This is a genomic window from Rhodopseudomonas sp., from assembly GCF_013377015.1.
Lineage (GTDB): Bacteria > Pseudomonadota > Alphaproteobacteria > Rhizobiales > Xanthobacteraceae > JARJEH01.
Map to the genome: position 1 here is coordinate 1444756 of NZ_JACABA010000001.1, position 112447 is coordinate 1557202.

General features: G+C 64.5%; 110 protein-coding genes, 2 tRNA genes and 1 pseudogene (1 of these 113 cut by a window edge). 60 read left to right on the forward strand and 53 right to left on the reverse strand.

Annotation, left to right across the window (positions count from 1 at the left end):
- Positions 1-381: pseudogene (locus tag HXX15_RS06880) on the forward strand (hypothetical protein); the annotation flags it as partial.
- 76 nt (positions 382-457) lie between these two features.
- Here HXX15_RS06880 and leuC read toward each other — a convergent pair.
- From leuC to ffh, 6 genes are all read right to left on the reverse strand, one after another.
- Positions 458-1876 carry a 3-isopropylmalate dehydratase large subunit gene (leuC, locus tag HXX15_RS06885; RefSeq protein WP_296514048.1) on the reverse strand — a complete coding sequence of 473 codons (1419 nt, stop codon included), beginning with the start codon at positions 1874-1876 and terminating at the stop codon, positions 458-460.
- Positions 1877-2241: 365 nt separating this feature from the next.
- Positions 2242-2637, reverse strand: coding sequence for a 50S ribosomal protein L19 (gene rplS / locus HXX15_RS06890; RefSeq protein WP_296514050.1), 396 nt, complete (start codon positions 2635-2637; stop codon positions 2242-2244).
- A gap of 113 nt (positions 2638-2750) precedes the next feature.
- Entirely contained in the window at positions 2751-3476 is a 726-nt protein-coding gene (gene trmD, locus HXX15_RS06895; RefSeq protein ID WP_296514054.1) for a tRNA (guanosine(37)-N1)-methyltransferase TrmD, read from the reverse strand.
- A 202-nt stretch (positions 3477-3678) separates the two neighbouring features.
- A complete protein-coding gene (gene rimM / locus HXX15_RS06900; RefSeq protein ID WP_296514057.1) occupies positions 3679-4209 on the reverse strand; it encodes a ribosome maturation factor RimM in 531 nt (176 codons plus the stop codon).
- Positions 4210-4218: 9 nt separating this feature from the next.
- Complete coding sequence (gene rpsP, locus HXX15_RS06905; RefSeq protein WP_296514060.1) at positions 4219-4551, reverse strand: 30S ribosomal protein S16; 333 nt, start codon at positions 4549-4551, stop codon at positions 4219-4221.
- 44 nt (positions 4552-4595) lie between these two features.
- A complete protein-coding gene (gene ffh / locus HXX15_RS06910) occupies positions 4596-6149 on the reverse strand; it encodes a signal recognition particle protein (RefSeq protein WP_296514064.1) in 1554 nt (517 codons plus the stop codon).
- Between the two features lie 201 nt (positions 6150-6350).
- Here ffh and HXX15_RS06915 point away from each other — a divergent pair, with 201 nt between their 5' ends.
- The 3 genes from HXX15_RS06915 to HXX15_RS06925 all read left to right on the forward strand — a co-directional run bounded on the left by HXX15_RS06915 (position 6351) and on the right by HXX15_RS06925 (position 8127).
- Complete coding sequence (locus HXX15_RS06915; protein WP_296514066.1) at positions 6351-6653, forward strand: type II toxin-antitoxin system prevent-host-death family antitoxin; 303 nt, start codon at positions 6351-6353, stop codon at positions 6651-6653.
- Positions 6654-7061 carry a type II toxin-antitoxin system VapC family toxin gene (locus HXX15_RS06920; RefSeq protein ID WP_296514069.1) on the forward strand — a complete coding sequence of 136 codons (408 nt, stop codon included), beginning with the start codon at positions 6654-6656 and terminating at the stop codon, positions 7059-7061.
- Positions 7062-7155: 94 nt separating this feature from the next.
- Positions 7156-8127 carry an MBL fold metallo-hydrolase gene (locus HXX15_RS06925; RefSeq protein ID WP_296514073.1) on the forward strand — a complete coding sequence of 324 codons (972 nt, stop codon included), beginning with the start codon at positions 7156-7158 and terminating at the stop codon, positions 8125-8127.
- 66 nt (positions 8128-8193) lie between these two features.
- On the opposite strand, the gene HXX15_RS06930 is transcribed toward HXX15_RS06925, so the two are convergent.
- Both HXX15_RS06930 and HXX15_RS06935 read right to left on the reverse strand, forming a co-directional pair.
- Positions 8194-8901 carry an SIMPL domain-containing protein gene (locus tag HXX15_RS06930; protein WP_296514076.1) on the reverse strand — a complete coding sequence of 236 codons (708 nt, stop codon included), beginning with the start codon at positions 8899-8901 and terminating at the stop codon, positions 8194-8196.
- Positions 8901-9668 carry a GyrI-like domain-containing protein gene (locus tag HXX15_RS06935; RefSeq protein WP_296514078.1) on the reverse strand — a complete coding sequence of 256 codons (768 nt, stop codon included), beginning with the start codon at positions 9666-9668 and terminating at the stop codon, positions 8901-8903. The genes HXX15_RS06930 and HXX15_RS06935 overlap by 1 nt, the downstream gene beginning before the upstream one ends.
- A 212-nt stretch (positions 9669-9880) precedes the next feature.
- Between HXX15_RS06935 and dapF the strand changes: the two genes are divergently transcribed.
- On the forward strand, positions 9881-10753 hold the full coding sequence (gene dapF, locus HXX15_RS06940; protein WP_296514081.1) for a diaminopimelate epimerase: 873 nt from the start codon (positions 9881-9883) through the stop codon (positions 10751-10753).
- Complete coding sequence (gene mtaB / locus HXX15_RS06945) at positions 10753-12006, forward strand: tRNA (N(6)-L-threonylcarbamoyladenosine(37)-C(2))-methylthiotransferase MtaB (RefSeq protein WP_296514083.1); 1254 nt, start codon at positions 10753-10755, stop codon at positions 12004-12006. The genes dapF and mtaB overlap by 1 nt, the downstream gene beginning before the upstream one ends.
- A 16-nt stretch (positions 12007-12022) precedes the next feature.
- Here mtaB and HXX15_RS06950 read toward each other — a convergent pair whose 3' ends face one another.
- Positions 12023-12511 (reverse strand): hypothetical protein, encoded by a 489-nt coding sequence (locus tag HXX15_RS06950; protein ID WP_296514086.1) that lies wholly within the window; start codon positions 12509-12511, stop codon positions 12023-12025.
- The gene (locus HXX15_RS06955) at positions 12511-13248 is read right to left on the reverse strand and encodes an RluA family pseudouridine synthase (RefSeq protein ID WP_296514088.1); all 738 of its coding nucleotides are present in this window, start codon (positions 13246-13248) and stop codon (positions 12511-12513) included. The genes HXX15_RS06950 and HXX15_RS06955 overlap by 1 nt, the downstream gene beginning before the upstream one ends.
- A 28-nt stretch (positions 13249-13276) precedes the next feature.
- Between HXX15_RS06955 and ftsY the strand changes: the two genes are divergently transcribed.
- Both ftsY and HXX15_RS06965 read left to right on the forward strand, forming a co-directional pair.
- The gene (gene ftsY, locus HXX15_RS06960; protein ID WP_296514091.1) at positions 13277-14224 is read left to right on the forward strand and encodes a signal recognition particle-docking protein FtsY; all 948 of its coding nucleotides are present in this window, start codon (positions 13277-13279) and stop codon (positions 14222-14224) included.
- Entirely contained in the window at positions 14221-14838 is a 618-nt protein-coding gene (locus tag HXX15_RS06965) for a septation protein A (protein WP_296514094.1), read from the forward strand. The genes ftsY and HXX15_RS06965 overlap by 4 nt, the downstream gene beginning before the upstream one ends.
- An 84-nt stretch (positions 14839-14922) precedes the next feature.
- On the opposite strand, the gene HXX15_RS06970 is transcribed toward HXX15_RS06965, so the two are convergent.
- The 7 genes from HXX15_RS06970 to ccmA all read right to left on the reverse strand — a co-directional run bounded on the left by HXX15_RS06970 (position 14923) and on the right by ccmA (position 19315).
- Complete coding sequence (locus HXX15_RS06970) at positions 14923-15294, reverse strand: helix-hairpin-helix domain-containing protein (RefSeq protein WP_296514097.1); 372 nt, start codon at positions 15292-15294, stop codon at positions 14923-14925.
- A gap of 134 nt (positions 15295-15428) precedes the next feature.
- Positions 15429-16430 (reverse strand): MBL fold metallo-hydrolase, encoded by a 1002-nt coding sequence (locus tag HXX15_RS06975; protein WP_296514099.1) that lies wholly within the window; start codon positions 16428-16430, stop codon positions 15429-15431.
- A 24-nt stretch (positions 16431-16454) separates the two neighbouring features.
- Positions 16455-17042: a DsbE family thiol:disulfide interchange protein gene (locus HXX15_RS06980; RefSeq protein ID WP_296514101.1), complete on the reverse strand. Its 588-nt coding sequence runs from the start codon at positions 17040-17042 to the stop codon at positions 16455-16457.
- On the reverse strand, positions 17039-17218 hold the full coding sequence (ccmD, locus tag HXX15_RS06985) for a heme exporter protein CcmD (RefSeq protein ID WP_296514103.1): 180 nt from the start codon (positions 17216-17218) through the stop codon (positions 17039-17041). Before ccmD ends, HXX15_RS06980 begins: the two co-directional genes overlap by 4 nt.
- Complete coding sequence (locus HXX15_RS06990; protein ID WP_296514106.1) at positions 17218-17952, reverse strand: heme ABC transporter permease; 735 nt, start codon at positions 17950-17952, stop codon at positions 17218-17220. Before HXX15_RS06990 ends, ccmD begins: the two co-directional genes overlap by 1 nt.
- 95 nt (positions 17953-18047) lie before the next feature.
- Positions 18048-18716 carry a heme exporter protein CcmB gene (gene ccmB / locus HXX15_RS06995; RefSeq protein WP_296514109.1) on the reverse strand — a complete coding sequence of 223 codons (669 nt, stop codon included), beginning with the start codon at positions 18714-18716 and terminating at the stop codon, positions 18048-18050.
- Positions 18713-19315 (reverse strand): heme ABC exporter ATP-binding protein CcmA, encoded by a 603-nt coding sequence (gene ccmA, locus HXX15_RS07000; protein ID WP_296514111.1) that lies wholly within the window; start codon positions 19313-19315, stop codon positions 18713-18715. Before ccmA ends, ccmB begins: the two co-directional genes overlap by 4 nt.
- A 214-nt stretch (positions 19316-19529) precedes the next feature.
- Here ccmA and acnA point away from each other — a divergent pair, with 214 nt between their 5' ends.
- From acnA to HXX15_RS07015, 3 genes are all read left to right on the forward strand, one after another.
- Positions 19530-22247: an aconitate hydratase AcnA gene (acnA, locus tag HXX15_RS07005; protein ID WP_296514114.1), complete on the forward strand. Its 2718-nt coding sequence runs from the start codon at positions 19530-19532 to the stop codon at positions 22245-22247.
- A gap of 156 nt (positions 22248-22403) precedes the next feature.
- On the forward strand, positions 22404-23156 hold the full coding sequence (locus HXX15_RS07010; RefSeq protein ID WP_296514116.1) for a thioredoxin family protein: 753 nt from the start codon (positions 22404-22406) through the stop codon (positions 23154-23156).
- Positions 23157-23570: 414 nt separating this feature from the next.
- Positions 23571-23942 (forward strand): DUF2794 domain-containing protein, encoded by a 372-nt coding sequence (locus tag HXX15_RS07015; RefSeq protein ID WP_296514119.1) that lies wholly within the window; start codon positions 23571-23573, stop codon positions 23940-23942.
- A gap of 78 nt (positions 23943-24020) precedes the next feature.
- On the opposite strand, the gene HXX15_RS07020 is transcribed toward HXX15_RS07015, so the two are convergent.
- The 4 genes from HXX15_RS07020 to HXX15_RS07035 all read right to left on the reverse strand — a co-directional run bounded on the left by HXX15_RS07020 (position 24021) and on the right by HXX15_RS07035 (position 29052).
- Positions 24021-24551 (reverse strand): GNAT family N-acetyltransferase, encoded by a 531-nt coding sequence (locus HXX15_RS07020; protein WP_296514122.1) that lies wholly within the window; start codon positions 24549-24551, stop codon positions 24021-24023.
- Positions 24552-24637: 86 nt separating this feature from the next.
- Entirely contained in the window at positions 24638-25429 is a 792-nt protein-coding gene (locus tag HXX15_RS07025) for a Bax inhibitor-1/YccA family protein (protein ID WP_296514124.1), read from the reverse strand.
- Positions 25430-25737: 308 nt separating this feature from the next.
- Positions 25738-28308: an FtsX-like permease family protein gene (locus HXX15_RS07030; protein WP_296514126.1), complete on the reverse strand. Its 2571-nt coding sequence runs from the start codon at positions 28306-28308 to the stop codon at positions 25738-25740.
- A 3-nt stretch (positions 28309-28311) separates the two neighbouring features.
- A complete protein-coding gene (locus HXX15_RS07035; RefSeq protein WP_296514128.1) occupies positions 28312-29052 on the reverse strand; it encodes an ABC transporter ATP-binding protein in 741 nt (246 codons plus the stop codon).
- An 85-nt stretch (positions 29053-29137) separates the two neighbouring features.
- Here HXX15_RS07035 and HXX15_RS07040 point away from each other — a divergent pair, with 85 nt between their 5' ends.
- The 14 genes from HXX15_RS07040 to HXX15_RS07105 all read left to right on the forward strand — a co-directional run bounded on the left by HXX15_RS07040 (position 29138) and on the right by HXX15_RS07105 (position 43582).
- A complete protein-coding gene (locus tag HXX15_RS07040) occupies positions 29138-29755 on the forward strand; it encodes an arylesterase (RefSeq protein ID WP_296514881.1) in 618 nt (205 codons plus the stop codon).
- Between the two features lie 133 nt (positions 29756-29888).
- Positions 29889-30425, forward strand: a complete 537-nt coding sequence (gene thpR / locus HXX15_RS07045; protein ID WP_296514131.1) for an RNA 2',3'-cyclic phosphodiesterase — start codon at positions 29889-29891, stop codon at positions 30423-30425.
- A 70-nt stretch (positions 30426-30495) separates the two neighbouring features.
- The gene (gene zapE, locus HXX15_RS07050) at positions 30496-31683 is read left to right on the forward strand and encodes a cell division protein ZapE (protein ID WP_296514134.1); all 1188 of its coding nucleotides are present in this window, start codon (positions 30496-30498) and stop codon (positions 31681-31683) included.
- A 313-nt stretch (positions 31684-31996) separates the two neighbouring features.
- Positions 31997-32965 (forward strand): malate dehydrogenase, encoded by a 969-nt coding sequence (mdh, locus tag HXX15_RS07055; protein ID WP_296514137.1) that lies wholly within the window; start codon positions 31997-31999, stop codon positions 32963-32965.
- A gap of 51 nt (positions 32966-33016) precedes the next feature.
- Complete coding sequence (gene sucC, locus HXX15_RS07060) at positions 33017-34213, forward strand: ADP-forming succinate--CoA ligase subunit beta (RefSeq protein WP_296514139.1); 1197 nt, start codon at positions 33017-33019, stop codon at positions 34211-34213.
- A gap of 3 nt (positions 34214-34216) precedes the next feature.
- Positions 34217-34696 carry a DUF1579 family protein gene (locus tag HXX15_RS07065; protein WP_296514141.1) on the forward strand — a complete coding sequence of 160 codons (480 nt, stop codon included), beginning with the start codon at positions 34217-34219 and terminating at the stop codon, positions 34694-34696.
- Between the two features lie 35 nt (positions 34697-34731).
- A complete protein-coding gene (gene sucD / locus HXX15_RS07070) occupies positions 34732-35616 on the forward strand; it encodes a succinate--CoA ligase subunit alpha (protein ID WP_296514143.1) in 885 nt (294 codons plus the stop codon).
- Between the two features lie 129 nt (positions 35617-35745).
- The gene (locus HXX15_RS07075) at positions 35746-38703 is read left to right on the forward strand and encodes a 2-oxoglutarate dehydrogenase E1 component (protein ID WP_296514146.1); all 2958 of its coding nucleotides are present in this window, start codon (positions 35746-35748) and stop codon (positions 38701-38703) included.
- Between the two features lie 84 nt (positions 38704-38787).
- The gene (odhB, locus tag HXX15_RS07080) at positions 38788-40038 is read left to right on the forward strand and encodes a 2-oxoglutarate dehydrogenase complex dihydrolipoyllysine-residue succinyltransferase (protein WP_296514148.1); all 1251 of its coding nucleotides are present in this window, start codon (positions 38788-38790) and stop codon (positions 40036-40038) included.
- A 65-nt stretch (positions 40039-40103) separates the two neighbouring features.
- Positions 40104-40505, forward strand: coding sequence for an MAPEG family protein (locus HXX15_RS07085; RefSeq protein WP_296514151.1), 402 nt, complete (start codon positions 40104-40106; stop codon positions 40503-40505).
- Positions 40506-40528: 23 nt separating this feature from the next.
- Positions 40529-41275, forward strand: a complete 747-nt coding sequence (locus HXX15_RS07090) for an SDR family oxidoreductase (protein ID WP_296514154.1) — start codon at positions 40529-40531, stop codon at positions 41273-41275.
- 47 nt (positions 41276-41322) lie between these two features.
- Positions 41323-41598, forward strand: a complete 276-nt coding sequence (locus HXX15_RS07095; RefSeq protein ID WP_296514158.1) for a hypothetical protein — start codon at positions 41323-41325, stop codon at positions 41596-41598.
- Between the two features lies 1 nt (position 41599).
- Entirely contained in the window at positions 41600-43003 is a 1404-nt protein-coding gene (gene lpdA / locus HXX15_RS07100) for a dihydrolipoyl dehydrogenase (protein WP_296514161.1), read from the forward strand.
- Between the two features lie 36 nt (positions 43004-43039).
- A complete protein-coding gene (locus HXX15_RS07105) occupies positions 43040-43582 on the forward strand; it encodes a hypothetical protein (protein ID WP_296514163.1) in 543 nt (180 codons plus the stop codon).
- An 11-nt stretch (positions 43583-43593) separates the two neighbouring features.
- On the opposite strand, the gene HXX15_RS07110 is transcribed toward HXX15_RS07105, so the two are convergent.
- On the reverse strand, positions 43594-44184 hold the full coding sequence (locus HXX15_RS07110) for a DUF4337 domain-containing protein (RefSeq protein ID WP_296514166.1): 591 nt from the start codon (positions 44182-44184) through the stop codon (positions 43594-43596).
- Between the two features lie 129 nt (positions 44185-44313).
- Positions 44314-45297, reverse strand: coding sequence for a tyrosine recombinase XerC (locus tag HXX15_RS07115; protein ID WP_296514169.1), 984 nt, complete (start codon positions 45295-45297; stop codon positions 44314-44316).
- An 89-nt stretch (positions 45298-45386) separates the two neighbouring features.
- Here HXX15_RS07115 and HXX15_RS07120 point away from each other — a divergent pair, with 89 nt between their 5' ends.
- Positions 45387-47591, forward strand: a complete 2205-nt coding sequence (locus HXX15_RS07120; RefSeq protein WP_296514172.1) for a primosomal protein N' — start codon at positions 45387-45389, stop codon at positions 47589-47591.
- A 264-nt stretch (positions 47592-47855) separates the two neighbouring features.
- Here the strand turns inward: HXX15_RS07120 and HXX15_RS07125 are convergent, their stop codons facing one another.
- Positions 47856-48329 (reverse strand): septal ring lytic transglycosylase RlpA family protein, encoded by a 474-nt coding sequence (locus HXX15_RS07125; RefSeq protein ID WP_296514174.1) that lies wholly within the window; start codon positions 48327-48329, stop codon positions 47856-47858.
- A 638-nt stretch (positions 48330-48967) separates the two neighbouring features.
- Between HXX15_RS07125 and HXX15_RS07130 the strand changes: the two genes are divergently transcribed.
- The 5 genes from HXX15_RS07130 (at position 48968) to HXX15_RS07150 (ending at position 54120) form a co-directional block, all read left to right on the forward strand.
- A complete protein-coding gene (locus HXX15_RS07130; RefSeq protein ID WP_296514177.1) occupies positions 48968-49528 on the forward strand; it encodes a F0F1 ATP synthase subunit delta in 561 nt (186 codons plus the stop codon).
- Between the two features lies 1 nt (position 49529).
- On the forward strand, positions 49530-51062 hold the full coding sequence (atpA, locus tag HXX15_RS07135) for a F0F1 ATP synthase subunit alpha (protein ID WP_296514180.1): 1533 nt from the start codon (positions 49530-49532) through the stop codon (positions 51060-51062).
- A 143-nt stretch (positions 51063-51205) separates the two neighbouring features.
- Positions 51206-52081 (forward strand): F0F1 ATP synthase subunit gamma, encoded by an 876-nt coding sequence (locus HXX15_RS07140; RefSeq protein ID WP_296514183.1) that lies wholly within the window; start codon positions 51206-51208, stop codon positions 52079-52081.
- A gap of 70 nt (positions 52082-52151) precedes the next feature.
- The gene (atpD, locus tag HXX15_RS07145) at positions 52152-53582 is read left to right on the forward strand and encodes a F0F1 ATP synthase subunit beta (protein WP_296514186.1); all 1431 of its coding nucleotides are present in this window, start codon (positions 52152-52154) and stop codon (positions 53580-53582) included.
- Between the two features lie 130 nt (positions 53583-53712).
- Complete coding sequence (locus HXX15_RS07150) at positions 53713-54120, forward strand: F0F1 ATP synthase subunit epsilon (protein WP_296514884.1); 408 nt, start codon at positions 53713-53715, stop codon at positions 54118-54120.
- A gap of 173 nt (positions 54121-54293) precedes the next feature.
- Here the strand turns inward: HXX15_RS07150 and HXX15_RS07155 are convergent, their stop codons facing one another.
- Positions 54294-54818 carry an RNA pyrophosphohydrolase gene (locus HXX15_RS07155; protein WP_296514189.1) on the reverse strand — a complete coding sequence of 175 codons (525 nt, stop codon included), beginning with the start codon at positions 54816-54818 and terminating at the stop codon, positions 54294-54296.
- Between the two features lie 93 nt (positions 54819-54911).
- A complete protein-coding gene (locus HXX15_RS07160; protein ID WP_296514191.1) occupies positions 54912-55859 on the reverse strand; it encodes a UDP-glucuronic acid decarboxylase family protein in 948 nt (315 codons plus the stop codon).
- Positions 55860-56019: 160 nt separating this feature from the next.
- On the opposite strand from HXX15_RS07160, the gene HXX15_RS07165 reads away from it, so the two are divergent.
- The gene (locus tag HXX15_RS07165; RefSeq protein WP_296514193.1) at positions 56020-57117 is read left to right on the forward strand and encodes a glycosyltransferase; all 1098 of its coding nucleotides are present in this window, start codon (positions 56020-56022) and stop codon (positions 57115-57117) included.
- 26 nt (positions 57118-57143) lie between these two features.
- Here HXX15_RS07165 and HXX15_RS07170 read toward each other — a convergent pair whose 3' ends face one another.
- The 9 genes from HXX15_RS07170 to proB form a co-directional block, all read right to left on the reverse strand.
- Positions 57144-57647 carry an RNA pyrophosphohydrolase gene (locus HXX15_RS07170; protein ID WP_296514195.1) on the reverse strand — a complete coding sequence of 168 codons (504 nt, stop codon included), beginning with the start codon at positions 57645-57647 and terminating at the stop codon, positions 57144-57146.
- Positions 57648-57732: 85 nt separating this feature from the next.
- The gene (locus HXX15_RS07175) at positions 57733-58959 is read right to left on the reverse strand and encodes a divergent polysaccharide deacetylase family protein (protein ID WP_296514198.1); all 1227 of its coding nucleotides are present in this window, start codon (positions 58957-58959) and stop codon (positions 57733-57735) included.
- A gap of 142 nt (positions 58960-59101) precedes the next feature.
- Complete coding sequence (locus HXX15_RS07180; RefSeq protein ID WP_296514201.1) at positions 59102-60460, reverse strand: S41 family peptidase; 1359 nt, start codon at positions 60458-60460, stop codon at positions 59102-59104.
- Entirely contained in the window at positions 60457-61815 is a 1359-nt protein-coding gene (locus HXX15_RS07185; RefSeq protein ID WP_296514203.1) for a peptidoglycan DD-metalloendopeptidase family protein, read from the reverse strand. Before HXX15_RS07185 ends, HXX15_RS07180 begins: the two co-directional genes overlap by 4 nt.
- A 21-nt stretch (positions 61816-61836) precedes the next feature.
- Positions 61837-62319, reverse strand: coding sequence for a 23S rRNA (pseudouridine(1915)-N(3))-methyltransferase RlmH (gene rlmH, locus HXX15_RS07190; RefSeq protein WP_296514206.1), 483 nt, complete (start codon positions 62317-62319; stop codon positions 61837-61839).
- A gap of 44 nt (positions 62320-62363) precedes the next feature.
- Entirely contained in the window at positions 62364-62762 is a 399-nt protein-coding gene (rsfS, locus tag HXX15_RS07195; RefSeq protein WP_296514209.1) for a ribosome silencing factor, read from the reverse strand.
- A gap of 187 nt (positions 62763-62949) precedes the next feature.
- Positions 62950-63579, reverse strand: a complete 630-nt coding sequence (locus tag HXX15_RS07200) for a nicotinate-nucleotide adenylyltransferase (RefSeq protein WP_296514211.1) — start codon at positions 63577-63579, stop codon at positions 62950-62952.
- 30 nt (positions 63580-63609) lie between these two features.
- On the reverse strand, positions 63610-64902 hold the full coding sequence (locus HXX15_RS07205) for a glutamate-5-semialdehyde dehydrogenase (RefSeq protein WP_296514213.1): 1293 nt from the start codon (positions 64900-64902) through the stop codon (positions 63610-63612).
- Between the two features lie 88 nt (positions 64903-64990).
- Positions 64991-66121 (reverse strand): glutamate 5-kinase, encoded by a 1131-nt coding sequence (gene proB / locus HXX15_RS07210; RefSeq protein WP_296514215.1) that lies wholly within the window; start codon positions 66119-66121, stop codon positions 64991-64993.
- Between the two features lie 221 nt (positions 66122-66342).
- On the opposite strand from proB, the gene HXX15_RS07215 reads away from it, so the two are divergent.
- On the forward strand, positions 66343-67314 hold the full coding sequence (locus HXX15_RS07215; protein ID WP_296514219.1) for a Bug family tripartite tricarboxylate transporter substrate binding protein: 972 nt from the start codon (positions 66343-66345) through the stop codon (positions 67312-67314).
- A gap of 83 nt (positions 67315-67397) precedes the next feature.
- Here the strand turns inward: HXX15_RS07215 and HXX15_RS07220 are convergent, their stop codons facing one another.
- Positions 67398-69035 carry an alkaline phosphatase family protein gene (locus HXX15_RS07220; RefSeq protein ID WP_296514222.1) on the reverse strand — a complete coding sequence of 546 codons (1638 nt, stop codon included), beginning with the start codon at positions 69033-69035 and terminating at the stop codon, positions 67398-67400.
- Between the two features lie 494 nt (positions 69036-69529).
- Between HXX15_RS07220 and ppk2 the strand changes: the two genes are divergently transcribed.
- Positions 69530-70417, forward strand: a complete 888-nt coding sequence (ppk2, locus tag HXX15_RS07225; protein ID WP_296514223.1) for a polyphosphate kinase 2 — start codon at positions 69530-69532, stop codon at positions 70415-70417.
- Positions 70418-70574: 157 nt separating this feature from the next.
- On the opposite strand, the gene obgE is transcribed toward ppk2, so the two are convergent.
- The gene (obgE, locus tag HXX15_RS07230; protein ID WP_296514227.1) at positions 70575-71624 is read right to left on the reverse strand and encodes a GTPase ObgE; all 1050 of its coding nucleotides are present in this window, start codon (positions 71622-71624) and stop codon (positions 70575-70577) included.
- Between the two features lie 160 nt (positions 71625-71784).
- Here obgE and HXX15_RS07235 point away from each other — a divergent pair, with 160 nt between their 5' ends.
- Complete coding sequence (locus HXX15_RS07235) at positions 71785-72696, forward strand: DMT family transporter (protein ID WP_296514230.1); 912 nt, start codon at positions 71785-71787, stop codon at positions 72694-72696.
- A gap of 23 nt (positions 72697-72719) precedes the next feature.
- Here HXX15_RS07235 and HXX15_RS07240 read toward each other — a convergent pair whose 3' ends face one another.
- The 4 genes from HXX15_RS07240 to rplU form a co-directional block, all read right to left on the reverse strand.
- Positions 72720-72917 (reverse strand): hypothetical protein, encoded by a 198-nt coding sequence (locus HXX15_RS07240; RefSeq protein WP_296514232.1) that lies wholly within the window; start codon positions 72915-72917, stop codon positions 72720-72722.
- Positions 72918-73085: 168 nt separating this feature from the next.
- Positions 73086-73682, reverse strand: coding sequence for a GNAT family N-acetyltransferase (locus HXX15_RS07245; protein WP_296514236.1), 597 nt, complete (start codon positions 73680-73682; stop codon positions 73086-73088).
- A gap of 131 nt (positions 73683-73813) precedes the next feature.
- Positions 73814-74086 carry a 50S ribosomal protein L27 gene (gene rpmA, locus HXX15_RS07250; protein ID WP_296514238.1) on the reverse strand — a complete coding sequence of 91 codons (273 nt, stop codon included), beginning with the start codon at positions 74084-74086 and terminating at the stop codon, positions 73814-73816.
- A gap of 79 nt (positions 74087-74165) precedes the next feature.
- The gene (gene rplU, locus HXX15_RS07255; RefSeq protein WP_296514241.1) at positions 74166-74558 is read right to left on the reverse strand and encodes a 50S ribosomal protein L21; all 393 of its coding nucleotides are present in this window, start codon (positions 74556-74558) and stop codon (positions 74166-74168) included.
- Between the two features lie 338 nt (positions 74559-74896).
- Here rplU and HXX15_RS07260 point away from each other — a divergent pair, with 338 nt between their 5' ends.
- From HXX15_RS07260 to HXX15_RS07280, 5 genes are all read left to right on the forward strand, one after another.
- Positions 74897-75988, forward strand: coding sequence for an ROK family protein (locus HXX15_RS07260; protein WP_296514245.1), 1092 nt, complete (start codon positions 74897-74899; stop codon positions 75986-75988).
- A gap of 178 nt (positions 75989-76166) precedes the next feature.
- A tRNA-Ser gene (locus HXX15_RS07265) sits at positions 76167-76256 on the forward strand.
- 228 nt (positions 76257-76484) lie between these two features.
- A complete protein-coding gene (locus tag HXX15_RS07270) occupies positions 76485-76709 on the forward strand; it encodes a hypothetical protein (protein ID WP_296514247.1) in 225 nt (74 codons plus the stop codon).
- 199 nt (positions 76710-76908) lie between these two features.
- Positions 76909-77337 (forward strand): secondary thiamine-phosphate synthase enzyme YjbQ, encoded by a 429-nt coding sequence (locus HXX15_RS07275; RefSeq protein ID WP_296514249.1) that lies wholly within the window; start codon positions 76909-76911, stop codon positions 77335-77337.
- 151 nt (positions 77338-77488) lie between these two features.
- On the forward strand, positions 77489-78787 hold the full coding sequence (locus HXX15_RS07280; protein ID WP_296514252.1) for a RuBisCO large subunit C-terminal-like domain-containing protein: 1299 nt from the start codon (positions 77489-77491) through the stop codon (positions 78785-78787).
- On the opposite strand, the gene HXX15_RS07285 is transcribed toward HXX15_RS07280, so the two are convergent.
- Both HXX15_RS07285 and HXX15_RS07290 read right to left on the reverse strand, forming a co-directional pair.
- Positions 78784-79866: a hypothetical protein gene (locus HXX15_RS07285; RefSeq protein WP_296514254.1), complete on the reverse strand. Its 1083-nt coding sequence runs from the start codon at positions 79864-79866 to the stop codon at positions 78784-78786. The two genes, HXX15_RS07280 and HXX15_RS07285, sit on opposite strands and share 4 nt — an antisense overlap.
- Positions 79867-80213: 347 nt before the next feature.
- Complete coding sequence (locus HXX15_RS07290; RefSeq protein WP_296514886.1) at positions 80214-81029, reverse strand: photosynthesis regulator; 816 nt, start codon at positions 81027-81029, stop codon at positions 80214-80216.
- Positions 81030-81891: 862 nt separating this feature from the next.
- Between HXX15_RS07290 and HXX15_RS07295 the strand changes: the two genes are divergently transcribed.
- Complete coding sequence (locus tag HXX15_RS07295; RefSeq protein ID WP_296514255.1) at positions 81892-82674, forward strand: HAMP domain-containing protein; 783 nt, start codon at positions 81892-81894, stop codon at positions 82672-82674.
- A gap of 160 nt (positions 82675-82834) precedes the next feature.
- Here the strand turns inward: HXX15_RS07295 and HXX15_RS07300 are convergent.
- Positions 82835-82909: transfer RNA gene (locus HXX15_RS07300), tRNA-Gly, on the reverse strand.
- A gap of 281 nt (positions 82910-83190) precedes the next feature.
- On the opposite strand from HXX15_RS07300, the gene trxA reads away from it, so the two are divergent.
- From trxA to HXX15_RS07315, 3 genes are all read left to right on the forward strand, one after another.
- Positions 83191-84108, forward strand: coding sequence for a thioredoxin (gene trxA / locus HXX15_RS07305; protein WP_296514258.1), 918 nt, complete (start codon positions 83191-83193; stop codon positions 84106-84108).
- Positions 84109-84138: 30 nt separating this feature from the next.
- Entirely contained in the window at positions 84139-84813 is a 675-nt protein-coding gene (locus tag HXX15_RS07310) for an LON peptidase substrate-binding domain-containing protein (protein ID WP_296514261.1), read from the forward strand.
- 81 nt (positions 84814-84894) lie between these two features.
- Positions 84895-85089 (forward strand): Trm112 family protein, encoded by a 195-nt coding sequence (locus HXX15_RS07315; RefSeq protein ID WP_296514264.1) that lies wholly within the window; start codon positions 84895-84897, stop codon positions 85087-85089.
- 193 nt (positions 85090-85282) lie between these two features.
- On the opposite strand, the gene HXX15_RS07320 is transcribed toward HXX15_RS07315, so the two are convergent.
- A complete protein-coding gene (locus tag HXX15_RS07320) occupies positions 85283-86503 on the reverse strand; it encodes a ubiquinone biosynthesis hydroxylase (protein ID WP_296514266.1) in 1221 nt (406 codons plus the stop codon).
- Positions 86504-86656: 153 nt separating this feature from the next.
- Between HXX15_RS07320 and tesB the strand changes: the two genes are divergently transcribed.
- The 11 genes from tesB (at position 86657) to HXX15_RS07375 (ending at position 98434) form a co-directional block, all read left to right on the forward strand.
- Positions 86657-87532, forward strand: a complete 876-nt coding sequence (tesB, locus tag HXX15_RS07325) for an acyl-CoA thioesterase II (RefSeq protein WP_296514888.1) — start codon at positions 86657-86659, stop codon at positions 87530-87532.
- A 164-nt stretch (positions 87533-87696) separates the two neighbouring features.
- Positions 87697-88035 carry a P-II family nitrogen regulator gene (locus HXX15_RS07330; RefSeq protein ID WP_296514268.1) on the forward strand — a complete coding sequence of 113 codons (339 nt, stop codon included), beginning with the start codon at positions 87697-87699 and terminating at the stop codon, positions 88033-88035.
- A 64-nt stretch (positions 88036-88099) separates the two neighbouring features.
- Positions 88100-89410 carry an ammonium transporter gene (locus tag HXX15_RS07335; protein ID WP_296514272.1) on the forward strand — a complete coding sequence of 437 codons (1311 nt, stop codon included), beginning with the start codon at positions 88100-88102 and terminating at the stop codon, positions 89408-89410.
- Between the two features lie 313 nt (positions 89411-89723).
- Positions 89724-90062, forward strand: a complete 339-nt coding sequence (locus tag HXX15_RS07340; RefSeq protein WP_296514275.1) for a P-II family nitrogen regulator — start codon at positions 89724-89726, stop codon at positions 90060-90062.
- A gap of 37 nt (positions 90063-90099) precedes the next feature.
- Positions 90100-91542 (forward strand): ammonium transporter, encoded by a 1443-nt coding sequence (locus HXX15_RS07345; protein ID WP_296514277.1) that lies wholly within the window; start codon positions 90100-90102, stop codon positions 91540-91542.
- Positions 91543-91606: 64 nt separating this feature from the next.
- A complete protein-coding gene (locus tag HXX15_RS07350) occupies positions 91607-92032 on the forward strand; it encodes a nucleotidyltransferase family protein (protein WP_366558564.1) in 426 nt (141 codons plus the stop codon).
- Complete coding sequence (locus HXX15_RS07355; protein ID WP_296514279.1) at positions 92022-92366, forward strand: HepT-like ribonuclease domain-containing protein; 345 nt, start codon at positions 92022-92024, stop codon at positions 92364-92366. The genes HXX15_RS07350 and HXX15_RS07355 overlap by 11 nt, the downstream gene beginning before the upstream one ends.
- Positions 92367-92541: 175 nt before the next feature.
- On the forward strand, positions 92542-93768 hold the full coding sequence (locus HXX15_RS07360) for an aminotransferase class I/II-fold pyridoxal phosphate-dependent enzyme (protein WP_296514281.1): 1227 nt from the start codon (positions 92542-92544) through the stop codon (positions 93766-93768).
- Positions 93769-93780: 12 nt separating this feature from the next.
- Positions 93781-96231 carry a DNA translocase FtsK gene (locus HXX15_RS07365; RefSeq protein ID WP_296514283.1) on the forward strand — a complete coding sequence of 817 codons (2451 nt, stop codon included), beginning with the start codon at positions 93781-93783 and terminating at the stop codon, positions 96229-96231.
- A gap of 178 nt (positions 96232-96409) precedes the next feature.
- Positions 96410-97198, forward strand: a complete 789-nt coding sequence (locus tag HXX15_RS07370) for an outer-membrane lipoprotein carrier protein LolA (protein ID WP_296514285.1) — start codon at positions 96410-96412, stop codon at positions 97196-97198.
- A 423-nt stretch (positions 97199-97621) separates the two neighbouring features.
- On the forward strand, positions 97622-98434 hold the full coding sequence (locus HXX15_RS07375) for an exodeoxyribonuclease III (RefSeq protein ID WP_296514287.1): 813 nt from the start codon (positions 97622-97624) through the stop codon (positions 98432-98434).
- 204 nt (positions 98435-98638) lie between these two features.
- Here HXX15_RS07375 and HXX15_RS07380 read toward each other — a convergent pair whose 3' ends face one another.
- Together HXX15_RS07380 and HXX15_RS07385 are read right to left on the reverse strand one after the other, a co-directional pair.
- Entirely contained in the window at positions 98639-99088 is a 450-nt protein-coding gene (locus tag HXX15_RS07380) for a cyclic nucleotide-binding domain-containing protein (RefSeq protein WP_296514289.1), read from the reverse strand.
- A gap of 65 nt (positions 99089-99153) precedes the next feature.
- Complete coding sequence (locus HXX15_RS07385; RefSeq protein ID WP_296514291.1) at positions 99154-99840, reverse strand: response regulator transcription factor; 687 nt, start codon at positions 99838-99840, stop codon at positions 99154-99156.
- A 194-nt stretch (positions 99841-100034) separates the two neighbouring features.
- Between HXX15_RS07385 and HXX15_RS07390 the strand changes: the two genes are divergently transcribed.
- Positions 100035-100604 carry a L,D-transpeptidase family protein gene (locus HXX15_RS07390; RefSeq protein WP_296514293.1) on the forward strand — a complete coding sequence of 190 codons (570 nt, stop codon included), beginning with the start codon at positions 100035-100037 and terminating at the stop codon, positions 100602-100604.
- Between the two features lie 6 nt (positions 100605-100610).
- On the opposite strand, the gene HXX15_RS07395 is transcribed toward HXX15_RS07390, so the two are convergent.
- On the reverse strand, positions 100611-101012 hold the full coding sequence (locus tag HXX15_RS07395) for a VOC family protein (protein ID WP_296514295.1): 402 nt from the start codon (positions 101010-101012) through the stop codon (positions 100611-100613).
- A gap of 57 nt (positions 101013-101069) precedes the next feature.
- Positions 101070-101759, reverse strand: a complete 690-nt coding sequence (locus HXX15_RS07400) for a YggS family pyridoxal phosphate-dependent enzyme (RefSeq protein ID WP_296514297.1) — start codon at positions 101757-101759, stop codon at positions 101070-101072.
- A gap of 108 nt (positions 101760-101867) precedes the next feature.
- Between HXX15_RS07400 and HXX15_RS07405 the strand changes: the two genes are divergently transcribed.
- From HXX15_RS07405 to holA, 4 genes are all read left to right on the forward strand, one after another.
- Positions 101868-103541 carry a diguanylate cyclase gene (locus HXX15_RS07405; protein ID WP_296514300.1) on the forward strand — a complete coding sequence of 558 codons (1674 nt, stop codon included), beginning with the start codon at positions 101868-101870 and terminating at the stop codon, positions 103539-103541.
- A gap of 244 nt (positions 103542-103785) precedes the next feature.
- Positions 103786-106410: a leucine--tRNA ligase gene (gene leuS, locus HXX15_RS07410; protein ID WP_296514302.1), complete on the forward strand. Its 2625-nt coding sequence runs from the start codon at positions 103786-103788 to the stop codon at positions 106408-106410.
- Complete coding sequence (lptE, locus tag HXX15_RS07415) at positions 106397-106948, forward strand: LPS assembly lipoprotein LptE (RefSeq protein ID WP_296514304.1); 552 nt, start codon at positions 106397-106399, stop codon at positions 106946-106948. Before leuS ends, lptE begins: the two co-directional genes overlap by 14 nt.
- Before the next feature lies 1 nt (position 106949).
- Positions 106950-107978: a DNA polymerase III subunit delta gene (gene holA, locus HXX15_RS07420; RefSeq protein WP_296514306.1), complete on the forward strand. Its 1029-nt coding sequence runs from the start codon at positions 106950-106952 to the stop codon at positions 107976-107978.
- A gap of 101 nt (positions 107979-108079) precedes the next feature.
- Here the strand turns inward: holA and HXX15_RS07425 are convergent, their stop codons facing one another.
- The 4 genes from HXX15_RS07425 to mnmG all read right to left on the reverse strand — a co-directional run.
- On the reverse strand, positions 108080-108958 hold the full coding sequence (locus HXX15_RS07425) for a ParB/RepB/Spo0J family partition protein (RefSeq protein ID WP_296514308.1): 879 nt from the start codon (positions 108956-108958) through the stop codon (positions 108080-108082).
- Positions 108959-109115: 157 nt separating this feature from the next.
- Positions 109116-109970, reverse strand: a complete 855-nt coding sequence (locus HXX15_RS07430) for a ParA family protein (RefSeq protein WP_296514310.1) — start codon at positions 109968-109970, stop codon at positions 109116-109118.
- The gene (gene rsmG, locus HXX15_RS07435) at positions 109957-110673 is read right to left on the reverse strand and encodes a 16S rRNA (guanine(527)-N(7))-methyltransferase RsmG (protein WP_296514312.1); all 717 of its coding nucleotides are present in this window, start codon (positions 110671-110673) and stop codon (positions 109957-109959) included. The genes HXX15_RS07430 and rsmG overlap by 14 nt, the downstream gene beginning before the upstream one ends.
- A 186-nt stretch (positions 110674-110859) precedes the next feature.
- Positions 110860-112447, reverse strand: partial view of a tRNA uridine-5-carboxymethylaminomethyl(34) synthesis enzyme MnmG gene (gene mnmG / locus HXX15_RS07440; protein WP_296514314.1) — the 3' portion only. The gene runs 287 nt beyond the window's last position; 1588 of the gene's 1875 nt are visible here — the last part of the coding sequence; the start codon falls outside the window, past its right edge; the stop codon is at positions 110860-110862.

Consider the following 112447-nt stretch of genomic DNA (forward strand, 5'->3'; position numbering starts at 1 on the left):
GCATTTCACGGCGGCGGATTCCGGGGCGGCGGCGCGGTTCTCGGCGGCGGCTTTCGCCCCGGGTTCCGCGGCGGCGCGATCTATCGCGGCGGCGGCTTGCGCTACGGCGCGCCGATCTTTCGGCCGCACTACGCGCCGGCCCGGCACTACGGCTATCGCCGCCACCACTTCCGGCCGCGCTACTATGGCTACGCTCCGTATTACGGTTACACCCCGTATTACGACTACGCGCCGCGCTACTATTATCCGCGCCGGTCCTGCCGAATCGTCTTCACCTATTACGGCCCGCGCCAGATCTGCCGCTACAAGCCGTGGCGGCATCACTTGCACCGTCATCACCACCACCGGCACCACCACCACGTCCGGCGGGTGTATTATTGAGCTCTGACCGATTGCCGAACGGAAACAGGCGCCCGATGGGCGCCTGTTGTTTGTGTTCGAAGCTCAGCAACGTGGCTCAGCGCCACTCCCTGATATCGACGAAGTGCCCGGCGATCGCCGCCGCCGCCGCCATCGCCGGCGACACCAGATGGGTGCGGCCCTTGAAACCCTGACGGCCTTCGAAGTTACGGTTCGAGGTCGAGGCACAGCGCTCTTCCGGGGCGAGCTTGTCGGGATTCATCGCCAAGCACATCGAGCAGCCCGGCTCGCGCCATTCGAAGCCGGCCTTGATGAAGATCTTGTCGAGACCTTCGGCCTCGGCCTGTTCCTTCACCAGCCCGGAACCCGGCACGATGATGGCGTTGACGTGGCCGTTGACGGTCTTGCCCTCGGCCACTTTCGCCGCCGCGCGCAGATCCTCGATCCGGCCGTTGGTGCAGGAACCGATGAACATGCGATCGATCTTGATGTCGGTGATTTTGGTGCCCGCGGTCAGCCCCATATAAGCCAGCGCGCGCTCCTTGGAGAGCCGCTTGGCTTCGTCGGCGATGTCGGCGGGGTTCGGCACATAGCCCGAAATCGACACCACGTCCTCGGGGCTGGTGCCCCAGGTCACGATCGGCGGCAAGGCTGCGGCGTCGAGCCGGATCTCGTGATCGAAATGCGCGCCCTCGTCGGAGCGCAGCGTTTCCCAGTAGCGCATCGCCGCGTCCCAGGTGGCGCCGGTCGGTGCCATCGGGCGGCCCTTCAGATAGGCGTAGGCTTTCTCGTCCGGCGCGATCAGTCCGGCGCGGGCGCCGCCTTCGATCGACATGTTGCAGACCGTCATGCGGCCTTCCATCGACAGCGCGCGGATTGCATCGCCGGCATATTCCAGCACATAGCCGGTGCCGCCGGCGGTGCCGATCTCGCCGATGATGGCGAGGATGATGTCCTTGGCGGTGACGCCGTCCGGCAAATCGCCTTCGACGTTGACCCGCATGTTCTTGGCCTTCTTCTGGATCAGCGTCTGCGTTGCCAGCACGTGCTCGACTTCCGAGGTGCCGATGCCGTGCGCCAGCGCGCCGAACGCGCCATGGGTCGAGGTGTGGCTATCGCCGCAGACGATGGTGGTGCCGGGCAGAGTAAAGCCCTGCTCGGGGCCGATGACGTGGACGACGCCCTGGCGCTTGTCGTGCTCATTGTAATAGGTGACGCCGAATTCGCGGGCGTTCTCGGCCAGCGCGGCGATCTGCTCGGCGCTTTCCGGATCGGGGTTGGGCTTGCTGCGATCGGTGGTCGGCACGTTGTGATCGACCACGGCCAGCGTCTTCTCCGGCGAATGCACTTTTCGTCCGGTGGTGCGCAGCCCTTCGAACGCCTGCGGGCTGGTGACTTCATGCACCAGATGGCGATCGATGTAGAGCAGGCAGGTGCCGTCAGCGGCCTCGTGGACCAGATGGTCGTTCCAGATCTTGTCGTACAGCGTGGTCGGCTTGGATGTTGAATCGGACATGAGCTTGAACCTTGGTTCGGAATCGAAATGGGAGCGACGAGCACGCGGCGAGCGCGGTGCGCTCAAGCCGTCAGCGCAGCCGTCGTCAGCCGGCCGAAAAACCGCCATGGCAGGCGGATGCGGTCGTCGAGCACGATGCGTGCGATGATCTGACGCTCTGGAAACATTCCATCCATATAGCACGAAGCGGCAGCACGACAACGCTTCGGCTCGTCATTGCGAGCGAAGCGAAGCAATCCAGAAGTCACAAGCAGAAACTGGATTGCTTCGTCGCTTCGCTCCTCGCAATGACAGCTCCTGCGGCGCCCAACAAAAAAGCGCGGCTTGCGCCGCGCTTTTCCGAAAACTCTGCTGCGCTGCCGAAATTACTCGGCGGCGGTGGCGGTGACCTTAGCCGGACGCTCGGACTTCTTCTCGACGATGCGCGCCGACTTGCCGCGCAGATTGCGCAGGTAATACAGCTTGGCGCGACGCACCTTGCCGCGGCGCACCACCTTGATCGAGTCGATCATCGGGGACAGCAGCGGGAACACGCGCTCGACGCCCTCGCCGTAGGAAATCTTCCGCACGGTGAAGCTTTCATTGATGCCGCCGCCGGAGCGGCCGATGCAGACGCCTTCATAGGCCTGCACGCGGGAGCGCTCGCCTTCGACGACCTTGACGTTGACGATCACGGTGTCGCCGGGCCCGAACTCCGGAATTTCCTTGCCGGCGGAGAGCTTGTCGAACTGCTCTTTTTCGAGCGTCTGAATGAGATTCATTGCAATTCTCCATCGGCGGCGCGCCCAGCCATCCCGGCGCGGGCTGCGCGAAGATCCACTTATCCTGCCATTGCACGGATTTGGCGCTGCTATACGGCAAAGCTGACGGCTTGTCACCCGTCCGTCGCGTTTTTTGGCGGTTTTTGCCGAGGCGGCGTCGGCCGCGCCGCCCAGAGGTCCGGCCGGCGGGTCCTGGTCAGCGCCTCGGCCTCGGCCTGGCGCCAAGCCGCGACCCTGGCATGGTCCCCGGAGGTGAGGATTTCCGGGATCTCGCGGCCTTCGAACAGCTGCGGGCGGGTATATTGCGGATATTCCAGCAATCCGGCGGAGAAGCTCTCGTCGGTTCCGGATTCCAGCCTGCCCATCACCCCGGGCAGCAGCCGGACGCAGGCGTCGATCAGCGCGAGGGCGGCGATTTCGCCGCCGGACAGCACGTAGTCCCCGATCGAGACCTCCTCGAGCCCGCGGGCATCGATGACGCGCTGGTCGATGCCCTCGAACCTTCCGCAGACGATCAGCGGCCCCGGCCCCGCCGCCAGTTCCGACACCCTCGCCTGGGTCAATGGCCGACCGCGCGGGCTCATCACCAGCCGTGGCCGCTCCGCACCGGCGCCAGCGGCGTCGATCGCAGCCGCCAGCACGTCGGCGCGCAGCACCATGCCGGGGCCGCCGCCGGCCGGGGTATCGTCGACGCTGCGGTGTCGGTCAGTGGCCGAGTCGCGGATGTCCCGCGCCTCCAGCGCCCACAGCCCGGCCGCCAGCGCCCGCCCCGCCAGGCTGATGCCGAGCGGCCCCGGGAACATCTCGGGAAACAAAGTGAGGACGGTGGCGCGCCACATATTTGAGATGCCTTGCAAACAAACCGATGCGTCATACGCGGGCTTGACCCGCGTATCCATCTTCTTCGCGAAATGATGGATCGCCGGGCCTTCGCCGCGCCGAAGGGGCTTCGGCCCCGCAGGCGGGTCAAGCCCGACGATGACGGATGAATGTGATACGGCGTCGTGCGCTAAGCCGCACCCGGGACACGATGAACCTGCCTCAGCTCTCCGCCTGATCCGGGCCGTCGCCCTCGATCTCCGCCGGCAATTCGATCACCACCCGGCCGCCGGCCAGATCGACCGTCGGCACCACCGCGTTGGTGAACGGCAGCAGCAGCGTCGAGCCGCTCGGCGGCGCGATTTCGATGATGTCGCCGGCGCCGAAATTGTGAACCGCGATGACGCGACCTATCGGCTGGTCGGCCGTGGTAACGGCGGCGAGCCCGATCAGATCGGCGTGGTAGTATTCGTCGTCGTTGGTCGCGGGCAATTTATCGCGCGCGATGTAGAGCTCGACGCCGTTGAGGCGTTCGGCGTCCTCGCGACTGGCGACGCCTTTCAGCGTCGCCACCAGATGGCCGTTGGCCTCGCGCGCCGTCTCAACTTCGAACGATCGCGCGCCATCCTTGGTCAGGACTGGGCCATAGTCCCGCACCGCCATCGGGTCCTCGGTGAAGGTCCACAGCTTCACCGCGCCGCGCACGCCATGCGGCGCGCCGATCCGGGCGACGCAGATCTGCCCGGCCGGCATCAGCCGGCCTTACTTCTTCGCGGCGGCTTCGGCGGCGGCCTTGCGCTCCTTGCGCGGCACGGCCTTTTCCGGATTGTTGCGCGGCGCGCGCTTGGCAACGCCGGCGGCATCGAGGAAACGCGCGACGCGGTCCGATGGCTGCGCGCCCTTGGCGAGCCAGCCCTTGACCTTGTCCATGTCGAGCTTCAGCCGCAGCTCATTGTCCTTGGCCAGCAGCGGATTGAAATGGCCGAGCCGCTCTATGAAGCGACCGTCGCGGGGGAAGCGCGAGTCGGCGACGACGACGTGATAGACCGGGCGCTTCTTGGTGCCGGCGCGGGCGAGGCGGATGACGACTGACATTGAGTTCTCCTGGTGAACGTTTCAAAAGAGGTGGGTGATCGGGATTATTTCTTCTTGCCGAAGCCGGGAAAGCCACCAAGGCCAGGCAATTTCGGCATGCCGCTGAGACCGGTGAGGCCTGGCAGTTTCGGTAATCCGGAGCGCAGGCTGGGCGGAAGATCCTTCGGCAGCTCCGGCAACTGACCGCCCGGCGGCAAGCCGCCCGGCATCTTCTCGGCCATCGCCTTGATCTGTTCGGCCGACGGCAACCCGCCGCCAAAGCCCATCGCTTGCGCCAGGCCGGCCATCGGGCCGCCCTTGCCGCGCCCCACGGCCTTCATCATGTCGGCCATGTTGCGATGCATCTTCAGCAGCTTGTTGACTTCCTCGACCTTCAGCCCGGCGCCCGCGGCGATCCGCTTCTTGCGGCTGGCCTTGAGAATGTCGGGATGCTTGCGCTCCTGCCGGGTCATCGAATCGATCACCGCGATCTGGCGCTTCAGCACCCGGTCGTCGAGGCCCGCGGCGGCGATCTGGTTCTTCATCTTGGAGATGCCGGGCATCATGCCCATCAGCCCGCCGATGCCGCCCATCTTGGTCATCTGCTGCAACTGATCGCGCATGTCGGTCAGATCGAACTGGCCCTTGCGCATCTTCTCGGCGACGGCGGCGGCCTTCTCGGCGTCGAGATGCGAGGCGGCCTTCTCGACCAGCGACACCACGTCGCCCATGCCGAGGATCCGGCCGGCGATCCGGTCGGGGTGAAAATCTTCCAGCGCGTCGGTCTTTTCGCCGGTGCCGATCAATTTGATCGGCTTGCCGGTGACCGCGCGCATCGACAGCGCGGCGCCGCCGCGGCCGTCGCCGTCGACCCGCGTCAGCACGATGCCGGTCAGCCCAACGCGTTCGTCGAACGAGCGCGCCAGATTGACCGCGTCCTGGCCGGTCAGCGAGTCGGCGACCAGCAGCACTTCGTGCGGGGTGGCGACGGCTTTGATCTCGGCGGCTTCCGCCATCATCTCGTCGTCGAGCGTGGTTCGGCCGGCGGTGTCGAGCAGCAGCACGTCGTAGCCGCCGAGCTTGGCGGCTTCGAGCGCGCGGCGCGCGATCTGCGCCGGCTTCTGACCGGGAACGATCGGCAGCGTTTCGATCTGAAGGTCGCGGCCGAGCACCGCGAGCTGCTCCATCGCCGCCGGACGATAGACGTCGAGCGACGCCATCAGAACTTTACGCTTGTCGCGCTGGGTCAGGCGGCGGGCGAGCTTGGCGGTGGTGGTGGTTTTGCCGGAGCCCTGCAGGCCGACCATCATGATGGCCACCGGCGGCACGGCGTTGAGGTCGATGGTCTGGCCTTCGGAGCCGAGCGTGGCGATCAGCTCGTCATGGACGATCTTGACCACCATCTGGCCCGGCGTCACCGACTTCACCACGGTGGCGCCGATCGCCTGCTCGCGGACCCGTTCGGTGAAGCTGCGCACCACGTCGAGCGCGACGTCGGCCTCAAGCAGCGCGCGACGCACTTCGCGCATCGCCAGATCGACGTCGGCCTCGGACAGCGAGCCGCGCCGCGTCAAGCGGTCGAGAATCCCACCCAGTTTTTCCGACAGATTGTCGAACATCGGCACAAACCCAGACAACGGCCTCAGAAAGGCCTGCACAAACCAATATCGCGCCCGAGGGCGCATCGCGCTGTCGGGCGTTGACCTCCGGCCTCTTGGGCCGGGCGGCGGGTCGAAAAGAAGACTTTTCGAGATTGGCCGGATCAATACGCCGACTGAGGCCTGAGTTCAAGCTCTGCAGCATCGACCCCATCAGCCAGCTTGACGCTGGCTGGCCATCTGCTAGTTTTAACCGGTCAAATTGACCGGTTGAAACTCATGAAGCAAATTCAAGCGTCAGAAGCCAAAGCGAAATTCTCCGAATTGCTGGATCAGGTGGAGCAAGGCGAGACAATTGCGATCACGCGTCACGGCAAGGTGGTCGCGCGTATTGCGCCGCCCGAGAACCGGCGTCCCGCCGACGTCGTGCAGGCGATCGAAGAGCTCAAGGAGTTGCGCAAAGGCTCGGGACCGGTGACGATCGAGGAAATCCTTGCTTGGCGCGATGAGGGGCGGCGCTTCTGAATGACGTTCGTGCTCGACGCCTCCACTGCGGTGGCTTGGTGCTTTGACGAGGCGAACCCGATCGCCGACTTTGCCCTGGATCTTGCCAAAATGATCCAGCCATCAGCGCCGGCTATCCTATGGTTTGAACTTCGGAACGCGGCACTCGTCGGGATCAGGCGTGGGCGAATCACGGCGGACAGGACTGTGGACCTGCTGGCTCGTATCGAGCGCATCCGAATCGAGATCTCCCCGTTGCCGACGGCGCCCGGCGCAATCTTCGCGCTCGCAAACCGCCATCGCCTGAGCTTCTACGATGCCGCCTATCTGGAACTGGCGCAGCGCGAAGGAATAGCGCTGGCGACGCTGGACCAGGCGTTGGCCCGCGCAGCGCGGGCCGAAGCCGTGCCGCTGATCGGCGCGGCATGATTAGGCCAAACCCTTGATTGCACGTCGGAGAGTTCTGAACTTGCTGGCATGGCTTGGCGCCACGGCCGGCCTCCCAACCTTCTGGATCTCCCGCATGGCGAACTACACCGGCCCGGTCTCGGACCATTTCGACGGCACGCGCTTCTTCGATCCCGACGGGGCGGAGCCCAAAGGCGTCGGCGAAGTGCTGCGCTGGCGCTTTACCCACAAGCCGGCGAAATGGCCCGAACGGGCGCCGAGCCACGTCGACACGCCGCCGCCGCGCGTCGATGGCGGCAGCGTGCGACTGTCCTATGTCGGTCATGTCAGCTGGCTGATCCAGAGCGCGAGCGTCAATATCCTGGTCGATCCGGTGTGGTCTGATCGTGCCTCGCCGTTCTCCTTCGCCGGGCCTAAGCGGGTCAGCGCGCCGGGCATTGCCTTCGATACGCTGCCGCCGATCGACGTGGTGCTGGTGTCGCACGGCCATTACGACCACCTCGATCTGGCGACGCTGTCGAAGCTCGCGGCGAAACATGCGCCGCGCGTCATCACCCCGCTCGGCAACGACCTCACCATGGCCTCGCATGACGAGGCGATCCGCGCCGAAGCGTTCGACTGGCACGACCGCGTCGAACTCGGCTCCGGCCTCGCGGTGACGCTGGTGCCGACGCGGCACTGGACCGCACGCGGGGTGTTCGATCGCAACAAGGCGCTGTGGGCGAGTTTTGTGCTGGAAACGCCGGCGGGCAAGATCTACGTCGTGTGCGATTCCGGCTATGGCGAGGGCAAGCATTTTCGCCGCGTGCGCGATGCCCATGGCCCGCTACGGTTGGCGCTGCTGCCGATCGGGGCATACGAGCCGCGCTGGTTCATGAAGGACCAGCACATGAACCCGTCCGACGCCGTGAAGGCACTGGAAGACTGCGGCGCCGAACAGGCGCTGGCGCATCACCACGCCACGTTCCAGCTGACCGACGAGGCGATCGACGCGCCTCTCAAGGCGCTGCATGCGGCGCTCGACCACGCCAACATTCCGCGCGAACGATTTGCCGCATTGCAGCCCGGGCAGGTCATGGAAATCTGACGAGCCCGGCGCCAGCTCTGTGACGCGACATGAAGAATGCCGCACGGCGTCCAGGACACCGTGAGATTACTGCCCCGCTGGCTTGATCGCCCAGCTGACGTTGACCGATACGCTTAGCGTTTCCTCGCCGGGCGCGACCGCAGCGGAGGCGGCCATGCCTACGGCCATCTTGCGGTATGCCAACGGGCCGGGTCCGCCGCCCTCCGATATGCTGAGCGGCGCGCCCAGCGCCACGCCAGCGGCACGGGCGTAGATGTCCGCCTTGCGTTTGGCGTCCGCGATCGCCTGGGTGCGAGCGTCGTCGAGCAACTTCGACGCCGAGGCGACCATGAAATTGATGCCGCCGATCTCGTTGGCACCGGCACCGACCATGGTGTCGATCACACTGGCGAGTTTGGCGACATCGCGAAGCTTGACGGTGACGTGGTTCGACGCGCGGTAGCCGGTCAGCACGTTCGGGCCCGACTGAGTCCGATTGGCATATTGCGGCTGCAGCGACAGCCGCGAGGTCTGCAGATCCTTGCCGTCGATGCCGGCGTTCTTCAGCGCCAGTAGCACCTTGCCCATCTCGATATTATTGGCCTCCGACGCTTCGCGCGCGGTCCTGGCCTCGGTGGTGACGCCGCCATCGATGGTGGCCTGGTCGGGAGGCACCGAGACGCTGGCCTCGCCAGTCACCGAAATCGCCGGCGGTGGCGCGGTCTGCGCCAGCGCAGGCACGGTCCCCAGCATGGCCGACGCCAAAGCGGCGGCGATCAGAGCGCGATGCGTCATCATTTCAGCGGCACATAGACGTTGATCACCAGCTTATCCTCGGCGGTCTTCAGCGGGTCCGTGATGTATTCCTCGAGGAAGGTATCCTTGGCCTCGAGCTTCTTGTCGTCAAGGTGATTGGTGATCGCCTCATAGGTATTGTCCATGTTGTCGTAGGAGCCGCGATGGACGAATTTTAGCGCCTTGCCCTCGGGCGATTTGCCGATGCTGATGTTCTTGGCCAGATTCTTCGGCTCCTGGGCAACCGGAATTTCCGCCAGGAAGGTGAACCCGGCATCGTCGGTCGAGGTGTAGACGATCATCGGATTGCCGGCGGGCTTGATCCCCTGCTTGTCGAGCAGCGCCGTCAGCGTCTTGAATGAATCGGTCAGGGTCTCGAACGCGGCATCCCAGGTGGCATTGTTGCTGAGGATCAGCACGGTCTTCGGCTCCAGCGTGATTTGCTCGCCGAAAGGATCGGCGGCCTGCACCGGCGCCGGGGTTGCGGGCGGCGCGGCTGGGGCGGGGGACGCGGCGGGAGCCTGCGCCGCTGCCGGCGGTGACACCGGCGTTGCAGCTGCGGCCGGTGGTGCCGCGGGAGCCGGCGCAGGGGTTGGCTCGGGAACCGCTGCGGCAGGCGGAGCCGGCACTGGTGCGGTCGGCGTATCCGCGACCGACGGCGCCGCAGGGGGTGGCGATTGCGCCCACGCATCGGCGATGCCGAGCGACATCGCGGTCGCCGGGATCAGCCCGAGCAACAGCAAGCGAACAGAACGGGGGCGGTTCATTTCCAAGGTCTCCATGGCCGTATCCGGCCGTTGCGATCCGCGGCGCCCTGCAAACACGCAACGTCCGTGACCACGTTAACACGCAGCTTCGGTTTTCGTCCCCTGCCAGATCGGGCATCAGGTTGCGCCGTTGGTCGAGGCCCGCCGACACAGATTTGCCGTACTGGCCAAAGCGCCGACATTCGCCATATAAGTTCGGCAAGGACAGGCTCATGAGCGCGCTGGCAAATCGCCATTTCAGCAAGATGAACGGGATCGGCAACGAGATCGTGGTGGTGGATCTGCGCGACCACCCTGCGACGGTGACCGCCGACGACGCCCGCGCGGTGGCGGCGCCGAATGCCGTGCCCTACGACCAACTGATGGTGCTGCAGCCACCGCGGCTCGCCGGCACCGACGCCTTCATCCGGATCTACAATAATGACGGCTCGGAGTCCGGCGCCTGCGGCAATGGCATGCGCTGCGTGGCGCGGCAGTTATTCGCCGCGACCGGCAAGTCGGCGATGACGTTCGAGACCAAGGCCGGCCTGCTCAACACCTGGCAGGGGCCTACGCCCGAACTTTATACCGTCGACATGGGGCCGCCGAAATTCGGCTGGCAGGACATTCCGCTGGCGGAGGAGTTCCGCGATACCCGCTCGATCGAATTGCAGATCGGCCCGATCGACGCGCCGGTGCTGCATACGCCATCGGTGGTCAGCATGGGCAATCCGCATGCGATCTTCTGGGTCGACGACGTCGAGGCCTACGACCTTGGCCGGTTCGGGCCGCTGCTGGAGAATCACCCGATCTTTCCGGAGCGCGCCAATATCACGCTGGCGCATATCGTCGATCGCGATCATATCACGATCCGGACCTGGGAGCGTGGCGCCGGGCTCACCAAGGCTTGCGGCTCGGCGGCCTGCGCCACCGCAGTGGCAGCGGCGCGGTTGCGGCGGACCAACCGCATTGTGCAGGTCACGCTGCCCGGAGGCGACCTCACCATCGAGTGGCGCAAAAGCGACGATCACGTGCTGATGACCGGCACCGCCACCTTCGAATTCGAGGGCCGGTTCGATCCTGCGTTGTTCGCGTCCGTGGCCTGATGGCGGTCGAAATCGTCACCTTCGGCTGCCGCCTCAATGCGTTCGAATCCGAGGTGATCCGCCGCGAGGCCGAGGGCGCCGGGATCGCCGACGCCATCGTCATCAACTCCTGTGCGGTTACCAATGAAGCGGTGGCGCAGGCCCGCCAATCGATTCGCCGACTGAAGCGCGAGCGGCCGGACGTAAGGATCGTGGTCACCGGCTGCGCCGCGCAGACCCAGCCGCAAATGTTCGCCGACATGATCGAGGTCGACCGTGTTGTCGGCAATGACGACAAGATCCGCGGCGCCGCCTGGCGCGCGGCCCGCGCCGCATTCGATGCCGATGACACGCAGAAGATCGCGGTGGCCGACATCATGGCGGTGCGCGAGATGGCGCCGCATCTGCTCGACGGCTTCCAGAGCGGGTTGCCGCGGGTGTTCGTGCAGGTGCAGAACGGCTGCGATCACCGCTGCACCTTCTGCATCATCCCGTTCGGCCGCGGTAATTCGCGTTCGGTGCCGATGGGCGCGGTGGTCGATCAGGTCCGCGCGCTGACCGAACGCGGCCACGCCGAGATCGTGCTGACCGGCGTCGATCTCACCAGCTACGGCGCCGACCTTCCCGGCGCGCCGACGCTCGGCGCGCTGACCAAACAGATCCTGCGCCACGTGCCGGAATTGAAGCGGCTGCGGATCTCGTCGATCGATTCGATCGAGGCCGACAGCGATCTGCTCGACGTCATCGCCAACGAGTCGCGGCTGATGCCGCATCTGCATCTGTCACTGCAATCCGGCGACGACATCATCCTGAAGCGAATGAAGCGGCGGCACAGCCGCCAGCATGCGGTCGACTTCTGCTCCGAGTTGCGCCGGGTGCGCCCGGACATCGCCTTCGGCGCCGACATCATCGCCGGGTTTCCGACCGAGACCGAGGCGATGTTTGCGCGCTCGCTGGACCTGGTCACCGAATGCGACCTCAGCTTCCTGCACGTGTTTCCGTATTCGCCGCGGCCTGGCACGCCGGCGGCGCGGATGCCGCAGGTCGATGGCAACGTAATCAAACAGCGCGCCAGGCGACTGCGCGACGCCGGCGAAGCGGCACTACGGCGGCGGCTCGAGGCGGAGATCGGCAAGACCCGGGCGGTGCTGATCGAGAGCACCACGCTGGGCCGCACCGATCATTTCATTCCGGTGGCGATCGTCGGCGACACTCCCGGCGCGGTGCGGACGCTGCGGATGGCCGGGCATGACGGGCAGCGGCTGACGCTTTGACGGCGATGGCCCGGCGTCATCTGATCCGATAGCCGGCATGGCAGGCGACGCATTGCGCGGTGACCGCCGCCAAGGCCGCGAGCGCCGGCTTGCTGTCGCCGGTGACCGCGGCGTCCTTGACCGCGATGGCGAACCGGCTGGCGGCGCGGTGCATTCCGGTGCCGGCGTCCTGCATTCCGGCCGGCATGAATGGCGCGACGTCGTGGGCGCCGTGAAGGGTCAGCGACGACATCCCAAGCCGGGCTTCGGCGATGCTCGCCGCCTCGTCGAGCTTGTCTTGCGCGATCGCGCTTTGGATTTCCTGAAGCGCCGCCAGATGATCGCGCATATTGGCGAGCATCGGCCGAACGAGATCGTCCGGCATCTGCACCAGCTCGCGGCTGTCGCTCTCCGGCGCCGCGCCGTGATGGTGCATGTGGCCTTGATGTTGCGCCATCGCGAACGGCATCAGCGGCCCGGTCAACGCCAAAATCATCAGGCTTTTCAATGCAATCGCTCGACGCATCAGGTCGCTTCCTCGCTGTCTTGGGTCCACCCGCAGACCATGAGCCGTTGCCGAAGATGCGGCGGGACCGGTGCGGTGACCACGACCGGCGGCTTGTTGCGCGACAGTGGGATCACGATCTCGCGGGCATGCAGATGCAGGGTCGGTTCGCCGAACCGCGGTCCGCTGCCGTAGATATTGTCGCCGACGATCGGCCAGCCCATCGCGGCGCAATGCACCCGCAATTGATGGGTGCGGCCGGTCACCGGCTCCAGCGCCATCCAGGTCAGACCGTCGCCGCGCCCCCGCACGGTCCAGTTCGTCACCGCCTTTTGGCCCTCGGGGTCGACCTTCTGCCACCAGCCGCGTTCGGCGTTGAGCCGCCCGAGCGGCAGATCAATGGTGCCCTGGTCCTCTACCGGGCCGCCCTCGACCACGGCCCAATAGGTCTTGGAAATCCGGCCGTGTTTGAACAGCAGCCCCAGCGACGCGGTGGCCTTGCGGTGGCGGCCCAGAACCAGGCAGCCGGAGGTATCCCGATCGAGGCGGTGGGCGAGCACTGGCGGCCGCGGCAGGCCGTAGCGCAGAAAATCGAACGAGGATTCCAAATTGGCGCCACCCTTGGGGCCGCGATGCACCGGCATTCCGGCCGGCTTGTCGATCACCAGCATCAGCCCGTCGCGATACAGCACCCGGGCCAGCATTTCATCCGCGGTCAGTTCCGCGCTGTCGGTTCGTTCGGGATGACTTTCGCTCATGGCGTGAAACCGCTAACACAGCCCCATCATGAACGACACGACTGAAACCAAAAAGCCGAGCTGGTGGCGGCGGCTGTCCGGCGGGCTGAAGCGGACCTCGAGCTCGATCGGCAACGCGCTGGCCGAGTTCGTGTCCAAGCGCAAGCTCGACAAGGCGATGCTCGAGGAGATCGAGGACGTGCTGCTGCGCGCCGATCTCGGCACCGAGGTGTCGGCGCGGATCGCCGCCGCGGTCGGGGTCGGGCGCTACGACAAGATGATCTCCGCCAATGACGTTAAGGAAATCGTGGCCTCCGAGGTTGAGAAGGTGCTGGCCCAGGTGGCGCGGCCGCTGGTGATCGACGCGGTCAAGAAGCCGTTCGTGATTCTGATGGTCGGCGTCAACGGCTCCGGCAAGACCACCACGATCGGCAAGCTGGCGGCGAAATTCACCGGCGAAGGCCGCAAGGTGATGCTGGCCGCCGGTGACACCTTTCGCGCAGCTGCCATCGAGCAGCTGAAGATCTGGGGCGAGCGCACCAAGTCGCCGGTGATCGCCGGCGCGCAGGGGGCAGATTCGGCCAGTCTGGCATTCAACGCTGTGACCGCGGCGAAGGACGACGGACGCGACGTGTTGCTGATCGACACCGCCGGCCGGTTGCAGAACCGCAAGGAACTGATGAACGAGTTGGAAAAGGTGGTCCGTGTCATCCGCAAGGTCGATGCCACCGCGCCGCACGCGGTGCTGCTGGTGCTGGACGCCACGGTGGGACAAAATGCGCTGTCGCAGGTCGAGGCGTTTGCACGCACCGCTGGCGTCACCGGCCTGGTGATGACCAAGCTCGACGGCACGGCGCGCGGCGGCATTCTGGTGGCGCTGGCGGAGAAGCACAGACTGCCGGTGCATTTCATCGGCGTCGGCGAAGGGGTCGACGATCTCGCGCCGTTCACCGCGCGGGACTTCGCGCAGGCGATCGCGGGGACCGAAGCCACATGACCGACAGCCTGCTCGAAAAGAACAAGCCGCATCCGCTGTTCAAGCTCGCCACCGAGCTCGGGCCGCTGCTGATCTTCTTTTTTGTTAATTCGAAATGGAATCTGTTCGCCGCCACCGGCGCCTTCATGGTCGCGGTGACGGTCGCGATGATCGCTTCCTATGCGGTGACGCGGCACGTGCCGATGATTGCGATCGTCACCGCCATCGTCGTGCTGGTATTCGGCACGCTGACGCTGGTGCTGCACGACGAAACCTTCATCAAGATGAAGCCGACCATCGTCTATTCGCTGTTCGGGGCGATTCTCGGTGGCGGATTGCTGTTCGGCAAATCGTTCATCGCAATCATGTTCGACCAGATGTTCAACCTCACCCCGCAGGGCTGGCGGATCCTGACGCTGCGCTGGGCGCTATGGTTCTTCGCCATGGCGGTGCTGAACGAGACCATCTGGCGCACCCAGTCGACCGAGTTCTGGGTGGCGTTCAAGGTGTTCGGCATGGTGCCGCTGACCATGCTGTTCGCCTTCACCCAGATGCCGCTGATCAAGCGCCATCACCTGGAGCCGGCGACGCTGGAAGCCGCCGACAGTGAGCGCGGCGATATCAGCAAAGGCTGATTGGCGAGTTCTCGAAGCACCCTGACGACAAACGCACCGGCGTGGGTGCGCCGGTGCGTTATCGAATCATGTAATGACGATCGCTCAGCTCTGCTTGGCGATGATCTTGGCCTTGATGCCGTCATAGGTCTTCTGCGGCAAGATCTTCTTCTGCACCAGCTCATCCTTGCCCTTGTAGGGGCGACCCTTGATGATCGCGGCCGAATAGGCCTTGCCGACGCCGGGCAGCGCTTCGAGCTGTTCGGCTGTCGCCGAATTGATGTCCAGCAGTTCGGCCTTCGGCGCAGGGGCCATCTTGTCGGATGTGGCGGCGGGAGCGGCCTTCGGCGCCGGCGCCATCTTGTCGGACTTGGCAGCAGGGGCGGGCTGCGGCGACTGCGCCATCGCCGGCGCGGTAGCAAGAAAGCCGAGTGCAAGCGCGGCGGCGGTCAGCGAGGCAAGCGTGAAATGACGCATGGGTTAAGTCCCTCCAAGGACGTTGTTAGTAACGCCAACGAGGTAGCTTCCGATTCATGGCGGCGCAATGGCCGCAAAATGAACGGCAGATAAAAGCCAGTAATTATTTCGGGGCTGGACCGCGATGGGTCTGGTCAGCGCGCGGGCGCGGGGAGCCCCGCGAGCGGATCGAAAGCGGTCCACGCCTCCGGCAGCTTGACGTCGACGCCGGCCTTGGCGCCCTCGGCGGTCAGGAATCTCATCGACGTATTCATGTCGTCGAGCAGGATCGGAATCGGTTGCAGCGGCTGATCCAGCGGCCGATTGAAATCGTCCCAGTGAATCGGCACGACCCGACGCGCCCCGGTCTGTGTGATCAATTCCCGCCAGTAAGCCCCCATATAGGACGACGATTGCTTGCCAAGTTGGCCGATGCCAAGAAACACCACGTCGGCATGGCGGCCATCGAACGAACCCGGAACGAACCCGGCGCTGGCGTTGATCAACAGCGCCTTGCCGTCGCGTTCGATCAGCACGGCGAAGCTGGTTCCTTCGCGATAGGCGTTGGCGTGCACCGGTGGGACCAGCGGCGCGGTGATCTCGCCGCCGGTGAACGGGGACGGGACGTGCCGACTTTGCAATAACGTCACCTTGAAACGGCCGAAGTTCATCGTGTCGCCTGGCCGGCGGATCGCGATACGATCTTCCGGCATGCCCCAGCCGCGCCCGACATTGGCGGTGGATTCCGAACCGACCAGCAGCGCACCGGTCTGCAACGCCACCTCGGGCGCGTCCATGGCGTGGTCGTAATGCGAATGATTGACGATCACCGCCGCCAGCCGGTCGATCCCGGCGCGCTGCAAGCTGGCCTTAATGACCGCCTTGTCCGGGGCGATCTTCTCCAGAAACAGTTGGCGCGAATTCGGCCGGGTGAAAAAACCGTCGAGCAGGATCTTGGTCTCGCCGTCGTCGAACAGCAGCGTCGAGACGCCGAGGAACGTCACCCGCAACGGAGACGTCGATCTCACGTCGGTATCCGGCTTGCCGGCGACAAAGGCCGCGATGTCGGGGCGGTGGGTCAATCCGTAATAGACGTAGCCGGCGGCACCGATCAGCAGCAGCGCGATCGCCGCGCCGATCCGGATGACGTATTTCATGCGAATTCTCCGAAGAAGCGTCGGTTAAGGGGCTGCCCGCAACGCTTTTTCGATCTCGACCTTGAGCACCTTGTCGAGGTTATCCGGGCTCACCGGGCCGACCAATTTGTAGGCGATGGCGCCGTCGCGGCCGACCACGAAGGTTTCCGGCACGCCGTACACCCCCCATTCGATCGAAGCGCGGCCGTTGCCGTCGACGCCGACCACCGAGAACGGGTTGCCGTAGCGGCCGAGGAAGCGCCTCGCATTGTCGGGCTTGTCCTTGTAGTTGATGCCGACGATCTGAATCCGTTTGTCCTCGCTGAGCATCGTCAGCAGCGGTGCCTCGTCGTGACACGGCACGCACCACGACGCCCAGACGTTGACGACGCTGACCTTGCCCTTGAACTGCGCCGGGTCGAGCCCCGGGACCTGGACGTCGTCGCGGTTGAGGCCCTCCAGCGCCGGCAGCGCGGTGGGCGGCGCCGGGCGCCCGATCAGCGCTGAGGGGATACGCGAGTGGTCGCCGGCGCCGAGGCCGAAATAGAAGATCGCCGCCAGCGCGGCGAAGATGATCACCGGCAGCGCCATCAGCCAGGGTCGGCGGGGTGCGGGAGTGGCCTGATCGCTCATGAGATATCCGTCGCACTCTTGCCGGATCGACGGACCGCCCCGGCGGCTTCGAGGGCGCGTAGCCGCGCTTTCTGGCGCCGGTAGTCGAACCCGACCCAGCCGATCAGGATCGCCACCACGATGGCGACCGCCGCGTAGGACCACACGATGAAAGACGCGTAGGGACCGAGCGCCATCAGACCGACCCGGCCCGGCTGGCCTGCATCATCTGCAAGGTGCGGACGCGGCGACGCAGGATCTCGTTGCGCATCGCCGCCAGATGCAGCGTGACGAACAGCAGCGAGAACGCGATCGCCATCACCAGCAGCGGGATCAGGAAGGACTTGTCCAGGGCCGTTCCGCCCATCCGCATCACCGAGGCCGGCTGGTGCAGCGTGTTCCACCAGTCGACCGAGAACTTGATCACCGGCAGGTTGATGGCGCCCACCAGGGTCAGGATCGCGGCGGCGCGAGCGGCGCGCGAGGGGTCCTCGACCGCGCGCCACAGCGCGATCAGCCCGAGATACATCAGAAACAGGATCAGCATCGAGGTCAGGCGAGCGTCCCATTCCCAATAGGTGCCCCACATCGGCCGGCCCCACAGCGAACCGGTGAATAGCGCCAGGAAGGTGAACGCCGCGCCGATCGGCGCCGCGGTCTTGGCGGCGACGTCGGCCAAAGGATGCCGCCACACCAGCGTGCCGAGCGCGGCAAGACTCATCACTCCCCAGACGAACATCGACAGCCAGGCATTGGGGACGTGGACGAACATGATCTTGACGGTGGCGCCCTGCTGGTAATCGTCCGGCGCCAGCGCCGACTGGATCAGGCCGAGCGTCAGCAGGCACGCGGTCAGGCCGGCCAGCCACGGCAGAATCCGCGTGGTCAGCGACAAGAACCGGGTCGGATTGGCGAGGTCGGTCAGGCTCATGGCATTCCTGATAGTCGCAGCGGCCGGTGCAGGCAATCCGGGCACCCTAGCGTCACACGCGCTCCGCGAGAGTTGATCGAGATTAAACCCGGCACTCAATCCTGCCCGTGACGCAGGCTGGCCGCTGCGGCAAATGGTCCGATCACCATGCTGGCCAGCGACAGCGCACACAGGATCGAGAACGGCGTGCCGAACGGAACCGGCCCGGAAATCGCCGCTTGCGACGCCGCCACCCCGAAAATCAGCACCGGAATCGACAATGGCAGCACCAGCACCGCCATCAGCAGCCCGCCGCGATGCAGCGTCACCGCCAGCGCCGCCCCGATCATGCCGGTGAAGGTCAGCGCCGGGGTTCCGGCCAGCAGCGTCAACATCACCGCCAATGACGCCGTCCCGTCGAGATTGAGCAGCAGACCGAGCACCGGCGTGGCGACGATCAGCGGCAGGCCGGCGGCCAGCCAATGCGCCAGCGCCTTGGCGGCGCAGGCCAGCTCCAGCGGGGTCCGGCTCATCACGATCAGATCGAGCGAGCCGTCCTCGGCGTCGGCCATGAACAGCCGGTCGAGCGTCAACAGGCTGGCGAGCAGCGCCCCGAGCCAGAGCACCGCGGGACCGATTCGCGCCAGCAGCTTGAGGTCCGGCCCGACCGCGAACGGCATCAGCACCACCACGGTGAGAAAGAACAGCACCCCGATCAACGCGCCGCCGCCGACGCGCAGCGCGATCCTCACGTCGCGGCGGATGATGGAACCCAGCGCGCTCACGCGCCTCCCCCGATTTGCAACTCGCGCGCGGCGATGCCTAGCGGCGTGTGGGTGGCGGCGATGATCAGGCCGTCGCGGTCGAGATGGTCGGTCATCAGGCCGGCGAACATCTGTTGTCCGGCGGCGTCGAGCGCCGAGGTCGGCTCGTCGAGCAGCCAGATCGGCCGGCGCACCGCCAGCAGGCGGGCAATCGACAGCCGCCGTCGCTGCCCGGCCGACAGATATGCCGCCGGCAGATGCGCGGTATGGGAAAGCCCGACCGCCTCCAGGCTGATTGCCGGATCGGTCGCCTCACCGCCGAGGAAGTCGCGCCAGAACGACAGGTTTTCTGCGACGCTCAGCGACGGCTTCAGCGCGTCGCGGTGGCCGAGATAATGCGCCTGCTCAGCCACCGGCAGGTCGTCCTCGCCGCCCGACAACTCGATCGAACCGCCAGCCAGCGTCAGCAGGCCGGCGACCAGCCGCAGCAGCGACGTCTTGCCGGCGCCGTTGTGCCCGACTACGGCGACCGCCTCGCCGCTGGCGGCCTCGAAATCGAGACCGGCAAAGACTTCGCGGCCGCCCCGCACACATTTAAGCCCGCGTCCCGAAAGCCTCATCTTTGAGCATTCCCCGGCCCGGAAGGCGGCCGCGATAATTACAATCGGCGCCGCTGCGTATGATTCTCGAACTGGCGGCGCATCTGGAAAGATTCTATAAGCCGGAACTTGATGCAGCACACAATCGGCGCCTGCAAGCCAATAGGCTCGCCCCCACTGAGGTGCCTTGATACCCATTCGCCATCTGAAGAACGAAAAATCGGGACCGCCTCACATGACCTCGCTCGACAGCTTCAAATGCCGCAAGACCCTCAAGGTCGGCGCCAAGTCCTACATTTATTACAGCCTGCCCACGGCCGAAAAGAACGGCCTGAAAGGGATTTCCCGGCTGCCTTATTCGATGAAGGTGCTGCTGGAAAACCTGCTGCGCAATGAGGACGACCGCACCGTCAAGAAGGCCGACATCGTCGCGGTGGCGAAATGGCTGAAGAAGAAGGCGCTGGAGCATGAAATCGCATTCCGCCCGGCGCGGGTGCTGATGCAGGATTTTACCGGCGTTCCGGCGGTGGTCGATCTCGCGGCGATGCGCAACGCCATGCAGGCGCTCGGCGGTGACGCCGAAAAGATCAACCCGCTGGTGCCGGTCGATCTCGTCATCGACCATTCGGTGATCGTCAATTTCTTCGGTGACAACAAGGCGTTCGGCAAGAACGTGGTCGAGGAATACAAGCAGAACCAGGAGCGCTACGAATTCCTGAAATGGGGCCAGAAGGCGTTTTCGAATTTCGCCGTGGTGCCGCCCGGCACCGGCATCTGCCATCAGGTCAATCTCGAATACCTCGCCCAGACGGTCTGGACCCGCAAGGAGAAGATGACCGTCGGCAAGAAGAAGGGCACCTTCGAGGTGGCCTATCCGGACACGCTGGTGGGCACCGATTCGCACACCACCATGGTCAACGGCCTTGCCGTGCTGGGCTGGGGCGTCGGCGGCATCGAGGCCGAAGCCGCGATGCTCGGCCAGCCGCTGTCGATGCTGCTGCCGGAAGTGATCGGCTTCAAGCTGAAGGGCTCGCTGACCGAAGGCGTCACTGCCACCGATCTCGTGCTCACCGTCACGCAGATGCTGCGCAAGCAGGGCGTGGTCGGCAAGTTCGTCGAGTTCTACGGCCCCGGCCTCGACCATCTCTCGGTCGCCGACAAGGCCACGATCGCCAACATGGCGCCGGAATATGGCGCCACCTGCGGCTTCTTCCCGGTCGATGCCGAGACCCTCGGCTTCCTCAAGACTTCCGGTCGGGCCTCGGCGCGGGTCGCGCTGGTGGAGAAATACGCCAAGGCGCAGGGCCTGTTCCGCACCGCCAAATCGCTCGACCCGGTGTTCACCGCAACCTTGACGCTCGATCTCGGCGACGTGGTGCCGTCGATGGCCGGACCGAAGCGGCCCGAAGGCCGCGTCGCGCTCCCGGCGGTCGCCGAAGGTTTCGCCGCCGCGATGGCGAGCGATTACAAGAAGGCGCTCGACGGTCACCGCTATGCGGTCGAGGGCAAGAATTTCGATCTCGGCCATGGCGACGTGGCGATCGCGGCGATCACCTCCTGCACCAACACCTCGAATCCGAGCGTGCTGATCGGCGCCGGCCTGCTCGCCCGCAACGCCGCGGCCAAGGGCCTCAAGGCCGCGCCGTGGGTGAAGACCTCGCTGGCGCCGGGCAGCCAGGTGGTCGCCGAATATCTCGCCAATTCCGGGCTGCAGAAGGACCTCGACAAGGTCGGCTTCAACCTGGTCGGCTTCGGCTGCACCACCTGCATCGGCAATTCCGGACCGCTGCCGGAAGAAATCTCGAAGTCGATCAACGACAACGGCATCATCGCGGCGGCGGTGCTGTCGGGCAACCGCAACTTCGAGGGCCGGGTGTCGCCGGACGTGCAGGCCAACTACCTGGCCTCGCCGCCTTTGGTCGTCGCTTACGCGCTGGCCGGCACGGTGACCAAGAACCTCAGTGTCGATCCGATCGGCATCGGCCGCGACGGCAAGCCGGTGTACCTCAAGGACATCTGGCCGACGACGAAAGAGATCAACGCCTTCATGAAGAAGTTCGTCACCGCGGCGATCTTCAAGAAGAAGTACGCCGACGTGTTCAAGGGCGACACCAACTGGCGCAAGATCAAGACCGTCGACTCTGAGACCTACAAGTGGAACATGAGCTCCACCTATGTGCAGAACCCGCCTTACTTCGAAGGCATGAAGATGGAGCCGGAGCCGATCGTCGACGTCGTCGACGCACGGATTCTGGCGATGTTCGGCGACAAGATCACCACCGACCACATCTCGCCCGCCGGCTCGATCAAGCTGACCTCGCCGGCCGGCAAGTATCTGTCCGAGCATCAGGTCCGCCCGGCCGACTTCAATCAGTACGGCACCAGACGCGGCAATCACGAGATCATGATGCGCGGCACCTTCGCCAACATCCGGATCAAGAACTTCATGATGAAGGGCGCCGACGGGAATATTCCGGAGGGCGGAATCACCAAGCACTGGCCCGACGGCGAGCAGATGTCGATCTATGACGCTGCGATGAAGTACCAGGCCGAGCAGGTTCCGCTGGTCGTGTTCGCCGGCGCCGAATACGGCAACGGCTCGTCGCGCGATTGGGCCGCCAAGGGCACAAGGCTGCTCGGCGTCCGCGCCGTGATCTGCCAGAGCTTCGAGCGCATCCATCGCTCCAACCTGGTCGGCATGGGCGTGCTGCCGCTGACCTTCGCCGAAGGCGAGTCGTGGCCGTCGCTCGGGCTGAAGGGCGACGAGACGGTGACGATCCGCGGGCTGCAGGGCGACCTGAAGCCGCGCCAGCAATTGACCGCGGAAATCGTGTCCGGTGACGGAACATTGCGCCGGGTCTCGTTGCTGTGCCGGATCGATACGCTCGACGAGCTGGAATATTATCGTAACGGCGGGATCCTGCACTACGTGCTGCGTCGACTCGCGGCGTAAGGCGAATCCGGACATATTGCCTCACCTTGAAGTGAGTGGCAGGTGATTGGAAGGCGGCCTATGCAAGGGCCGCCTTCTGGCTTTTGAAGGCTTGTATTTGGTGCGGCAGGGCAGGTCCTTCCGCCGGTCCGGTGTGGCAAGCGTGGCAACAAACCAATGACGAGCGTCCATGGATTTTCGCGGTGGTCGGGCACACTCGGTCTGTGCGTGATCGTCGCGATGGTCTGTCCGGCCGCTGCCGAGCCGCGCGCGGTGGTGGAACTGTTTACTTCGCAAGGCTGCTCATCGTGCCCGCCGGCCGACAAGATCATCGGCGAGTTGGCGAAAGACCCGTCGGTGATCGCGCTGAGCATGCCGATCGACTATTGGGATTATCTCGGCTGGAAGGACACCCTGGCGGATGCGCGGTTCAGCGCCCGGCAGAAGGCCTATTCGCAGATGCGCGGTGATCGCGACGTCTATACGCCGCAAGTGGTCGTCAACGGCGCCGCGCAGGTGATCGGCAGCGACCGCGCCAGCATCGACGGCGCGATCAGCGACACCAAGAAAGCCGGCGTGATGTCGGTGCCAGTGTCAATGACGCTCGACGGCAAGCAAATCACGGTTTCGGTGGCCACGGGTCACGATAGTCCCACCGCGAGCCACGGCGAAATCTGGATCTGCGCGGTGTCGACGGCGGTGCCGATCTCGATCGGCCGTGGCGAAAACCGCGGCCAACAGGTTACCTATCACAACGTGGTGCGCAACCTGCTCAAGGTCGGCGACTGGAACGGCACCGCTGGCAGCTGGTCAGTGCCGCTGGAGAACATTTCCCGCGATGGCGTCGATGCCGCGGTGGTGTATCTGCAGGACGGCAACCGCGACAGACCGGGCGCCATGCTCGGCGCCGCCTTCGCGACTCTGCACTGAATCTTTCATGATCATTTCGATTCGATGAGCGGTCGCGCCGGCGCTCTTGTCGCCAATCGTCAGAACCGCACCGCGCCACCGCCAAAAACAAAAAGGACCAACTCTCGTTGGCCCAGTATGGGGATTTGGCGCTGCGAACTGACCCGATCCCGACAACTCCGGGGGGCTGGGGGCTGAGGAATCCGGAGCCGAAAGGACCGGGTCATTGCGCAGTGATTTCTTTTTGCAATTCAGGGGGGCGGGCGATGGGCGAAAATTGGGCGGCAATAAGATTCCGCTAACATTCCCGTGACGAAGCGTTTCTGGCTGCCGCGCCCTCCGTGAACGACAATGAATCGCCTCTCCCCTGCCAAGGTCCTCTTGCAGTCGCGACCCACCGGCGCAATCATGTCGGTTGGATGACAGGAGGCGCGGATGAGTTCGATGTCCGAGGAGGCCGAGCCAAGCGAGGCTCGCGCAGCGGAGCGAGGCGCCGCTGCGGGGCCACCGCAAGCTGCGGTGACGTTCAATCGCCTCGAACTCAATCGCATTCTCAATCTCTATGGCCGGATGGTCGCCGCGGGTGAGTGGCGCGACTATGCGATCGACTTTCTGAAAGACCGAGCGGTGTTCTCGGTGTTTCGTCGAGCCTCGGAAGTGCCGATCTACCGGATCGAAAAGGACCCGAGGCTGGCGCGCAAGCAAGGCGTGTACAGCGTGATCTCCGCAAGCGGCCTGATCCTGCGCCGCGGCCACGAGCTGGAACGGGTGCTGCTGGTGATCGACCGCAAGCTGGCGCTGGTTTAGGCGACAGCCTCGTTGCTACCTCCGCAATTGCGAGGGGCGAACGAGACCCGAATGACCGCTTCTTCGATTTGAATCGGATCAGACCTCGGGCGTCGTGCTGCCGCCCTGGCCGAGCGCGCGCTGCATCATCACGGTGTCGAGCCAGCGCCCGAATTTGAATCCGACATTGGGATGGGTCCCGATCATCTGGAACCCAAGCCGCGCGTGCAGGGCGATCGAGCCGGCATTGCCGGAATCGCCGATCACCGCGATCACCTGGCGATAGCCACGGGCCTCGCATTGCGTCACCAGTTCGCGCAGTAGCTTGGTGCCGATGCCGCGGCGGTGGGTGGCGGGGTCGAGATAGACCGAATTCTCCACCGTGAAGCGATAGGCCGGCCGCGGCCGGTACGGCCCGGCATAGGCGTAACCGGCGATGCCGCCCTGCAGCGCCGCGACCAGATAGGGGAAGCCGCCGCCGGTCAGCGCCTCGAATCGCCTGGTCATTTCCGCCAGATCCGGCGGTGTCAGCTCGAACGTCGCGGTACCGAACCGAACGGCTTGTTCATAGATCGCGGTGATGGCGGCCAAGTCGGCCGCGGCGGCGGGTCTGATTTCGACGTCGGACATGGCCGTAGACTATTTTTGTCAGTCGCAAAAGAGAAGCCCCGACCGCGAGGCCGGGGCTTCTGGATCAATCGGGTCGGACGAAGCCGCTATTCCTTCTGTCCGAGCAACTGCAGCAGCAGCGTGAACAGGTTGATGAAGTTCAAATACAGCGACAGCGCCCCGGTGATCGCCGCCCGCTCGGCGATGTCGCCGCCCTGGGAGGCGTAGCCGTAGATGTAGTCGTTCTTCAGCCGCTGGGTGTCCCAGGCGGTGAGGCCCGCGAACACCAGCACGCCGATCACCGAGATCACGAAGCCCATGATGCCGCTGCCCAGGAACATGTTGACCACGCTGGCGATGATGACGCCGAACAGGCCCATGATCAGGAACGAGCCCATCCCAGTCATGTCACGCTTGGTGGTGTAGCCGTAAAGGCTCAGCGCGCCGAACGACGCCGCAGTGATGAAGAACACCTGCACGATCGAGCTGTGGGTGTAGACGAGGAAGATCGACGACAGCGAGACGCCCATCAGCGCCGAGAACGCCCAGAACAGCAATTGCGCCGTGGCGGGCTTCAGCCGGTTGATGCCGAACGAGATCACCATCACCATCGCCAGCGGCGCCAGCATGAACACCCACTTCAGCGGGCTTGCGAAAATGGCGACGCCGAACGAGGTCAGATAGACCTTGCCGATCCTGGCGGCGGCCCCGGCGGCGTCCGGTGTGACCGCGCCCATATAGATGCCGAGCGCGGCGAGTCCGGTGATCGCCAGGCCGATCGACATGTAATTGTAGATGCGCAGCATGTAGGCGCGCAGACCGGCATCGACGGCCGCGGCGTCAACGCGCCCGGCGGCCCGGCCGAAAGGAGAAGCGTAATTACGGTCTAAGTCCGACATGGTCGAAATCCCGTGGTTGTCTGGCCAAACGCAGAGGGTTTGCGCGGCCAGTTCGATCTATATCCCGGACGACGTGTTGGCCGCCATTAATTTTCGGCCATCCAGCCAGCGCCCGACCCAATCTGATATGTGGGAAACTAACACATTCCATGCAAGCATTAATGCGCGGCTGAATGTCGCTCCGCAGCAAAGGGTAAAGAGATTTCTATCGCCGCGGCCCCGGGAACCGGGGTATCGCGCCTGCAACTGCCATGTTCACCCCGGCGTCTTGACCCCCGGCGGATTGCCGCGGCCAGCACATCCGATTCTCATAGATTCCGCAGCACCGACGCCGGTTTCTGGTTCAGCGCCACCAGCGTGCCGAGCAGCCCAAGGCCGACCGTCACGATCAGGGCGGCGGCCACCACACCGGCGGCGCTGCCGGCCTGCCAGATAAAACTGAGTGTCATCAGCCGTGTGACGATCAGCCACGCCGCGACCGATCCGGCGATCACGCCGAACACCGCGGTGGCGAACCCGATCATCAGATATTCGAGCGCATAGGCCCCGAGCAGCCGCGCCCTGGTGGCGCCGAGCGTCTTCAGGATCACCGCGTCGTAGACCCGGTGACGATGGCCAGCGGCCAGCGCGCCGCCCAGCACCAGGATCGCGGAGATCAGCGTCACCGCGCTGGCGCCGCGCACCGCCAGCGCCAGATTGGTGACCACCGTGCCGATGGTTTCCAGCGCCTCGCGCACCCGTACACTGGTCACCATCGGGAACGCATCTGCCACCGCCTTAATGACGGCGGCGTCGCTGGCCGCCGTGCCGCCGGATTCGGTCAGGGTGGCGATATGGGTGTGCGGGGCGCCGCGAAATGCGTTGGGTGAGAACACCAGCACGAAATTAATGCCCAGGCTCTGCCAGTCGACGCTGCGCAGATTGCCGATGGTCGCCGGAATGTCGCGGCCGAGCACGTTGACCACCACCTCGTCGCCGATCTTGAGGCCGAGCCCGTCGGCAAGCTTCTTCTCGAACGACACCAGCGGCGGGCCGCTATAGTCCGGCCCCCACCATCGGCCTTCGACGACCTTGGAACCCTTCGGCACCTCGGCCGCATAGGTCAGGCCGCGGTCGCTCTGCAGCACCCATTCGGCATCGGTCGACGGCTTCAGATCTTCGACCTTGACGCCGCGGGCGGCGACGATCCGGCCGCGCAGCATCGGCACGTCCTCGACGGTCGAATGCGGCGCCTGCTGCTGCAGAAATGCGCCGAAACGGTCGGCCTCGGTGGCGGGGATGTCGATGAAGAAGAATGACGGCGCCTTTTCAGGCAGCGCAGCCATGAACTGCCGGCGCAGATTGCCGTCGATCTGGGTGATGGTGACCAGCACCGCCAGCCCGAGCCCGAGCGACATCACCACCGACGGCGTCAGCGCCCCCGGCCGGTGAATGTTGGCGATCGCCAGCCGCAGCATGGTGATCCGCGAGCGCGGCAGCCGGCGTGCGATCGCCATCAGGCCGGCCGCGATGCCGCGCAGCAGTCCGAACACCACGACCGAGGACAGCACGAACGCCGCGGCGACCCGCTTGTCGTAGGCCAACCCGATCACCACCGCGAGCAGCAGGGCGATCACCGCGCCCATCCAGACCAGATAGCGCAACCGAGGCCGGTGGCCTTGCAGCGTCACCGCCTCGCGAAACAACGCCGCCACCGGCACGTCGTGAACCTGCGCCAGCGGCCACAGGCCGAACGCCAACGCGGTCAGCAGACCATAGAGCAGCGACAGCGCCAGTTCGTCGAGATGCAGCGCCGGTACCACCGGCAGCGGCAGCAATTTGCCGAACAGCCCGACGATGACGAACGGCAACGACGCGCCGAGCACCAAGCCGATCAGCGATCCGATCGCCGCCAGCACGATCACCTGGGTGAGATAGATCGAAAACACGTCGCGGCCGGTAGCGCCGAGCGCCTTGAACGCCGCGATCACGTCGCGGCGGCGGTCGATATGGCTCTTCACCGCATTGGCGACCCCGACGCCGCCGACCAGCAGCGCGGCGAGGCCGACCAAAGTGAGAAACTGGGTGAAGCGAGTGATGGTGCGCTCGAGTTGCGGCGAGGCGTTGCCGCGGCTGCGGATTTCCCAGCCGGCCTGCGGCAATGCGGCGCGCGCTGCGTCGGCCAGCGCGGTCGCGGCCTTGTCGTCGGCGCTGTTGTCGGGCAGCCGGACGCGGTAGGTCCAGCGCACTAGACTGCCAGGCTGTAGCAATTGCGTGGCACGCAGCGCCTGTTCGCTGACCAGGAACCGCGGTCCGAAACCGACATTGCCGGCCAGCTTGTCGGGCTCGGCGCCGACCACGCTGCGAATCACGAAATTCGCGCTGCCGACGCTGACGCGGTCGCCGACCTTGAGATCGAGCCGCGCCAGCAGCGCGGCATCGGCGGCGGCGCCGAACACGCCGTCCTTCTCCACCAGCAGATCCGCCGCCGGCAAATCGGGATCCAGCGTCAATTTGCCCAGCATCGGATAGGCGTCGTCCACCGCCTTGATCTCGACCAGCGCCAGCCGGCCGTCCGGCGTCCGCGCCATGCCGCGCAGCGTCGCCGCCACCGAGACGGCGCCGTGCGCGCGCAGGAACGCGACCTCCTCCGGCTTGGCCTCGCGCTGGATCAGCGAGAACGCCACGTCACCGCCGAGCAGCGTGCGGCCCTCACGGGCCAGACCGGCACTGAGCGAGGCGGCGACCGAGCCGACCCCGGCGATCGCCATCACGCCCAGCGCGATGCAGGCAACAAACACATAGAAGCCGCGCAGCCCGCTGCGCATTTCGCGCAACGCATAGCGGATCGGCAATGACGCCGCGCGGCCGGGCCGCAAGGGTTCTGAGATCACGGCCATCGGCTACGCCGTCTGGACGCGAGCGAGCCCGGCGGCGGCGCCATCGATCCGTCCCGAGCGCAGCCGCACGACGCGGTCGCAGCGCTGCGCCAGCGAGGTGTCATGGGTCACCAGCACCAAAGTCATACCGCGCTCGGCGTGCTTGCTGAACAGCAAATCAACGATCTGCTTGCCGGTGGCCTCATCCAGGTTTCCGGTCGGCTCGTCCGCCACCAGGATCGCCGGATCCGGCGCCAGTGCCCGGGCCAGCGCGACGCGCTGTTGCTCGCCGCCGGATAATTGCGTCGGATAATGATGCAGCCGTTCGCCGAGCCCGACCGAGGCCAGTTCTCGCGCGGCACGCTCGGTTGCGTCGGGGTTACCGGCGAGTTCGAGCGGCACCGCGACATTCTCCAGCGCCGTCATGGTCGGGATCAGATGGAAGGATTGGAACACGATGCCGACATGGCGGCCGCGAAACCGCGCCAGCGCGTCCTCGTCGAGGGCATTGAAAGCGGTGCCGTTGACCACCACTTCACCGCTGTCGGGGCGCTCCAGCCCGGCCATCACCATCAGCAGGGTGGATTTGCCCGATCCTGACGGGCCGATCAGGCCGATCGCCTCGCCGGATGCCACGTTGAGGCTGATATCCTTGAGGATATGCACCCGCGCGGCGCCAGCGCCGAGCGAGAGATTGACGCCTGAGATGGAGATCGTGTCCGGCGCGGGGCCGGCCAATGATGAGGCTTCGATGATACTGTCCATGCTTCCCCCATATGGCACTTCCTCGGCCGTGGTCGAGGGGCTGACGCGCACGATTGCGTGGCTGCTGGTCGCAGGGGTCACGGCGATGGCCGCTGCTCCCGCGGTGGCGGATTCCGCTGCCGCCGCACCGACCAGGCCGATCAAGCTGGTGGTGCTGGGCGATTCGTTGAGCGCCGGCTACGGCCTGCCGGCTGCCGCGGCATTCCCGGTCCGGCTGCAGAAAGCCTTGAAAAGCAATGGACGAGAGACCGAGATCATCAACGCTGGAGTGTCCGGTGACACCGCCAGCGGCGGCCTTGGCCGGCTCGACTGGTCGGTGCCGGCCGATACCGAGGCGGTGATCCTTGAACTCGGCGCCAATGACGCGCTGCGCGGCACCGACCCGAAAGTCACCCGCGCCGCGCTGGACGAAATCCTCAAGCGGCTGAAATCGCGCAATATCAAGGTGCTATTGTGCGGGATGCTGGCGCCGCCGAACTACGGCGCCGATTACGCGGCGCAATTCAACGCGATCTATCCGGACCTGGCGAAAACCTATGCGGTACCCCTGTATCCATTCTTCCTGGACGGGGTCGCCACCATCGCAAATCTGAACCAGGCCGACGGCCTGCATCCGACCGCCGAAGGGGTCGACACGGTGGTCAACAACATCCTGCCCACGGTTGAAGCATTTCTCGGCACGGTCGCTGGGCAACGCAGCTGAAAACCGGGCAACCCATCATCTAGATGAGGTATTCACTGGACATTTTGGCTACCACACTTCGCTCTGTAACATATCTGCGATAGAAATTACCTGTCGTTGATTCGTTCCGTGCTCCTGCATCGAGGGTCTTGCGATGCCGCGTTTGTTCACCGGACTAGAGATCCCGGCCGAGATCGGCCAGACACTCTCCAACTTGCGCGGCGGCCTGCCGGGCGCGCGCTGGATCGACCCCGAAAATTACCACGTCACCCTGCGCTTCATCGGCGATATCGACGGCGTCACGGCGAATGAAATCGCCTCCACTTTGGTGCGAATCAACCGCAAGCCGTTCGACGTGGCGCTGCAGGGCCTGTCGAGCTTCGGCGGCAAGAAGCCGCGCGCGGTAGTCGCCTCGGTGGTGCCGAGCCGGCCGCTGATCGAATTGCAGGCCGAGCTGGAGCGGCTGATGCAGCGCTTCGGGCTCGATCCTGAAGGCCGCAAATTCGTCCCGCATGTGACGCTGGCGCGGCTGCGTGACGCCTCGAACCAGGACGTCGCCGACTATCTCTCGGTGCGCGGCTATTTCCCGACCCGGGTGTTCAAGGCCTCGCGCTTCGTGCTGTTTTCGTCGCGCGCCTCCACCGGCGGCGGGCCCTATGTGGTCGAGGCGCCCTACGAGCTGACGGCGTGAGGCCATCCGCATAGCCCCTCCGTGAATTCACGGCTTGCATTTTGTCGCGCGGTAAGGCCGTAAAGGCGGCATGTCGTCGACCCCGCCCGCCTCCTTCCGCGAACAATATCAGGCTCTCGTCTCCTCCGGCGCGATCGAGGCCGACCCGGCCCAGGCCCGTGCGGTCAGGGCCTTTGCCGACCTCGAGGCCAAGCTGGCCGGCTACAAGCCGGCGAAGAAACATGGCTTTCTCGGCCGGCTGTTCGGCGCCGAAAAGGACCAGCCGGCGCCGCGCGGGCTCTACGTCTATGGCGAGGTCGGCCGCGGCAAGACAATGCTGATGGACCTGTTTTTCGACTCCAGCCCGGTGGCACTGAAGCGCCGCGCGCATTTTCATGAATTCATGGCCGAGGCCCATGAGCGGATCTACGCCTTCCGCCAGAACATCAAGCGCGGCGAAATTCCCGATGGCGACGTCATCGCGCTGACCGCGGCGTCGATCTTCGACGAGGCTTGGCTGTTGTGCTTCGACGAATTCCACGTCACCGACATTGCCGATGCGATGATCCTGTCGCGGCTGTTCGCCAAGCTGTTCGAACTCGGCACCGTGGTGGTGGCAACCTCCAACGTCGCGCCCGACAATCTCTACAAAGGCGGGCTGAACCGGGCGCTGTTCCTGCCGTTCATTGGACTTCTGAAGGGCCGGATGGAGATCTTGCGGCTCGATGCCCGCACCGATTATCGACTTGAAAAGCTGGCCGGGATGAAGGTCTGGCTGACGCCGGCGGATCGCGAAGCCACCGCCGCGATCGACCGGGCCTGGGCGCGGATCACCGGCGGCGCGCCGGGTCATGCCCGCGACATCTCAATCAAGGGCCGTATCCTGCACGTGCCGAAATCCGACCACCATGTGGCGCGGTTTTCCTTCGCCGATCTGTGCGAGAAGCCACTGGGCGCCTCGGATTACCTGAAGCTGGCGCACGACTACCACACCATCATGATCGACCACATCCCGGTGATGCACTCCGCGGACCGCAACGCCGCCAAGCGCTTCATCACCCTGATCGACACGCTGTACGACAATGCGGTGAAGCTGATGGCCTCAGCGGAGGCCGATCCGGTGTCGCTGTATCGCGCCACCGAAGGCCATGAGGCCAACGAGTTCAAACGGACCTCGTCGCGGCTGATCGAGATGAGCTCGGAATCCTACCTGGCGCTGCCGCACGGCCGCAGCGATTCCACCGCGACCGGGTCTTCTACGGGACTGGTGGAAACGTAGGCAACGCCCACACAGCCAGTCATTCCGGGGCGCGAGCCCCTGGGCGAGCGAACCCGGAATCTCGCGACGATAATTCTGCAGCGAGATTCCGAGTTCGCTTGCAGCTTCGCTGCGCGCGCCCCGGAATGACCAGGTTTTGCACCGACGCCCGCGACTATGCGCGGATCGTCGATGCCGATCGCAGGTTTGGCCCGCCTGCCCGTCCAACAATTGGGCGCGTCGCGACTTGAACGGTCGCGGCGAAAGGGATAACCAGCCACTCAGCTTTTCCCTCCCCTTCTCCCCACCTTCGGGCTCAAAGGACAGGTTTCCCATGGCGCGCGACAAGATTGCTTTGATTGGCTCCGGCCAGATCGGCGGAACGCTGGCTCACCTCATCGGCTTGAAGGAGCTCGGCGACGTGGTGATGTTCGACATCGCCGAAGGCATCCCGCAGGGCAAATCGCTCGACATCGCGCAGTCCTCCCCGGTCGACGGCTTCGACGCGCAATTCACCGGCGCCAATTCCTACGAGGCGCTCGACAACGCCAAGGTCTGCATCGTCACCGCCGGCGTGCCGCGGAAGCCTGGCATGAGCCGCGACGATCTTCTCAGCATCAACCTCAAGGTGATGGAGCAGGTCGGAGCCGGCATCAAGAAATACGCCCCCGACGCCTTCGTGATCTGCATCACCAACCCGCTCGACGCCATGGTCTGGGCGCTGCAGAAGGCCTCCGGCATGCCGCACAAGAAGGTGGTCGGCATGGCCGGCGTGCTGGATTCGTCGCGCTTCCGCTATTTCCTCGCCGACGAATTCAACGTTTCGGTCGAGGACGTCACCGCCTTCGTGCTCGGCGGCCACGGCGATACCATGGTACCGCTGGTGAAATATTCGACCGTCGCCGGCATCCCGCTGCCCGACCTGGTCAAGATGGGCTGGACCTCGCAGGCGCGGATCGACGAGATCGTCGACCGCACCCGCAACGGCGGCGCCGAGATCGTCAACCTGCTCAAGACCGGCTCGGCGTTCTATGCGCCGGCGGCCTCCGCGATTGCGATGGCGGAAAGCTATCTGCGCGACAAGAAGCGGGTATTGCCGGTCGCGGCTTATCTCAACGGCGAATACGGCGTGAAGGACATGTATGTCGGCGTGCCGGTGGTGATCGGCGCCAAAGGCGTCGAACGCATCGTCGAGATCGAATTGACCGGCAAGGACCGCGACGCATTCGACAAGTCGGTCGCCGCGGTGCAGGGTCTGGTCGACGCCTGCAAGAAGATCGCGCCCGATCTACTCGGGCGCTGACCGCACGCTCGACCCGCCATTGTTGCCGCTGAAGATTTCGGGGATCGCCAGATGAATGTTCACGAATATCAAGCCAAGGCCGTGTTGCGCGAGTTCGGCGTGCCGGTGTCGTACGGCTTCCCGATCTTCAAGGCCGCCGAGGCCGAGCGCGCCGCCGAGCAACTCGGCGGACCGATCTGGGTGGTGAAGAGCCAGATCCACGCCGGCGGCCGCGGCAAGGGCAAGTTCATGGAAGCCTCGGCCGGCGACAAGGGCGGCGTCCGGCTCGCCAAGTCGATCGCCGAGGTCAAGCAATATGCCGGCGAAATGCTCGGCGCGACGTTGGTGACGATCCAGACCGGCCCGGCCGGCAAGCAGGTCAACCGGCTCTACATCGAGGAAGGCTCCGACATCGACAAGGAGTTCTACCTGTCACTGCTGGTCGACCGCGTCACCTCGCGGATCTCCTTCGTGGTCTCCACCGAAGGCGGCATGAACATTGAGGACGTCGCCCACGACACCCCGGAGAAGATCGTCAGCTTCTCGATCGATCCCGCCACCGGCATCATGGCGCATCACGGCCGCGCCGTCGCCAAGGCGTTGGGGCTGAAGGGCGATCTCGCCAAGCAGGCGGAAAGCCTGGTGGCGCAGCTGTATACGGCGTTCATCGCCAAGGACATGGAAATGCTGGAGATCAACCCGCTGGTGGTGACCAAGCAGGGCGATCTGAAATGCCTCGACGCCAAGATGTCGTTCGACGGCAACGCGCTGTACCGCCACATCGACATTCAGGCGCTGCGCGACGAGACCGAGGAAGACGCCAAGGAAATCGAGGCGTCGAAATACGACCTCAACTACGTCACGCTCGACGGCACCATCGGCTGCATGGTCAACGGCGCGGGTCTCGCGATGGCGACGATGGACATCATCAAGCTGTACGGCATGACGCCGGCGAACTTCCTCGACGTCGGCGGCGGCGCCAACAAGGAGAAGGTCACGGCGGCGTTCAAGATCATCACCGCGGACCCCAATGTGAAGGGCATCCTGATCAACATCTTCGGCGGCATCATGAAGTGCGACATCATCGCCGAGGGCGTTGTCGCCGCGGTCAAGGAAGTCGGCCTCAGCGTCCCGCTGGTAGTGCGTCTCGAAGGCACCAATGTCGAGGCGGGCAAGAAGATCATCCAGCATTCCGGCCTCAACGTGCTGCCCGCCGACAATCTCGACGACGCCGCGCAAAAGATCGTGAACGCCGTCAAGAAGGGCTAGGTTATGGCGCAGGACCATCTCGCCGCGCCGCAACCGCTGGAGGAGCATCGCAGGCTCGCGGCGTTCGCGGGCGAGTGGGCTGGGGAAGAGACGGTGTTTCCGTCTCGCTGGAACGCCGGCGGAACCGCCAGCTCCAAGGTTACCGCACGGATCGACCTCGACGGCTTCTATCTGATCCAGGACACGCGCCAGTTTCGCAACGGCAAGGAAAGCTTCGCCACTCACGGCGTGTTCACCTACGACCGGGACGACCGGCTCTACAAATTGTTCTGGCACGATTCGCTGGGCTACACCCCGCCGGCGCCGGCCACCGGCGGCTGGAAGGACAATATCCTGACGCTGCGGCGCGGCTCGCTGCGCGGCACCGCGCGACATGTCTATGAGATCATCGACGACAACAATTACACGCTAAAGATTCAATTCTCGCCCGACTCCGAAGGATGGGCCGACGTGCTCACGGGCATCTATCGCCGGACGACCTGATCCCTTCCCGACCGACTGCGAAAGCATCACCGACCATGGCCATCCTGATCGACAACAACACCAAAGTCATTTGCCAGGGCTTCACCGGCAAGAACGGCACCTTCCATTCCGAGGCCGCGATGGCCTACGGCACCAAAATGGTCGGCGGCACCTCGCCCGGCAAAGGCGGCTCGACCCATCTCGGGCTGCCGGTGTTCGACACCGTGGCCGAGGCCAGGGACCGGACCGGCGCCGACGCCTCGGTGATCTATGTGCCGCCGCCGGGCGCCGCCGACGCGATCTGCGAGGCGATCGATGCCGAGATCCCGCTTATCGTTTGCATCACCGAGGGCATTCCGGTGCTCGACATGGTGCGGGTGAAGCGCTCGCTGCAAGGCTCGAAGTCGCGGCTGATCGGGCCTAACTGCCCCGGCGTGATGACCGCAGGCGAATGCAAGATCGGCATCATGCCGGCCAACATCTTCAAGCCGGGCTCGGTCGGCATCGTGTCGCGCTCCGGCACACTGACCTATGAGGCGGTATTCCAGACCACTAGCGAAGGCCTCGGCCAGACCACTGCGGTCGGCATCGGCGGCGATCCGGTCAAGGGCACCGAGTTCATCGACGTTCTGGAGATGTTCCTGGCCGACCCCAAAACCTTGTCGATCGTCATGATCGGCGAGATCGGCGGCTCGGCCGAGGAGGACGCCGCCCAGTTCCTGATCGACGAGGCCAAGCGCGGCCGATCCAAGCCGATGGTCGGTTTCATCGCCGGTGTCACCGCGCCTCCCGGCCGCCGCATGGGCCATGCCGGCGCGATCATCTCGGGCGGCAAGGGAGATGCCGGCTCGAAGACCGCAGCGATGGAAGCCGCCGGCATCGTGGTCTCGCCCTCGCCGGCCCGGCTCGGAAAGACCCTTGCCGAAAAATTGAAGTCTTAGTTCAGACCTTGTTTCTTTACCGGCTTACATTTCTCGAAATTCAGGTATTAAGGTGCACTATGTTGCTGATCCGGTAACCGGATCAGCCGTCGCCGTATCCGACGCGACACTCATTATCAGGACGCAATCATGTCTCGCCAGGACGCGAATGCCGCTTTTGCCCTCTCCTCGTTTCTGCAGGGCGCCAATGCCAGCTATATCGACGACCTCTATGCCCGATACGAAAGCGAGCCCGGCTCGGTCGACGCCGAATGGCAGGAGTTTTTCAAGAGCCTGAAAGACCCGCCGGCGGACGTCCAGAAGAACGCCGAGGGACCGTCCTGGTCGCAGGCCAACTGGCCGCTGACGCCGCGCGACGATCTCACCTCTGCGCTCGACGGCAATTGGGCGCAGGTCGAAAAGGCGATCGGCAGCAAGATCGCCGCGAAGGCGAAGACCAAGGGCGCCGAGCCGGCGACGGTCGATGTCAACCAGGCGACGCGGGATTCAGTTCGCGCCTTGATGCTGATTCGCGCCTACCGGATGCGCGGCCATTTTCACGCCAAGCTCGATCCGCTCGGATTGGAACCGGCGCGCGACCACGAGGAACTCGATCCCCGCAGCTATGGCTTCACCGAGGCCGATCTCGACCGCAGGATCTTTCTCGATCACGTGCTGGGGCTGGAATACGGCACCTTGCGCGAAATCGTCGCGATCTGCGAGCGGACTTATTGCCAGACCATGGGCATCGAGTTTCTGCACATCTCCAACGGCGCGCAGAAGAGCTGGATCCAGGAACGGATCGAAGGCCCGGACAAGGAGATCAGCTTCACCCGTGAGGGTCGCCGCGCGATCCTGATGAAGCTGATCGAGGCCGAGGGCTTCGAGAAGTTCTGCGACCTGAAATTCACCGGCACCAAGCGGTTCGGGCTGGACGGCGGCGAGTCGCTGATCCCGGCGCTGGAGCAGATCATCAAGCGCGGCGGCAATCTCGGCGTCCGCGAGATCGTGCTCGGGATGCCACATCGCGGCCGGCTCAACGTGCTGACGCAAGTCATGGGCAAGCCGCATCGCGCGCTGTTCCACGAGTTCAAGGGCGGTTCCGCCAATCCCGACGAGGTCGAGGGCTCCGGCGACGTCAAATATCATCTCGGCGCCTCGTCGGACCGCGAGTTCGACCACAACAAGGTGCATCTGTCGCTCACCGCCAACCCCTCGCATCTGGAAATCGTCGATCCGGTGGTGCTCGGAAAAGTCCGCGCCAAGCAGGATCAGCATGGCGACCTGCCGGAAGAGCGCGTCTCGGTGCTGCCGCTGCTGATGCACGGCGACGCCGCCTTCGCCGGCCAGGGCGTGGTGGCGGAATGTTTCGGATTGTCCGACCTGAAGGGTTACCGCACCGGCGGCTCGATCCATTTCATCGTCAACAACCAGATCGGCTTCACCACCTATCCGCGCTATTCGCGGTCCTCGCCCTATCCGTCCGACGTCGCCAAGATGATCGACGCGCCGATTTTCCATGTAAACGGCGACGATCCGGAAGCGGTGGTGTTCGCCGCCAAAATCGCGGTCGAGTTCCGGCAGAAATTCCACAAGCCAGTCGTGATCGACATGTTCTGCTACCGCAGGCATGGCCACAACGAGGGCGACGAGCCGGCCTTCACCCAGCCGATGATGTACCGCAAGATCGCGGCCCATCCCACGACGCTGGAGATCTATTCCAAGCGGCTGATCGCCGACGGCGTGATGACCGAGGGCGAGATCGACAAGGCCAAGGCCGACTGGCGCGCCCGGCTCGACGCCGAGCTCGAGGCCGGCACCGGCTATCGGCCCAACAAGGCCGACTGGCTCGACGGCAAATGGGCCGGCTTCAAATCCGCCGACCAGGAAGAGGATCCGCGCCGCGGCATCACCGGCATCGATGTCGGCGTGCTGAAGGAGGTCGGCCGCAAGATCACCAAGGTCCCCGAGGGTTTCCGGCTTCACCGCACCGTCCATCGCTATCTGGAGAACCGCGCCAAGGCGATCGACTCCGGCGTCGGGATCGACTGGGCCACCGGCGAAGCTTTGGCGTTCTGCACCCTGCTGCAGGAGGGCCACCGGGTCCGACTGTCCGGCCAGGACTCCGAACGCGGCACCTTCTCGCAGCGGCATTCGGTACTGTTCGACCAGGAGGATGAGACCCGCTACACGCCGTTCAATCATCTCGGCCCCGAGCAGGGCCACTATGAGGTGATCAACTCATTGCTGTCGGAAGAAGCCGTGCTCGGCTTCGAATATGGCTATACGCTGGCGGAACCGAACGCGCTGACGATCTGGGAGGCGCAGTTCGGCGACTTCGCCAACGGCGCGCAGGTGCTGTTCGATCAGTTCATCTCCTCGGGCGAACGCAAATGGCTGCGGATGTCGGGACTGGTCTGCATGCTGCCGCATGGCTATGAGGGCCAGGGTCCGGAGCATTCCTCGGCACGGCTCGAGCGCTTCCTGCAGATGTGCGCAGAAGACAACATGCAGGTGGTGCACGCCACCACCCCGGCCAACTTCTTCCACGTGCTGCGACGCCAGCTCAAGCGCGAGATCCGCAAGCCGCTAATCCTGATGACGCCGAAGTCGCTGCTACGCCACAAGCGCGCGGTATCGCGGCTCGACGAGCTCGGCGCCGACACCACCTTCCACCGCATCCTGTACGACGACGCGGCGATGCTGCCCGACGAGAAGATCAAGCTGGTCGCCGACGACAAGATCCGCCGCGTCGTGCTGTGCTCCGGCAAGGTCTATTACGATCTCTATGAGGAGCGCGAAAAGCGCGGTACCGACGACATCTATCTACTGCGGGTCGAACAGCTCTATCCGGTGCCGCTGAAGGCGCTGGTGCAGGAACTGTCGCGCTTCAAGAAGGCCGAGATCGTCTGGTGCCAGGAAGAGCCGCGCAACATGGGCGCGTGGCACTTCATCGAGCCGTATCTGGAATGGGTGCTGAATCAGGTCGGCGCGCCGAACCGGCGTCCGCGCTATGCCGGCCGCGCTGCGTCGGCGGCGACCGCCACCGGCCTGATGTCGAAGCATCTGGCCCAGCTCAAGGCCTTGCTGGACGAGGCCCTGCGCTGACCGTCGCGCCACCGGTTTTGTTCGAAAAAGCGATCAGACGCGGATCGCCGGCAAGGCCGGCGACGCCGCAAGAGGGAAGAAGCAATGACTGAAATTCGCGTTCCAACGCTCGGCGAGTCAGTGACCGAAGCCACCATCGGCCGCTGGTTCAAGAAGGCCGGCGATGCCGTCGCGGTCGACGAGCCGTTGGTCGAACTGGAGACCGACAAGGTCACCATCGAAGTGCCGGCGCCCTCCGCCGGCACGCTCGGCGAGATCATAGCCAAGGACGGCGAAACCGTCGCGGTCGGCGCGCTGCTCGGGCAGATCTCGGACGGCGTCGCCGGCAAGGTCGCCGCCGCCCCCAGCAAGGCCGCCGCGCCGGCTGCTGCTCCCGCTGCCGCGCCCCCCGCCGCGGCGCCGTCGGCGCCCACTGCGAAAGCTGCACCGGCCGATACGCCGCAAGCGCCGTCGGTGCGACGGATTTCCGCGGAAAGCGGGATCGACGCCGCCACCGTGCCGGGCTCCGGCAAGGACGGCCGTGTCACCAAGGGCGACATGCTGGCGGCGATCGAAAAGGCCGCCTCGGCCCCGACCCCGGTGAACCAGCCCGCCGCCGCGGTGCAGGTCCGCGCACCCTCGCCGGCCGACGACGCCGCGCGCGAAGAGCGCGTCAAGATGACCCGGCTGCGCCAGACTATCGCGCGCCGGCTCAAGGAAGTTCAGAACACCGCTGCGATGCTGACGACCTTCAACGAGGTCGACATGAGCCACATCATGGCGATGCGAACGCAATACAAGGACGTGTTCGAGAAGAAGCACGGCGCCAAGCTCGGCTTCATGGGCTTCTTCACCAAGGCCTGCGTACAGGCGCTGAAGGACATCCCGGCTGCCAATGCCGAGATCGACGGCACTGACCTGATCTACAAGAACTACTACCACGTCGGCGTCGCCGTCGGCACCGACAAGGGCCTGGTGGTGCCGGTGGTGCGCGACTGCGATCAGAAGTCGATCGCCGAGATCGAGAAGAGCATCGCCGATTTCGGCCGCCGCGCCCGCGACGGCCAGCTCAAGATCGACGAGATGCAGGGCGGCACGTTCACCATCACCAATGGCGGGATCTACGGCTCGCTGATGTCGACCCCGATCCTGAACGCGCCGCAATCGGCGATCCTCGGCATGCACAAGATCCAGGAACGTCCCGTGGCGATCGCCGGCAAGGTCGAGATCCGACCGATGATGTATCTGGCGCTGAGCTACGACCACCGCGTGATCGACGGCAAGGAAGCGGTGACCTTCCTGGTCCGCGTCAAGGAAAGCCTGGAAGACCCGGCGCGGCTGGTACTGGACCTATGACGCCGGCTTGATGCTGGCCGTTGATGTTCGGCGGCGCGGCCGCCGGTGCTGCTGGGGGGAGCGCGATGCAGCCACTGCCGACTGAAATCACCGTGCTGGGCTGGAGCGTGGTGCTGCTGATCGCACAGATGTTCCTGGCCTCGGTGCCTGTCACCAAGGAGCTCGGCGGTCTGTATCAGGCCGGCCCGCGCGACGAGGGCAAGGCGGCGCGCGGGCGATTCGCCGGACGCGCCGGGCGCGCGTTTCGCAATCTGCTGGAAACCTATCCGGTGTTCGTGGCGCTGGCACTGGCGCTCGCCGTCACCGGTCGCACCGGTGGCTGGGGCGCGCTCGGCGCCGAGATCTGGCTGGTGGCGCGGATTCTCTATGTGCCGGCCTACCTGATTCATTTTCCGTTCGCGCGCACGTTCGTGTGGTTCGTGTCGCTGCTGGCACTGATCGCGATGCTGGTGCGGCTTCTGAGCTAGACCTGGATGGAGGGATGCATTCCTTGACCGACCGCGTTGTCATCGTCACCGGCGGAAGTCGCGGCATCGGCCGGGCGACCGCGATCGCCGCCGCGGGCCGCGGTTTCCGGGTCGTCGTCGGCTATGCCAGCAATGCCGCCGCGGCAGGAGAAGTGGTCGCCAAGATCGAGGCCAGCAACGGCAAGGCGATAGCAGTGAAATGCGATGTCGGCAGCGAGGATGACATCATTGCCCTGTTCAAGGCGGCGGACGCGTTCGGCACGCTCGGCGCGCTGGTCAACAATGCCGGGATCGTCGGCCCGACCTCGCGGGTCGACGAGATGTCGGCCGAGCGAATCCAGCGCATGATGGCGGTCAACGTCACCGGCAGCATTCTGTGCGCCCGCGAGGCGGTGAAGCGGATGTCGACCCGGCACGGCGGCAACGGCGGCGTCATCATCAACCTGTCGTCGGTTGCCGCCAAGCTCGGCTCGCCCAACACCTATGTCGACTACGCCGCCTCGAAAGGCGCGATCGATTCCTTCACTGTCGGTCTGGGCCACGAGGTCGCCGGCGAAGGCATCCGGGTCGCGGCGATCCGCCCCGGACTGATCGACACCGAAATCCACGCCTCGGGCGGCGAGCCGGATCGCGCCCACCGACTCAGCCACATGGTGCCGATGAAGCGCGTCGGCACCGCCGACGAAATCGCCAACGCCATTGTCTGGCTGCTGTCCGACGAGGCGAGCTACGTCACCTCGGCGATTCTCGACGTTTCGGGCGGGCGTTAGGGTGATATGCTGTTGGCCATTGCGATTACCGTCATTGGGGAGCGGACATGGCCGACGAAATCGATCTGAGATTTCTGGGCGAACAGATCAAGCGCCTGCAGGGCGACGTCAGGCTGGTCAAGACTGAGATGGCGCAGATGCGTGCCGACAACGTCAAGGTCAACAGCGATGTGGTGGCGCTCAGCGCCGCGCTGAGCCGCATGGAAGGACAGCTCGACGCCTTTCGTGAATCGGTCGGTGACCGGTTCGATCAGCAAGTCGAACTGATCAAATCCAGCTTTCGCGCGCTTTCGGAAGACATTCAAACCATAAAGAAGTCCTGACATGCCCTCCTACGATCTCGTTATCATCGGCACCGGCCCCGGCGGCTATGTCTGCGCGATCCGCGCGGCGCAACTCGGCCTCAAGGTCGCGGTGGTGGAGAAGCAGCCGACGCTCGGCGGTACTTGCCTCAACATCGGCTGCATGCCCTCGAAGGCGCTGCTCTATGCGTCGGAAATGTTCGAAGAAGCCGGGCACTCCTTCGCCAAGATGGGAATCACGGTGGCGGCACCGAAGCTCGACCTACCGGCGATGATGGCCTTCAAGCAGCAGGGCATCGACGGCAACACCAAGGGCGTCGAGTTCCTGATGAAGAAGAACAAGATCGACGTGATCCACGGCAAGGGCAAGCTGCTCGGCGCCGGCAAGGTCGAGGTCGCAGGCGCCGACGGCAAGTCCCAGACCGTCGAGGCCAAGAACATCGTGATCGCCACCGGCTCGGACGTCGCGCGACTGAAGGGCATCGAAATCGACGAGAAGCGGATCGTGTCGTCGACCGGCGCGTTGTCGCTGGACAAGGTGCCGGAGAAACTGATCGTGGTCGGCGCCGGCGTGATCGGGCTCGAGCTCGGTTCGGTGTGGCGACGGCTCGGCGCCCAGGTTACCGTGGTGGAATTTCTCGACCGCATCCTGCCCGGCATGGACGGCGAGGTGGTCAAGCAATTCCAGCGCATCCTGGAGAAGCAGGGTTTTGTCTTCAAGCTCGGCGCCAAGGTCACCAGCATCGACAGCTCAGCGGCAAAACTGAAGGTCCAGGTCGAGGCCGCCGCTGGCGGCAATCCGGAAGCGCTGGAGGCCGACGTGGTACTGGTCGCAATCGGGCGCGTCCCCTACACCAGCGGCCTTGGCCTGACCGAAGCCGGCGTCGCGCTCGACGAGCGCGGCCGGATCAAGATCGACGGTCATTTCGCCTCCAGCGTGAAGGGCATCTACGCGATCGGCGACGTCGTGCGCGGCCCGATGCTGGCGCACAAGGCCGAGGACGAGGGCGTCGCGGTCGCGGAGATCCTCGCCGGCAAGGCCGGGCACGTGAACTACGACGTCATCCCCGGCGTGGTCTACACCACGCCGGAAGTCTCCTCGGTCGGAAAGACCGAAGAGGAACTGAAAGAGGCAGGCGTGGCCTACACCGTCGGCAAGTTTCCGTTCACCGCCAATGGCCGCTCCAAGGTCAACCAGACCACCGACGGCTTTGTGAAGATTCTCGCCGACGCCAAGACCGACCGCGTGCTTGGCGTGCATATCGTCGGCCGCGAGGCTGGCGAGATGATCCATGAGGCCGCGGTGCTGATGGAATTCGGCGGCTCCGCGGAAGACTTGGCGCGCACCTGCCACGCCCATCCGACCCGGTCCGAGGCGGTCAAGGAAGCCGCGCTTGCGGTCGGCAAGCGCGCGATCCATATGTAATGCAGCCCCGGCTTCGTCCGGATCCGGACGAGGCCGATGATGCGACGCCTGCTCCAGCCGCTGTGGTTTCTACTCGCCGTCGCGTTCCTGATCGAGGCCTGGTTCTGGGACCACCTCGAGCCGGTGGTCGAGCGCATCGTCGCGCTGATCCCGCTCCGCGAATTCAAGCTCTGGCTGGAGCGGCGGATCGAAAGCCTGTCGCCGGCGGCGACGCTGGTGGTGTTCCTGGTCCCGGTGGCGCCGCTCTATCCGCTGAAACTGTTCGCGCTAGCGCTGATCGCGCAGCAGCACTGGATCGCCGGGCTCGCGATCTTCGCCTTTGCGCAAGTGGTCGGGCTCGGCATTGCCGCCTTCATCTTCGATCTGACCAAGCCGAAACTGCTGCAGATGCGCTGGTTCGCCGCAATGTACCGCTGGGTGATCGAGCTGCGCGCCAAAGCGCACGCCTATGTCGCGCCGATCATGGCGGCCATCAGAATCCGGATGCGGGAAGCGCTCGGCCGCAAAGGTGGCGGCTGGGGGGCGCGAACGCTGCGACTGATGCAACGCTTCCGTAAGCGCGTGCAGCAGTCGCGGTAACCTTTCGTCCGTTACATCAGATGCACGGCGTGCGGCGCAAACAGCCCGATCGCGGTGAACGCCAGCCCGGTGACCGCCAGCAGGCCGGAAATCCAGGCCAGCGCAATCATCCCGGTAATGATGGTCGCCGATGCCAGCACAATGCCGATCTGGAACGCGGCTGAAGCCACTTCGTAATGATGGTACCGCGCCATCGCCAGATCGCGATCGTGCTCAGCGTGCTTGGCGCGCTCGGCGAGCTGCTCGGAGCCCTCTCCGGTCTCCGGCTCAGAGCGGTAGCGCGCCGCGGTCTTGGCCCATTCATCAATCTGCTTCGCCAGCGCGGCCTTGGCAGCATCATCGCCCATCACGCCAAGGCTCAGCTTGGCCTGATCGGAGGTCGCCTGCACCACGGTGCGGCGGATGCTCTTGGCCTGAAAGAACGCCCACAGGTTCGAGGCCTCGACGTTCTTCGAAATCGATTCGGTCTGCGCGCCCTTGCCGAGTGTTTCCGACAGCGCCAGGAACAGCGCGATCACCGCGATCAGCAGCGCGATCTTCTTGTTCGAGCCCGATGCGTGTTCCGCATGCTCGGCGTGCTCCATACTCTCGTGCGCGCTCATCTCGTGCTCCCTTTGTAACAAAACGGTCATGCCCGGGTCGCCCCTGGCCGCGCTTACTAGCATCGGAACTTGTCAGCGGGATGGATGGCCGGGTCAAGTCCGCCGACGCGGCTGTGGATGACGGTGTGGCTACGCCCGGGGGTGCGCGGTCTTGTAGACCTCGAACAGCCGTTCGGTGTCGATCCCAGTATAGATCTGCGTGGTCGACAGCGAGGCGTGGCCGAGCAGCTCCTGGATCGCGCGCAGATCGCCGCCGCGGCTTAGAAGGTGGGTTGCGAATGAGTGGCGCAAGGCGTGCGGCGTGGCTGAATCGGGCAGGCCCAACGCCCCGCGCAGCCGCTCCATGGTGAGCTGAATGATTCGCGGACTGAGCGGACCGCCGCGGGCGCCGACGAACATCGGCCCTTCCGGCGGCAGCGGATGCGGACAGACCGCCGCGTATTCGGCAATCAATGCCAGCACGTTGTGCAGCACCGGCACCATTCGGGTCTTGTTGCCCTTGCCAAGCACGATCAAGGTGTCGCCGGCGCCGGGCGCCGGCACGTCGCGGCGCTTCAGGCCCAGCGCTTCGGAGATTCGCAGCCCGGAGCCGTACAACAGCCCCATCACCGCGGCGTCGCGCGCCCAAATCCAAGGCTCGCGATTTTCCCCGGCGCGCTCGTCGGCGTCGGCCAGGCGTTTGGCGCCAACGATCTGGATCGGTTTCGGAAGGCTCTTACCGACTTTCGGCGCGCGAATCGCTGACAGCGCCCCGACCCGACCGTTGCCTTCACGTTCGAGAAATCGCCCGAACGAGCGCATCCCGGCCAGTGCCCGCATCAGCGAGCGGCCGCCGATCTCGTCGGCCCGCCGCGCCGCCATGAAGCCGCGGACGTCGCTGGCTTCCAACTCGGCAAATCGCCGCAGCGACACCCGCTCGCCCCAATGCTGGCTAAGAAAGATCAGGAACTGGCGGACGTCGCGGCTGTAGGCTTCCAGCGTCTTCGGCGACAGCCGGCGTTCGGCGCGCAGATGCGCCAGCCAGCGGGTCATTTCTGCGGCGATATCGGCGCCGGCGCAATCGAGTTCAATCGGCGCGATGACGCTGGTCGGTTTGGCCTTTGACGGGATCATGGGCTGCTCGAGCGCGCGATGCGCGTATAGGTGATATTATCAGATTTCCTTTCGCTTTGATGAATCATCCCCGCGAGCCCGATTCCCCGATGGACAATTTCTCGCGCAGTGGCCCGCCATTGACCACCCGCGTGGTCGATGTGCTGCTGCCGGTCGCGCTCGACCACGCCTATTCCTACCGGGTGCCACGCGGAACCGAGCTGAAGCCCGGCGACGTGGTCAGCGTACCACTCGGAGCGCGCGAGGTGATCGGCGTGGTGTGGGCGGACAACCCCAACCCCGATCCGCGCCTGCACAATCGCCTCAAGGAGGTCGGCGAAAAGCTCGACGTGCCGCCGCTGCGGAACGAATTGCGCAGCCTGGTCGACTGGGTCGCCAATTACACCTTGTCGGCGCGGGGCATGGTGCTGCGCATGACACTGCGGATGGGCGAGCATCTTGGCCCCGAACGGGTGCGGATGGGGGTGCGGCTGGTCGGCGAAAAGCCGCGCCGCATGACTCCGGCGCGGAGCCGCCTGATCGAAATCCTGTCGGACCGGTTGCTGCACGGCAAATCCGACGTGGCCAAGGAGGCCGGTTGCAGCGCCGGGGTAATTGACGGGCTGGTCGACGAGGGCACGCTGGCGGTCGAGCCGATGCCGCGCGCGCTGGCGGCGCCGGCGCCGGACCCGGAATTCTGCGCTCCGGATTTTTCGCCGGACCAGAAAGTCGCGGCGGAGGCGATGACCGCGCTGGCGGCGGCGGGCGGCTTTCAGGTCGCCCTGCTCGACGGCGTCACCGGCTCCGGCAAGACTGAAGTGTATTTCGAGGCGGTGGCCGAGATCATCCGCCGCGGCCAGCAGACCCTGATCCTGATGCCGGAAATCGCCCTGACCGGACAGTTTCTCGATCGCTTTGCGCTGCGCTTCGGGGTCCGGCCGCTGGAATGGCATTCCGAGCTCACGCCGCGCACCCGCGCCCGCAACTGGGCGGCGATCGCCGAAGGCAGCGCGCCAATCGTGGTCGGCGCGCGCTCGTCGCTGTTCCTGCCTTACGCGAATCTCGGCTTGATCATCGTCGATGAGGAGCATGACCAGGCCTACAAGCAGGACGAAGGCGTGCACTATCACGCCCGTGACATGGCGGTAGTTCGCGCCTCGATCGCCAAGATCCCGATCGTACTGTCGTCGGCGACGCCGTCGGTGGAGACCGAGGTCAACGCCCGCAAGGGTCGTTATCAGCGCATCGTGCTGCCGGCCCGATTCGGCGGACAGCACATGCCGCATATCGAAGCCATCGACCTGCGCCGCTTCGCCCCGCCGCGCGGCCGCTTCGTTTCGCCGCTGCTGGCCGAACAGATCGGCATCGCGATCGAGCGCCGCGAACAGGCGCTGCTATTTCTCAATCGCCGCGGCTATGCGCCGCTGACGCTATGCCGGGCCTGCGGCCGTCGCTTCGCCTGCACGATCTGCGACGCCTGGCTGGTCGATCACCGGTTTCGGCAGCGACTGGTGTGCCACCACTGCGGCTTCTCGATGCCGCGGCCGCGGATCTGCCCGCATTGCAGCGCGGAGGAATCGCTGGTCGCGGTCGGCCCCGGCGTCGAGCGATTGCAGGAAGAAGCAGCGGCGCTGTTTCCCAATGCCCGCACCATGGTGCTGTCGAGCGACCTGATCACCTCGATCGAGACCATGCGCAGCGAGCTCAACGAAATCGCCGAAGGCCGGGTCGACATCATCATCGGCACCCAGCTGGTAGCCAAGGGCCATAATTTTCCCCGGCTCAATCTGGTCGGCGTGATCGACGCCGATCTCGGACTCGGCAATGGCGATCCGCGCGCCGCCGAACGCACCTACCAATTGCTGAACCAGGTGATCGGTCGCGCCGGCCGCGACCAGGGCCGCGGCGTCGGTTACCTGCAAACCCATCAGCCGGAACATCCGGTGATGAAGGCGCTGGTCGCCTGCGATCGTGAGGCGTTCTATGCCAGCGAGATCGATGCGCGCGAGCGCACCGGCTACCCGCCGTTCGGGCGGCTGGCGAGTCTGATCGTGTCCGCCGGCGACCGCCCCACTGCGGAGGGTTATGCCCGGCAACTCGCGGCGATCGCGCCGCTCGACGAGCGAATCAAGGTGCTGGGTCCGGCAGAGGCGCCGCTCGCGGTGATCAAGGGCCGCTACCGGTTCCGGATATTGCTGAAGTCGCCGCGGAATGTCGATCTGTCGAATTACTTGCGGCAATGGCTCGCGGCCGGTCCAAAGACCAGGGGAAACCTGAAGCTCGAAGTCGATGTCGATCCGCAGAGCTTTTTGTAGTTCACTTCAACAGTTTATCACGTGTCGGCCATGGTCGGGAGCCGATTCCTCTCCGTGTCTTGGATGAAATGCCTGATCTGGCTCTCCGAATTTCCCGGCCAGGCTCTCAGGATGAGGCGGAGAGCGCGCCGCCAAAGCCGCACAAACAACGAAGCCTGCCGTCATTGGCGACGGCAGGCTTCGATATGGCACGCGAGATCTCGCGGCCGAACTCAACGCAACGATGTGGTTGACTGATTGAAGTATGTAACCCGCTTCGCGCGGTTACATCACTTCCGCGACCACCATGCCGACGCCGCGGCTGGTGAGGCCGATCGCGCGCGCGGCGCCGGTCGACAGATCGAGCACACGGCCGCGAACGAACGGGCCGCGATCATTGACGGTGACGACCACGCTGCGGCCGCCATGGGTGACCTTGAGCTGAGTGCCGAACGGCAAGCTGCGGTGCGCCGCCGTCATGGCGCTCTGGTTGAAGCGCTGACCCGACGCGGTGCGGCTGCCGGACTCGTTGCCATAATACGACGCCATCCCGGAGAAGCTGCGCGACGAACCGCCGCCGACCGAGGCATTGGCATTCTTCCAATCGTGGTGGGCGTGATGACGGTGGTGATGGCCCCGGTGCGATTTCGCCGACGCTTCGGTCACAGCCCCGCTGAGCAAAAAAGTCGCGGCAATCAACGCAACCGCGGTACGCGGTCGGGATTGAATTCTCGGCGTCGATGTCTTGGTTTGCAGCATATATAAATCCTTAGAATAGTATTGCCGTTCATGTGGCAAGTGGAACCCCCGTCCCGTTTTCGCTAACGGACCGTTTCGCTGCGTAATGAGGCGACAAATTGGCGCTCAGTTGGCTGCTTTCTGTCCTGAAATATCTTGTGATGCAGTGCGATAAATCAAAAATTAACGATTCTAGTGGCTAGACAGATCGACGTACGCCATTCGTATACGTAGAAATACTATGGATTTGAGTCTTATTTTCCTGAAGACTTGCTCAGGCAAATAGTGCCAAGTTGATCCAAGTCGGAACCAAGTCTTCCGGTCGGCACCAAGTCTTCCGAAGTCGGCGCGGCTCATGACGCCGAACCGCAGGCCGGCCAGCATGGCGGCACCTGCGAACCCAAGTTACGTCGGCAAATTTTCCGCGAAGCGAATCGGCAATGGCGGCATCGTCTTGCAACATCGCGTCGTCGCGCACGCCACCGTGTTGCACCTGCGCGCGCGCTATGTTAGCAAAGCCGCGATTTTAAGGTCGCCGGCTACGATCGTACCGGTCAGAAATCGAAGTCCCGCTTGAATTCCAAGGACTTGAACCGTCAAGCGCCGCACCTTGGCGACGGTTTTTCCCTTGCGAATTTGACAGCAAGAAGAGCGCGTCTGTGGCAGCTGAAGATCCATCGGTTTCTGGCGTATCGGGTCGCTATGCGACCGCCCTGTTTGAACTGGCCCGCGATGAAAAATCCGTCGATGCGGTCATGGCCGACCTCGACAAGTTCAGCGCCATGCTGGCTGACAGTGCCGATCTGAAAAGACTGGTGCGTAGCCCGGTGTTCGGTGCCAGCGAGCAGTCGAAAGCGCTGGTCGCGGTGCTGGAAAAGGCCGGGATCGGCGGCATCAGCGCCAATTTCCTCAAACTTCTGACCGCCAACCGGCGGCTGTTCGTGGTCGCCGACGTGATCCGGGCGTTTCGCGCGCTGGTCGCCAAATTCAAGGGCGAGGCCACCGCTGACGTCACCGTCGCCGAGAAGCTCAGCGACACCAATCTCGATGCCCTCAAAGCGGCGCTGAAATCAGTGACCGGCAAGGATGTCGCGCTCAACGTGAACATCGATCCGGCGATCATTGGCGGTCTTGTCGTCAAGCTCGGCAGCCGGATGGTCGACAGTTCGCTCCGTACCAAACTCAATTCGATCAAGCACGCGATGAAAGAGGCAGGCTGATATGGACATCCGCGCCGCGGAAATCTCCGCGATCCTCAAGGACCAGATCAAGAATTTCGGCCAGGAGGCTGAAGTTTCCGAGGTCGGACAGGTGCTGTCCGTCGGCGACGGCATTGCCCGCGTCTACGGGCTGGACAACGTCCAGGCCGGCGAAATGGTCGAGTTCGAAAACGGCACCCGCGGCATGGCGCTGAACCTCGAAACCGACAACGTCGGTATCGTGATCTTCGGCGCCGACCGCGAGATCAAGGAAGGCCAGACCGTCAAGCGCACCCGCTCGATCGTCGATACGCCGGTCGGCAAGGGTCTGCTCGGCCGCGTCGTCGACGCGCTCGGCAACCCGATCGACGGCAAGGGCCCGATCGTCGCCACCGAACGCAAGCGCGTCGACGTCAAGGCGCCAGGCATCATTCCCCGCAAATCGGTCAACGAGCCGATGGCAACCGGTCTCAAGGCGATTGACGCCCTGATCCCGGTCGGTCGTGGCCAGCGCGAATTGATCATCGGTGACCGTCAGACCGGCAAGACCGCGATCGCGCTCGACACCATTCTGAACCAGAAGCCGCTCAACGTCGCGGGCGCGCCGGAAAGCCAGAAGCTGTATTGCGTTTATGTCGCGATCGGCCAGAAGCGCTCCACCGTCGCCCAGTTCGTCAAGGTGCTCGAAGAGCAGGGCGCGCTGGAATACTCGATCGTGGTCGCGGCCACCGCGTCCGATCCGGCGCCGATGCAGTATATCGCACCGTTCACCGGCTGCACCATGGGCGAATACTTCCGCGACAATGGCATGCATGCCGTGATCATCTATGACGATCTGTCGAAGCAGGCCGTCGCGTACCGCCAGATGTCGCTGCTGCTGCGCCGCCCGCCGGGCCGCGAAGCCTATCCGGGCGACGTGTTCTACCTGCATTCCCGCCTGCTCGAACGCGCCGCCAAGCTCAATGACGACCATGGCAATGGTTCGCTGACGGCGTTGCCGATCATCGAAACCCAGGCCAACGACGTTTCGGCCTATATCCCGACCAACGTCATCTCGATCACCGACGGCCAGATCTTCCTGGAAACCGACCTGTTTTTCCAGGGCATCCGTCCCGCGGTGAACGTCGGTCTGTCGGTGTCGCGTGTCGGTTCGTCGGCGCAGACCAAGGCGATGAAGAAGGTCGCCGGCAAGATCAAGGGCGAGCTCGCGCAGTACCGCGAAATGGCGGCGTTCGCGCAGTTCGGCTCCGATCTCGACGCCTCGACCCAGCGCCTGCTCAACCGCGGTGCGCGCCTGACCGAACTCCTGAAGCAGCCGCAGTTCTCGCCGCTGAAGATGGAAGAACAGGTCGTGGTGATCTACGCCGGCGTCAACGGCTATCTCGACGCCCTGCCGGTCAGCAAGGTCGGCGCCTTCGAAGAAGGTCTGCTGTCGCTGCTGCGCGGCAAGGAAGTCGGCATTCTCGACTCGATCCGCACCAGCCGCGACCTGTCCGACGATACCGCCGGCAAGCTGAAGGCCGTGGTCGAAGGTTACGCCAAGACCTTCGCATAAGTTGCCGTCATGGCCGGGCCTGTCCCGGCCATCCACGTTTTCGCGTGGAAATTCAGAGCCGTGGATGCCCGGGACGAGCCCGGGCATGACGAACGAGGAGTTTGCGATCAGGCAATGCGCCGGATCGCCGGGGTGGACTGAGAATGGCTTCACTTAAAGACATGCGCGTCCGCATCGCCTCGACCAAGGCGACGCAGAAGATCACCAAGGCGATGCAGATGGTGGCTGCGTCGAAGCTGCGCCGCGCCCAGATGGCGGCGGAAGCAGCGCGGCCCTATGCCGAGAAGATGGACGCGGTGATTTCCAACATCGCCAGCGCGGCGGCCGGTCCCGGCGCCCCGGTATTGCTGGCCGGCACCGGCAGCGATCAGGTGCATCTGTTCCTGGTCTGCACCGGTGAGCGTGGCCTGTCCGGCGCCTTCAACTCCTCGATCGTGCGGCTGGCCCGCGAACGCGCGCTGGCGTTGATGAACCAGGGCAAGCAGGTCAAGTTCTTCTGCGTCGGCCGCAAGGGCTACGAGCAGCTGCGCCGCAACTTCGACAAGCAGATCATCGAGAATGTCGAGCTGCGCTCAGTGCGCCAGCTCGGCTTCGTCAACGCCGAAGACATCGCCGCCAAGGTGATCGCCCGCTTCAACGCCGGTGAATTCGACGTCTGCACGCTGTTTTATTCGCGGTTCAAGTCGGTGATCTCGCAGATTCCGACCGCGCAGCAGATCATTCCGCTGGTGGTCGAGGCGCCCGCCGCCAATGCCGGCCCCGCCACCTCCTATGAATACGAGCCTGAAGAGGACGAGATCCTCGCCGGGTTGCTGCCGCGCAACCTCGCGGTGCAGATTTTTCGCGCGCTGCTTGAGAACAATGCCTCGTTCTACGGCGCGCAGATGAGCGCGATGGACAACGCCACCCGCAACGCCGGCGACATGATCAGGAAGCAGACCCTGATCTACAACCGCACGCGGCAGGCGATGATCACCAAGGAGCTGATCGAGATCATCTCCGGCGCCGAGGCGATCTAGCGACAACAGGACACCATACCGGTCGAAGCCGACCGTGGTTTGATTTTCGGACTTCAGGGAGACAGTTTTCATGGCTACACCCGCCAACCAGAACGGACGCATCACGCAGGTCATCGGCGCCGTCGTCGACGTGCAGTTCGAGGGACATCTGCCCGCCATTCTGAACGCGATCGAGACCAAGAACGGCGGCAACCGCCTGGTGCTCGAAGTCGCGCAGCATCTCGGCGAGTCGACCGTCCGCACCATCGCGATGGACACCACCGAGGGTCTGGTCCGCGGCCAGGAAGTCGTCGATACCGGCAGCCCGATCATGGTGCCGGTCGGCGTCGGCACGCTCGGCCGCATCATGAATGTGATCGGCGAGCCGGTCGACGAGCAGGGCCCGGTGGCCAATGAGGGCCTGCGCCCGATCCACGCCGAAGCCCCGAGCTATACCGACCAGGCCACCGAGGCTGAAATTCTAGTCACCGGCATCAAGGTCGTCGACCTGCTGGCGCCCTACGCCAAGGGCGGCAAGATCGGCCTGTTCGGCGGCGCCGGCGTCGGCAAGACCGTGCTGATCCAGGAACTGATCAACAACGTCGCGAAGGCCCACGGCGGCTATTCGGTGTTCGCCGGCGTCGGCGAGCGCACCCGCGAAGGCAACGATCTTTATCACGAGTTCATCGAATCCGGCGTCAACAAGAAGGGCGGCGGCGAAGGCTCGAAGTGCGCACTGGTCTACGGCCAGATGAACGAGCCCCCGGGCGCCCGCGCCCGCGTCGCGCTGTCCGGCCTCACCGTCGCAGAACATTTCCGCGACCAGGGCCAGGACGTGCTGTTCTTCATCGACAACATCTTCCGCTTCACCCAGGCCGGCTCGGAAGTGTCGGCGCTGCTGGGTCGTATTCCTTCGGCGGTGGGTTATCAGCCGACGCTGGCCACCGACATGGGCGCGCTGCAGGAGCGCATCACCACCACGCATAAGGGTTCGATCACCTCGGTGCAGGCGATCTACGTCCCGGCCGACGACTTGACCGATCCGGCGCCCGCCACCTCCTTCGCCCATCTCGACGCGACGACCGTGCTCAACCGCGCGATCTCCGAAAAGGGCATCTACCCGGCGGTCGATCCGCTCGACTCCACCTCGCGCATGCTCTCGGCGAACATCGTCGGCGAGGAGCATTACACCACCGCCCGTATGGTCCAGCAGGTGCTGCAGAAGTACAAGTCGCTGCAGGACATCATCGCCATTCTGGGCATGGACGAATTGTCGGAAGACGACAAGATCGCGGTCGCCCGCGCCCGCAAGATCGAGCGCTTCCTGTCGCAGCCGTTCTTCGTCGCCGAAATCTTCACCGGTTCGCCGGGCAAGTTCGTCGAGCTCGCCGACACCATCAAGGGTTTCCGCGCGATCTGCGACGGCAAGTATGACCACCTCCCGGAGGCCGCCTTCTACATGGTCGGCACCATCGAAGAGGCGGTCGAAAAGGGCAAGAAGCTGGCCGCGGAAGCGGCGTAACAACTCAAGCCTCACCCTGAGGAGCCGACCGCAGGTCGGCGTCTCGAAGGGTGACGAACAACTCTCTCATCCTTCGAGACGCGCGCCGACGGCGCGCTCCTCAGGATGAGGCCAGCGGATGAGCATAGCGATGGCCACCTTCCACTTCGATCTCGTCTCGCCGGAAAAGCTGGCGTTCTCCGGTGAAGTCGACCAGGTCGACATCCCGGGCGTCGAGGGCGATTTCGGCGTGCTCGCCGGCCACGCGCCGGTGGTGGCGACGATTCGCCCGGGAATCCTGACCGTGACCGCTGCCGGCAGCCAGCAGAAGATCGTGGTGCTCGGCGGCCTCGCCGAAGTCTCCGACAAGGGCCTCACCGTGCTGGCCGACGTCGCCACCGCATTGCCCGAGCTCGATGTCGCGAGCTTCGCCGAGACGATTTCCAGCATGGAAGCCAAGCTGCCCGAGAAGGTCGGCGATGAACTCGATCGCGCGATCGAGCGGCTGGATCACTACAAGAGCATCCAGCACCAGATCAGCACCACGGCGATGCATTAAGCCGAACGTCGGCTTTCAAGCACGAACTTCAGATTCGTCATTCCGGGGCGCGGGTCGGCGCAAAGCGCTGATCCGCGAACCCGGAATCTCGCGTGCGGGGCAAGATTCCGGGTTCACTCGCAGCTGCCGCTGCTCGCGCCCCGGAATGACCGACTCCAATACAGAAGGCCCGCTCACGCGAATCCGGCAAAGCACCGCGCCACTTCGAGATAGACCTCGCGCCGGAACGGCACCACCAGGTCGGCGACGCGATCGAGCCGTTCCCAGCGCCAGGCGTCGAATTCCGGCGGCTGGCCGTTGCGGGTGGCGAGCGGGTCGATCTCGCTGTCGGCGCCGGTGAAGCGCAGCGCGAACCATTTCTGGCGCTGGCCGCGGAAATGCCCGAGCCGGTGGTACGGTCCATGATACGGCGGAAATTCGTAGGCCAGCCAGCCGGTCTCGCCGAGATGGTCGGCATGGTGGACGCCGGTCTCTTCCCACAATTCGCGCATCACCGCGACGCGCGGCTCCTCGCCGGGGTCGACACCACCCTGCGGCATCTGCCAATCGAGGCCGGGCAGCACGATTTCCGGCCCGTCATCCTTGAAGCGGTGGCCGATCAGAACCCGGCCTCGCGCGTTGAACAGCGCGATCCCGACGTTGAGCCGGTACAGCGGCTCCGTCGTCGATCCGGCATCGGTGCTGCTGATCAGGTCCATGGCCCTTCGCTCCGATGGCTTTTCGCCTGTCGGCTGAATTTGGCAACTATGGTGCACAATGCCGGTTCCGAGCATTGCGTTACCGCAAACGCCTCAGGCACTCAGCAGCTGACGGAAATATGAAATGGTTTCCTGAAGCCCGTCGCGGAGGCCGACCTTCGGTTCCCATTGCAGTTCAGTCCGCGCCAGCGTGATGTCGGGCTGACGCTGCTGCGGATCATCTGACGGCAACGGCAGAAAGATCAGCTTCGATTTGGAGTCTGTCATTTCGATGATGGTCTCGGCGAGTTGCTTGACGCTGTGTTCGGTCGGGTTGCCGAGATTGACCGGGCCGATGAAGTCGTCCGGCTTCGCCATCAGCCGGGTAATGCCGTCGAGCAGATCGGTCACATAGCAGAACGAGCGGGTCTGGCTGCCGTCGCCGTAGATCGTGATGTCCTCGTTCGACAGCGCCTGGACGATGAAATTCGACACCACGCGACCGTCATTGGGATGCATCCGCGGACCGTAGGTGTTGAAGATTCGCGCGACCTTGATCCGCACCTTGTGCTGACGGTGGTAATCGAAGAACAGCGTCTCGGCGGCGCGCTTGCCTTCGTCATAGCAGGCGCGAATGCCGAGCGGATTGACGTGGCCCCAATAGCTTTCTGGCTGCGGATGTACGTGGGGATCGCCATAGACCTCGCTGGTCGAGGCCTGGAAGATCCGGGCGCGAGTGCGCTTGGCCAGCCCCAGCATGTTGATCGCCCCGTGCACGCTGGTCTTCAGCGTCTGCACCGGGTCGTGCTGATAATGGATCGGCGACGCCGGGCAGGCCAGATTGTAGATGTCGTCGACCTCGACATAGAGCGGAAAGGTCACGTCGTGGCGCATCACCTCGAAGCGCGGCGCGCCCACCAGATGCTCGATGTTGCGGCGCCAGCCGGTAAAGTAATTGTCGACGCAGAGCACTTCGTGCCCCGCCGCCAGCAGCAGGTCGCACAGATGCGAGCCGATAAAGCCGGCGCCGCCGCTGATCAGAATCCGTCGAGATGCGCGCATGATCCGTCCTCCGCCGACGGCCAAAGCTGCATCCGACGACCCTGTTGGCCGCATTGAATGGCAAGAAACCCCATGCTAGGCAAGCCACGTTCCGCAGAACCTGGAACCGGCGCTGTCGTTGGCGCCCGGTGCCGCGCGCCGGACGCGGTGTTGGAATTTCATGGTAATTTCAAGCAACCCAGAACGGCCCGAGCCGGCGCTCGACATCTCCCGGTTGCGCATTCTGGAGATCGGCAGCGGCTACTTCAAGTTCCAGTATCCCGAGCGCACCACCTGCCTCTGGACCAACACCAGGCTGCCCGACCAATTCTGCGCGATCGACGGTTTCTCGACGCCCGACCGAGTTCTGCGCGAGCTGCGCGCCGCAGCCGCGGGGCGCTACGATGTGGTGATCGCCAACACGGTGCGTTATTCGCCGTGGCACCCACGCTATTGGGCGAGGGCACCGTTCCACACGCCGACCCATCCGTGGGCGTCGATCTCGCGGCAGTTCGGCGTCAGCGTGTTGCGCTGGGCGACGATTCCGGTGCCGCTGATCGCCATCGACATGGACGATTCATTCGGCATCGGTTCGGACTCGGTGTTTCTGTTCGACAAGGCCAAGGCGTTCTTCAAGCGCGAATTGCCGGTCGACAATTGGCAGGTGCTGCACGGGACGATCCATCCGCATCTGCCGACGCTGCGCTACCGCAACAGTGAGAAATGGCGGCGGCGCATCGGCAAGCTGCGGCCGATCTCGCTGCCGATTTGCAGTTTCGATGAGCGCTGGCGCGATGCGCCGTTCCCGGAAAAGACCCACGACATCTTCTTCTCGGGCTCGGTGTCGGGCAATTCGACGGTGCGTGGCGCCGGCCTGCCTGAGCTCGAACGGCTGAAGGCGTTGGGCTACCGGATCGACCAGCCGACCGAACGGTTGCCCTACGATGCGTTCATGGAGCGGATGTCGCATTCCTGGCTGGCATGGTCGCCGGAAGGCATGGGCTGGGATTGCTACCGCCACTATGAGGCGGCGCTGATGCAGGCGGTGCCGCTGATCAATCAGCCAACCATCGTCCGCCATGCGCCGCTGCTCGATGGCGTCCACGGCGTCTACTACGACGTCGAGCCGGGCGGCATGGAGCGCGCGGTGGTGACCGCCCTCGCCGACAAGGACCGGCTTCGCCGCATCGCCATCGCGGCGCGCGACCAAACCTTCGCCCACCATCTGGTCAGGGAATATTGCGACCACATCCTGCGCGTCGCGTTCGATCAGGATTAGAGCTGGCGCGCGATCTCCGCCGGCATTTACACCGCCGCGAGCTGCGAAAATTCCTGCACCACCCGTTCATAGACCGGGCGCTTGAACGGCACGATCAGCTCCGGCAGGTTCTTCATCGGCTCCCACCGCCAGCTGATGAATTCCGGCTTGTGGCCGCCGCCGGGGCTTTCGACATCAATCTCGCTGTCCTTGCCGGTGAAGCGCACCGCGAACCATTTCTGCCGTTGCCCGCGGTAACGCCCTTTCCAGGCGCGGCCGGCGACGGTACGTGGAATATCGTAGACCAGCCATTCCGGGACTTCGCCGATCTTTTCGACCGAGCGGACGCTGGTTTCCTCGTAAAGCTCGCGCTTGGCGGCCTCCCAGGTATCTTCGCCGGGATCGACGCCGCCTTGCGGCATTTGCCAGACATGCGTGTCATCGACATGCTCGATGCCGCCGGCGCGACGGCCGATGAACACCAGTCCGGCCCGATTGATCAGCATCATGCCGACGCAGGTGCGATAGGGCAGATCGTCGTAGCGCGCCATTCAGTCAATGCCTCCTGCGTCCGGGCGATCCGATCCGCAGCTGTGCGATCCGGGAGTGCCAATTCGTCCCCTGCCCAAGGGTGAATTAGCCCGATTTTGGTTTCAGCATCGCCGTTGTCAATGGCACAAGCATGATCCCGCGGCTGGCCAGGGCCTTGCTCCAGCTACCGATTCGTTCGATCGAAATCGGCAGAGCGGAGGCGATGCCGACGGCGCTGCCTTGTTCCTTGGCCAGGCTTTCGAGTTTGCCCAGCGCCTTGTCGATATCCTGCGCGGTCGGCACCGCGTCGATGGTCAGATCGGCGCGGGCGAATGGCATTGCCTGCCCCAGCGCCAGCGTTTGCGCGACGCTGCGCGGCGCGGTGCCGTCATCGAGATAGCCCAGCCCGCGCTTCGCCGCCTCCTGGATAATCGGCTGCATCGCCGCATCCGCGACCACAAAGCGCCCGCCCATGAAATTCGCCAGCCCGACATAGCCCTGGAACCGGCTGAGGTGCCAGAACAGGCGATCGAGATTCTGGTCGCCGGCCACCGTGGTCAGCAGTGTCTGCGGCCCGGGATCGTTGTCGGGATAGTCGAACGGCTCCATCGGGATCTGCAGCAGCACTTCGTGGTGCTGCGCCCGCGCGCGCTCCACCAGTTTGCCGGGATCGGAGCCGTAAGGCGTGAATGCCAGCGTCACCGGCCCCGGCAGCTTGACGATGGCGTCGGTGGTCTTGGCGGCCCCAACCCCGAGACCGGCGACGACGATGGCGATAGTTGGCACCTTGGCGGCCTTGGCGCGGTCGGCGTCGGTTCCGGCGGCATAGGCCGTGAACGGCTTCAGGCCATCGGCGACCACCGGGATCATGCCGTAGCGGGACTTTTCCAGCAGCCGCTGATCAATCCCGGCCATCATTGCCGGCGCGCCCGGCGGCTCGATCTTTTCCGACTTTTCCGACGCGTCGGCGGAGACGACCACGTCCTGCCGCGCACCGCTGCTGCCGTCGATGATGGTGATGGTCTTTTGTCCGGTCGGGGCCGCCTCCTTGGCGGCCGCCGTCTCGTGCGCGCCGTGGCCCATTTTGTCCGCGGACTTGGTGGCGGCTTCGGCCGGCGCGGATTTCTCGGCTGTCTCTGGCGCTTTGATCGCAACCCGGGCGACCGGTTCGCCGCCGAGCGGATTGTCGCCGAAGATCGCAAAACCCAGGAAGGCGAGCAGGAACAGGCCGAGCATCGTCGCGATCGCCTGGGTCGCGGTGAACGGCAATCGGAAGCGGCGCTTGCGTCCGCGCTTCTGCCCCAGCGGTGTGCTCAGTTCGTCCGCTGTCACGGCCGTGGACCTCCCGAATCAACCGCGCCGACGATACCACGGCGCGGTGCCGGCGCGGCAGCATGGCGGCAACCCAGCCGACAGCAAAAAGGGCGACCCGAGACGGGCCGCCCTCTCGCAGAGGTCGATCAGATGCGGCGAATCAGTTGGCGACCTTGCTGGCCGGCTTGTCGATCGCAGCCTTGTCGCCGGTGGCCGGCGCAGTGGCGTTAATATTGACGCCGTGCAGCAGGTCGGCGGCCATCTTCAAGGCCTTGTCGTTCTTGACGTCCGGCGGCACGTAGGACTGCGAGCCGGTCTTCTCGTCACCCTCGGCCTTGAGATGACCGCGCAGCGAGGCTTCGCCCTTGGTGTCGGTGCGCGACTTGATCTCGTCCGGCACGTCCTGCAGCACCTCGATATCGGGGGTGATGCCCTTGGCCTGGATCGACTTGCCCGACGGCGTGAAGTAGCGCGCAGTGGTGAGCCGGAGCGCGCCGTTGCCGGAGCCGAGCGGGATGATGGTTTGCACGGAGCCCTTGCCGAACGAGCGGGTACCGACCAGCGTAGCGCGCTTGTGGTCCTGCAACGCACCGGCGACGATTTCCGATGCCGAGGCCGAGCCGCCATTGATCAGCACGATCACCTTCTTGCCCTTGGTCAGATCGCCCGAATGGGCGACGCGACGCTGGGTTTCCTCGGCGTTGCGGCCACGGGTCGAAACGATTTCGCCGCGATCGAGGAAGGTGTCGGAGACCGTCACCGCCTCTTCCAGCAAGCCGCCTGGATTGTTGCGCAGATCCAGGATCCAGCCCTTCAGCTTGTCGGCGCCGATGGAGGTCGTCAGGTTGCCGATTTCGCGCTTCAGGCCTTCGGTGGTCTGCTCGTTGAAGGTGGTGATGCGGATATAGCCAATGTCGTCGCCCTCGGTGCGCGCCCGCACCGAACGGACCCGGATGTTGTCGCGCACCAGCGTGACTTCGATCGGATTGTCCTGGCCCTTGCGCACGATCTTCAGCCGGATCTTGGTATTGACCGGGCCGCGCATCTTCTCGACCGCCTGGTTCAGGGTCAGGCCCTGCACCGCTTCGTCGTCGAGATTGGTAATGATGTCGTTGGCCATGATGCCGGCCTTCGACGCCGGAGTATCGTCGATCGGCGACACTACCTTGATCAGGCCGTCTTCCATCGTGACTTCGATGCCGAGACCGCCGAACTCGCCGCGGGTCTGCACCTGCATGTCGCGGAAGCTCTTGGCATCCATGTAGCTGGAATGCGGATCGAGACCGGTCAGCATGCCGCTGATGGCGGACTCAACCAGCTTGCTGTCGTCGGGTTTCTCGACGTAGTCGCTGCGCACCCGTTCGAACACATCGCCGAACAGATTGAGCTGGCGGTAGGTGTCCGAGGTCGCCGCGCGGGCGCTCGATCCCATCAGCACCGAGCGCGGCTGGGTGACGAACAATGTCAGCGCTGCGCCGGTGGCGAGGCTGAGCAGAATTACCGAAGTCTTGCGCATCATCCGCGAACCTTTTCGCCTTCACTTGCGGCCCACCATGGGCCTGGATCAATGGGAGTACCGTCCTTACGGAACTCGATATAGAGCACGGGCTGACTCGCGTTGGCCGCGAGTATCGATGCGACCTGAGAGGTTGATCCCATGATCGCGACCGGCTCCCCCGTGAGCACAAACTGGCCAATATTAACCGAAATGCGCTCCATCCCGGCGATCAATACATGATACCCGCCACCGGCGTTCAGGATCAAGAGTTGTCCGTACGAGCGGAACGGTCCGGAGTAGACCACCCAGCCGTCACACGGGGTTGTGACCTGCGCGCCGGGGCGCGCGGCCAGCGAAATTCCCTTTTCAATGCCGCCAACACCGTCGGGCTTGCCGAATTCGCGCAATTTGGTGCCGTTAACCGGCAGCGCGAATAAACCTTTGGCGGAGGCGAATGCGATCGCCGGACTGAGCCGGCCGGGGTCCTTCAGCGCACCGAGATTGGGCTTGCCGTTCAGCGCGGCGGGCGTGCCCTTCAGGCTCGCGGTCGCGGCGGCCTTGGCGGCGCTCTTGAGATCCAGCTCCATCTTGGCGATCAGGCCCTGCAGGCTGTCGACCTGGCGCGACAGCGTGACGGCGCGGGCGCGCTCGACTTCCATGTCATTTTCGGCCGCGCTCTGCTTGCGCTGCCGCTCGTCGACCAACGATGCGAGCTGGAGCTGGTCGGTATTGAGCTTGCCGCGATCGGCGGTGAGCTGATCGCGCTCCGCCGAGATCGCCTTGCGCAAGGCGATCAATTCGCCGAGGTCGCCGACCAGCCGGTCCGCGCGCGCGCGCATGTCGGGCACCACCGCGCCGAGCAACATCGCGGTCCGAAGCGATTGCAGCGCGTCTTCCGGCCGCACCAGCAACGCCGGCGGCGCGCGGCGGCCGGCGCGCTGCAACGCCGCCAACACTTCGGAAATCTCAGAACGGCGCGAATCGAGCGACGCGCGGATCTGCGCCTCGCGGGCGTCGAGCGGCTGCAGCCGGGCTTCGGTCTCGCCGATCCTGGTTTCGACAGCGCGAACCTTGGCGGCGACATCGATCAGCTGCTGATTGAGTTTGGCGCGGTCCTCGCCGATCGCCGCGATGTCGGCCTTGAGCTTTTCCTGCAGCTCGGCGGCGCTCTTCTGCCGCGCGCGCGCGGCCTCGAGCTCCTGCTCGTGCTGCCGGATCAGGTCGGTCGACGGCGACGCTGTGACCTGCGCTTGCGCCTGCCGCGGCCAACCGCCGGCAAGGCCGATCGAGACCAGGCCGGCTGACAGCAACGCAACGGATCGCCAGCCTGCGTTTGCGGCTCGATCTCTTGGACGATGATACCGCTCTGAAGCCATCGGTTCGATTCGGCGTTCTCGTTACGAACGGTGATAAGGGTGTCCGGCCAAAATGGTCGCGGACCGGTAAATCTGTTCCAGCAGCATCACCCGCACCATCTGGTGCGGCCAGGTCGCGGCGCCGAACGAAAGGCACAGCTTCGCCTTGCGCCGCAATTCGGGCAAAAGTCCGTCCGCACCGCCGATCACGAAAATAGTGTTCGGCACCGATTCGTCGCGCCAGCGCCCGAGCTGGCGGGCAAAGCCGGCGCTGTCGAGGCTTTGGCCGCGCTCATCGAGCGCAACCATGATGGATTTGTCGGCAATCAGCGCCGAAATCGCCGCGGCTTCGTCCGCCATCCGGGTCGGCGCGTCGCGGGCGCGGCTCTCGGGAAGTTCGTGGATCTCGAGCCCGCGAAAGCCAAGCTTGCGGCCAATATCGTCGAACCGCTCGCGGTAGCGCTCCGCAAGCTCGCGTTCCGGACCCTGCTTCAGTCGGCCGATGGCAATGACAACAAGCCGCATCGGCTCAAGTTAGCATGAGCGCGCGCTTTGCACGATCCGATCCGCTACAGCGTCTTCGCCGGGGCGGGGCCTTGCGTCCACAATCGTTCCAGATTGTAGAATTCGCGCACCTCGGGCCGGAACACGTGCAGGACCACGTCACCGGAATCGATCAGCACCCAGTCGCAATTGGGCAAGCCCTCGACGTGGAGTTTCTTGATTCCGGCTTCCTTCAGGGCCTTGACGACATTCTCCGCGATCGCGCCAACGTGCCGGTTGGCGCGCCCAGTGGTCACCACCATGTAGTCGGAGAAAGCGGATTTGCCGCGAAGGTCGATGGTGATCGTTTCTTCCGCCTTCATGTCGTCGAGGCGAGAGAGGATCAGTTTCAGCGTCTCGTCGGCGCGAGGCAGCGCCTCGGAGACCGCAACGGGTGTCGATGTCTTACGCGCTCTGGGTGTCACAGACTTGGCGACTGACTTGGTAACGGCAGCCTTCGGCAACACTGATTTCGGTAAAACAGACTTAGCCAATACAGATGTGGTCAGGGACCATTCCTTTCACTGTATCGCGAACGCCGAATCCCGGCGCCCGTGCCCTATACTAGGCATGTGGGGATGAAGGTTTCAATATTCCAGTTGGTGCAGTGTATCATTTCTTCCAGCTTCCGTCCGGGTTCCTTAGTCCGGAGGAGGACAGAGGCGATTTCACTCCGGTAAGGAACACCCAAGCCGGCGGCTGGCGATCAGCCAGCGTCGCTGCCGCGCTCGAAGGTAGGCGCCTGCGGGCTAGAGCGCGGGCCGCGGGCGCGGCCAAGGCGCGCAGGCTGGTTGGCGGGCGGTCGATCACCGCGATCGCAACCTCGGCTGCGATCCTCTGCCAGCTTTGCCAGCGATGGAACTGTGCGAGATTATCCGCGCCCATGATCCAGACAAAACGCGCCGCGGGACAATGTCGGCGCAAATAACTGATCGTATCGGCAGTGTAGCGGGTGCCGATGACGGATTCGAGACAGCTCACCACGATCCGCGGATCGTTCGCCATCGCCCGCGCCGCCGCCGCGCGCGCATCGAGCTCGCGCAACGCCGAGACGTCCTTCAGCGGATTGCCGGGCGATACCAACCACCAGATACGGTCGAGTTTCAGCCGCTTCAGCGCGAACAGGCTGATGGCGCGATGCGCTTCATGCGGCGGATTGAACGAGCCGCCAAGCAGGCCAATTCGCATGCCGTTGGTGAATGGCGGGATCGGGGACGTCGCGGAACCTTTTTCCAGCGCCAATTCAGGATCCGCCGGCACGGGGGGTGGCGGTCACGGCCGGGTCTGCCCGGTGCCGTGGACGCGATATTTGAAGCTGGTCAGTTGTTCCGCGCCGACCGGTCCGCGGGCGTGGAACTTCCCTGTGGCAATGCCGATCTCGGCGCCGAAGCCGAACTCGCCGCCATCGGCGAATTGCGTCGAGGCGTTATGCAGCACGATCGCGGAATCGACCTCGCTGAGAAATTTTCGCGCGGTGTCGGAATCCTCGGTGACGATCGCATCGGTATGATGCGATCCGTGGCGCGCAATATGCGCGATCGCATCGTCGACGCCGTCGACCAGTTTGGCGGCGATGATCGGCGCCTCGAATTCGGTGTTCCAGTCCTGCTCCGATGCCGGTTTGACGCGTGAATCGGCGCGCTGCACGGCTTCATCGCCACGCACCTCGCAGCCGGATTCGAGCAACATCTGCACCAGCGGCTGCAGATTCGCCGCGGCGCCGGCGCGGTCGATCAGCAGCGTTTCGGTGGCTCCGCAAACGCCGGTCCGTCGCATCTTGGCGTTCAGCACGATCGCCTTGGCCATGTCCAGGTCGGCGGCGCGATCGACATAGACCGCGTTGATGCCTTCGAGATGCGCGAACACCGGCACCCGCGCCTCGGCCTCGACCCGTGCCACCAGACTCTTGCCGCCGCGCGGCACGATGACGTCGATACCACCGTCGAGGCCGCTGAGCAGCAGCCCGACAGCGGCGCGGTCGCGGGTTGGCACCAGCGTGATCGCGGCTTCCGGCAAGCCGGCCTCGCGCAGCCCCTGCACCAAGCAGGCATGGATCGCGCGGCAAGAGTAGAAACTGTCGGAACCGCCGCGCAGGATCACCGCATTGCCGGATTTCAGGCACAGCACGCCGGCGTCGGCGGCAACGTTAGGGCGGCTCTCGAAGATCACCGCGATCACCCCGAGCGGCACCCGCACCCGTTCGATCACCATGCCGTTGGGCCGCTGCCAGCGCTCGGTCACCGCACCGATCGGATCGGGGATACTGCGCACCGTGGCGATGCCATCGGCCATGGCGTCGACCCGGACAGGCGTCAGGGTCAACCGGTCGACAAAGGCGTCGGTCGCGCCGCTGGCTCTGGCCTCGGCGACATCCTCCGCATTGGCCGCAAGAATGGCGGCGGCGCCGGCACGGATCGCCCGCTCCATTGCCTCCAGCGCCTGATCCTTCTGTTCCGTCGGGGCCAGCGCCAGCACCCGCGCCGCGGCGCGGGCGCCGCGAGCAAGCTCGTTCATCAGCGACGACAGATCGGCGCTGCCGTCGATGGCTTTCAGTGAGGCAGTCATGGGCTCGAAACCGGCAATGAGGCAGTTGTCACAAAATAGGGGGTCGGAGGCGGCAGGTCAAAGCAGGATCGCAGCCACGCCGGCGGCGTTAACCCGGCGCCGCGCCGATCACCAGGTCGTCGCGGTGGATCATCTCGGCGCGGCCGCTGATGCCGAGGATGATCAGCACGTCGGGCGAGGAGCGGCCCTTGATCTTGTCGGCATCGTCGGCGTCGTAGGCGACCAGGCCGCGCCCGATCTCATGAGTATCCGGCCCGCGTACCAGCACGGCGTCGCCGCGGGCGAATTGGCCATCGACCCGGACCACCCCGGCCGGCAGCAGGCTCTTGCCGGCGCGTAGCGCGGTCACCGCGCCGGCGTCGATGGTCAGAGTCCCCTTCGGTTCCAGCGAGCCGGCAATCCAGCGTTTGCGCGCGGTGACCGGATTGGCCGGGGTCAGGAACCAGGTGCAGCGGCCGCCATCCGCAATGGCCTTCAGCGGATGCTCGATCTTGCCCGACGCGATCAGCATGTGGGTGCCGGCGCTGGTGGCAATCTTGGCGGCCTCGATCTTGGTGTACATACCACCGCGCGACAGTTCGGATTCGGCGGCACCCGCCATCGCCTCGATCTCGGCGGTGACCGAATCAACAATCGGAATCAGTCGCGCATCCGGATTGGCGCCGGGTGGCGCCGTATAGAGCCCGTCGATGTCGGACAGCAGGATTAACAGATCGGCGCTGGCCATGGTGGCGACTCGCGCCGCCAGCCGATCGTTATCGCCATAGCGGATCTCGTTGGTGGCGACGGTGTCATTCTCATTGATCACCGGCACCGCGCGCCATTCCAGCAGTTTGGCGATGGTGGAACGGGCGTTGAGGTAGCGGCGGCGCTCCTCGGTATCCTGCAGCGTCACCAGGATCTGCCCGGCGCCGATACCGTGATGGCCCAGCACCTCCGACCAGATCCGCGCCAGCGCGATTTGGCCCACGGCCGCCGCCGCCTGGCTCTCCTCGAGTTTGAGCGGGCCGCGCGGCAATTTCAGCTTGCTGCGGCCCAGTGCGATCGACCCCGACGACACCACCATCACGTCGCGGCCATGCAGGTGCAATTCGGCGATGTCGGCGGCAAGCGCCGCCAGCCATGCCGCCCGCACCTCGCCGGCCGCCGAATCGATCAGCAGCGAGGAGCCGACCTTGACGACGATGCGGCGGAAATTTTTCAGTTCGGGGCGGGACATCGAACGGGTCACGGGTTGCCGCCGCGTCGCATCGCGCCGGGCTGGAACAGCGGCTCCGTTTTGCAGCACACGGCGGGCCGGCGCAAGCGGCGGCTCGGTGCGACCCAGGGTGTGGCGATGGCCGAGGGGCTGGCTGAAATGCCGCCCGTCGCCATTTCCCTCCCCGGCGGGGTCTGCTGTAGTGCTGCGACCACAAATCAAAAGCGAGGGGAGGACTGCTGATGGACCGACGCAATTTCCTGGCCGGATGCCTTGCCTTGTCGGCGGCGGCCAAAGCGAGCGGTGCGCTCGCCGAATCCGGACCGCTGACGCGGATCATCTTCCCGTTCGCGGCCGGCGGCGGCGGCGACGCGCTGTGCCGGGTCGTGGCACAGCAGATCGCGCCGATCCTCGACCGCGCCGTGATCGTTGAGAATCGCACCGGCGCCGACGGCCTGATCGGGATCAAGGTGGTCAAGAGCGCCAGCCCCGACGGCACCTCGGTGCTGGTGACCACCGGCCCAACCATGTACCTGCTGCCGATGGTGGAAACCGCGCCCAGCTTCGACGCCACCAAGGATTTCGTTCCGGTCTCGCTGCTGGCACGGTTTGAATTTGCCGTGGTGGTCGGCAAATCCGTCGACGCCAAGACCTTCAAGGAATTCGTCGCCTGGCTCAAGGCCAACCCTGACAAGGCGACCTTCGGCGTGCCGAGCAACGGCACCATCCCGCATTTCACCGGTTCGCGGCTGGAACAGGCCATCGGCGTGCCGATGACGCGGGTGGCCTATCGCGGCGGAGCGCCGATCATCACCGACCTGATCGGTGGCCACATCCCGTTTGCCATCGTCACGCTGACCGATGCGATCCAGCAGCATCGCGCCGGCGGCGGCGTCCGGGTGCTCGCGGTCACCAGCGCCGAGCGATCGCCGTTCCTGCCCGAAGCGCCGACCATGAAGGAAAGCGGCATCGATCTGGTGGCGGACGCCTGGTACGGGATGTGGCTGCCGGCCGGCAGTTCAAAGGACTTCGCCAAGCAGCTCAGCGCCGCGGTCGCCACCGCGCTGGCCAAGCCGGAGGCCAAGGAGAAGCTGATGACGATCGGGCTGATTCCGGTCGGCTCGACGCCGGAGGGCCTGGCCGGCGAGCTCGCGGCCAACACCGCGTTCTGGCAGCCGATCGTCAAGGCGACGGGTTACAAGATCACGAATTGAATTCGTTAACGTCCGTTCGAAAGTCCTCGTCTTTCCAGGGCGCGAGGCCACAGGCCTAGCGACCCCGGAATGATGGGTCGGACTTACTTCGCGGGCTCGGCGATCCCGATCTTCCGCCTGATCGCGGCGAGTTCGGCCTCGTTCCAGATCCCGATCAAGATGCCGTTTTTCACCTGCAGCTGCTTCTCCGCATAGGCGGCGATCTTCTCGCGGCTGGTAGTGATGTGGCCGTTCGGATGCAGCGCCCAGTCGAACAGCTGCGCTTGCAGCCGGGCGATCACCTCGGCGCAAGCGGCGTCCTCGCCGCGGTCGACCAATTCCTGTGGATCTTCCAGAAGATCGTACAGCATCGGCCGGAAGCCGGAGGCGTGGATGTATTTCCAGCGCCCGTCGAACACCATGAACAGCCGGCAGCGCTCGATCGGCTGGTTCAGCTTCAATCGCACGTCCTGCATGCAGTAATCATATTCCGAGAACACCACCGGGCGCCAATCCGACGGCGTCTCGCCCCGCAGCCACGGCAACAGCGAACGGCCTTCGAGAATATGATCCGGCGGCGGAGCGCCGAAATAGTCGACGAAGGTCGGCGCCAGATCGATCGCCTCGACCAGCGCGTCGCACACCGTGCCGCGCGTCGCATCGGCCTGCCGCGACGGATCGATCACGATCAGCGGAATCTTCGCCGATTGGTCGTGGAACAGATCCTTTTCGCCCATCCAGTGATCGCCGAGATAGTCGCCGTGATCGGAGGTGAACACGATCATGGTGGTGTCGAGCAGGCCGCGCTGCTCCAGGAAGCCCATCAGCACGCCCATCTGGTCGTCGATCTGCTTGATCAGCCCCATATAGGCCGGGATCACCTTCGCGCGCGCCTCGTCGCGGGCCATGTTGCGCGAGTAGCGCATATCCATGTAGGCGGCGAACACCGGATGCGCGTCCTGCCGCTCGCTCTCCGAGCGCACCGCCGGCTGCACATCGGCGGGGCCGTACATCGAGGCGTAGGGCTCCGGCGCGATATAGGGCCAGTGCGGCTTGATGTAGGATAGATGCAGGCACCAGGAACGCGCGTCGGCTTCCGCCTCGGCGATGAAGTCCATCGCCCGGCGGGTCATGTAGGGCGTCTCGGAATGCTCCTCGGGAATTCGCGCCGCCTTGTCGGCGTGGCTCAACAGCCAGCCGTTCTGCAGTGAACCGTCGTCGGCTTCGCCGGAATTGGCCCAGTGTTCCCACGGGTTCGGCGCATCAAAGCCATGCGCGCGCAGGTAAGCATCATAGGCCGGACGCGGCCGACCGGTCGGATGCAACCCGTCGTCGCGCTCATAGGGCTCGAAGCCGCATTCGGCGACATGCACGCCGATGATCGAGTCCGGCGGAATCCCGAGCATCTTCAGGCCCTCGAGATCCGGCGCCATATGGGTCTTGCCGACCAGCACATTTCGCACCCCGATCTTTTTCAGATGATCACCAAGCGTCGGCTCGCCGACCCGCAGCGGCCAGCCGTTCCAGTGCGAGCCGTGCGAGCGCATGTAGCGCCCGGTGTAGAACGACATCCGCGACGGGCCGCAGATCGGCGATTGCACATAGGCTTGCGAGAACCGCACGCCGCGCTTCGCCATCGCATCGATGTTCGGCGTGGTCAGGGTCGGATGCCCGGTGCAGCCGAGATAATCGTGGCGCAGCTGATCACACATGATCCAGAGGATGTTCTTTGGACGAGTCATGAGAGCCTTTTGGTGCGTCGATGAGGCAATGCTGCGATATCGCGCTGGCGATGGCAAGCAGCGGCGGTGCATCTAAAGATCGCCGCAACGCGCCTTGCGAGCAGGGTGGTCGCATATGGAGCATTCAGTACCGCAGCTCTTCTCCCTCCCCCTTGCGGGGAGGGATGATCTGCGCAGCGGTCACAACATCCAAATGCGACGGCCATCCCCCGAAAGTCGAGAGAGGGAGCGCACTGCCGTCTTGGGTTCCTCGGAACTATCCCAGCTGGAAAAATCGGCGCAACAGGTCCAGGGCTAGAATGGGCTGCTTCGGCGCGAGGCGACGGCGAGCCGTCGAACCCGTTCGGTGGCCCGAGCGTTCGACCTCCTGCGGCTTTGCTTGATCCAGCTCAATGCGTGCGGATTGCTTGAGTCGAGGATCGGCTGAGCGATAGTTGCACTCCATTTAGCTCTCGGAACCGCTCCGCCGTCGAGGCATCTCTCAAGGAAATCCAATGGCCAAGAAAAGCAAACCTGCCGCGGTTGAGAAATCCGTACAGCGCCTCGCCAAGGAGATCACTGCCGTCGAGCAGCATTGGCATACGGCCGGATGGTCGAAACTGCACAAGCCCCCGAAGAAATATAACTATGTCGACGAGCTCGCTCATCTGCAGTTCGAGCTCATCAAGCTGCAGGAATGGGTCCGCTTGCATGGTCTGCGGGTCGCGGTGATCTTCGAGGGCCGTGACGCAGCAGGCAAAGGCGGCGTCATCAAGCGCATCACCGAGAGCCTGAACCCTCGCATCTGCCGTGTCGTGGCGCTCGGGACGCCGACGGAGCGTGAGCGCGGGCAGTGGTATTTTCAACGCTACGTCGCCGAACTCCCGACCCGGGGCGAAATCGTTCTCTTCGATCGCAGCTGGTACAATCGGGCCGGGGTCGAGCATGTGATGGAGTTCTGCGACAAGGTCGAATATCAGGAATTCTTGAGGTCCTGTCCGATCTTCGAAGAGATGTTGGTGCGCTCGGGCATCTATCTCATCAAATACTGGTTTTCCGTCAACGACGAAGAGCAGGAGCGGCGTTTCCAGGAACGCATCCGAAACCCGATCAAGCGCTGGAAGCTGAGCCCGATGGACCTCGAATCGCGGAAGCGTTGGGTGGAGTATTCAAAGGCCAAGGACGTGATGTTCGACCACACCGATCGCAATAAGACTCCATGGCATGTCGTCAATGCCGATGACAAGAAACGAGCCCGGCTCAACTGCATCCGTCATCTGCTGAATCAGATTCCGTACAAGGATATGCGGCCGGTCGAAATCGAGCTTCCACCGCGCCAGCCGGATACCGGCTACAAGCGGCCGAAAAAGTCGATGCAGCGATTTGTTCCGCAAGTCTACTGAGTGTGAGTCGGCGAGGGGACTCGCAGGCGATTGGCGCGGGCCTCCCGAGCGTCTCCGTCTTGGAACCATCCGACCAAGGTGCACATCGACGCCAGCGAGCGCAGCGAAGCCGCGGCGGGCTGGACGGGCACGGCACCGGACCTGAGGCCGGCCGAACTCAGACGTTCTGCGGCGCCCACGGGTCCGGCTGCGCCGCCGCCTTGGCCTTGTCGGACACCGGCGCCTCGCCGATCACCGCGACCAGGGCGCGCAGTGCATCCTTGACGCCCTCGCCGGTGACCCCGGACATCAGCAACGGGGTCTTCTTGGCGGCGCGCTTCAGCCGATCCTTCTGCTTCTTCAGTTCGTCCGGCTCGACCGCGTCGATCTTGTTCAGCGCCACGATCTCTACCTTGTCGGTGAGATCGCCCGCATAGGCCATCAGTTCGGTGCGGACCGTCTTGTAGGCCTTGCCGGCATGCTCGCAGGTCGCATCGATCAGATGCAGCAACACGCGGCAGCGTTCGACATGGCCGAGAAAGCGATCGCCGAGGCCGGCGCCCTCATGGGCGCCCTCGATCAGGCCGGGAATATCCGCCAGCACGAATTCGCGGCCGTCGACGTCGACGACGCCGAGCTGCGGATGCAGCGTCGTGAATGGATAGTCGGCGATCTTCGGCCTCGCCGCGCTCACCACCGAGAGAAAGGTCGATTTGCCGGCATTCGGCAGCCCGACCAGCCCGGCGTCGGCGATCAGTTTCAGCCGCAGCCAGATCCAGCGCTCCTCGCCGGTCTGACCCGGATTGGCGTTGCGCGGCGCGCGGTTGGTCGAGGACTTGAAATGGGCGTTGCCGAAGCCACCATTGCCGCCCTCGGCCAGCACGTAGCGCTCGCCCAGCGTGGTGAAATCGTGAATCAGGGTCTCGCGGTCCTCGTCGAAGATCTGGGTTCCGACCGGCACTTTCAGCACGATATCCTTGCCGTTGGCGCCATGGCGGTCCTTGCCCATGCCATTGGTGCCCTTCTGGGCCTTGAAATGCTGCTGATAGCGGTAGTCGATCAGGGTGTTGAGGCCGTCGGCGACCTCAAGGATGACATCGCCGCCGCGGCCGCCATTGCCGCCGCTCGGACCACCGAACTCGATATACTTCTCGCGGCGGAACGCTACGCAGCCGTTACCACCGTCGCCGGAGCGGATATAGACCTTGGCTTCATCTAGGAATTTCATGGCGTATCCGTATCGCTTGAGCGTGGTCGCGGCAACCGTTTCATCGCCGAAAGCGCGAGAACAGCCCGCATTTGCGGGACTTGTTGCGACTCGCGGGGTGCTCTAAAGCAGCCGCGTCGCTGTTAACCAATCCGATCTCACACACTCCGAAGAGCCATATATGGGGTTGCTGGCGAAAATTTCGACCGGGGCGGATCAGCGCAGCGCTCGGTTGGCCGGCATCGTGCTGATGCTGGCGGCGATGCTGCTATTTTCGTTCGGCGATGCGTTGGGCAAGCTGGTGGTGGCGCGCTATTCGGTCGGGCAATTGCTGTTGCTGCGCGCCATCGCCGGGCTGATCGTGTTGGCGCCGCTGATCTGGCACCAGCGCGCGGCGTTCCGGACGCTGGACCGGCCATGGCTGCAATTGGCGCGGGTCGCGATCTCGACGCTGGAGGTCGCAGCGTTCTTTCTGGCCGCGGCCTATCTGCCACTCGCCGACGTCATCACCTATTACCTCGCCTCGGCGCTATTCGTGTCGCTCGGATCGGCGCTGTTCCTGCGCGAACACATCGACCTGTCGCGCTGGATCGCGATTCTGGTCGGATTCGGCGGAGTCTTGATCGCGCTGCAGCCGTCGGCGCAGAGCGTGAGCTGGCCGGCGCTGATCGCGCTTGCCGCCAGCATGCTGTTCGCGGCGCTGCTGCTGATCACCCGATTTCTGCGCAACACGCCGGATGTGGTGCTGGCCTCGCAGCAATTCGTCGGCACTTTCGCGTTCGGCGCAGTGCTGGCGCCGTCGCAATGGATCACGCCGGGGTTGTCGGATCTCAGCCTGTTCGCGATCGCCGGCGTGGTGTCGGTGGCGGCGCTGTTGTGCGTCAATCGCTCGCTGCGGCTGGCGCCCGCCAGCGTGGTGGTGCCGTATCAATACTCGATGATCATCTGGGCGGTGTTGTTCGGCTATCTGGTGTTCGGCGACGTGCCTTCGGCCACAACTCTGGTCGGCGTCGCCATCATCATCGGCGCCGGGCTTTTCATCTTCCTGCGCGAGCAGAAGCAGCGCCGCGACGCGGCGGCGCCGAGTCCGTAGCCGACATGTTCAGATGCGGCGCTTCAATCGTCCGAGCGCAGCCGGCCCGGACCGTCGACCGCAAGATCGAAGCCGGGCATCTTAAAGCGGGCCATCAGCTGTCGCGCGCGCTCCTTGCGTTCCTCGGCGAGCAGTTGGCGTTCGTGCAGTTCGAAGGCGTCCAGATCGTCGCGAAAGACTTCGGCGACAGCACTGCACGCAACGGTCGATTGGTCCGGCATCCGAGCCTCCCTGTGAGCGGGATTCTCTACACCAGGGCCGCCGAACGAATTATTCGGACAACTACGGGCGGCTGAGCAATTCGGTAAGACTGGTTAGTCGATCGCTAACGCCCGGAAGGCGGCCCGCCCGACTTGGCACGCGCCCGTTGCGGGCGGCGAGAACACCCCTCACCTTCGCGCCGCGTCGCTCCAGCTTTTCAGCGAGGACCACACCCCACGGCTCAGCCGGAACCGATCCACCGGGGTGGACGAGCCGAGCGCCTCGAAGCGGTGCAGCTCGACGCCGGTCCACTGGAAGCCGCATTTCTCCAGCACGTTACGCGACGCCGGATTGGCGACCCGGGCACCGGAAATCAATTGCCCAACCGAGAACTCCTCGAAGGTGTAGTCGATCGCCGCGCGCGCGGCTTCGGTAGCGAAGCCGCGGCCCCAATAGGGCACACCGAGCCAATAGCCGAGTTCGGGCGCGTCCGGTTCGCGCCAGTCGATTCCGACCACGCCGATCGGCCGCTCGTCCAGCTCGATCAGAAACACCGATTCGTTGTTGTCATGGGCCAGCGCCGCGACAAAGCGCGCGGCGTCGTCGCGCGTATAGGGATACGGCAGCCGCCGGGTCATTTCCGCGACGCGGCGGTCATTGGCCAGATGGGCGATCGCTTTTACGTCCGCGAGCGTCGGCTTGCGCAGAATCAGCCGTTCGGTCTCGAGGACGCAGCTACTGGCCGCTCGCGGCGATGACGTGGTGGTCGGGATTTCCTGCAACATGGCGGGCTCCTGGAGGCGTCAGATCGGCGACGCCCAACGAAAAGGGGAGGCCGGTTTCCCGCCTCCCCTTGGAGCCTTTACGCGCTCCGCCGGTTCAACAGGACCCGGCGGACACGATTATGATCCACCGTCTACTCGGCCGCTTCTACCGCAATCGGGAGAACCGAAATGAAGGTACGGCCGTTACGTTTGGCGCGGAATTCGACATGGCCTTCGACCTTGGCGAACAAGGTATGATCCGTGCCCATGCCGACATTCAGGCCGGGGTGCCAGGTGGTGCCGCGCTGACGCGCAATGATGTTGCCGGGAATCACGCGCTCGCCGCCATAGGCCTTGATCCCAAGCCGCTTGCCGGCCGAGTCTCGACCGTTGCGCGATGAACCGCCTGCTTTTTTGTGAGCCATGGCCCGTCTCCAAAATTCCGTCGAATGTCTAAATCAATTCCCGGAGGGAATCATCTCACTTTTTGTCACGCGGGTCGCGTCACTCGTCTTCGGCATCCGCCACGGACGCCGCGGCGACCGCCTTTTCGCGCTTCGGACGCGGGCCGATGGTCGGCGCCTTGCCGTCGGCGAGAATCTCGGTGATGCGCAGCACCGTGAGTTCGTCGCGATAGCCGCGCTTGCGGCGGGAATTCTTGCGGCGGCGCTTCTTGAACGAAATCACCTTGGCGCCGCGCTTGTGCTGCAGCACTTCGGCCGCGACCGTGGCGCCGGCCACCATCGGCAGGCCCAGCACCGGCGTATCGCCACCAAGCACCAGCACTTCGCCGAGCTGAATGATCGTACCGACGTCGCCGTCGATCTTGCCTATCTCGAGCACATCATCCGGGACGACGCGGTATTGCCGGCCGCCGGTCTTGATGACTGCGAACATCGTTTTCATCCTTCGTGTTCGATCCCGGCCTCGGATGCGTCCGGGCCGGCTTCTTGTTCAGTCGTTATGGGTTCGCCGCAGCTTTCGCCGCGAGATCTTCGCGCCTCCGGGGTCGTTGCCGCCGGCCGCGCAAAAACAATCGGCGCGAGGAATTTCCTGCGCCGGGTGCGGGACTTATAGCCGGCGATGGCCCCGAGTCAAGGTAAACGGTGCGGAAAATCCATTTGAAATGCGGTTTTCGCCCGGTTGGGGGCCCGAAAAAGGCTCCGGCGATCGGCCATGAAACCATTCGGTTCCACCGATGTTGCCTCGCGAAACCGAACAAAGGGACCGCGTAAATGGCTGAGGACTCGTCAACCATCACGGGAATCGCCAATCACGGCGCCAACCGGCTGCCATCCGTGGACGTCGACAGCTACAATATCGAGCTGAAGGACGAGGACGGCTTTCTCGGCGACCGCGCCAGCAAGGGAGCGTTTCAGCGCATTCTCGACGGCTGGCGCAAGCCGCTGCGCAAGAACGGCGACGATCCGTTCGGCAAGAAATCCACCGAGGACATCGGCAAATCCGAACTCGATGCGATCCTGACCGGCGACGATGCCGGCGCGGTGGCGCTGCTGCACAGCGCGATCGAGGATTTCGCCCAGGAGCTGGCCTTTGTCACCCGCCGCTTTCTCAAGACCAAGGCCTGGGCCGACACCGAATCCATCGTCGTCGGCGGCGGCTTCCGGCAGAGCCGGATCGGCGAGCTGGCGATCGCCCGCACCGACATTATCCTCAAATCCGAGGGACTGAAGGTCGAACTGGTGCCGATCCGGTTTCATCCAGACGAGGCCGGGCTGATCGGTTGCCTGCATCTGGCGCCGTCGTGGATCTTCGAGGGCCATGACAGCATCCTGGCGGTCGACATCGGCGGTTCCAACATCCGCTGCGGCGTGGTCGAGACCCGCTGGAAGAAGGCGCCGGAACTGTCGAAGGCGACGGTGTGGAAGTCGGACTTGTGGCGCCACGCTGACGATGAGCCGAGCAGGGAAGGAGCGGTGAAGCGGCTGGTCAAGATGCTGAAGGACCTGATCGCCGCCGCCGAGGCCGATGGCTTCAAGCTTGCCCCGTTCATCGGAATTTCCTGCCCCGGCGTGATCAACACCGACGGGTCGATCGAGAAGGGCGCCCAGAACCTGCCGGGCAATTGGGAAAGCAGCCGGTTTCACCTGCCGAGCAGCCTGGTCGAGGGCATTCCGGTGATCGGCGACCATGATACCGCGGTGCTGATGCACAATGACGGGGTCGCCCAGGGACTGAGCGAGGTCCCGTTCATGCAGCAATTCGAGCGCTGGGGCGTGCTGACCATCGGCACCGGCCTCGGCAACGCCCGCTTCACCAACCGCAAGACCAAGGAGAAGGACAAGTCGAAGAAGGACAAGGACTGATCGTCCGGTCGCCGCCCGGGTCGGCCTGGGCGCCACCGGTGCGGGCTGCAAGCCGGAGTTCGCTGGCCGGGGACCGGCCTGCCGACGAAATAACCCGCCCGCCGTGCCTTGTCTGATCGACGCGCCTCGCCTAGAACTTCGCCCGACCACAGGCAATCAACGCCTGTTTCGGCGCCGCGGAGAGGTGGCAGAGTGGTCGAATGCACCGCACTCGAAATGCGGCATAGGTGCAAGCCTATCGGGGGTTCGAATCCCTCCCTCTCCGCCAGTTCTCTTTGACCCCCTGAAATCTGCGGTTTTGCTTCCGGTCGCCGATCCGGCCGATAGGCCGAACTACGTCTCGGCCGGTATCGCGCTATAGGCGATTACCTGTGGAGCTTTGCCATGCTGGGGGTCGGACTTCGATCGGCATTGATAGCGCCAACTTCGAGCGGCCGGGGCGGTTCGGTTGCCATCGGGCGCTATCGGGAGGATGCTTGCGCGAGAGGAGACCAGCATGAGCAAGCACCGCGGCCAGAATGGCCCGATCAATACCAAATACGGCGAAACATCTGTCGGTACGTTGCGCAAGATTTACGGCCAGTATTTTGCGGCGGGTTATCCCGAAACCCAGAAGCTCAGCGACGTCCTGGCCCATCTCAGCGAGGCGTCATTGAGCCAGATCCTTCGCGATCACGAGACCGGCCATCTCGCGCACAAGATTGCGAAGATCTCGAAATAGCCGGACCGCGCCCGGACGGCAAACGCGGCCTTGGTCCGCATGACTTGCGACGGGAAGTTTCCGCCGCCAGGGCGTTCTTATGCAGCCGGCCCGTTCGGCGGCGCTACCTCACCCGTCTCGCTAATTGCCGGAGTGTGACCGGCGCGATATCACTGCGGGCCGGCCGGGTCCCCGGTCGCTGCTCCCGCTGGGTGTCACGATGCAAATCCTCCGCCACCGGATCGAACTCGCGACCGTCGCGCCGATCCAGATTCTCGACATTACCGAACAGGTTCGCGGCTTCGCCGGCGCCAGCGGAATCAGGGACGGCCTGGTCACGGTGAGCTGCCTGCACACCACCGCGCGGGTCAATATCAACGAGCGCGAGCCGCAGCTGCAGCGCGACATGCTGATCTATCTGAAGCGGCTGGTGCCGCGCGACGGCGACTATCTCCACAATCTGGAGCCGATCGACGGCCGCGACAACGCCCATTCGCATCTGCTCGGCCTGTTCATGAATTCGTCGGAAACCATTCCGTTGGCGGACGGCGCGCTGGTGCTGGGCGAATGGCAGTCGATCTTCTTCATCGAGCTGGACGGGCCTCGCGAGCGCCGTGGCATCGAGCTGCAGATTCTGGGAAAAGAGTGAGGGCAACCGCTACCCTCCGTGCTTTCCTCTTCCGTCATTGCCGGGCTTGACCCGGCAATCCATCAAATCAAATGAACGGCTCCTTTTAGAGGATGGATACGCGGGTCAAGCCCGCGTATGACGGCCTTGAATTTGTGAACGGGTTGACGCCATGACTCCGGACGACATCGAGGGCTTTTTTGCCAAGCGCGAGGACCTCAATCTCGAAGACTACATCGAACTCGATTTCGATTTCGAATGTGCCGGGGACCCGCGCGAAGCCGCGGCGCATCTGGGCAGTGAGCAGTCGACCGCGCAGTGGCGGCGGGTCGGCGTCGACGAGGATTTCCGGCCGCGATTCGCCGCGAAGGTCCTTGAGCTGCAATCAGAGCCGCGGCCGAACGGTTTCAGCATCGCGGTGGAATGTGCGGCGAAGGGAGCGGTGCACGCGGTCCGCGTCACCATCGCGCATCCGCACGGCAATTTCGGACCGAAGATCCCCAATCTGCTGTCGGCGGTGTGCGGCGAGGGCGTGTTCTTCTCGCCGGGAATTCCGCTGATCCGTCTGCAGGACATCCGTTTTCCCGATTCTTTTCTCGCCGCATTCCAGGGACCGCAATTCGGCGTGAGCGGTCTGCGCGAGGTTCTGCAGGCGTTCGACCGGCCGATCTTCTTCGGCGTGATCAAGCCGAATATCGGACTGGCGGCCGAACCGTTCGCCGAACTGGGCTATCAGAGCTGGCTCGGCGGACTCGACATCGCCAAGGACGACGAGATGCTGGCCGACGTCGATTGGTGCCCGCTCGGCGAGCGGGCCGCAGCGCTCGGCGACGCCCGCCGCCGCGCCGAAGCCGAGACCGGCGTGCCGAAGATCTATCTCGCCAACATCACCGACGAGGTCGACCGCCTGATCGAATTGCATGATCTCGCGGTTGAAAAAGGCGCCAACGCGTTGCTGATCAACGCGATGCCGGTGGGGCTGTCCGGGGTGCGGATGCTGCGCAAGCACGCCAAGGTGCCGCTGATCGCGCACTTTCCCTTCATCGCCGCATTCAGCCGATTGTCGGGCTACGGGATTCATTCGCGGGTCTTCACCCGGCTGCAGCGGCTCGTCGGGTTTGACGTCGTGATCATGCCGGGCTTCGGGCCACGGATGATGACGCCGGAACACGAAGTGCTGGATTGCGTCCGCGCCTGCCTTGAGCCGATGGGGCCGATCAAGCCTTGCCTGCCGGTGCCGGGCGGCAGCGATTCGGCGGCGACGCTGGAGGGCGTCTATCGCAAGGTCGGCAGCGTCGATTTCGGCTTCGTGCCCGGCCGCGGCGTGTTCGGCCATCCGATGGGCCCGGCGGCGGGCGCTGCCAGCATTCGCCAGGCTTGGGACGCGATCGCACGCGGTATCGCGGTGGCCGACCATGCCGCCAGCCACAAGGAGCTGGCGGCGGCGTTGCAGGCGTTCGGCGGCCGTTAGCGCGGCAACTCAGTCAACTTGATGACCACGGCACTGCGCTGGCCCTCGGTCACCTTACCGTCGCGATGGATTCCGAGCGGATCGAATAGCACGCCGTTCTCGCTGTCGCTGGTCACCGTCCACTGATCGTTCAGGACCGACTGAGTGTACTTATCGTCGGCCAGCATATCGGCGCCGAACGCCGCCTTGCGCTGCAGGCCGTTCGGCAAGGCATAGAACGTCTCGCGGCTCGCGGCCTGGGTCGACGACAGACCGGCGAGATCGTTGGCGCGGCGGATCAGACCGTCCCAGAAGCCCAGGGAGGCGCGATGGCTGCCGACGACGTAGCTGAGCGGACCGTTGGCCGGCCCGACGTCACTAAGATAGATGACGTATTTCAGCAGGTTGTGAGTTGGGGCGATGTGAAAGCCATCGCAGGGTGAGGTGTCAACGGCCACGTCGGCAAAGGGGCTGACGGAACTGGCCTTGTCGTCGATCTGCGCGGCGATGTGGCCGACGCCAACTGGGCGCTTGAGGTAGGCGCTGGCAGCCTCGAGCAGGCCGAGATCCGCGGCGGCTTGGTTGAACCATTTGTAGATGTCGGCGCTGGCTTCGGGATCGAGCCAGAGCCGGCCGTCGTCGAGATCGGCGGCCTTCGCGACGATCTTGGCCTCGAGCGTCTTGAAGTGCGGCGCCAGCAGGCTGCGGATCTCGGCGATCTTGTCGGCCGGAAGCCGAACGCCGACGATGCCGTCGCGTTGCAATGGCGCGAAGATGTTGGCGCCGCGTTCGGTCTTCGGCTTGAACGCGCCGCCGGCGCTGAGCCGGCTCAGCAGTTGCAGGATGATGAGCCGCAGATAGGTCGGCAGCGCCCGCAGGATCGCGCTGAACTTCTTGGAATTTTCGCCGGGGCGCGGCAAGTTCTCGACGTCGACCAGGCGTCTGGCCGCCGCCAGGACGAAGCCGTAGCCGAAATATGCGATCGCCTTCAGGCGGGCGCCCAATTGCGGCATCGGCAGAACGCGGCCGTAGGCCGGATGAGCGTCATAGTCGATCACCGGGAGATGTTCGAACTGATAGGATTTGCCTTCGGATCGCATGAATCGCCCCTCTTCAGATCAATGGATGGATGCCATAGACGCCGATGCGTATATGGGGGCGATCCACTTCGCGCGAGATGGCGGCCCGCCGCGGCTCGCTAGAAAGCGCTGCCCACCGCCACGATTCCTCAGCGCGGCGACCGCGGCGCAATGCGAGGTCTTAATGCATCGCGGCGCATTGACCCTGGTCAAATCGACTTCGCATAGTTGTTGATGAGGATGTGTGCGGCAACCGACAGTGGCTGGCGTGCGACGCGCCCGGATCGCGTGTGAGCTTGGCGATGCCGCGTTGGCGTCACAGTGTTGTCGTGAGGCGATGGCTGACGACTCGCATCCGACAGGTCGGATCAGATCCAGGCGAAATTCGCCGGCGGTCGCGCGGCGCGCTTCAGCAGCGACCGCATGATACACCGCTCAACCTGTTCGGCCGATGCCGTAGCAGCGTCGGCGCCGACGGTTGCGCAGGCGCCGCTCTGCTCCGCGAACACCCGTCCGCTGACGACCACCACCAGCGCCGGATTGCGCGACGCCTGTCGGACTTTCCGGACGGTTTCCGCCATCCGCGGCAACCAATGCTCGCGGCGCAGTGACGGACTGAGCGAAAGATTGAGCCCGTCAAACGAGGCTTTGGCGACCAGGTCCTGCAGAGCCTCGTCGCTGCCCAAGAACTCGGTGGTCACCTTCCAGCCGGCGTGCCGGAGTATTTCGGAGTTCAGCGCCGCGCAGAACGAGTGCGGCTCGCCGGGTTGGGAGACGACCAGTACGCTGCGCTGCTGCGAGCGCGTCACCGGCGTCGAAAGATGGTCGAAGCTGATCCGCCGAATCGCGGTCTGCAAGTGACACAGGCCGATGCTGACCTCGAACTCGCTGCAGGAGTCTTCGCTCCAGAGGTCGCCGAGGTTGCGGGCGGTGGGTTCGAAGAGTCCGGTGAAAAGCGAAATCGGCGTTGCGGCGCGTGCCAGCGACTCCTCGATCAGCTCAAAGGCATCGTCAATGTTCGGCGCGATCAGCAGTCGAGCGAGGTCAGCAGCGCGAGCCGCGGACGCTTGTTTCGGCGCGGACGCGCGGGCGGCCTCGTGATGCCGGACAAACAAATGCGGAATAACCGTCGAGACAATGCTTTCAGTTTGCACGGCAAGCACTCGATCTGGTTGCCCTCGCATCGGGATCACTCGGTCATGACTTTATTCTTGGGCTGCATTCTTGGGCTGCCGAGGGGGAAACAGCCCGAAGCTAGCTTGCACAGGCCCGGGATCCCTCAGAGAGGAGGATCGCTTGCCGCATTGCGAAAGAGCCTCGGAATCGTCCGAGAGTCATTGTCCTGGATCAAAAACCGAGGGTCCCGGATCGAGGGCTGATCAGAGCCGCGGTGCGCAATCGACCCAGCGCGGGCGCCCTACCCAATTACCGGGCGACCAAAGCTCGACTATCGACGGCAGCGCGCTGCGGCCACGGTTCCGCCATTTGGGCGCGCCGCTCGAGCGACCTTGGCATAGGTACTCAGGTAGCCGGAGATTTTCCGACTGATAGCTACGAGTAGTTACCTGATGCAATGGGTGCAAGCGAGCACCGCGGGGCGGCCTAAGAGACCAAGGGCACCCGCGACCGCACATCCAGGAAAGTGCTGCTACGATTGCTTCCTCGACGGCACTGTTAGTAACGGGCGGAAGCGCGTTGCAGCCTTTGTTTTGAATCAAACGGAGAGGCCGTTAACCAAGTATATTTACAGCCGTGCGAATCAGCGCAAAACTGAATCGGTGAATCGTGCCTGTTGAGCAACAACCAAGTTTAAACAAAAGCTTAGACTGGTTTTTGGCTCGTTGGTGATTCGCGGTTCTCGGGGTTGAGCTTAATTCTTCACCGAAGTGCCCTTCGCTGTCGTCGCGTGATGCGTATTCCGGGCGTAACCGAAACGAGTTTGCCTCGGAAATAAGCCGTTCGTTAACCGTAAATAGTTAAGCGTTAATCACGCTGTTCACCTTAGGGGGCAAGCCGCCCTTAATTGAAGAAAGCTGGAGAACTACGATGCAATTCGATCTCTCAAACCGCAATCTTGCCCAAAAAATCTCGATACTCGTGCTGGGAATTACCTTGTTTGTGTCTCTCGCGATCGGTGGTGTCGGCGAGATGGTGCTGCAGAGCGTCGGGGCCAGCCAAGCCAAACACACCAGCAGCGTTGCGTCGCTGGATCGCCTGATTGGCCAGGGCGGAGCGATGCTGTCGCCTGTTCGAGCGGCTGACGGCCGGATCGTTGGTATGCTGGTAATGCAGCAAGATGCCGGAGCCGCGGTGATTCCCGCGTCGTTCGATGGTCAGGGGCTGGTGGTGAGAGCCGCCGAAACCGTGGTCGCGCCCGATGCGAACTACGCGCTGGGCGCCGCCCATGTGATGTTGCTGCTTGGCGGCATCGCGGTGTTCTCGGTGGTGGCATTGGTTGGAACTCGGATCACCCGCGGCCTGCTGGCGCCGCTCGGCGAACTTGAGAAGGATATTGATCGGCTCGCGCAGGGTGACACCAGTGTGCGGATCCACGCCATGAACCGCACCGACGAGATCGGCCGGATCGCCCGTTCGATCGCCAAGATTCAAGAGTCGCTGGTGGAGCTGGCACGCCTGAAGACCCAGAAGATGGTCACCGGGGGCACCAACCTCGTCAACAACCTCAAGGAACTGTGGGGCGATCTCAAGGGCGCGGTTCGCAACGCCAGGGAGATGATATCTTCCGACAGCCAGACCATCAGCCAGAACTTGGCGCAGTCGTGGAAAAACTGGCTGCATACCGGATTGGGCATACCGAGCCGAGCCTGATCCCGGGGCTGCACGCAGTTCGACACAGCGCGCCTCCTGATCTTCAAGGAGGCGCTGCGGAGCGCAGATCATCAAGCGATAACGAAAAGCCCGCGGTGACGCGGGCTTTGTCGTTTCAACGATCACCATTTCGATGATTATCGAGAATTGCCAGGAAATCTGGAGCGGGCGAAGGGATTCGAACCCTCGACCCCGACCTTGGCAAGGTCGTGCTCTACCACTGAGCTACACCCGCATCCGAGAGTTTGACGGCGAACGCGCGCCGACAACGCGCAGACCTATGCCAAATGCCGCCCGCGAATGCAACAGTGCCTTCGTCACGAATTCACGCAATCGGCAAGGGGCCCGGCAATGGCGCGCGGATTCGGCCGAACCACCCACAACATCAAGGTCATGCAGCCGTCGACCGGGTTCCCGAGGGCGGCCGGGAGGCATTGCAAAACCGGCTCTTGACCGCCACTTAGGTTCGATGCCGTGCTAGAATGGCGTTTCACCGGGAAATCAGGCGAGGAACACGTGACCATACTGGAGCAGGGCGGCGCAACGGCGCCACAAGCGGTCGATCTGATCAAGGACACCACGACGCAGAGCTTCGTCCAGGACGTGATCGAGGAATCCAAGCGCCAGCCGGTCCTGATCGACTTCTGGGCCCCGTGGTGCGGGCCGTGCAAGCAGCTGACGCCAATCCTGGAGAAGGCGGTCCGCGGCGCCAAGGGCAAGGTCAAGCTGGTCAAAATGAATATCGACGACCATCCGGCGATTCCGGGCCAAATGGGCATCCAGTCGATTCCGGCGGTGATCGCCTTCGTCAACGGCCAGCCGGCCGACGGCTTCATGGGCGCGGTTCCGGAGAGCCAGGTCGCGGCCTTCATCGACAAGCTGACTGCCGGGATGCCCGGCGGCGGGCCAAGCGCGGCCGAGCTGATCCAGGAGGCGGAGGCGATCTTCGCCGAGGGCGATCCCGCGGGCGCCGCATCGGTCTACGCCGAGGTGCTCAACGCCGATGCCAGCAACATCCCGGCGCTGGCCGGACTGGCGCGCTGCTACATGGCGACCGGCGAGACCGAGCAGGCCAAGCAGACGCTGGCGCTGGTGCCGGAGGCCAAGCGTTCAGACGCCGCGGTCACGGCGGTGCAGGCCAGCATCGATCTCGCAGAGCAGGCGAGCGCGCTCGGCCCGATCACCGAGCTGGAGCAAAAGGTCGCGGCAAATCCGCTCGACCATCAGGCACGCTTCGACCTCGCCACCGCGCTCAACGCCGCCGGCAAGCGCGCCGAAGCCACCGGGCATCTGCTCGAAATCGTCAAGCGCGACCGCAAATGGAACGAAGACGGCGCCCGCAAGCAGCTGGTGCAGTTCTTCGAGGCGTGGGGACCGACCGACGACGCCACTGTCGATGGCCGCAAACGGCTTTCGACGATTCTGTTCTCGTAACGCCTGCATTCCGCAGCACCGGAACCGCTGATGCCGATCAATGCCGACTATCGCGGACCCGCCGATCTTCCCGAAGTGATTCCGGTGTTTCCGCTGCCGGGCGCGCTGTTGTTGCCGCGCGGCCAGATGCCGCTCAACATCTTCGAGCCGCGCTATCTGGCGATGGTCGATGATGCGCTGCGCGACGGCCACCGGCTGATCGGGATGATCCAGCCCGACGTGTCGCATTCGCAGGACGCCGACAAGCCGGCGCTGTTTCACGTCGGCTGCATCGGCCGGATCACCCAGCTCGCCGAAGCCGGCGACGGCCGCTACATTCTCGAGCTCACTGGCGTCGCCCGTTTCAAGGTGGTGCAAGAGCTGACGACACTGACCCCCTATCGACAGTGCAAGGTAGACTACTTCCCCTATGTCGACGATTTCACCGCACGCAAGGGCGAGGACCAGGTCGACCGCGAAGCGCTGCTCGAGGTGCTGACCGATTTCCTCAAGGCCAACAATCTCAAGGTCGACTGGGAAGGCGTCGAAACCGCGCCGAATGAGGCGCTGGTCAACGCGCTGGCAATGATGTCGCCATACGGCGCGCCGGAAAAGCAGGCGATGCTGGAGGCGCCGGATCTCAAGACCCGCGCCGAGATTCTGATCGCCGTCACCGAAATGGATCTCGCCAAGAAGCGCACCAGCGGCGACCCGCCGCTGCAGTGAACGAGGTTGACGCGCGATCATTGACGCCGCGACGATTTCAACCGATCAATCCCGAAATTTCTTCCGTGCTGGAGCGCGCTCATGAACACCCCACCCGATCGGTCGGAATCCGTTGATCGCAAGCTCCTTGAAATTCTGGTCTGCCCGATCACCAAGGGGCCGCTGGAATTCGACGCCGCCCGTCAGGAACTGATCTCGCGCAGCGCCAAGCTCGCCTACCCGATCCGCGACGGCATCCCGATCATGCTGCCGGAAGAGGCGCGCAAGCTGGACTGAGTGGTCTCTATAGCTGACCGCGGCGTAGCGACGATTTAGGCCGTCATCCCCGCGAAAGCGGGGACCCAGTATTCAGAACGCATTCGTTCAACCTTAAAGGCTGCGGCGTACTGGGCCACCCGCTTGAAGCGGATGGTGACGACGGTGAATGCGGCGTCGCTGTCGCTTTCTCTCCTGTCCGAGTTTCCCGCGCCTACAGCGCCTCGCCCTTCAGCAACCGTGGAATTTCGCCGCCGAGTCCGGCGGCCTGGCGGATGAACACTTCCTTCAGCGGCGGCAGCCGGTCGACAATGCCAAGCCCTATATCGCGGACGCTGCGCAGTAGCGTCGACTTGTTGGAGAACAGCAGGTTGAGTGAATTGGTCGCCACCCCCATCGCCATGGTGTCGAACCGGCGCCAGCGCTGGTAATTTTCCAGTACGTCGGCCTGCCCCGGATCGATCCCGAGCCTTGCGGCGTCGACAATGCTCTCGGCCAGCGCGGCGACGTCCTTCAGGCCCATATTGAGGCCCTGTCCGGCGATCGGGTGGATCACATGGGCGGCGTCGCCGACCAGCGCCAGGCGCTCGCCGATGAAGGATTTCGCCACGAAATAGCCGAGCGGGAACGCCTTCGGCTTGTCCAGCGCCCTGACCTCACCGAGCCGCAGTCCGAACCGCTGCTCCAGCTCGGCATGAAACTCGTCGTCGGACAGCACGATGATCCGTGCCGCCTCCTGGCGACTTTCGGTCCACACCAGCGACGAGCGCTTGCCGGTCAGCGGCAGGATCGCGAACGGGCCGGCGGGCAGGAAATGCTCCTCGGCGCAACCATGGTGGTCGCGCTCGTGGCTCACCGTGACCACGATGCCGGACTGGTCGTAATCCCAGCCATAAGTGGGGATGCCGGCGCGTTCGCGCAGTTTCGACTTCGCACCGTCGGCAGCGACCAGCAGGCTGGCCTCGATCACGCTGCCGTCGCCGAGCGTCACCGAAGTCGCCTCGGGCCGCGATTCGTAACTGATGACCGGTACCGGGCGCAGATCGATGCCGGCGGCCTCGGCATGCTTGGTCAACGCGTCGATCAGATGGCGATTCTCGACCATATGGGCGAACGGCTCGCCGGGCTCGACCTGGCCCGCGAAGGTCAGGAACACCGGACGGGTGGCGTCTTCCAGCGCCGAATCGGTCACCACCATGTCGAGGATCGGCTGCGCGGTTTCGGCGACCTCGTCCCAGACTCCGAGCACGTCGAACAGCCGGCGGCAGGCGGCGACGATCGCGGTCGCGCGCGGATCGCGCGAGGGCCGCAGCGCCAGCGCCGGATCGGCGACGATGATCGGGGTATCAGGCCCCAGACCCTGGCGCAGCGCCAACGCCAGCGCCAGCCCGGCGAACGCCCCGCCTCCGATGACAATGCCTCGCTGGTGCGACATGATCGTCCTTACTCGCTCTTGCCAGCTCTCTCTTGCAAGGTGACCAGAGCTGGGCGAAACAGGCTACGGAACAGCCGCGGCATCTGTGGCCCGGTTCTATCAGACATCGAACGCGGTGTGAAACCGCGTCACCCACGGGATTCCTGCATGCCGATGTCCAAGAGCCTGATCGACCTGATCTCGATTCTCGACCTCGAACCGATCGAGGTGAACCTGTTCCGCGGCACCAGCCCGAAGACCTCGTGGCAGCGGGTGTTCGGCGGCCAGGTGATCGGCCAGGCGATGGTCGCCGGCTGCCGCACCGTCGAGGGCCGGCTGCCGCATTCGATGCATTGCTATTTCATCCTGCCGGGCGATCCGCAGGTGCCGATCATCTATGAGGTCGAGCGGCTGCGCGACGGCAACAGCTACACCACCCGCCGGGTCACCGCGATCCAGCACGGCAACGCGATCTTCTCGCTGATGATGTCGTTTCATGTCGACGAGGCGACCTCGTTCGACCATCAGGACAAGATGCCGGACGTGCCGCCGCCGGAGAAGCTGACCGGAGAGGAAATCTCCAAGCAGCCGTTCTTCAAGGAGATGCCCGACTTCATCAAGCGCTATTACGAGAGCGACCGGCCGATCGAGCTGCGCCCGGTCGAGCTGTCGCGCTATTTCGGCAAGAAGATCGATGACGGCAAGATCCACGTCTGGATCCGCACCGCGGCGAAGCTGCCGGACGATCCGGCGCTGCACATGTGCGCGCTGGCCTATGCGTCGGATTTCTCGCTGCTCGACGCGGTGATGGCGCGCTACGGCCGCACCTTGTTCGACAAGCGCATGATGCCCGCGAGCCTCGACCACGCGATGTGGTTTCACCGCCCGTTCCGTACCGACGAATGGCTGCTTTACGCGCAGGACAGCCCCTCCGCGCAGGGCGGCCGCGGCCTGACCCGCGGCCTGATCTTCAAGGCCGACGGTACCCTGGTGGCTTCGGTGGCCCAGGAGGGCTCGGTGCGCGAGCGCCGCGAGAAGCCGGCCGGCTGAGCCGGATTGTCCCGGCTGCCGCCTATTCCGGCGCGAGGCCAAATCTTGCGCCGTCAATCCGCTTATTTTCTGCGCGCGTTGCCGCTAAACCCGGCATATACAGGGACGAACCGCCCGGACATAGTCCGGCGCGCCCTGCATTTCGCGATCAGAAGGTTGGCCTCATGAAGCTCGTCGTTGCCATCATCAAACCGTTCAAGCTCGACGAGGTGCGCACCGCGCTCACCGAGATCGGCGTCCACGGCATGACCGTGACCGAGGTCAAGGGCTACGGCCGCCAGCGCGGCCATACCGAAATCTATCGCGGCGCCGAATATATCGTGAATTTCCTGCCCAAGCTGCGGATCGAGATCGCGGTGGATTCCGGTCTCGCCGACAAGGCGGTCGAGGTCATCACCAAGAGCGCCCGCACCGGGCAGATCGGCGACGGCAAAATCTTCGTCTCGCCGATCGATCACGCGCTGCGAATCCGCACCGGCGAGACCGACGCCGACGCGCTCTGAGCCACAGATCACATTGAACGGCGACGCCGGGGGGCGCCGCGACATTCCGACGGGGGTTGGGGTCATGACGGGTTTGCCACGCCACGCAGCACGCGCTGCGATGGCCTTTCCGCTTGCGGCACTTGCCGCGTTGGGCGTGACGCCGGCTCAAGCGCAAGCCAGCACCATCAACGCCGCCGATACCGCCTGGATGATGGTCGCCACCGCCTTTGTGCTGATGATGACCATCCCGGGCCTGGCGCTGTTTTACTCCGGCATGGTGCGCAAGAAGAATGTGCTCGCCACCATGGCGCAGAGTCTCGCCGCAGTGGCGATCATCTCGATTCTCTGGGTCGCGTTCGGCTATTCGCTGGCCTTCGTCGGTGACGGCGCCTGGATCGGCTCGCTGGACCGGATGTTTCTCGCTGGCATGACCATGGACGGCGTCAATCCGCTGGCCAAGACCATCCCCGAAGCGCTTTTCATGCTCTACCAGATGACGTTTGCGATCATCACCGTGGCGCTGGTGGCCGGCTCGGTCGCCGACCGGATGCGATTTTCCGCCTATCTGCTGTTCTCGATCGGCTGGTTCGTCTTCGTCTATGTACCGCTGGCGCATTGGGTCTGGGGCGGCGGCTTCCTGGCTAGCGCCGGGGTGCTGGATTTCGCCGGCGGCCTCGTCGTGCATCTGTCGGCCGGCACCGGCGGGCTGATCGCGGCCGCGGTGCTCGGTCGCCGCCATGGCTACGGCGCCGAGAACCTGTCGCCGTTCGACCTGTCGCTCGCGGTGGTCGGCACCGGGTTGTTGTGGGTTGGCTGGTTCGGCTTCAACGGCGGCTCGGCGCTGGCCGCCAATTCCCGCGCGGTAATGGCGATCACCTCGACCCATCTCGCCGCTTGCGCCGGCGCGCTGACCTGGGGCGCGATCGAATGGATGATCCGGCGCAAACCCTCGGTGCTCGGCATGATTTCCGGCGCGGTGGCCGGGCTCGGCACCATCACTCCGGCCTCCGGTTATGTCGAACCGTGGCATGGCCTGGTGATCGGCGTGATCGCCGGGCTGGTCTGCTTCTGGGCCTGCACCTGGCTGAAACACCGCTTTCGCTACGACGATTCGCTCGACGTGTTCGGCGTCCATGGCATCGGCGGGTTGACGGGCACGCTGCTGGCCGGCGTGTTCGCGACCGCGGCGATCGGCGGAACCTCCGGCTTGATCGAAGGCAATCCGTGGCAGCTCCTGATCCAGCTCGGCGGCGTTGCCATGACCTTCCTGTGGTCGGGGGCCGCCACCTTTGTGCTGCTCAAGCTGGTTGGGGTGTTCGTCCCATTGCGCGTATCGCGCGAGCACGAAATCGAGGGTCTCGACATTTCGCAGCATGGCGAGGCACTGCAGTAGCCAAACCAATGTTATATTACCGATCATGCTGCCCGCGACGTGAGCACGATTATGGCGGGACCCTGTCGTGCCTGTTTTTTGCACATGCCTGATTAGTCATTAGGCGCGACCGAATGGCGCAGCCGGTGCTGCGGTGCGGTCGTGCCGAAAAGCCCCCGATTCACAATCTGTTAGGCACCGCCGGCGATCTGGCACGGCATTTGATTCTATCTGGGCTGGCTGTGCCCGCGTAGTGAACTTCTCCGCGTGGTGAACCTCAGTCGATATCGTGCCCGGCCGCGTACCGGTTCGGGCCCAAGCGGGGATAGGACCCATGAAAATTGTTATGGCGATCATTAAGCCATTCAAACTCGAAGAAGTCCGTGACGCCCTGACCGCCATCGGCGTTCATGGTTTGACGGTGACCGAAGTCAAGGGATATGGCCGGCAGAAGGGCCATACGGAAATCTATCGCGGTGCTGAATACGCGGTGAGCTTCCTGCCCAAGATCAAGATCGAAGTCGCGATCGCCTCCGACCAGGTCGACAAGACCATCGACGCCATCACCACCGCGGCCAAGACCGGTCAGATCGGCGACGGCAAGATCTTCGTCATCGGCCTCGACCACGCGGTTCGGATCCGGACCGGCGAAGCCGATGCCGCGGCCCTCTGATCTCGCGCTCACCCTTATTCAATCAGGAGTATAAGAAATGACGTTCAAACGTCCCTACCGCGCGGGATTGGCTGCTCTCGCAGTCGGCATGTTCGCCGCGACTGCCGCGTATGCCGAGCCCACGGTCAACAAGGGCGACAACGCCTGGATGCTGACATCGACAGTGCTGGTGCTGTTGATGACGATTCCGGGCCTCGCGCTGTTCTATGGCGGCATGGTCCGGTCCAAGAACATGCTCTCGGTGCTGATGCAGGTGTTCTACACCGTCTGTATCGTCACCATCCTGTGGGCGCTCTACGGCTACAGCCTGGCCTTCACCGGCGGTTCCGACTTCATCGGCGGCTTCTCCAAAGCCTTCATGGTGGGGATCACCCCGGATTCGAAAGCGGCGACCTTCAGCGTCGACGCCAACATCTCGGAGCTGGTGTATTTCTGCTTCCAGATGACCTTCGCCGCGATCACCCCGGCGCTGATCGTCGGCGCCTTTGCCGAACGCACCCGCTTCGCCGCGGTGGCCCTGTTCATCCCGCTCTGGGTCACGCTGATCTACTTCCCGATCGCCCACATGGTTTGGTACTGGGCTGGACCGGACGCCATCAACGACGCCGTCAAGGCGCTCGCTGCCGCGACCGACGACGCCGCCAAGGCGACGGCGCAGACCGCGCTTGATGCGGTCAATGCCGATGCCGGCTGGGTGTTCAAGAAGGGCGCCATCGACTTCGCCGGCGGCACCGTGGTGCACATCAACGCCGGCATCGCCGGTCTGGTCGGCGCCTTGCTGATCGGCAAGCGCACCGGCTACGGCAAGGAGCTGATGTCGCCGCACTCGCTGACGATGTCGATGATCGGCGCTTCGTTGCTGTGGGTGGGTTGGTTCGGCTTCAACGCCGGATCGAACCTGGAAGCCTCCGGCGGCGCCGGGCTCGCCATGACCAACTCGTTCGTCGCGACTGCGGCGGCCGCGTTGTCCTGGATGTTCGCGGAGTGGATGATCAAGGGTCATCCCTCGGTGCTCGGCGCGATCTCAGGAGCAGTTGCGGGCCTGGTCGCGGTGACGCCCGCGGCCGGTTACTCTGGTCCGATGGGAGCGATCGTGCTCGGTCTCGTGGTCGGTGTGGTCTGCCTGTTCTTCTGTACGGTGATCAAGAACGCGCTCGGCTATGACGACTCTCTCGATGTGTTCGGCGTCCACTGCGTCGGCGGCATCGTCGGCGCGCTCGGCACCGGCATTCTGGTGAATCCGGCGCTCGGCGGCACCGGCATCATGGACTACACCATCGGCAAGATCGCGGAATACGATCTGGTGGCGCAGATGATCTCGCAGTGCTGGGGCGTCGGCACCACGCTGGTGTGGTCCGGCATCGGCTCGGCGATCCTCTACAAGGTCGTCGACGTCATCGTCGGCCTGCGTGCCACCGTCGAAGTTGAGCGCGAAGGCCTCGACCTCGTCGAGCACACCGAGCGCGCATACAACATGTAAGTTCTCCCGGGGCGCGATCCGCAAGGGTCGCGCCCAGAACTACGGTTCGGGCACATACCCGGCAATGCCCGCTCCGTCGAGGGGCTCCAGCGCAAGCTGGGGCCCCTTTCTTTTTGGCGCGGAGGCCATTGGCTTTCACCGCCGCGCTGCAATCGACCCTCCCGCGACAGCCGCGCCGTGCTATATTGTGGTCATGAACAGTGCGGACATAGTCGATACCTTGCGACGGTCGGAGCAGGCCCTGCGCGCGCGCGGCGTGCAGCGTGCGGCGCTGTTCGGATCGGTCGCACGCGGCGACGACCGCCCGGGAAGCGACATCGACATCATGGTCGAGATTGATCCCGAGGCGCATATTACCGTGTTCGACTATGTCGGCCTGAAGGAGTTCATCGCCGGACTGTTCGAAGGCCCCGTGGATGTCGTGAGCCGGGATAACCTCAAGCCTCATCTGCGACCGGCCGCCACCGCCGACGCGATCTATGCGTTCTGACATCAGCATCGCTGCGCTTCGCGACATTCAACATCATATCGGCCTTGCGATCGAATTTGTCGCCGGGTTCGATCGCGATCAATTCAAGAATGACCTGCGCACCGTCTATGCGGTCACCCGATGCCTCGAGATCGTGTCGGAAGCATCACGTCGCCTGACCGACGATTTGAAGGCGCGACACCCGGCGATACCCTGGAAGCAGATCGCGGGTGCCGGCAACGTCTACCGGCACGACTACGAGGACGTCGCAGCGCATTTGGTATGGGATACCGTCCACAGCGCATTGCCGGCACTCCGGATCGCCATCGATGACGAAATCGCCCGCAGTTCATGACCGACAACGCGCGCAACCGGGCGGCCCGGTCGCGGCCTTCCTCGCATGGAACCCGCACTTGCTGTCGCCGATCGTCGATGGTTAATCGCGTCTTAACCTCGCCGTATCTATGGTGGCTGATCCGTTTTCGCTCGATCCCGTGACGGTCGCGCGCCCTGAAAGCTGGCGTTTCCGAATGGCTTTGACCGCCCCCTCCACCTTGGCGTCCAGCGCCGGCAGTTCCGATGCTGCCGGTCAGAGCGAACGCTCGCCGTTCGCGCGGCTGACCGAGCTGCTGGCGCCGTATCAGCCCGGACAGTCCCTTATCAACCTGTCGCTGGGCGAACCGCAGCATCCGGTGCCGGATTTCGTCGGCCCGGTGCTGGCGCAACACATCGCCGAATTTGGCCGCTATCCCGCCGCCAAGGGTATCGAACCGTTCCGCCGCGCGGTGTCGACCTGGCTGTCGCTGCGCTTCGAGCTGCCGCGCGCGCTCGATCCGGAGAGCGAAATCCTGGTGCTGAACGGCAGCCGCGAGGGGCTGTTCCTGGCCGCAATCGCCGCCGCCCGCTTCGTGCCGCAACGCGCCGGCAAGCCAGCGATCCTGATGCCGAATCCGTTCTACCCGGCCTACGGCGCCGGCGCCCGCGCCGCCGACTGCGAGCCGATCTTCCTGCCGACCACGCTCGGCAACGGCTTCCTGCCCGACCTCGATGCGCTGGATGCAGCGACGCTGGCGCGCACGGTGGCGATCTACATCGCTTCGCCCGCCAATCCGCAGGGCGCGGTCGCGTCGCGCGACTATTTCCTGCGGCTGAAAGCGCTCGCCGACCGCCATGGCTTCATGATCCTGAGCGACGAGTGCTATTCGGAAATCTATGCCCAGACCGCGCCCGGCAGCGCGCTAGAAGCCGCCGGTCCCGACTTCGGCCATGTGGTGGCGTTCCAGTCGCTGTCGAAGCGCTCGAACCTGCCCGGGATGCGAGTCGGCTTCGTCGCTGGCGACGCCCAATTTCTCAAGGCGTTTCATGAGCTGCGCAATGTCGCAGCCCCGCAGGTGCCGGTGCCGCTACAGCATGTCGCGGTCGCAGCTTACGGAGACGAGAGCCATGTCGAGGAGAACCGCCGGCTGTACCGGCTGAAATTCGACCTCGCCGACCAGATCCTCGGATCGCGCTACGGCTACAAGCGGCCCGCCGGCGGCTTCTGCCTCTGGCTCGACGTCTCCGCGCATGGCGGCGACGAGGCGGCGACGCTGAAACTGTTCAAGGACGGCGGCGTCCGCGTGGTCCCGGGCAGCTATCTGGCGCGGCAGCAACCCGACGGCAGCAATCCCGGCGCCGGATATATTCGCGTGGCGATGGTGCAGGACAGTGAAACCACCGCCGAGGCGTTGCATCGCCTGGTTCGTATTCTTGAATAATCGCGGGGCGGAATGAGCATGCCGGCGATCGAACGTGTCATCCCTCTGGTCGGGCATCTGCCCCAGGCGATTCGCGACGCGCTGGTGCGACGGCTGCGCGAACTCGCCGGCGTCGGCCTGATTGCGCTGTCCGGCGTCGCCGCGGCGGCACTTATGACATGGTCGGTGCAGGACCCGAGCCTCAGTCACGCCACCTCGCGCACGATCCGTAACATTGTTGGCTATCCGGGCGCGATCGGCGCCGATCTGTCGATGCAGATCCTCGGCCTTGGCGCAATCGGGTTGTTGTTGCCGATCGCGGTATGGGGCTGGCGGATGATCAACCACCGGCCGTTCGACCGCCGGGCGCTGCGGTTCGGCTGCTGGATTTTGTGCACCATCACCGCGGCCGGATTCGCCAGCTGTTTTCCCCATGACGGGTCGTGGCCGCTGCCGACCGGCGTCGGCGGCGTGGTCGGCGACGCGCTGGTGCGGACGCCTGCGCTGGTGTTCGGCCCGCCCGGATTGATCTACCGGATCGTCCTCGGCCTGATCCTCGGCGCCGCGATGCTGACGACGTTCCTGATCGCCTGCGGCTTCGGCGCGCGCGAGCCGCAACAGACCGAATTGATGGCCGACGATCTGCCGTTCGAGGAAGATCGCGACGAAGGTTCGGTGTCGCTGGGCTGGCTGGTGCACGCGCTGCTGAGCGCCAAGGCGCAGTTCCTGCGGTTCGCGAAGCTGAGCTACCGCCGGCTGGTGGCGAGTGCGCCGCCCGCCGCGGCGATGCCGTTCGAACGCCAGGAGCCGAGGCTCGGCGGCCGGCCGAGCCCGTCGATCGCGCCGCACGCCGATCAGGACGACGAACCCGAGCTCGACGACGAGGACGATGAGGAAGATGAGGCGCCGGTGGCGCGCGCCCCGCGCAAGAAGCCCGTGCCGAAGACGCCGCCGCGCAAACCCGCCGGAAAATTCGAACTGCCGCCGGTCTCGGTGCTGACCGCGCCGAAATCCTCCGATCGCCAGCCGCTCAACAAGGCCGAACTCGAAGCCAATTCGCGCGCGCTGGAAGGCGTGCTCGGCGACTTCGGCGTCCGCGGCGAAATCGTCAAGGCGCATCCCGGCCCAGTGGTGACGCTGTACGAACTGGAGCCCGCGCCCGGCATCAAGTCGTCGCGGGTGATCGGGCTCGCCGACGATATTGCGCGATCGATGAGCGCCTTGTCGGCCCGCGTCGCCGTGGTGCCCGGCCGCAACGCTATCGGCATCGAACTGCCGAATCCGCATCGAGAAAAAGTCCTGCTGCGCGAATTGCTGGTGACGAAAGACGGCAACGAATCAGTGGCGAAACTGCCGCTCTGCCTCGGCAAGAATATCGGCGGCGAATCGATCATCGTCGATCTGGCCCGGATGCCGCATCTGTTGATCGCCGGCACCACCGGCTCCGGCAAATCGGTCGCCATCAATACCATGATCCTCAGCCTGCTCTACCGGCTGCGGCCGGATCAGTGCCGGCTGATCATGGTCGATCCGAAAATGCTCGAACTATCCGTCTATGACGGCATCCCGCATTTGCTGACGCCTGTCGTCACCGACCCGAAGAAGGCGGTGGTCGCCCTGAAATGGGCGGTGCGCGAGATGGAAGAGCGCTACAAGAAGATGTCCAAGCTCGGCGTCCGCAACATCGACGGCTACAATACCAGGCTGGTCGAAGCCAAGGCGCGCGGCGAGGAATTGTCCCGCACCGTACATACCGGCTTCGACAAGGAAACCGGCAAGGCAATCTACGAGGCTGAAAAGCTCGACCTCGAGCCGCTGCCCTACATCGTCATCATCGTCGACGAGATGGCCGACCTGATGATGGTGGCCGGCAAGGACATAGAAGGCGCGGTGCAGCGGCTGGCGCAGATGGCGCGCGCCGCCGGCCTGCATGTGATCCTCGCCACGCAGCGACCCTCGGTCGACGTCATCACCGGCACCATCAAGGCGAACTTCCCGACCCGTATTTCCTTCCAGGTCACTTCGAAAATCGACAGCCGCACCATTCTGGGGGAGATGGGCGCTGAGCAGCTACTTGGCCAGGGCGACATGCTCTATATGGCCGGCGGCGGACGGATCAGCCGCGTGCACGGACCGTTCGTTTCCGACGAAGAGGTCGAGAAGGTGGTCAAACACCTCAAGACCCAGGGCCAGCCGGAATATCTTGAAGCCGTCACCGCGGAAGAGCCGGCCGAGGGCGAGGACGGCGCGGTGTTCGACGCCACCGGGATGGGCGGCGAGGGCGGCGACCTGTTCTCGCAGGCGGTCGCGATTGTAAAGCGTGATCGCAAGGCGTCGACCAGCTATATTCAGCGTCGGCTGCAGATCGGATATAACCGCGCCGCGTCGCTGATGGAGCGGATGGAACTGGAAGGCATCGTCGGCCAGCCCAACCATGCTGGCAAACGCGAAATCCTGGTCGAGGAAGAAGAGAGCGGCTTTTAGAGGCGTGATTGCTGTGATGGAAATTGCCGACCTGGAGTCGCGAAATCGCCACAGCGCCGGGTTAGCGCCGACGCGGCGATGCGCCGATTCAGTCAACCCCGCGCAGGAAAACCAATTGAGCAACGATGTCAAAGCTTCGGCAGCGCGGTCCACGGGGCGGACCGCCACGCGTGCCGCAATGGCGATGCTGGCCGCGGCGCTGATCACCGTGGTGACCGGCCCGCAGGTCGGCGCGCAGCAGGTTCCGGTGCCGAAGCCGGCGCCGAAGGCCCGCGACGTCCGGCTCAGCGCCTCCGACCCGCAGCCGCGGACACAGGCCCGCCCGGCGGTAACGGCCCCGACGGTAGTGACGGCCCCACCGGAACCGGTGATTCCCGATCCGCGCCGCAACGTCCCGGCCAATATCTTCAAGAGTTTCGACGATACCCAGAAAACCCAGGCCGCCAAGGTCAGCGCCTATCTGTCGTCGCTGCAGACCCTGGTTGGAAACTTCGTCCAGGTCGGCCCCGATGGCAGCAAGCTGATGGGCGATTTTTATATCCAGAAACCCGGCAAGGTGCGGTTCGAATACGATGCGCCAAGCCCGATCTCGATGATCGCCGACGGCTCCTCGCTGGCAGTGCGCGACCGCAAGCTCGCCACCCAGGACATCTATCCGCTGTCGCAAACCCCGCTACGCTATCTCTTGAGCGACCGCATCGATCTGCTGCGCGACACCAATGTCGTCAGCGTCACCGCCGACGAGCTCTACATCAGCGTGATCATCGAGGAGAAGAACCCGGTGATCGGTACCAGCCGGCTGTTGCTGATGCTCGGCGCCAGGGACAACCAACTCAAGCAGTGGACCGTGACCGACCCGCAGGGCTACGACACTACGGTGGCGATCTATAACGTCGACAGCACCAAGAAGCTCGATCAGACGATGTTCAAGATCGACTTCACCAACTACACGGTTCCGAACAATTAGCATCGGGCGCACCGTCGGCATCTCCGAGAGATCGGCTGTCAATCGCCCGACTGAACGGCGGCACTGACAATCGATGCACCCCGTCATTGCGAGCGGAGGGCGGCGCGCAGCGCCGTCCGACGGCGAAGCAATCCAGGGGCATCAGATCCGAACCTCTCCTGCAGCCCTGGATTGCTTCGTCGCAAGAGCGCCTCGCAATGACGAACTCAAAGGCTGTTGATTCCCTTTATTTCGAGCCTCTTGGCCGCGAGCCAGCTTCGCTGCTGCCCCGGAGCAGACCCCTCATGGTAACGAGCGCGCCTCTTGGCGCGCGTCTCGAACCATGAGCATGTGCATCTATCACCCTCATCCTTCGAGACGCGGCCGACCGGCCGCTCCTCGGCATGAGACGTTTTCGTTTCCAATCCCCGTATGGCATTCCGCATGAACTTCACCTTGACCACCTGGAACATCAACTCGGTGCGGCTGCGCATCGAACTGGTGGCGAAATTCCTCAAGGCGCGTCGTCCCGACGTGTTGTGCCTGCAGGAGACCAAATGCCCGGACGACGCCTTTCCACTGAAGCGATTCAAGCGGCTCGGCTACGAGCACATCGCCTTGAACGGGCAGAAGGGTTATCACGGCGTCGCGGTGATCTCGAAGATCCCCTTGCTCAGCAGCGACATCCGCACCTTCTGCGACAACATCGATTCACGGCACATCTCGGTGGCGCTCAACGCTGGCGACAGCGTCACGCCGCTGGTACTGCATAATTTCTACGTCCCCGCCGGCGGCGACATTCCCGATCCAGCGCTCAATCCGAAATTCCTGCACAAGCTGTCGTTCCTCGACGAGATGAAGGCGTGCGCGCCGCTGCACCCGACCGGCGACGCCCGCCACATCCTGGTCGGCGACCTCAACGTCGCGCCGCACGAAAACGACGTCTGGTCGCACAAGCAGTTGTTGAAGGTGGTGTCGCACACGCCGATCGAATGCGAGAAGCTGCTCGCGGTGCAGCGCGAGGGCCACTGGGTCGACGTCGCGCGCGAACGGATTCCGCTGTCGGAAAAAGTCTACACCTGGTGGAGCTACCGCGCTGCCGATTGGACGCTGGCCGACCGCGGCCGTCGACTCGATCACATCTGGGTCTCGCCGGCGCTGCGCGACTGCTTGCGCGACTTCACGATAACCCGCGACGCCCGCGGCTGGGAACGGCCGAGCGACCACGTCCCGGTAACGGTGACGCTGGAGCTGTAGGTTCAAACCTCGCAAGATCTCCACCGAGCGATCCACTCAACGGACAAGGCCGTCATTCCGGGACGCGAACAGCGAAGCTGTGAGCGAACCCGGAATCTTGCGGTCTGACCGTGTGGCGAGATTCCGGGCTCGCTCGTTCTGCGAACTCGCGCCCCGGAATGACTGCCGTCTCCGGAGAGAGCACGTCAATCCAATCGATCGGGATCACGTGCTCAGCTTGGCGCCCGCCATCAAAATGTCGCTGGTGATCTGGCTGGTGCGGCCGGCGAATTCGTCGCGCAGCCGTCGCGCGGCGGCCGGATCGCTTTCCAGGATGCGTTGAAACAGGCTGCGCGCGATCCGGATCACCGAGGAATATTCCAGCGCCACCGCGCTCGACGGCCGCTGCATCGCCACTACCAGCGCGAGCTCGCCGAGCAGCGTGCCGGGGCCGGCGGTGATCTCGTGCTTGCTGCCATCGGCTGGCAAGATCTGGAACGAACCGCGCTGAACCACATAGCCGGCATCGGCCTCGTCGCCGGCCTTGAACAGCACGTCGCCGCGGCCGAGATCGCGCTGGTCGGAACCGATCGCAAGCATCCGCAACGAAGCGGTGCCCAACAGCCGCAGCGTCGGGACGCGCTCGAGCAGGGCAACATCATCTTCGATCGACATGCGGGACCGGCTGGAGAGAGACTGGACGCGCCAGGCACGTTGCTACGAATCGGCCCCTATTGGTATCACGGCACGAGTTTGTAGCCACCGGCTTCGGTGACCAGAATCTCGGGATTCGCCGCGTCTTTCTCGATCTTTTGGCGCAGCCGGTAGATATGGGTCTCCAGCGTGTGCGTGGTCACGCCCGAATTATAGCCCCAGACTTCCTGCAGCAGGGTCTCGCGCGACACCGGCGACAGCCCGGCCCGGTACAGGAATCGCAGGATCGCGGTTTCCTTTTCGGTCAGCCGGACCTTCTTGGCGTTGGCGCCGGTCAGCATCTTGGAGCCGGGACGGAAGCTGTAGGGGCCGACCGTGAACACCGCGTCTTCGCTGGCCTCGTGCTGGCGCAGCTGAGCGCGAATCCGCGCCAGCAGCACCGCGAAGCGGAACGGCTTGGCGACATAGTCGTTGGCGCCGGATTCCAGGCCCAAAATGGTGTCGGAATCGGTGTCGTGGCCGGTCAGCATGATGATCGGGGCCTTGAAGCCGCCCTTGCGCAGGCTGCGTACCACTTCGCGCCCGTCGGTGTCGGGCAATCCGACATCCATCAGCACCAGATCGGGTGAATTGGCCTTGGCCGACAGCACCCCCTTGGCGCCGGTGTCGACGGCGGAAGCTTCGAACTCCTCGTGCAGCGACAATTGCTCCACCAGAGCGTCGCGCAGATCGGTGTCGTCGTCCACGATCAGGATCTTGCGGGCGTTGGGCATGACAGGGGTCCTTTGAGTCGGCGGTCGGCAGCGGCAAATGCTTGGTGACAGTTCGCTTTGAAGTAGGGGTCTGTTACCGATTCACAAGCCGTTGCGCAGTCTAGCCCACTTTTGAGGCTGTTATTGATGAATGTCCTGTAATGCGCAATCTCGCCATCGCCGCGCACAGACCGCCGCGGAGGGTTCGGATAAGAATGGGAAATCGAATTATTTCAAAGACTTCCAATAAATCTGCGAGCGAGCGCCCGGTTTCGCGGATCGTTGTCCGACGCGCAGCCGGCAATCCCAGCCGGGGCTGGTTGATCCTCGCGGGGCAGGCCATCCCGGTCGCGCTGGGCCGCAGCGGCATCCTGGCCAACAAGCGCGAAGGCGATGGCGGTACGCCGCGCGGCGCCTTCCATCCGCTGCGGCTGTGGTGGCGGGCCGACCGCGCGCCGCGGCCGCGCACCCTGCTGCCGATCCGCCGCATCGGCCCCTTTGACGCCTGGTGCGAGGACCCGGCCAGCCGGCACTACAACCAGCCGGTGCGCCGCGGACCGGGTCAGGATGGCGACCGGCTCAAGCGCGACGACCATCTGTACGATTTCATCATCGAGATCGACCACAACGCGGCGCCGCGCAGCGCGGGGCGCGGCAGCGCGGTGTTTCTGCATCTGGCGCGCGATAATTTCGGCCCCACCGCCGGCTGCGTGGCGATGACCAGGCCGGCGATGCTGCGGCTATTGGCGCGGATCGGGTCAAAGACGAAGATCGTGATCGGGTAAGCAGACCTACTTCGCGCGATGACACACCGCTTCGATATTGTTGCCGTCGGGGTCGACCACGAAGGCAGCGTAGTAGGTCGGCGTGTATTCGAGGCGAAGCCCCGGCGCTCCATTGCTCTTTCCACCCGCTGCCAGCGCGGCCGCGTAGAAATCGCGCACCATTTTCCGGCTCTTGGCGGCCAGGCAGATATGCACCGGCCCCGATAGCTTGGTGGGAACGCCGACGCTGGTCCCGACCCACAGGCAAACCTTATCGATACTGGCGCCATAGCCGACGACCCGGCGCTTCGGCGGGTTGGGCGGAACAAAGTCATATTGCACGACCATCCCCAGCGGCGGCAGCGCGGCGTCGTAGAACGCCTTGGCGCGGACGACGCTCTTCACCTTGATTCCGACATGGTCGAGCATGAGGACTTCCTCTGCGTCTGACGCCAATCTTGTCGGTCGCCGAACTGCCGACGATGACTATCGATGGCCGAAAATTGCCGAACCGATCCGCACATGGGTGGCACCGAATTGGATCGCGATGGCAAAATCCGCGCTCATGCCCATCGACAATTTGTGCAGCCCGTTGCGCGCGGCGATCTTCGCGGTCAGCGCGAAATGCGGCGCCGGGGCTTCATCGACCGGCGGAATGCACATCAGGCCGGAGATCGTCAGCCCATAGGTCTCGCGGCACGCGGCGATGAAGCCATCGGCCTCGGCCGGCGCGACGCCGGCCTTTTGCGGCTCCTCGCCGGTGTTGAGTTGCACGAACAGCTCCAGTCTGCGCGGCTGTTGCGCCAGCGCCTTGCTTAACGCTTCGCAAATGCTCGGCCGGTCCACCGAATGGATCGCGTCGAACAGCGCCACCGCCTCCTTGGCCTTGTTGGATTGCAGCGGCCCGATCAGATGCAGTTCGGTACCGGGGTAATCGGCGATCAGCGCCGGCCATTTGGCCTTGGCTTCCTGCACCCGGTTCTCGCCGAATACCCGCTGGCCGGATCGCAGCACCGGCGTGATCGCATCCGCGTCGAAGGTTTTCGAGACCGCGATCAGCGTCACCGCCGCGCGCTCGCGCCGTGCCTCCCGGCAAGCGCGCGCGATGTCGTGCTCCACCGCGGCCAGCCCGCTTAGTGAAGCGGAAGTTACTTGCGAAGCGTCGGATGGTGTCAATTCGTCAATCAAGTTCTACGGCTTTCGCGTTCGTTCAAATTTGAGCCAATTCGGAAAGGGGGTTTTGAGCCCTTCGGCCTAGGATAGTTGCGGGGCTAGGGGATCACGATGTCACGCATATCGATCAATCGCAACAGAGCCAGGTTGAAGGGCTTGTTCGGGATTCGCGCGCGGCTGGTGGTGCTGGCCTTGATTCTGGTCAGCCCGCTGATGTTCGAACGGATTCGCTCGCTCGAGGACGCCCGCACCAAGCAAGCCGCGCAGGTCTCCAGTGAATTGAACCGGCTCGCGCGGCGCGCCGCCGACGCGCAGCGCGATGTAATTTCCTCGGTCGAGGCAGTGTTGAAGTCCACCGCCTATATTCACGCCGCCGCGTCGCAGATCAACCGTGGTTGCGCCATTCTGCGCGCGAGCCTGCGGGTCGATCTGCCCACGATCCGGATGCTCGCTGTAGCCGGCGCCGATGGCATCATCCGCTGTTCGACCATGGCGTCTTTCGTCGACGCCAATATCAGCGACCGCCCCTATTTCAAGAAAGCGCTCGAAACCCACGATTTCGTCGTCAGCGATTATCTGGTCGGCCGGCAGACCGGGAAGGGCACCATCCTGGCGGCCTATCCGGTTTCGGCGATCGACGGCGGCGAGGAGGCCGTCGTGATCGCCGGAATCAATCTGGACTGGATGTCCGGGATCATGGGCGATCTCGCAGGCCGGGCCGGCGTCACCGCAGCGCTGGTCGATGGCGACGGCATCATTCTGGCGACGCCACCCGACCAAACCAGCATGGTCGGCCAAGGCCTCGACCGGATGGGGCTGGATTCCACCCTGACCAGAACTTCCAAAGGGTGGGAATTGAGGATTGCCGGGCGCAGTGCCGATCACATGATTTCGTTCGCGCAAATCCCGGGCACCAACACAAGGCTGGTGGTCAGCATCGACGAAGCCAAGGTGTCGGCGGGCATCAATCGCGAGATCCGAACCGCCTATATGCAGCTGGCGATGGTCTGCCTCTTGGTGTTGCTCGGCGCCTTGGTCGCCGCGGAGCGGCTGATCGTGGGACCGATCGGCATCCTGACCGCGACGGCAACGAAATTCGGCCAGGGCGATTGGTCGGCGCGCGCCGCCAAGGCCGGGTTGCCGGCGGAATTCGTGCCGCTGGCTCGGGCGTTCAATGCCATGGCGGCGGCGCTCCGCGAACGCGAACGCGACCTTGTGGCGACCAACAACCGGCTCACCGTGATGGCCTCGATCGACGTGCTGTCCGGCCTCGCCAATCGCCGCGGCTTCCAGAGCCGGCTCGACTTTGAATGGATGAAGGGCCAGCAGAACTGCAGCAAGGTCGCGCTGCTGATGATCGATGTCGACCATTTCAAGCTCTTTAACGACACCTACGGTCATCCCGAAGGCGACGCCTGTCTCAGCCGGATCGGCGAGACCCTGGCCGGAATCGCCAACCTCACCTCCGGCTTCGCGGCGCGCTATGGCGGCGAGGAATTCTGCCTGCTGGTTCCGGAGACGGACCCGGCGGAAGCGCTGCAGGTGGGCGAGATGGTGCGCGCCGCGGTCGAGGACCTGATGATGCCGCATCGGACCAGTGAGTTCGAGCATGTCACCGTCAGCGTCGGGATGGCCTGCGCCAACCCGAGCGAGGCGCTGGAACCGCGCGACCTGATCGAAGCCGCCGACGCCGCGCTCTACGCTGCCAAGCACCGCGGCCGCAACGCCGTAGTCGAGCACGGCTTGATCCGCGGCACCGACGCCACGCTGGCGATGACGGGGTGAGATTCCTCCCCCTGCCCCCAAACGACTTATGTTCCTCCTACCGCTTCCCGATCCGGGACGTGAGCAAGCCTGCCATCCGGAATCCGATTGTCCCAACCCATTGACCGGCCGCGGCGTTTTATGGCCTAGTCCCGCGCCTCGCGCGCGAATTCTGAAACCAAGAGCTAGCACCGGTTTGCGACCTCATTCGCGCCTCCTTCCGCCCTGAAAAGCGCTCGAACCGGCCGGCCGAATCCTGATCCCAATGAGCAACGAACGTTACAACGCCCGCGAATCCGAGCCGAAATGGCAGGGCCTATGGGATGACAAGGCGATCTTCGCCACTAAGAACGATGATCCCCGCCCAAAGTATTACGTGCTGGAGATGTTCCCCTATCCGTCTGGGCGGATCCATATGGGTCATGTCCGCAACTACACCATGGGCGACGTGGTGGCGCGGACGATGCGGGCGCGCGGCTACAACGTGCTGCATCCGATGGGCTGGGACGCCTTCGGCCTGCCGGCCGAGAACGCCGCGATCGAGCGCAAGGTCGCCCCGAAGGCCTGGACCTACGCCAACATCGCAGCGATGAAGAAGCAGCTGCAGACCATGGGTCTGTCGCTGGACTGGGCGCGCGAATTCGCGACCTGCGATCCGAGCTACTACAAGCACCAGCAGAAGATGTTCCTGGATTTCCTGAAGGCCGGTCTCGCCGAACGGGAAAAGCGCAAGATCAACTGGGACCCGGTTGACATGACCGTGCTGGCCAACGAGCAGGTGATCGACGGCCGCGGCTGGCGTTCGGGCGCGATCGTCGAGCAGCGCGAGATGAACCAGTGGGTGTTCAAGATCACCCGCTACGCGCAGGAATTGCTCGACGCGCTGGATACGCTCGACCGCTGGCCCGACAAGGTGCGGCTGATGCAGCGCAACTGGATCGGCCGCTCCGAAGGCATGCTGGTTCGCTTCGCACTCGATCCGGCGACTGCGCCGTCGGACGAGACCGAGTTGAAGGTCTTCACTACACGGCACGACACCCTGTTCGGCGCCAAATTCATGGCGATCGCGGCGGATCATCCGCTGGCACAGGCGGCCGCGGTGAACAACCCGGCGCTGGCAGCGTTCATCGCCGAGACCAAGCGCCAGGGCACCGCGCAGGAAATCATCGACACCGCGGAGAAGCAGGGCTTCGACACCGGCATCCGCGCTGTGCATCCGTTCGATCCGGACTGGAAACTGCCGGTCTATGTCGCCAATTTCGTGCTGATGGAATACGGCACCGGCGCGATCTTCGGCTGCCCGGCGCACGACCAGCGCGACCTCGACTTCGTCAACAAATACGGCCTCGGCAACACTCCCGTGGTGTGCCCCGAGGGCCAGGATCCAAAATCATTCGTCATCACCGACGTGGCCTATGATGGCGACGGCCGCATGGTCAATTCGCGCTTCCTCGACGGCATGAGCATCGACGCCGCGAAGGCCGAAGTCGCCAAGCGGCTGGAAGCCGCGACGCTCGGCAACATGCCGGTCGGCGAGCGCAAGGTGAATTTCCGGCTGCGCGACTGGGGTATCTCGCGGCAGCGCTATTGGGGCTGCCCGATCCCGGTGATTCACTGCCCGAGCTGCGACGTCGTGCCGGTGCCGGACGCTGACTTGCCGGTGGTGCTGCCGGAGGATGTCTCGTTCGATAAGCCGGGCAACGCGCTCGACCATCACCCGACCTGGAAACACGTCGCCTGCCCTCGCTGCGGCGGCAAGGCGGTGCGCGAAACCGACACCATGGACACCTTCGTCGATTCGTCCTGGTACTTCGCGCGCTTCACCGATCCGTGGAACGAGAGCGCCCCGACCACGCCCGACGTGGTCAACCGGATGATGCCGGTCGACCAATATATCGGCGGCGTCGAGCACGCGATCCTGCATCTATTGTACAGTCGGTTCTTCACCCGGGCGATGCAGGCCACCGGCCACATCGGCCTCGACGAGCCGTTTGCCGGCATGTTCACGCAAGGCATGGTGGTGCACGAGACCTATCGGAAGGTCGACGGCACCTTCGCCTCGCCGGCCGAAATCTCGATCGTGCCCGACGGCGATGGTCGCCGCGCCACGCTGCTCGACGGCGGCGCGCCGATCGAGATTGGCCCGATCGAGAAGATGTCGAAGTCCAAGCGCAACACCGTCGATCCCGACGACATCATCGGCAGCTACGGCGCCGACACCGCGCGCTGGTTCATGCTGTCGGATTCGCCGCCGGATCGCGACGTGATCTGGAGCGAGGAAGGCGTCAAGGGCGCCTCGCGCTTCGTGCAGCGGCTGTGGCGGATGGTCAATGACGCCGCCGAGATCGCCAAATCGGCGGCAGCGGACCGACCGGCCGAATTTGGCCCGGACGCGATCCTGGTCCGCAAGGCAGCCCATGGCGCGCTCGACAAGGTGCTGAACGGCATCGAGCGCCTCGCCTTCAATGTCAGCCTCGCCCATATCCGCGAGTATTCCAACACCCTCGCCGAGGTTCTGGCGCGACCAGGGCAACCGACGTCCGATCTGGCCTGGGCGATCCGGGAGGCGGTGGTCATTCTTGTGCAACTGTTTCACCCGATGATGCCGCATCTGGCCGAGGAATGCTGGCAGGCGCTGGGCCAGCCGGGGCTGGTTTCCGAGGCGTCGTGGCCGCAAATCGAACGCGATTTGCTGGTCGAAGACAGCATCACCCTGCCGGTGCAGGTCAACGGCAAGAAGCGCGGAGAAGTCACGGTGGCCAGGGACGCGCAAATTCCGGAAATTGAGGCTGCCGTTTTGGCGCTCGATACGGTAAAACAGGCCCTGGATGGCAAGCCCATTCGAAAGATCATCGTGGTGCCGCAGAGGATCGTGAATGTCGTGGGGTAACTGGCGCATCGCAGCCCGGCTGTCGATCGTTGCCACCTTGGCCGCGCTGACCGCGGGCTGCTTCCAGCCGATGTATGCCGAGCGCAGCGACGGCAGCCCGGCATTGCGGGAAAAACTCCTCGGCGTAGCGGTGCCGCCGCTCGCCGTGCCGAACGGATCGCGCACCGCCCGGCTCGGGGTCGAAATCCGCAACGCGTTGATGTTCAAGATGTATGGCGGCGCCACCGGTCTGCCGCCGACCCACACGCTGGTGCTGCGACTGACCACCACACGGTCGTCGCTAATCGTCGATCCGAAGACCACGCTGCCCTCGATCGAAAACTACGGCATCGACGCGAACTACACGTTGAAGGAAGTCGCGACCGATAAGGTCGTGCTGAGCGGCAATACGTTCTCGCGGGTCGAATACGACATCCCGGGCCAGACCCAACGGTTCGCCCGTTCGCGCGCGGGCCGCGACGCCGAGGATCGCGCCTCGCAGGAAATCGCCGAGAATATCCAGACCCGGCTGGCGGCGTTCTTCTACGCCGGCACCTGATTTGGTCGCGCTGCGCGGAAAAGAGATCGACACCTTTCTGGCGCGGCCAGACCCTGGGCGGCCGATCATCCTGCTGTACGGTCCCGATGCCGGCCTGGTGCGCGAACGCGCCGACGCGCTGATGGCGTCGGCGGTAGACGATCCCCACGATCCGTTCGCGACGGTGCGACTGGACGGCGACGAGCTCGCCGCCGAGCCGTCGCGGCTGGTCGACGAGGCGATGACGATTCCGATGTTCGGCGGTCGCCGCGCCATCCGGGTGCGCGCCGGCTCGAAGAGTTTCGCCAGCGGCGTCGACACGCTCGCCGATTCGGCGCTGAAGGATTGCCGGATCGTGATCGAGGCCGGCGACATCAAGCCGGAATCGCCGCTGCGCAAAGCCTGCGAGCGCGCCAAGACCGCGGTGGCGATCGGCTGCTACCCCGACGGCGAACGCGACCTGGCCAAACTGATCGACGACGAATTGCGGCTGTCGAATCTGCGGATCGCGGCGGACGCCCGCGCCGCTCTGATGACGCTGCTCGGCGGCGACCGCCAGGCCTCGCGCAACGAACTGCGCAAGCTCGCGCTGTACGCCCACGGTAATGCCGAGGTGACGCTCGACGACGTGATGGCAAGCGTCTCGGATGCCTCCGAGCTGAAGCTCGATACCATCGTCGACGCCGCATTCGGCGGACGCCCCGCGATCGTTGAGACCGAGTTCGCCAAGGCGATGGTCGCCGGTACCTATCCCGGACTAATCATCCTGGCGGCGCAGCGTCACGCCGCATTTCTGCACAAGGCCAGTCTCGCGGTGGAGGACGGCGCACCGGCGTCCTCGGTGCTGGAGAGCGGCTATCCGCGGCTGCACTTTTCCCGCAAGGGTGCGGCTGAAAATGCGTTGCGGAGTTTTCCGTCGACGCGGCTACTGGCGATCATCGATCAGCTCGCGGCCGCGGCCCTCGATGCCCGCAAGCAAGCGAACCTCGCCGCTCCAATCGCGCAGCGCGCGCTGCTGGCAATCGCGGTGAATGCACGGCGGCGGAGTTAGCGGCTACGCGGCAATTGTCAGAGTTTGTTCGGTGCTCTCTCCGCGTCATGGCCGGAACGACGCCTTGATCATTCAAATATCTCGCATCGCCACGACAGGGATTAGGCGCCCGAATCTAGCCGTCGCAAAATCTCGTCGAGTTGTTCGAGATTGCGATACTTGATCTGCACGATGCCGCCGGGATCGCGGTGCTCGACGCTGACCTTCAGGCCGAGCGCGTCGCTGATGCGTTTTTCCAGCGCGATCGTGTCGGGGTCCTTGGCCTTGCTGCTGCGCGTCTGCTGCGGCTTGCGCTCTGGTACGCCCTCCTCGTGCGCCAGCGCCTCGGCCTGCCGCACATTGAGGCCTTCGGCGATGATCCGCTTCGCCGCACTCGACGCGTCGGGCACGCCGATCAGCGCGCGTGCGTGCCCGGCCGACAATTGCCCCGACGCAATCAGTGCCTGGACGTCGTCCGGCAATTTGGTCAGCCGCATCATGTTGGCGACGTGGCTGCGGCTCTTGCCGACGATCTTCGCAATATCTTCCTGGCTGCGTTTGAATTCATCAGCCAGCGCATGATAGCCAAGCGCCTCTTCCAGCGCGTTGAGGTCTTCGCGCTGCACGTTTTCGATGATGGCTATTTCCAACGCGTCGGAATCGCTGACGTCGACCGGGACGATCGGGACCTCGTGTAGTCCGGCGATCTGTGCCGCGCGCCAGCGTCGTTCGCCAGCGATGATCTCGAAGCGATCCTGCGCGCCCTTCACCGGCCGCACCACGATCGGCTGGATCACACCGTGCTGCTTGATCGAGGCGGCGAGCTCGCCGAGCTCGGCATCGGAAAACGCCCGGCGCGGATTGCGCGGATTGGCCTTCAGGAATTCGATCGGCACCTTGCGCTGCGCGCGTGGCCGCTCCAGATGCGCGGCCTCGCCGCCGACATCTCCGATCAGACTTGCCAGGCCGCGACCCAATCGCGACCGCTGCTCGTCGGCCATTGCCAGCTCCCTTGGATTCACGTCGCCACTCCGCGTTGGAAAGTTCTCTTGGCACCGACATCCGCTCCGTCATTGCGAGGAGCTCTTGCGACGACGCAATCCAGTCTGTGCTCGCGATCTGGATTGCTTCGCTGCGCTCGCAATGACGAACTTGAACTCAATGCGTGGTGCGTAGTTCGCGCTCGCGCTGGATCACTTCAGTGGCCAGTTTCAGATAGGCCTCAGAGCCGACGCATTTCAGATCGTAGACCAGCACCGGCTTGCCGTAGCTCGGCGCTTCCGAGATCCGCACGTTGCGCGGGATCATCGTGTCGTAGACTTTCTTGCCCATGAACTGCCGGACGTCGGCGACCACCTGATTCGACAAATTGTTCCGCGAGTCGAACATCGTCAGCACGATGCCGTGGATCGAAAGATTCGGATTCAGCGTCGAGCGCACCTGCTCGACGGTCTGCAGCAGTTGCGACAATCCCTCGAGCGCGAAGAACTCGCATTGCAGTGGAACGAGAATCGCGTCCGATGCCGCCATCGCATTCACCGTCAACAGATTCAGCGATGGCGGACAGTCGATCAGCACATAGGTGTAGTCGAGCGGCGGCTCGACGTTATTGTTCAGCGCGGCGATCGCATCGCGCAGGCGATAGGCGCGATCACGAGTGTTGCCGAGTTCGAGCTCGAGGCCGGACAGATCCATCGTCGACGGCGCGATGTGCAGCCGCGGCACCGCGGTCGGCACTACGGCGTCGCGCAGCGGCGCTTCGCCGATCAGCACGTCATAGGTCGAGCAGTTACGGTTGCGCCGATCGATGCCCAATCCGGTCGAGGCGTTGCCCTGCGGATCGAGATCGACGATCAGCACCCGCTCCCCGATAGCCGCGAGCGCGGTGCCGAGATTGATCGCCGTGGTGGTCTTGCCGACCCCGCCCTTCTGGTTGGCGAGCGCGATGATGCGCGGGTGGCCTGGCGGCGCGACGCTCTTATCGCCTTGATATATTTGATCAATTACGGTCATGGCGGGTGCCGGTGGGTGTTTGGGCGGACTGATCCTGCCGCTCGATCGCATCGAGTTCGACAATCCAGCCTTGTCCGCCGGTGAGGCTGGCGTGCAGGCGGGGGCTAAGCTTCCAATATTTAGTGGCTTCGGTCAATTCCGCCTCTACATCTTGACCCTTAAGAAACAGGGCTTTGGCGCCCGGTCTAAGCAGCGGTTCGGCGAAACTGATGAGCTGGTGTAGCGGAGCCACCGCGCGAGCGGTGATGCAATCGACATCCTGCGGGAAACTATCCACGTTATCCCCGATGTCAGCGAGGATAACTGTTCCCGGCGCGCCGGTGACGCGCAGCGCCTCGCGCAGGAACGCTGCCTTCTTGGCGTTGCGCTCGACCAATGTGACGTGACCGCCCTCAACCTCAGCCATCGCGCAGGCCAGCACCACGCCAGGAAAACCACCGCCGCTTCCAAAGTCGAGCCAGCGCCTGGCGGTCGGAGCGATTTTCAGGAGTTGCAGCGAGTCCGCAATATGCCGGGTCCAGAGATTCGCCAGCGTCGATGGCGCCACCAGATTGGTTTTAGCCTGCCATTGCAACAACAACGCCACATAGGCGTCCAGCCGCGCCTCTGTTTCACGTGAAACAGGGGTCAGCTGTAGCGCAGCCGCCTTATCTGCATCGAGCGCTGGTGCCAATATTATGGTTGCTTGCGAACGCTGAGCCATTGGCCTGGAGTCTATCCTCGGACGCTGCGCCTGATCCGGCAGCAAGTCCCTCACTCATAACCCCCCGACCGGCGTGCTTCTATCACTTTGCGCTCCCCGGCAGCCTTGTCGGCGTCATTTTGTTGTCGTCGGGCAGATCGTTTACCGCGGGCCTATGGCCGCCCAATCCCGTTTCACGTGAAACAATTAGCCCGCCGCCACACCCGGCCTCTTTCGCGCTTCGCGGCGAAGATAGGCGGCGAGGATCCCCACCGCCGCCGGCGTCATGCCGTCGAGACGGCCAGCTTGGCCGACGGTGCGCGGACGGGCCTTTTCCAGCTTGTTACGAGCTTCATTGGAAAGCCCCGGCACCAGCGCATAATCGATGTCGATCAGCAACAGCCCCTCGTCGCGGCGGAATGCCTCGACGTCGGCGTCTTGGCGCTTCAGATAGACATCATATTTGGCATCAATCTCGACATGCACCGCGATCGGGGGCGCGACACAGCCCAATTCGGGCCAGACCGCCCGGATCTCGGCCCAACCAATCTCGGGATAGGCCAGCAGCTCGAACGCCGAGCGCCGAACTCCGTCGCGATTGAGCGCCAGCCCATGCTTGGCCGCCTCGTTCGGCGTGATCGACAGCGATTGCGCCAGCGCCTTGGCCTCTTCCAGCGCCGCCATCTTGCCGCGGTGAAAGCCGGCCCGTTCTGCGCCGACGCAGCCGAGCGCAATGCCCTTGTCGGTCAGCCGCTGGTCGGCATTGTCGGCCCGCAGCGTCAACCGGTATTCCGCCCGCGAGGTGAACATCCGGTACGGCTCGGTGATCCCGCGGGTCACCAGATCGTCGATCATCACCCCGAGATAACCGTCGGCGCGGTCGAACACGATTCCGTCGCCACCACTGGCGGTCATGGCCGCGTTTAGGCCGGCCACAAGCCCCTGGGCGGCGGCCTCTTCATAGCCCGTCGTGCCGTTGATCTGGCCGGCCAGGAACACCCCACGCAGCCGTTTGCTCTCAAGGGTCGGATCAAGTTCGCGCGGATCGACATGGTCGTATTCGATCGCATAGCCGGGCCGAACCATCCTGGTCCGCTCCAGGCCGGGAATCGTCGCCAGGATCGCCCGCTGCACCTCTTCCGGCAGCGAGGTTGAGATCCCGTTGGGATAGACCGTGCTATCGTCGAGCGCTTCAGGCTCGAGAAAGATCTGGTGCCCCTCGCGATCGCCGAAGCGGACGATCTTGTCTTCGATCGAGGGACAATAGCGCGGCCCCGAGCTCTGGATCCGACCCGAATACATCGGCGAGCGATGGACATTGGCCCGGATCAGGTCATGCGTGGCCGGCAGGGTTCGGGTGATGCCGCACTGGATCTGCGGCGTGGTGATTCCTTTGGTCAGCACCGAAAACGGCTCTGGCGGGTCGTCACCGGGCTGCATCTCGACCGCGGACCAATCAATCGTGGTGCCGTCGAGCCGTGGCGGCGTGCCGGTCTTCAATCGACCGAGGGTGAATCCAATCCGCTCGAACGCGACCGACAGCCCCAGCGCCGGGGCCTCGTCGATCCGGCCGGCCGGCCAGCTCCGTTCACCGAGATGGATTAGCCCGCGCAAAAACGTCCCGGTGGTGATCACCACCGCGCCAGCGGAGAGTTCGCGGCCATCGGCAAGCTTGATACCGGTTACTCGTCCGGCGTCGACCAGAAGGTCGTCGGCCTCGGATTCGATCACGTTGAGATTTGCGGTCTCCCGGATCGCGGCCTGGATCGCGCCAGCGTAGAGCTTGCGGTCGGCC

What these genes read in the sequence shown, in the direction of transcription:
- obgE (WP_296514227.1), bottom strand. Translation starts at nt 71,624, where the DNA reads ATGAAATTCCTAGATGAAGCCAAGGTCTATATCCGCTCCGGCGACGGT.
- rplS (WP_296514050.1), bottom strand. Translation starts at nt 2,637, where the DNA reads ATGAATCTCATTCAGACGCTCGAAAAAGAGCAGTTCGACAAGCTCTCC.
- HXX15_RS06935 (WP_296514078.1), bottom strand. Translation starts at nt 9,668, where the DNA reads ATGAACCGCCCCCGTTCTGTTCGCTTGCTGTTGCTCGGGCTGATCCCG.
- HXX15_RS07140 (WP_296514183.1), top strand. Translation starts at nt 51,206, where the DNA reads ATGGCTTCACTTAAAGACATGCGCGTCCGCATCGCCTCGACCAAGGCG.
- tesB (WP_296514888.1), top strand. Translation starts at nt 86,657, where the DNA reads ATGTCCAAGAGCCTGATCGACCTGATCTCGATTCTCGACCTCGAACCG.
- HXX15_RS07390 (WP_296514293.1), top strand. Translation starts at nt 100,035, where the DNA reads ATGGGAAATCGAATTATTTCAAAGACTTCCAATAAATCTGCGAGCGAG.
- HXX15_RS07065 (WP_296514141.1), top strand. Translation starts at nt 34,217, where the DNA reads ATGGCGCAGGACCATCTCGCCGCGCCGCAACCGCTGGAGGAGCATCGC.
- rplU (WP_296514241.1), bottom strand. Translation starts at nt 74,558, where the DNA reads ATGTTCGCAGTCATCAAGACCGGCGGCCGGCAATACCGCGTCGTCCCG.
- HXX15_RS07075 (WP_296514146.1), top strand. Translation starts at nt 35,746, where the DNA reads ATGTCTCGCCAGGACGCGAATGCCGCTTTTGCCCTCTCCTCGTTTCTG.
- HXX15_RS07085 (WP_296514151.1), top strand. Translation starts at nt 40,104, where the DNA reads ATGCAGCCACTGCCGACTGAAATCACCGTGCTGGGCTGGAGCGTGGTG.
- HXX15_RS07260 (WP_296514245.1), top strand. Translation starts at nt 74,897, where the DNA reads ATGGCTGAGGACTCGTCAACCATCACGGGAATCGCCAATCACGGCGCC.
- HXX15_RS07120 (WP_296514172.1), top strand. Translation starts at nt 45,387, where the DNA reads ATGGACAATTTCTCGCGCAGTGGCCCGCCATTGACCACCCGCGTGGTC.
- rsmG (WP_296514312.1), bottom strand. Translation starts at nt 110,673, where the DNA reads ATGGCTCAGCGTTCGCAAGCAACCATAATATTGGCACCAGCGCTCGAT.
- HXX15_RS07395 (WP_296514295.1), bottom strand. Translation starts at nt 101,012, where the DNA reads ATGCTCGACCATGTCGGAATCAAGGTGAAGAGCGTCGTCCGCGCCAAG.
- HXX15_RS07335 (WP_296514272.1), top strand. Translation starts at nt 88,100, where the DNA reads ATGACGGGTTTGCCACGCCACGCAGCACGCGCTGCGATGGCCTTTCCG.
- HXX15_RS07180 (WP_296514201.1), bottom strand. Translation starts at nt 60,460, where the DNA reads ATGATGCGCAAGACTTCGGTAATTCTGCTCAGCCTCGCCACCGGCGCA.
- HXX15_RS07385 (WP_296514291.1), bottom strand. Translation starts at nt 99,840, where the DNA reads ATGCCCAACGCCCGCAAGATCCTGATCGTGGACGACGACACCGATCTG.
- HXX15_RS07165 (WP_296514193.1), top strand. Translation starts at nt 56,020, where the DNA reads ATGGTAATTTCAAGCAACCCAGAACGGCCCGAGCCGGCGCTCGACATC.
- HXX15_RS07025 (WP_296514124.1), bottom strand. Translation starts at nt 25,429, where the DNA reads ATGTCGGACTTAGACCGTAATTACGCTTCTCCTTTCGGCCGGGCCGCC.
- HXX15_RS07340 (WP_296514275.1), top strand. Translation starts at nt 89,724, where the DNA reads ATGAAAATTGTTATGGCGATCATTAAGCCATTCAAACTCGAAGAAGTC.
- leuS (WP_296514302.1), top strand. Translation starts at nt 103,786, where the DNA reads ATGAGCAACGAACGTTACAACGCCCGCGAATCCGAGCCGAAATGGCAG.
- acnA (WP_296514114.1), top strand. Translation starts at nt 19,530, where the DNA reads ATGACCTCGCTCGACAGCTTCAAATGCCGCAAGACCCTCAAGGTCGGC.
- HXX15_RS07235 (WP_296514230.1), top strand. Translation starts at nt 71,785, where the DNA reads ATGGGGTTGCTGGCGAAAATTTCGACCGGGGCGGATCAGCGCAGCGCT.
- HXX15_RS06955 (WP_296514088.1), bottom strand. Translation starts at nt 13,248, where the DNA reads ATGAGCGAAAGTCATCCCGAACGAACCGACAGCGCGGAACTGACCGCG.
- HXX15_RS06930 (WP_296514076.1), bottom strand. Translation starts at nt 8,901, where the DNA reads ATGACGCATCGCGCTCTGATCGCCGCCGCTTTGGCGTCGGCCATGCTG.
- mdh (WP_296514137.1), top strand. Translation starts at nt 31,997, where the DNA reads ATGGCGCGCGACAAGATTGCTTTGATTGGCTCCGGCCAGATCGGCGGA.
- lpdA (WP_296514161.1), top strand. Translation starts at nt 41,600, where the DNA reads ATGCCCTCCTACGATCTCGTTATCATCGGCACCGGCCCCGGCGGCTAT.
- lptE (WP_296514304.1), top strand. Translation starts at nt 106,397, where the DNA reads ATGTCGTGGGGTAACTGGCGCATCGCAGCCCGGCTGTCGATCGTTGCC.
- HXX15_RS07095 (WP_296514158.1), top strand. Translation starts at nt 41,323, where the DNA reads ATGGCCGACGAAATCGATCTGAGATTTCTGGGCGAACAGATCAAGCGC.
- HXX15_RS06980 (WP_296514101.1), bottom strand. Translation starts at nt 17,042, where the DNA reads ATGAGCGATCAGGCCACTCCCGCACCCCGCCGACCCTGGCTGATGGCG.
- HXX15_RS06970 (WP_296514097.1), bottom strand. Translation starts at nt 15,294, where the DNA reads ATGCGTCATTTCACGCTTGCCTCGCTGACCGCCGCCGCGCTTGCACTC.
- HXX15_RS07245 (WP_296514236.1), bottom strand. Translation starts at nt 73,682, where the DNA reads ATGTTGCAGGAAATCCCGACCACCACGTCATCGCCGCGAGCGGCCAGT.
- HXX15_RS07110 (WP_296514166.1), bottom strand. Translation starts at nt 44,184, where the DNA reads ATGAGCGCGCACGAGAGTATGGAGCACGCCGAGCATGCGGAACACGCA.
- HXX15_RS07220 (WP_296514222.1), bottom strand. Translation starts at nt 69,035, where the DNA reads ATGACTCGTCCAAAGAACATCCTCTGGATCATGTGTGATCAGCTGCGC.
- HXX15_RS07350 (WP_366558564.1), top strand. Translation starts at nt 91,607, where the DNA reads ATGCCCGCTCCGTCGAGGGGCTCCAGCGCAAGCTGGGGCCCCTTTCTT.
- HXX15_RS06920 (WP_296514069.1), top strand. Translation starts at nt 6,654, where the DNA reads ATGACGTTCGTGCTCGACGCCTCCACTGCGGTGGCTTGGTGCTTTGAC.
- proB (WP_296514215.1), bottom strand. Translation starts at nt 66,121, where the DNA reads ATGTCCCGCCCCGAACTGAAAAATTTCCGCCGCATCGTCGTCAAGGTC.
- HXX15_RS07215 (WP_296514219.1), top strand. Translation starts at nt 66,343, where the DNA reads ATGGACCGACGCAATTTCCTGGCCGGATGCCTTGCCTTGTCGGCGGCG.
- HXX15_RS07015 (WP_296514119.1), top strand. Translation starts at nt 23,571, where the DNA reads ATGAGTTCGATGTCCGAGGAGGCCGAGCCAAGCGAGGCTCGCGCAGCG.
- mtaB (WP_296514083.1), top strand. Translation starts at nt 10,753, where the DNA reads ATGGCGGTCGAAATCGTCACCTTCGGCTGCCGCCTCAATGCGTTCGAA.
- HXX15_RS07275 (WP_296514249.1), top strand. Translation starts at nt 76,909, where the DNA reads ATGCAAATCCTCCGCCACCGGATCGAACTCGCGACCGTCGCGCCGATC.
- HXX15_RS07160 (WP_296514191.1), bottom strand. Translation starts at nt 55,859, where the DNA reads ATGCGCGCATCTCGACGGATTCTGATCAGCGGCGGCGCCGGCTTTATC.
- HXX15_RS07020 (WP_296514122.1), bottom strand. Translation starts at nt 24,551, where the DNA reads ATGTCCGACGTCGAAATCAGACCCGCCGCCGCGGCCGACTTGGCCGCC.
- HXX15_RS07285 (WP_296514254.1), bottom strand. Translation starts at nt 79,866, where the DNA reads ATGCGATCCGAAGGCAAATCCTATCAGTTCGAACATCTCCCGGTGATC.
- HXX15_RS07430 (WP_296514310.1), bottom strand. Translation starts at nt 109,970, where the DNA reads ATGACCGTAATTGATCAAATATATCAAGGCGATAAGAGCGTCGCGCCG.
- HXX15_RS07370 (WP_296514285.1), top strand. Translation starts at nt 96,410, where the DNA reads ATGGCGATGCTGGCCGCGGCGCTGATCACCGTGGTGACCGGCCCGCAG.
- HXX15_RS07270 (WP_296514247.1), top strand. Translation starts at nt 76,485, where the DNA reads ATGAGCAAGCACCGCGGCCAGAATGGCCCGATCAATACCAAATACGGC.
- HXX15_RS07030 (WP_296514126.1), bottom strand. Translation starts at nt 28,308, where the DNA reads ATGGCCGTGATCTCAGAACCCTTGCGGCCCGGCCGCGCGGCGTCATTG.
- rpmA (WP_296514238.1), bottom strand. Translation starts at nt 74,086, where the DNA reads ATGGCTCACAAAAAAGCAGGCGGTTCATCGCGCAACGGTCGAGACTCG.
- rimM (WP_296514057.1), bottom strand. Translation starts at nt 4,209, where the DNA reads ATGCCGGCCGGGCAGATCTGCGTCGCCCGGATCGGCGCGCCGCATGGC.
- HXX15_RS07295 (WP_296514255.1), top strand. Translation starts at nt 81,892, where the DNA reads ATGCAATTCGATCTCTCAAACCGCAATCTTGCCCAAAAAATCTCGATA.
- HXX15_RS07380 (WP_296514289.1), bottom strand. Translation starts at nt 99,088, where the DNA reads ATGTCGATCGAAGATGATGTTGCCCTGCTCGAGCGCGTCCCGACGCTG.
- HXX15_RS07040 (WP_296514881.1), top strand. Translation starts at nt 29,138, where the DNA reads ATGGCCGCTGCTCCCGCGGTGGCGGATTCCGCTGCCGCCGCACCGACC.
- ppk2 (WP_296514223.1), top strand. Translation starts at nt 69,530, where the DNA reads ATGGCCAAGAAAAGCAAACCTGCCGCGGTTGAGAAATCCGTACAGCGC.
- HXX15_RS07185 (WP_296514203.1), bottom strand. Translation starts at nt 61,815, where the DNA reads ATGGCTTCAGAGCGGTATCATCGTCCAAGAGATCGAGCCGCAAACGCA.
- sucD (WP_296514143.1), top strand. Translation starts at nt 34,732, where the DNA reads ATGGCCATCCTGATCGACAACAACACCAAAGTCATTTGCCAGGGCTTC.
- atpD (WP_296514186.1), top strand. Translation starts at nt 52,152, where the DNA reads ATGGCTACACCCGCCAACCAGAACGGACGCATCACGCAGGTCATCGGC.
- HXX15_RS06950 (WP_296514086.1), bottom strand. Translation starts at nt 12,511, where the DNA reads ATGCGTCGAGCGATTGCATTGAAAAGCCTGATGATTTTGGCGTTGACC.
- HXX15_RS07345 (WP_296514277.1), top strand. Translation starts at nt 90,100, where the DNA reads ATGACGTTCAAACGTCCCTACCGCGCGGGATTGGCTGCTCTCGCAGTC.
- HXX15_RS07035 (WP_296514128.1), bottom strand. Translation starts at nt 29,052, where the DNA reads ATGGACAGTATCATCGAAGCCTCATCATTGGCCGGCCCCGCGCCGGAC.
- HXX15_RS07115 (WP_296514169.1), bottom strand. Translation starts at nt 45,297, where the DNA reads ATGATCCCGTCAAAGGCCAAACCGACCAGCGTCATCGCGCCGATTGAA.
- HXX15_RS07375 (WP_296514287.1), top strand. Translation starts at nt 97,622, where the DNA reads ATGAACTTCACCTTGACCACCTGGAACATCAACTCGGTGCGGCTGCGC.
- thpR (WP_296514131.1), top strand. Translation starts at nt 29,889, where the DNA reads ATGCCGCGTTTGTTCACCGGACTAGAGATCCCGGCCGAGATCGGCCAG.
- HXX15_RS07315 (WP_296514264.1), top strand. Translation starts at nt 84,895, where the DNA reads ATGAACACCCCACCCGATCGGTCGGAATCCGTTGATCGCAAGCTCCTT.
- HXX15_RS07155 (WP_296514189.1), bottom strand. Translation starts at nt 54,818, where the DNA reads ATGGACCTGATCAGCAGCACCGATGCCGGATCGACGACGGAGCCGCTG.
- HXX15_RS07150 (WP_296514884.1), top strand. Translation starts at nt 53,713, where the DNA reads ATGGCCACCTTCCACTTCGATCTCGTCTCGCCGGAAAAGCTGGCGTTC.
- HXX15_RS07240 (WP_296514232.1), bottom strand. Translation starts at nt 72,917, where the DNA reads ATGCCGGACCAATCGACCGTTGCGTGCAGTGCTGTCGCCGAAGTCTTT.
- dapF (WP_296514081.1), top strand. Translation starts at nt 9,881, where the DNA reads ATGAGCGCGCTGGCAAATCGCCATTTCAGCAAGATGAACGGGATCGGC.
- HXX15_RS07105 (WP_296514163.1), top strand. Translation starts at nt 43,040, where the DNA reads ATGATGCGACGCCTGCTCCAGCCGCTGTGGTTTCTACTCGCCGTCGCG.
- HXX15_RS07405 (WP_296514300.1), top strand. Translation starts at nt 101,868, where the DNA reads ATGTCACGCATATCGATCAATCGCAACAGAGCCAGGTTGAAGGGCTTG.
- HXX15_RS07010 (WP_296514116.1), top strand. Translation starts at nt 22,404, where the DNA reads ATGACGAGCGTCCATGGATTTTCGCGGTGGTCGGGCACACTCGGTCTG.
- atpA (WP_296514180.1), top strand. Translation starts at nt 49,530, where the DNA reads ATGGACATCCGCGCCGCGGAAATCTCCGCGATCCTCAAGGACCAGATC.
- leuC (WP_296514048.1), bottom strand. Translation starts at nt 1,876, where the DNA reads ATGTCCGATTCAACATCCAAGCCGACCACGCTGTACGACAAGATCTGG.
- rpsP (WP_296514060.1), bottom strand. Translation starts at nt 4,551, where the DNA reads ATGTCAGTCGTCATCCGCCTCGCCCGCGCCGGCACCAAGAAGCGCCCG.
- HXX15_RS06975 (WP_296514099.1), bottom strand. Translation starts at nt 16,430, where the DNA reads ATGAAATACGTCATCCGGATCGGCGCGGCGATCGCGCTGCTGCTGATC.
- sucC (WP_296514139.1), top strand. Translation starts at nt 33,017, where the DNA reads ATGAATGTTCACGAATATCAAGCCAAGGCCGTGTTGCGCGAGTTCGGC.
- rlmH (WP_296514206.1), bottom strand. Translation starts at nt 62,319, where the DNA reads ATGCGGCTTGTTGTCATTGCCATCGGCCGACTGAAGCAGGGTCCGGAA.
- HXX15_RS07355 (WP_296514279.1), top strand. Translation starts at nt 92,022, where the DNA reads ATGCGTTCTGACATCAGCATCGCTGCGCTTCGCGACATTCAACATCAT.
- HXX15_RS06925 (WP_296514073.1), top strand. Translation starts at nt 7,156, where the DNA reads ATGGCGAACTACACCGGCCCGGTCTCGGACCATTTCGACGGCACGCGC.
- ffh (WP_296514064.1), bottom strand. Translation starts at nt 6,149, where the DNA reads ATGTTCGACAATCTGTCGGAAAAACTGGGTGGGATTCTCGACCGCTTG.
- HXX15_RS07290 (WP_296514886.1), bottom strand. Translation starts at nt 81,029, where the DNA reads ATGCGAGGGCAACCAGATCGAGTGCTTGCCGTGCAAACTGAAAGCATT.
- zapE (WP_296514134.1), top strand. Translation starts at nt 30,496, where the DNA reads ATGTCGTCGACCCCGCCCGCCTCCTTCCGCGAACAATATCAGGCTCTC.
- HXX15_RS07360 (WP_296514281.1), top strand. Translation starts at nt 92,542, where the DNA reads ATGGCTTTGACCGCCCCCTCCACCTTGGCGTCCAGCGCCGGCAGTTCC.
- ccmA (WP_296514111.1), bottom strand. Translation starts at nt 19,315, where the DNA reads ATGAGGCTTTCGGGACGCGGGCTTAAATGTGTGCGGGGCGGCCGCGAA.
- HXX15_RS07310 (WP_296514261.1), top strand. Translation starts at nt 84,139, where the DNA reads ATGCCGATCAATGCCGACTATCGCGGACCCGCCGATCTTCCCGAAGTG.
- HXX15_RS06990 (WP_296514106.1), bottom strand. Translation starts at nt 17,952, where the DNA reads ATGAGCCTGACCGACCTCGCCAATCCGACCCGGTTCTTGTCGCTGACC.
- trmD (WP_296514054.1), bottom strand. Translation starts at nt 3,476, where the DNA reads ATGTGGCGCGCCACCGTCCTCACTTTGTTTCCCGAGATGTTCCCGGGG.
- HXX15_RS07205 (WP_296514213.1), bottom strand. Translation starts at nt 64,902, where the DNA reads ATGACTGCCTCACTGAAAGCCATCGACGGCAGCGCCGATCTGTCGTCG.
- HXX15_RS07365 (WP_296514283.1), top strand. Translation starts at nt 93,781, where the DNA reads ATGAGCATGCCGGCGATCGAACGTGTCATCCCTCTGGTCGGGCATCTG.
- ccmD (WP_296514103.1), bottom strand. Translation starts at nt 17,218, where the DNA reads ATGGCGCTCGGTCCCTACGCGTCTTTCATCGTGTGGTCCTACGCGGCG.
- HXX15_RS07425 (WP_296514308.1), bottom strand. Translation starts at nt 108,958, where the DNA reads ATGGCCGACGAGCAGCGGTCGCGATTGGGTCGCGGCCTGGCAAGTCTG.
- HXX15_RS07280 (WP_296514252.1), top strand. Translation starts at nt 77,489, where the DNA reads ATGACTCCGGACGACATCGAGGGCTTTTTTGCCAAGCGCGAGGACCTC.
- HXX15_RS07125 (WP_296514174.1), bottom strand. Translation starts at nt 48,329, where the DNA reads ATGCTGCAAACCAAGACATCGACGCCGAGAATTCAATCCCGACCGCGT.
- odhB (WP_296514148.1), top strand. Translation starts at nt 38,788, where the DNA reads ATGACTGAAATTCGCGTTCCAACGCTCGGCGAGTCAGTGACCGAAGCC.
- HXX15_RS07320 (WP_296514266.1), bottom strand. Translation starts at nt 86,503, where the DNA reads ATGTCGCACCAGCGAGGCATTGTCATCGGAGGCGGGGCGTTCGCCGGG.
- HXX15_RS07330 (WP_296514268.1), top strand. Translation starts at nt 87,697, where the DNA reads ATGAAGCTCGTCGTTGCCATCATCAAACCGTTCAAGCTCGACGAGGTG.
- ftsY (WP_296514091.1), top strand. Translation starts at nt 13,277, where the DNA reads ATGAACGACACGACTGAAACCAAAAAGCCGAGCTGGTGGCGGCGGCTG.
- HXX15_RS06965 (WP_296514094.1), top strand. Translation starts at nt 14,221, where the DNA reads ATGACCGACAGCCTGCTCGAAAAGAACAAGCCGCATCCGCTGTTCAAG.
- HXX15_RS07170 (WP_296514195.1), bottom strand. Translation starts at nt 57,647, where the DNA reads ATGGCGCGCTACGACGATCTGCCCTATCGCACCTGCGTCGGCATGATG.